The sequence below is a fragment of the Natronosalvus amylolyticus genome, assembly GCF_024298845.1.
Classification (GTDB): domain Archaea; phylum Halobacteriota; class Halobacteria; order Halobacteriales; family Natrialbaceae; genus Natronosalvus; species Natronosalvus amylolyticus.
In genome coordinates this window covers 3,136,683-3,251,704 of record NZ_CP101156.1, presented here as the reverse complement: position 1 = coordinate 3,251,704, position 115,022 = coordinate 3,136,683, and the positions used below count along the sequence as shown (strand labels likewise).

Below are 115,022 nucleotides of genomic sequence, written 5' to 3'. Positions count from 1 at the left end.
CTGCAGGCTCACTCGAGGTAGATGAGGCCGACTCGCTCGAGGCAGATTCGACTGCTATCGAGGAGACCGAGGCGTTCGACCCTGTCGTGACGGAAGCCGCCGACCTCGAGGGCGATGACGAGTTCGGCCTGGACCAGGAGGAATTCGACGGACCGACCGACGAATTGGCATTCAGTGAAACGGAAGGCGAGTTGGGCACAGACGAAGACGACTTCGTGGCGTTCGACGAAGGAGATGAACGTTTCGATGAAACCGAGTCCGAGCCCAGCGATACGTTCGACCTCGGTCTTGCCGAGTCTCTGGATGACACCAGCGACGCAACGTTCGACGGCGAGTCAGCGGTCGCAGATACCGACGACGCCACGGACAGCGCGTTCGAGGACGAGTCGCTCGATCTCGAGACTGACGCCGACTTCGCGGATGAAGCCGGCTCCGTAGACGATTTCGGAGCGACGGCAGATATCCTCGGTGACGACGATAGCCAGTTTGCAGACGTGTCCGCCTCGGCAGTCGATGTCGAGGCAACGCAACCGAGCGACTCGAACGCTGCCGGATTCGGTGAGGAATCGTCGACCGATGACGAAGCGGCCTCGCGCGTCTACGAGGACGTCCCACCGATGCCGATTCCGGAGATATCGATCCCGGAGGAAACGGAAGAAGAGAAACTGGCCCGAGCGGACGACCAGCGACAGTCCGTCCGCGTCGACATCGAACAAGTCGATACCCTCCTCAATCTGGTCGAGGGCCTGGTCACCTCGCGCGTTCGCCTTCGGCACACGATCGAACAGGGAGACGACCTCGAGGCGATCGATCGCGAACTCGACGACCTCGAAGATCTCACGTCCGACCTCCAGGAAACCGTGATGGACGTAAGACTCGTCCCACTCGAGACGGTGACCAACCGCCTTCCACGGACGGTTCGAGACATTGCACGCGAGCAGGGCAAAGAGGTCGCATTCAGAATCCAGGGTGAAGACGTCGAACTCGACCGGACGGTTCTCGACCGCATGGGCGACCCGCTCATCCACCTCGTTCGCAACGCGGTCGATCACGGCATCGAGGCGCCCGACCATCGTGAGGCGGTCGACAAACCACGCGAAGGGACGGTCGAAGTGTACGCCGAGCGCGCTCGAGATCAGGTGACGATACGGGTCGAAGACGACGGCCGCGGAATCGATCCCGAGAAGTTACGGACGGCAGCACTCGAGGCGGATATCCTGGCCGAAGACGAGGCCGAATCGATGGAAGACAACGACGTGTACGAACTAATCTTCCACCCCGGTCTCTCAACGGCTTCGGAGATCACGGACGTCAGCGGCAGAGGTGTGGGGATGGACGTGGTGAAACGGACGATAGAAGACCTCGACGGTACAGTAACCGTCGACAGTTCACCCGGACAGGGGACGACCGTGACCATGCAGTTGCCGGTCACGGTTGCGATTGCGGAGGTGCTGTTCTTCGAACTCGGGGACGAAGAGTTTGGCATCCCGCTCAAAACCGTACAGGACATCGACGACGGCCGATCGATCGAAACCGACAGCGGAGAACCCGTCCTGTCGACGTCGGCCAATGACCAGCTATCGGTCATCGACCTGGCAAACACGCTCGAGGTCCGTTCGGATACCGACCTCGAAGAGGGGATGGTTATCCGCATTCGAGACGACGTTCGTTCGGTTGCGTTACACTGTGACAACGTGCGCAGCCAACAGGAAGTCGTCGTCAAACCCTTCGAAGGGGTTATGAGCGGCATTCCTGGCCTCAGCGGTGCAACCGTTCGTGGCCGGGGAGAAGTAGTCAACATACTGGACGTGACGACCCTATGAACACCAACGACACACACCCACGGAGAATCCGATACCTATGACGCTGATGGTCGACATTCGCAAGCTGAGCTTTATCAACGAAATGGCAAAGGTCGGGACGAACGGCGTCGCCGACAACATGAGCAAACTGACCGGTGAAGACGCGCAGATGGAGGTCACGAAAACGAACTTCATCGACGTCGACGACATCGAAACCCAGCTCGAGCCGGGCAAACGGGTCGGCGTCCGCGTTCGGTTGCTCGATCCGCCACACGGGCACATCCTCATCCTGTTCCCCGAAGCGAGCGCGAAGAAGATTACCGCGATCATGCTTCGTGACGTCGTCGACGACATGTCGAACGTGTCAGGGAAGATGGCCCGTAGCGCCGTCGAAGAGATGGGGAATATGATGGCCAGTGGCTTCATCGACGGCTGGGCAGACGTCCTCGGCCGGGCAATCGATATCGCCGCCCCACAGTTGGTGTACGCACCGGCCGGCGATATCGTCGTCCGCACAGCAGGTCTGGGAGGCGACGACCTCGCCCTGTTTTTCGACTCGGATCTCTCGGTTCCGAGCTATCAGATCGAAGCCGAAATTTACGCATTTCCTGACCTCGAAGAGTTCGTCGAGATGGTCAACGGAATCGAAGTCCACACTGCATGAAACTCGACGTTAACGCCCTCGGAACGTTCTACCGAATGGCCCGTGAGGGGGCCGGGTTAGCCGCCGGTCGGCTGAGCAAGATGACCGGCGTCGAGACACAGGTTGGCGTCACGAAGCTTAACTTCATGCGGGGTAAGGAGATCCGCGCCGATTTCGAAGACGGAACCGAGAAAGTCGGCATCCGAGTCGAGGTGACTGGCGGCCTCGATGGGCACTCAGTCATCGTATTCGACCGCGAAAGCGCCCTTCAGGTCGTCGAAATGCTGCTCGCCGATTCAGCTGGCGACGAGTTCGACGAGATGAGTCGCAGTGCGGCAACTGAACTCGGACAGGTGATGAACAGCGGCTTCATCGACGGCTGGGCGGACGTCCTCGAGACCGTCATCGACGTCTCAACCCCGGAGTTCATCGAGGCGAAAACCGTCGACCCATTCTTCGGCGACCTCGAGGAAGCACCCGACGACCAGGACCTCGCATTGCTCTTTCAGAGCCACATCGAGGCCGTTGGCACCGAGATCAGTTTCAGCCACTACCTGTTCCCTCGACGCGAATCGATGGCCCAACTTCTCGAGGAGCTTCGATCAAGCGACGGTATCGAGTACGACAAACTCGAGGGCTTCGACCGGATGGCCGAACAGGGGGCGACGGAGGTCGCCAAAACGGCGACGACGCTGACCGGTATCGAGACGAACGTCGAAATCCGGCGGCTGAATTTCGTCTCGCTCGAGGCGATTCCCCAGCAGATTGCGGACGATCCGCTGGTCGGTGTCGCGTTCGAATTCGACGGGACACCGAGTGGTTACCTCCTGTTCCTGTTCGACGAAGACTCCGCACACGAAATCGTCGACGCGATGGTACCGATGGAGGTCGACCACGACGGAGACGGCTTTGGTGAGATGGGGACCAGCGCGATCAAAGAACTGGGCAACATTATGGCCAGTGGTTTTCTCGATGGTTGGGCCAACGTCCTCGATACGACCATCGACCACTCACCGCCGGAGTTTATCCACGATATCGGTGCCGCTGTCATCGACCCCGTAGTCATCCAGCTGGGCGAAGACCAGGAGTTTGCGTTCGTCTTCGACACACAGGTCGTCGCCGACGGCCAGGCGTTCGACTGCGACATCTATGCCATCCCCGACGAAGCCGACCTCGAGCGAGCGCTCAACGACCTGGACGTAGACCGAATCGAAGAGACCCCGACGACAGCAGAGTTTGGTGAGGTCGAATGAAAACGTACGGTACCGAACCGGGCATCCCGGAACCGGTGCAGGTCGGCATCTCCGAACTGGTCGTCACCGAAGGCGACGACACGCTGAAATCGTACGGACTGGGGTCGTGTCTCGCCGTCGCGCTGTACGACCCCGACAGCGATATCGGCGGTCTCGCCCACGTTATGCTTCCCGACGGGGACGCCTCGGACAACAGCGACGTCAAACCCGGAAAGTACGCCGATACCGCGATCAGAGCCCTCTTGCGCCGAATGGTCGAACGCGGCGCAAGCTACACCTCCGTCGAAGCCAAAATCGCCGGCGGGAGTGACATGTTCGAGTTCGAGAGTTTCGGTGACGGCGTCGGCAAACGAAACATCGATGCCGCCCGCAAGGAACTCGAGAAACTCGGCGTCCCGCTGGTCGCCGAAGACGTCGGTGGGAAACACGGACGAACCGTTGAATTTACACCAGATACCGGTAAACTTATTGTTCGAACGGCTAACGAAGACCATGGAGTGTCCGAGTTGTGAGCAGTGACCAGACGTTTTTTACCCTCCTCGAGTTCGTCGAAGACGAGTTAGGATTTGCGACGAGTCACTACAACGAAAGCTACCTCGACCGGCGAGTCTCCTCTCGGATGCGTCGAACCGAATCCGACACGTACGAAGCGTATCTCGAGTTGCTCGAGGACGACGCCGAGGAACAGACGGCGTTGCTCGATTCGCTGAGTATCAACGTGACGGGCTTTTTCCGAAACCCGGACGTCTGGGAAGGGATTCGGGACGTGCTTCGTGAACTGTCGGAAACCAGAGAATCGATCCACGTCTGGAGCGCTGCCTGTGCTGACGGGCGCGAACCGTACTCGCTCTCGATGCTCGCCCACGACGACCCCGAAATCGACGAGTCCGCGATCCACATTACGGCAACCGACATCAGCGAACCGGCCCTCGAGACGGCTCGAGAGGGCGTTTACACCGAATCACGGACGGTCGACCTGAGCGACCAACTGGCGTTTCTCGAGGAGTACGAACGGTACGTCGATCACGACGACCGGACGTTCACGGTTCGAGAGGAAGTCGGCCAGAACATCAGTTTCGAGCGCCACGACCTGATCAACGACGATCCCAAATCGGGGTTCGACCTGGTGATCTGTCGCAACCTGTTCATCTACATCGACAACGAGTACAAACAGTCGATGCTCGAGACCATCGCCCGGTCACTGCAACCGTCTGGCTATCTGGTCATCGGCAAGGCCGAGACGATTCCCCCGGCGCTCAAGACGGCTTTTGCCGTCACTGAAGGTCGACTGCGGATTTACCAACTCGAGGATACCGCCACCCAGACGGCAGCAAGCCTCGAGTAAGAGCGATTCGTGGAAGATATAGTACCCTCCCAAACGGCGACTCATGGGTGAAATCGAATCGCACCGCCTGATTTCACCCACCAGTTCAGGTTTGGGAAGCCACTAGAACACTCGAGCGGTGCCACCTTCACTCGAGTGGCCCGTGCCACGAATCGGTCAAATTCCCGGAAACGCCCAAAACCGCTACGGCAGCTTTCAGGCTATCGCGACGCTCCGTGGACTCCCCCGTACATAGCCGTCAAGAGGGGCCGGAACCGAGACACACGGAAACTCCCAATCGCGCGCTACTCACATCCCTGGTGGTGGGCCTTTCGAGTCGTCGTCGATATCGGTGTCCACGTCATCGGGCCCCATCGATTGTCGCTTTTCCTCGAGGGATTTTACCTGTCGGTAGTAGTACGCGACGCCGGCCCCACCAACGGTGACGACCAGCAGGACGATGCCGGCGAAGATGGGGACGTCTCGGCTGTTGTAAAACCGTATCGAGAGGGAGCTATCGAGACGTTCCCAGTGGAGATGCTCCTGGTCGTCGACCGTGGTCCGGTCGTAGCCGCTCGGACTGACCGCGCCGAACAGATAGTTCGTCGTCCGGTATCCTTCGGGAAGGATGACCTCGTAAGAGTCAGAAACGTACGCGGGCAGGTAGAAGGTGCGCTGGCTAGCGCCACCCGTAAACGCGAGGGTGCCGTTGCCATCGGGGACCCGAACCTCGGTGCTCGAGCGGCTCTGATCGATATCGAGTTCCGAACCCGTCAGTTCCGTCCCGTTGGGATACCAGTAGCGAACCGCCCGAATGTCGAGGGCGTTCTCCCGATAGAACGTCGAGCGATACAGCGAGAGTTCCTCGGTATCGCTCAGATTGTATACCGCACGAAACTCGCCGCTCGAGATGAGCGACCCGCTGCCGACTTCGATGGTCACGTTGGCGTCGTTGTCGGCGTGCCGGAGGTCCTCGTAGTCCTGTTCTTCGTCGAGCGTTTCGTCCGAGATACCGCCGAAGATCATCGACATACAGCCCGCTGTAATCAAGAGCACGGCGACGGCGGCTGTCGCGAGAACGAGTCGGCGGTTGACGGTCAGGTCCATACGTGTTCGGTCAGGGGACGACACAGCGTAGCTCGGCCGGGAGATACGAGCCGATGCTCGCGAGCAGGCCCGGTGGGTCCGTATCCTCGGTACAGACGACGCTCTGTTCGAGCAAGCCGAGTCGCTCGACGGTGACGTAATCCTGGGCGTGGCCAGCCCGGTTGAGCGTCGCCCGAACCTCCGCTCGAGTGGCACTGTTGACGTTGAGTCGGCCATCGCCGCGCGTCCACTCGAAGAGTCGGTCACGTTCAGCCTCGCTCAGTCGCGATGGCTCGTCCTCGCCACCGTAGACGAACGACATCGGCAGGTGCTGGACGAGTCCGAAGCGCTCGCGAATCTGGGCCGGGTTTCCGGGTCCAAGCCCAAGTTCGTCGGTCGGAATCCGGACCGGCTGACCCGCATCGAGTATGAAGCCGTCCTCGTCCCATTGCTCGAGCGTCCCGACGGCGGTTTTACCGGCCTCGAGATCGGGGAGAATTTCCCCCCACTCCTCGCGCAAGACGTTCCGAGCGACGACGGCGTCCTCGCCCTCGATCGTCACCGACGGGAAATCGTCGTGGCGGACACCTAGCGTGAACTCGACGTCGAGTTCGCCGATATCGTTCTGTACGAGCGAGCGCAGCGAGTCGAGCGATCGATCGCGAGCATCACCGTCGACGTACAGTTTGGTTGCGAGAACGACCATTAGTTCGCCCGTACGTCGATGTTGAGTTCGTCCTCGAGTTCGTCGAGTCGCGAGTCCATCGCGTGAACGAGTCGGTTGTTGTCCATCGACTCGAGTGGCGATCCACACTCGGGACACTCGAATCCGAAGTCCATCGCTTCGCCGAACTCGAATCGAATCGAGCAGATCTCACAGAGGTAAAACTCGTGGTTCTGTTCGTACTCGCGCCGTTCCTCGAGCGCCTCGTGGAGGCGATACAGTTCCTCCTCGAGGTTTTCTGGGATGTTGCCGTACTCGAACGTCCAGAGATAGGTGAGCCACCCCGAGTCCTCATCACGCAGTCGGCGGTAGGTGGCGAGATCGTTCTCGTACAGGATAAACAGCGCGCGTCGAACGTCGTTGAGCTCGAGATCCAGCTCTTCGGCGAGTTCCTCGTCGGTTACTTCCCCGTCCGGCGGTGCCGCCGCGACGGGCATCCCCTTTGGACCGACGAGCTCGTGTAAGTACTTCTGGATGACCGGATCCTCGAGCAGGTCCTCAAAAGCCATTAGCCTGTAATAATCGCATACAGCCATTAAGTCTTGTCACTCGGTTCGGGGAGCACTCCGTCCCGTGATGGTGACGGTACGGTGAGACTCACAGCAGAGACGATACCTTTTCAGCCGAGACGACACACGCCTCCTGTATGACCCAGTCGTTCGGCCCAGCTCTCCTCGAGGAACTCAATCTCCTCTCGCTCGCCCTCGTCGTCGCAATTCTAGTACTCGTCTTCGAAACCAGTTGGCTCACCGTACTGATCGTGGTCGCCGTCCTCGTGGGCCTCGGCGTGACTCGAGCAATCTGGTCGGTTCGTGGCTACGACGACGCGCTCCTCAGTGTAGGAATCGCTCTAGTGGGCGGGCTAGCGATTGTTACCCTCGCGGTCATCCTTCGGTCGTGGTTACTGACCGTGCTGATTCCACCCGCCATCTGGGTCGTCGCTGACTCGCTCTACACCTATCGGTACATCGACACCGAGGAGTCGGCCGAACGAGCGACGAACGACGATCTGAGCGGCACAGAAACGAAGGATTTGCTCGAGGATGGCCGGATCATCGTCGCCGCACTCCGAGCAGCTGACACGCCGCTCACCCCGGGACAGATCGCCGACCGAACCGACCTCTCGAGTGCAACGGTCGAGACGCGGCTTCGAGAACTCGAGCCCGACAGTCCGATCAGTCGGGCTGGTGAGCGATACACCGTCGAGGAATCGAAAATGGGCGCCTCGAGCCTACTCGAGGATGCCCTCGCCCGACTGTGGCGACCGTTCAGCGGCCCGCCTGAGCGTTCGGAATGAGGGAACGAACGAACCCTCTCACCTCAGAGATTACTCCTCTGTCGCGCGATCACTCCTCGGACACGGACTCGACCCGCTTTCCCGTCTCCGTCGGAAAGACCCGTTTTTCGGCGTCTTCCCACTCACGCTCGAGTTCGCGGCCCTCGAACAGGCGGTCGAGAAAGACGGCCAGTCCGGCGACCTCGGAGTGGGGTTGGTTGGTGACCCCGACGTTCCAGTCGGCCTCTTCGTAGATGTCGAAGGGAACTTTCTCCGCGCCGACGACGATCAGGAGTGGCTGTCCCGCCTCGAAATGGGCCGACTGAATGTCGGCTTCGACGTCCTGAACGCGCTCGCCGTACATCGTGAGATGGACCACGACGCCGTCCCACCCGCGGACGATACCTCGAGGGGAGTCGGTGAGTTCGACGTCGAACGGCCCGCCAAAGCGGTCGGTGATATCGGCGACGGTCTCGAGTGACTGGCCGGCGTTGTCCGGCAACAGGACGCGGTCGGCACCGAGCGCTCGAGCGGTCAGGCCGACGTGGGTCGTCATCCGTTCGTCCCGGCCAGGTCGATGACCGAGTCGGAGGACGACGACCTCGGGGGTGTCGTGTCCGTGCATACCCCTACTCACCGCCGGGGCCGGTTAGGCGGTTTCGTTTTCGGTGTCTCGAGGGACATCGGTTTTCGACGCTGGGAGTCCGTTCGCTTCAAAGACCATAGCAAGAAGCGCTCTTTGCTCCACTTTTCGTAGTAAGAATTTTCTTATTACTTCACGTTCCATAGTAAGGTGCTCGAGTACCGGGGCGCCCCGTCGGTAGACTTTTTCACCAGGATTACCCACCCGTATTTGAGAGAATGACCGACCTCCGAACCTGGATTACGACCGCCCGCGAACAGCGGTGGGGCATCCTCATGGACCTCGTGTTTGCCATCGCCTGGGTAACCCTCGTGGACCTCCTCTTTCGCGTCCTCAAGGGACCCGACCTGGCGTATTATCTGCTGATGCTCGCCGGCATCGTCGCCTACTTCGGGTTCGTGATGAGCCTCGAGCGTGCGGTGGCCGAGGACGAATCGGACGAGTGATTCCTGGACGCCCCAGGCACCCTCGACCCGAAACAATCTGCCGGTCTCGCGAGTGACGCTCCGTTATCCTTTAGCGCCCGCGGGTCAAAGCCGCCTGCAATGACCGCACAAACCGTCCAGCAGGGGGACCTCGTCACCGTCATCGGCCTCGAGGTGCACGTCCAGCTGGAGACCAACACCAAGATCTTCTGTGGCTGTTCGACCTCGCCCGCCGACGGGCCGAACGAACACGTCTGTCCCGTCTGTCTCGGCCTTCCCGGTGCGTTGCCCGTTCTCAACGAGGCCGCCGTCGAAGCCGCCGTCAAAATCGGGAAGGCGATCGACGCGACGATTCCCGAAGAGACGCGGTTCCACCGGAAAAATTACTACTACCCCGACCTGCCCAAGAACTTCCAGATCACCCAGTACGACGAACCGATCTGTCAGGACGGCGAACTCGAAATCTCCCTCGAGGGCGAGCGCCACACCATCGCTATCGAACGCGCCCACCTCGAGGAAGACCCCGGCAGTCTCCAGCACGTCGGTGGCTCCATCGACACCGCAGAGTACACCCTCGTCGATTACAACCGTGCGGGGACACCACTGATGGAGATCGTCACCGCCCCCGACTTCCGCAGCCCGAAGGAGGTCCGGGCGTTCCTGGCCGAACTCGAGGAAGTCCTCGAGTACCTGGGCGTGTTCGACGCGGGCCGTGACGGCAGTCTGCGCGTCGACGCCAACCTCTCGATCATCGACGGCGACCGCGTCAGTGACGACGGCTCGATCGAACTCGCAGACCTCGAGGCGGCCAACCGAACCGAAGTCAAGAACATCTCGAGTCACAAAGGGGCCGAGAAAGCGCTCGCTTACGAGGAAACGCGCCAGAAAAACGCCGTCCGTCGCGGTCGCGCGGTCGAACAGGAGACTCGCCACTGGGACGAGAGTCGCGGTATCACGGTTTCGATGCGTTCGAAGGAAGCCGAAAAGGACTACCGCTACTTCCGAGAGGCCGACCTCCCGCCGCTTCGAGTTGCCCACTGGAAAGACGAAATCGCTATTCCGGAACTGCCCAAAGCCCGCCGCGAGCGCTTCGCCAGCGAGTACGGCCTCGGCGAGGAAGCCGCGTCAAAACTCACCTCGACGAAACAGGTCGCCGACTTCTACGAAGACGTCGCCAGCGAGTTCGACCCAGACCTGGCGGCGACCTGGGTGGCCGACGAACTGCTCGGCGAACTCAACTACCGCGACATGCAGATCACCGACATCGAGGGGCGCCTCGAGGAGATCGCGACACTCGTCGAACTGGTCGCAACCGACGAAATCACCGCGAAAAACGCCAAGGAAGTCGTTCTCAGAGGGATGCTCGACGAGCGCGACGATCCGGAAACCATCGTCGACCGCGAAGGGCTGGGGAAAACCGACGACGATGCGGTGCAGGCAGCCGTCCTCGAAGCAATCGAGGAAAACCCCGACGCAGTCACCGACTACGAGGCCGGCGAAGGCGGCGCAATCAACTTCCTCGTTGGGCAGGTCATGCAGAAAACCGGTGGCAGCGCCGACCCGGGCGACGTCAACGGCCTGTTGCGCGCCGAACTCGAGTAAGGGAGCACGCGACTGGTTTGGGGCACACGACTGGCCTGGAGCACGCGACTGGCTTTCGGTTTTTACTCGAGACCGCTATCACAGCCGATCAGCGCCGTCCACGTCGCCCTCGTTCGAGAGCGGCCAGGTCAACCGCGCCGTGTTCTCGGAATCGCTCGTCTGCTCGTCGCTCGAGGATTCGTCATCGAATCGGTCGAAGCAGACGGTGACTACCGTGCCGTCGTCGTCGCTGTCGAACGTGAGGTCGGCGTAGGGAGTCAAAATCCACTGGCTGATCCACAGTCCCATGCCGCTGCCGTGTTCGAGCGGCGACTCGAGACCGGCGTCGATCACGTCGCGCTCGGTGTCAGGAATCCCGGAGCCGGAATCGGCGATTCGAAGTTCGGCCGTCTCGGCGTCACTGGTAACGGTGATATCGATCGTTGGGCTGTCTCCGCCGTGGACGACGGCGTTCTCGAGGAGTTCGTACAATCCGAGTGCGAGGAGGTCACAGCCGTGTACGTGCAGGGAATGTTTGAGCGGATCATCGCCGTCGGCACGGGCATCGAGTTCTCCATTCGCCGTGACGGAAACGCGACCGCGGATGCGGTCACCGTGCTGGTCGTCGAGGCGGTACAGCGCGTCCGAAAGCGCGCCGAACACGTCGACGCCACGATTCGCACCGGCCGGTGTCCCGAGCAGTTGCTGGACGATACGCGCTTTTTCGCTCATTCGCATCACCATCTCGGATTTGCGCTCGACGATGTGGAGTCCGTCGCGTACCTCCCCGCTCGTCTGTTTGGCCGCCATCGACGCGTACCCCTTGATGACGTTCATCTCGTTGCGGATATTGTGACGTAACACTCGGTTGAGGACCTGCAACTGCTCCCGTTCTTTGTTTTCGGTCACGTCCAGAATGACGCCAACGACCGAGGCCAGTTCGCCGTCACCCGTGACGATTCCTTCACCAACGTCCCGAACCCAGCGTTGACCGTCGCCTGCGCTTCGTATGCGATATGTCACGTCGTAACGCTCCCCGTTGGCTACCGCGCTTCGTTTCTGTTCGAGTACCTGCTGGCGGTCGTCGCCGTGAACGAGTTCGTGCAAGGACCGCTCACCCGACTCGAACGTCTCTGGCCCATAGCCAGTCACCGCTTCGGCGGCCTGGCTGACGAACGAACACGAATCCGCAGTCACCGACGGTAATCGGTAGACGATTCCGGGCAGGTTTTCGATGAGTGCTGCCTGTTCTTTGCTCTGGCGCTCGAGTTCATCAGCCAGGCGCTCGAGTTGGCGCTCGCGGTGTTTCCGGATGGTGATGTCCTGGGCCACGAGTAACTGTCCGGTGAGAGACTCTTTTTGGGCGTAAAACGGTGAGAGCGTCAGCGCATAGTTTCTGCATTCCGGCGTTTCAGCCTCGATATCGCGCCGAATGTCGCTTTTCTTTCCTCCCTCCCCGACACCCGGTGACGGTGGTCGGTCGCCCGGCGCGCCCGCATCGTATCGAAGTGCAGTGGCAGCATCCGACGCCCAGTCGGCGTCGGTATCGGCGTTCGCCTGCCCCTGTGGTTCGACCTCGATTTCGATCGTCCGTTCAGACCGGACGTCGCCGTCGAAAAACGCCTCGAGTGCGCCAGCATTCGCGTGCGGGTCATCAGCGAGGTCAACTGGCGTCGACCACGAAGTGGTGTGCGTCTGGAAATCGAGCGCTCGCATCCGAGACAGTGCTAACGTCGACGTGACTGAAGCGCCGACGGCATCGGATTCACCAGTCTCGAGCAGCGGGACGATCGCACGATTGAGGTCGACGATCCGTCCCTCGAGGTCGAGGACGAGTACGCCGTCGTTCATTTCGTCGATGACGGTCTCTCGAGCGACGGGAACGACGTCCATGAAGCCGTACCGGAACATCGACCAGGCGAATGCACCGGCGGAGACGCCGATAGCCAGCGGGGTGAGATCGGACTGGAATGAGGTAAACAGATAGACCATGTTGGCACCCCACGGAATGGTGATGGCAACCATGATCGCGAGTACCTGATCTCTGTACAGCGTTTTCGAGTACAACACGAACGAAAGAAGGAGAATCGTCCCGACGAGCAAGAGTCCGTACGAATACAGCGCGTGTATCCAGAACAGGTCGCCGTACACCGCCTGCTCGAGCGGATTACTCGAGACGTCGCGCCAGAACAAGTCGTGCCAGCCGTGTGTCCAGACGACGAACTGGACGGCAATGGGTTCGATCGCTAGCAAGGACAACGTTCGACGGTTGATCCAGTTTCCGCGGCCCGTAAACTCGAGGGCGAACAGGAACCAGCCGAGCACGACGGTCGGGATACCCGCATAGGTGAGTCGATACCAGATGAGCGTCCGTTCGAACGAGGGGTCGATGCTGGCCAGAAACGTGCCGCCGCTCCAGATGGCGAGCCCCGCAACCAACAACAGAAACGGTTTTGCACCGGGCCGTTCGCGATACTGCCAGGTCATCCCGCCGAGAACGAGCGAGAAAACTGTCGCCATCACGAGCCCAGCGGTAAACAACGACCCTTCGACCATCCGTTTCTTGAAAGACGGCGGTCGGGTTATATAACATCTGTGGCCGCTGCAAGCTGTCCGTACGCCGCATTCGGGAACCTGTTAGGTTCGGCAGTACCGTCGACATCCGACTATGATCACGCTTGGGAGTGGTAGAAATCGCTCGAGTGAACGACATTCAAACAGGCGACTCGCGTCACTGTGTGGGTGAACCGTGCGTCCCTTCCTCGTCGATGACCCGCTCACGCCAGGTGCCCAGGCGGAACCAGAGCACCGCCACGACGAACGAGAGGCCCATGCCGACGGAGAACGCCCACCAGATACCTGCAACACCCCAGTCGAAGGCACTGAGCGTGATGCCGATGACGGGAATCGTGACCGTCCACGCGAACGCGAGTACGAGTGCGACGGGGACGCGAAATACCCACCGCGAGAGCATGGAAAGCACCATCGCCTCACGCGTATTCCCGGCACCACGGAACGCACCCTGAATTACCATGACCCCGGCGAAGAGTGCCCAAAATGGGGCGTTGATTCGTAAGAAAACGACGCCTTCTGCAATGACCGCGGGATCATCGACGAAGATACCGATTGCCTGTGCAGGGAACGCCAGAATAACTCCTGCAATCGCGGCGATAAAGAGGAACGTACCGGCCGTCGCCGTTTTGGCGACGGCGGCCGCGCGGTCAGGCGTCTTCGCACCCAGGTTCTGGCCGACGCCGGTCGCTGTCGCGTCGCCGACCGCCCCTGCGACAGACCACGTTACCGACATCAAACGGACGACGATGCCGTACGCCGCCGTCGCGTTGGCTCCGAACCTGGCGACGAATCCCGCCATCGCGACGGCGGCGAAACTGCGCGCCCAGCCGTCGAGTGTCGCCGGATAGCCGATATCGATCAGTTGCCGCTGTATCGATAGGTTCGGTTTGAGGTCACGAAGTCTGAGTCGAACGCCGTATCGCCCATCGAGCAACAGATACACCCCAGCCAGGGTCGCAACCGCGCGGGCGATAAAGGTCGCAACGGCTGCGCCTCGAGTTCCCATCTCGGGAAACGGCCCGATACCGAGGATAAAGAACGGATCGAGCACGACGTTGATGCCCGCCGAAATCAGGACCAGCCACATGGCGGTTTTCGTATCTCCGGCGCCCTGCAGAGACGAGCGAAACGCGAAAAACAGAAACGTCAACGGCAGCGCCAGAAAGATGACCTCGATGTACGCGAGCGCCTCGACGAACACCTGGTCACGCGCACCGATGAGTTCGAGCAACGGCCGTCGAAATACCAGACCGAGCGTCGCGAGCACGCTCGAGACAGCTATCGCGAGCAAAATCGTCTGCCCGACGACCCGGTCAGCCGCGCGCTGGTCGCCCGCTCCGACGTGCTGGGAGACGAGTGCGATAGTTGCGGCAGTCAATCCCATCGCTGTCGAGACGAACATCCACGAGAGCGGGAACATCAGGGAGACGGCTGCAACGGCTTCGGCGCTAACGCGCCCGACCCAGAACATATCTGCCAGATTGTAAAACGTCTGGAGGAGATTGCCGAGGACGAGCGGCCAGGCCAACTGCGCGAGTTTCGGTGGAATCGACCCGGTCGTCATGTCGATTCCCTTTCGCTGGTCGACGCCACCGTCAGTTACTGGCTCGCCCGACGGCTCACTTGGCTCGAGGGGCGTTGAGTCGGGTGGCGTCGACTCGAGGGATGCCGACTCGGTCGTGGCCACCGAATCGCGATTGTCGACTTCATCGCTGAGGTCGGCCGAATCGCGATTGCCGGCTTCGCCACTATTACCTGCCGAATCACATGCATCGACCCCACCGCTGGCGGACCCAGTCCTCGAGCCAGCCGCGTCGTCAGAACCGTTCGTCTCCACCGTCGTTGGTGTTCGTCGGCCAGCCCCCAAAAGGCCTCACGTCTGCGTTGGCGTTGCCGGAAACTCGAGTGTGTGACCAAAAGAATTCTCTTGGGCCAGTGTGACGTCATATCCATGTCCAACGGTCACACACTCGAGGACGAAACCCGCCACAGGATCGATTCGCTCCTCCGGGAACGACTCCACGAAGACGACATTCCGGGGCTAAGTCTGGCCATCACCGACAGCGACGGGGTTTGCTACGCTCGAGGCTACGGCTCGCGAGACCTGTCCTCGAACGCTCCCGCGACGCCCGAAACCGTGTACGGCATCGGCTCGGTCTCGAAATCGTTCGCCTCGCTGGCGACCCTTCTGTTGGTTGATACGGGGGAACTGGACCTCGACCAGCCGGTGACAGACGAACTCGACGTCGACGTCCCGGCGGACGTGACCGTCCACCAACTCCTGAGCCACACCTCCGGCTACCCCTCGCTCGCTACCAGTGAAGCGCTCATCGCCAGACAGATGGAAGTCGGCGAAACCGGCGTCCCGCTCGGAACTCGTGCCGACGTCCGTGCCCACATCGAGGGCGCACGTGAGGAAACCAAATCTCCAGGCGAGCGCTGGATGTACTGCAACTCGGGGTACACCCTCATCGGGTGGCTGATCGAACAGTGTACCAACACTCCGTACACCGACTTCGTGACCGAACGAATCCTGGAGCCACTCGGGATGGACCGTTCGACCTACGACGAAGCCACGTACGAGGCGTTCGACGACCGCATGACGCCGTATCACAAGACGGACGACGGCCTCGAGCCGAAACCGGTTCCCGTCCGCGAACAGAGCGCGGCCGCGGGCGGGTTGCTCGCCCCCGTGACCGATATGGCGTCGTATCTGCAACTTCACCTGCGCGGTGGACGCTACAACGGGAATCGCCTGCTCGAGGAATCGACGCTCGAGAAAGCGTACGGGGCCTACGCGGAGACGCCGTCGGGCCCGTACGGCTACGGCTGGCGGACGCGAACGGTGGCCGGCGAGTCGCTCGTCGGTCACGGCGGTTCGATCGCCGTTTCGACGGCCTACGCGGGGTTCAGCAGGGAGCACGACCTCGGTATCGTCCTGCTGGCGAACACGGCACCGGGGTACGGCCTCGCGGAACTCGGGAAAGGTGTCTTCGGTACGCTGTGTGGCGAGGACCCGGAAGAACGTCCGTTTTTCGCCCGAAAGAAACGGTTTCATGAACTCAGCGGCGAGTACGAGTCCTATCGCGGCATCAAAACGGCGACGGTGGAGCCCGAAGGCGGCACCCTGCGCCTGCGTATCGACGGCCCGATCGGTGACGGGAACTGGACGACACTGATTCCCGATGACCTCGAGAAGGGAACGTTTTCGATACTGACGCCGGCCGGGGAGCGACAACCCGTACAGTTCGCAGAAACCGATACCGGCCGAGAGTTGCTGGTCGACCGGTGGCGATTACACCAGCGCTCGAGCTGAACGGACTCACACCTGGCTGTGGGTGTGACCACTGGAGTGGCACCGTTCGACGGTGACACAACCAGTCGACATACAGCAACACAGGGAACGTTACACCTAAGCGGCTCGCCCGTATATGCTGGAGCGGTATGTTGGTGTCCGGAACCGTCGTCGTCGACGCCGAGACCGTAATCGAAGACGGTGCTGTCGTCACTGTCGACGACCGAATCGTCGCCGTCGGCGAGCGATCCGATTGTCTCGAGCGCTATCCGGACCACGAACGGCGCACGTACGACCTCGTCGCGCCGGGAACCGTGGGCGCACACGTTCACTCCGTCCAGAGCCTCGGCCGGGGTATCGCCGACGACACCCAGTTGCTCGAGTGGCTCTTCGAGTACGTTCTCCCGATGGAAGCCGAACTCGACGCCGAAGCGATGGGCGTCGCCGCCGAACTGGGCTATCTCGAGTTACTCGAGAGCGGGACGACGACCTGCATCGACCACCTCTCGGTGTCTCACGCCGAGCAGGCCTTCGAGGCTGCACGAGAGCTGGGAATCCGTGGTCGGCTCGGGAAGGTGTTGATGGACAAGGACGCCCCGTCCGGCTTGCTCGAGGATACCGACGACGCACTGGCCGAAAGCGAACGCCTGATCGAACGCTATCACGGTATCGACGATGGTCGAATCCAGTACGCCGTCACACCCCGGTTTGCCGTCAGCTGTAGTGAAGCCTGCCTGCGCGGAACTCGAGCGTTAGTAGATGCCTACGACGGGGTCCGAATTCATACGCACGCGAGCGAGAACCGCGACGAGATCGCCACAGTCGAAGCCGAAACGGGAATGCGAAACGTCCACTGGCTCGACGAAGTCGGTCTCACCGGCGAAGACGTCGTGCTGGCTCACTGCGTCTGGACCGACGAGAGCGAACGCGAGGTGCTCGCCGAAACGGGTACGCACGTCACCTACTGCCCCTCTTCGAACATGAAACTCGCCAGTGGTGTCGCGCCCGTTCAGGACTACCTCGATCGGGGTATCAACGTCGCCCTCGGCAGTGACGGTCCGCCCTGTAACAACACGCTCGACCCGTTTACCGAGATGCGACAGGCCTCACTGCTACAGAAGGTCGACCGCCTCGAGCCGACCGCCCTGCCGGCTCGAACCGTCTTCGAAATGGCGACGATCAACGGCGCAAAGGCGGCCGGGTTCGAGGACGTCGGTACCCTCCGAACGGGCTGGAAAGCAGACCTGATCGGCCTCGAGACCGATTTGACGCGAGCCACACCGATTCACGACGTGCTCTCCCATCTCGTCTTTTCGGCTCACGGCGACGACGTTCGCTTCACGATGGTCGACGGTCGCGTGCTCGTCGACGATGGCGAAGTGCAACACGCCGATCCGAAGGCAATCAGGGAACGCGCTCGAGAAATCGCGTCGGGACTCGAGTGTGCGCCATAAATCCGCCACCTGTTTTACTGTCGCTGCTTTCGTCCCCGGGCATCAATGGTGCTATCTTCAAAAACCGAGTGACTCGAGTACCGGAACGGAGAGATCGGCGGCCTCGACAGCTTTATACCCCAGATAGATACCGACGATTCCCATCAATCCTGGAAGCTCCGGGGGTGCAGGAATAGGAACGTCGAACAGCGCAAAAAACGCACCCGTCAACAGGCCGGTGAGCAAGCCGAGTGCAATCAGTTTGAATCCCATACCGTTGCAGGGGAAAGCGATGACAAAAACGCTCTGGTATCCTCGAATCCGTTTCGCCTTCGTTAGCCAAGACCGACACCGTGTGAATCGACGTCCGTCACCAATTTTCGTCAATTGACGATACACAGTTTTAATATCGTCGAAGAAATGGGGATTGAGTATGCACGCAAACACGCGACAGCACCCCCCGGTATCGATACCAGCCGAACTCGAGTCCGCACAGGCGAAGCTCATCTATCTCTCGCTCTCACTGAGGGACGATTCCGAGACACGGACGGTCGACGACCTCTGTTGTAATCTCAACGTCGATAAAGGCGCTGCACTCTCGATCCTGGCCACGTTGCGCGAACGTGGCTACGTCGAACGACGAGACGGACGGTATCACGTTCTCGAGTGAGACGAAAACCCATTCGCCTTCTGTAGACTCACTCCAGCACGCGCTCGAGCAGCACCGTCGCGATAATCGACCCGAGAAACAACGGCACAATAACGTAGCCAAAGGCGTGGAGCATCACGAGCATCGACCACTGCGTGATCGGGTCGGTCGGCGGCCAGAGCAGCGGGATTGCCTCGGCCAAAAAATCGCGGCTGAATAGCACGAGAACGAAAAATACACCACCCGCACACGCCAGTCGTACGGCCAGTTCCCGGCGGTCGAACCGAAGGTCGAAGCCGGGTGACGGGTCGGGCCACTCGCGGTCGTCTGCCCCGTTGCCATCGTTCGCAGTCATACTCGAGAGGGGGGAAGCGAAGGGCTTGAAACGTGTGGTCCCTACAGTTCGATTCGCTCGACCAGTTGTTCGCGTTTCTCGTTCGTGTTGACCGCGACGATGCGAATCAGGTCCTCGAGACCCGAGCCGTTGAGTTTCGCCTTGAGCAGATTGTCCACCTGATAGACCCCTGCGGCGTTGGTCATCGCGATTTCGACCATCACCGGCGTCCCTTCGCCCTCGTGAAGCGAGACGCGGTCGATCGCTTGACTCGAGAGCGTGTTGATTCCGCGGCCACCCTGTTCGTACGGGATGCGTGAACGCCCGCGTTCCATATCGAGTGCGTCAGCGACTCGAATGACACCGGCCTCAGTCGTCAGCGGCGTCTCCGCCGTGTGGTGGCACAAAATCGCGTGTAGCACCTCACCTTTGACACGAACGCTGTCGGAGACGTCGTAAAATTCGGGCAGAATCTTGTCTAGTAAGTCCGCAGCGAGCGGAATCGAGTAGTACGCGTGCTGGTCGCGATGGACCACGTGGCCCACGTCGTGTAAGGTCGCCGCCAGCGCGACGATCACCGCCTCGTCAGCCTCCTCGAGACCCTGTTGGTTCGCCCCATTGAACTCGACGTTTCCGGCTTTCAACAGATCGTAGAGACACAGCGCCCGATTGCGGACGATTTCGATGTGTTTTGCGCCGTGATCGTTGTAGCGTTTTCGGTCGACAGCATTGACGTTCTGGGCTCTGAGATAGGTCTGTACCTCCTCGTCGCCATCGAGCCACTCGAGGACGGCGTTTACCTTCTCGTCGGGAAAGTGGTGCTCGTTGTCCGGATCGTACACCCGACGGTCACCCGCCTCGCCGATCGGCTGCTCTGGCTGTTCACTATCGCTCATACGCTTGAACTCGGCGGGGATACAAAAAAGCCCTCCGTCCGTCGTTCGAAAGGGAAACGGCGACCGATGCACGCACCAGGTTTCGAACGTGTGCAAAACCTCGAGCGGGCGTCGTGTCGTTCGAATTTTAGCGACGACCAATCAGTTTCCAGTGTCGACAGCAGCCTCGATTTCGTCGTAATCGGGTTCGACGCCCGGATCATCGCTCACCCACGCGTAACTGATCGTTCCGTCCGCTTCGACAACGAACACCGACCGTTTGGCAACGCCGTAGACACCAAGTTCTTCAAAGTCCATCCGGACGCCGTACTGGTCGATTATTTCCTTCTCGAAATCGCTTACCAGGTCAAAGCTGAGGTCGTTCTGCGAACGGAACTCCTTGAGCGAGAACGGGGAATCGACGCTGACACCGTAAACGGTCGCATCGACTGCCTCGAAGGCGGAGAGTCGGTCCTGGAACGTACACATTTCGGTCGTACAAACCCCAGTGAACGCGCCGGGGAAAAACGCGAGGACCACCGGAGCTTCTGCCTCGAGTCGGTCCGAAAGCGTGATCGATTCGATGTCACCTGTTGTGAGCGGTGCAGTAAAGTCGGGCGCAATGTCGCCTACGTCTACCATCGCTTTGGTCTTCGGTAGGACAAGCATGACCGTTTCGTTTTAGAGAAAGTCACAGGTGGTTCCCTCAGTGGTTCGTCGAGCCTGCGCATGGAAGCCGAACCGATGGGTTCGGTTTACACGTCAACGCTTGACGGAGTGCTCAGGCGCAGTTCACAGCGCGATAGTAGCTATTGGAACGGTTTACACACCTATCGCGACGCAGTCTTGCGTTAGGTGTAAAATGCGTTTCAATAGCTACTGTAGTCTCTTCCCAAACGTCGACCGGTGAGTGAAAGCGAACCGCACTGCGTGATTTCACTCACAACTGCAGGTTTGGGAAACCACTGGGCAACGTCGGCGAATTTGCCAGTCATACCAACGAGTTCCCATCGAGCACCGACATTGCCTATTCCACGAGAAGAAATTTCGAGCAAGAGGCCTTCTCGAGCACATTCAGACCAAACTGGGAGTTCACTTGCCGGTCCAAAAAGGTTATAATTGCCAGCGGATAATCCTTGCACAGAGATGGTAGCCGAAATCGCACCGCTTGTCATCCCCGGCGTTCCCGGGGGTCCGGAGCTCCTGATCATCCTTTTCATCGCCATTTTGCTGTTCGGGGCGAACAAAATCCCGAAACTGGCGCGCTCGACGGGGGAGGCCATGGGTGAGTTCAAGAAAGGGCAGGAGAAAGTGGAAAAGGAACTGGATGAAATGCGCGAGACGGGGAATTACGACCTCGACGAGGAAGAAGACGACGAGTTCGTCGATACCGAATCTGTTACCGACGAAGAGTCGAGTTCGGACACCGAAAAAGAAACCGAGGCCAACTAATTTTTTCTCTGGGCGAGTGGCCTAGCGGAGAGGGCAGAAGGTTCCTAACCTTCTGATCGCGGGTTCGAATCCCGTCTCGCCCGTTTTCCTGTGAACGACACGTGAGCAGTGAAAACGACACAGCGGGTTCGGATCAGGGAGCGGCTTCGCCGCGACTGTGGTTCGAATTCCGTCTCGCCTGTTCGACTCACGAGACTCGTCTTCTCGGCGCGACGTTGCTCGAGACCGCGGGCGTTCGCTCACTCCCGTGTCGTCCGCCAACATGTACGCATCATATAGTCGCGGTGTAGCGACCGCCGAGTGTTGAGTGAAAGAGTACACCGTAAGCTGTACACTCGAGTAATTCGACGATACCTTCGACGCCCACAATCTCGTCGGTGCTCGGTATCTCGAGCGAAGGGGGTCGGTTCGAACGGACGAAGAAGTCAGACGAGACGTTCGAGTCGAACAGCCGAAAGAGACATATCTGTCATCGTGTGAGTGATACTAGTTGAAATGACGCCACGTTCACCGCAGTGTTAGTATCTTGATAGAAACCACAAAATAAAAATGATCATGGGAGAAATGATAGTCGACTACCTGGGTGAGTAAGGATGTGCAAGAGTGTGATGAAGCCGAATCAATCGACCGTCGACACGGAGCTACCGTCGTGGCGGGTCGAGATTATCAAAGATGGTAATTTCTGCATGAATTTTTTGACTGCTGAATTAGTGGAGGTCGGTAATGGCTATTGACGAGGGCGACCAATCCGACCCCGCAGACTATGCTGAAGCGGGGACGTCAGCGGCGGCATCCGACGAAACAGCAGCCGGAGCTGACGTTCGAGTCGGCGCGTACACCTGGGCTGATCTCATGGCTGAGTACGGGTACGACGACGAGATATCGCTTCTCTATCCTCACGGAACGAGCGGACCTGACGACCAGCTTGGCCTGGATACGGACGAAACGGGCGCGACCGTCCCGAGCGGCGACGACTGGAACCGCGTCGAGTTCGATCCCGAGGCGTTTCTTGGCTATCACCCGGATGAACTCCCTTCGCTACTCGCACAGACGTTCGTCCCGAACGCGAACGTGCTCAACGACGCGTTTCTCGAGTACGTCGACCCCGAGACGACACCGGTCGTCAAAGACGTCTATACCTGGGAACACTACAAATGGGAGTATTACTACGACGACGACGGCAGCCGGCCACGAACCAAGGAGGGGACAGTGGACCGATTCGACGAGGAGGAAGCACTCGGGTTCGAGCCGGATGACGTGCGAAATAGACTGCATGCGGGTGGCGCCGCAGCGATGGAACTCGACGACATCATCGAGGAACGAACGGTCAACGTCAGCGAAGACATCGACGAGGACGAGTTTTTTTCGACCGAAGACGGTGGAACGACTGTCTCGAACCGATACGACCTCGAGAAAGCCGTTCCGATGCAGAAAAAGCTCCATTTCCGCGAGGTCGAACGCTACTGGGTAAATAAACCCTATGCGTTCGTCATCATCTTCCACTCGGAGAAAGAAAACGAGAAAAAGTACTACGCCGTCGAACCGTATCTCAACGAAATCGAAACGGATCTACAAGATTTCCTCTCCGGAAAGCTTCGAACGGCGATCAAGTACTCTGACGACGGCCTCAAACACAAGGCCAACGAGGAGGGACGACGGGAAGTTATCGAAGAGGAAACTCGACGATTGCTCAAACGATACGATCTCTTCAAGAAGTCGGGCGGAAAGACCAAAAAAGGGTTCATCGAGTCTCTGCGGACATTGCTGGACGACGACGAGGAAGTCGAAGACGAAGACGGCCCCATCCAGTTAGATGGCATCGAAGCCAGACCCGAACCGGCCGTACTGGCCGACGACGCCGACACACTGAGTGAGTATCAGGTCGAAAAACTGCTCTATCAGCTCAAACGTAACTTCCTGGGGTACGAACGCATAGACCCGATCAAACACGACATCAACGTCGAGGACATCTCCTGTGACGGGTACCACTCGCCGGTGTTCGTCTATCACTCTGGATACGAACAGATCATTTCGAATATCTACCACGGTGAGGACGAACTCGACGACTTCGTCGTAAAACTCGCCCAGCGATCCGGTAAAGGGATCAGTAAGCGACTCCCGCAAGTGGACGCAACCCTCCCGGATGGCTCCCGTGCCCAGCTAACACTCGGGAAGGAAGTCTCAGACCACGGGACAAATTACACCATCCGTCAGTTCAAGGACGTCCCGTTCACTCCGATCGACCTCATCAACTGGAACACGTTCAGCCTGGACGAGATGGCCTTCCTCTGGCTCTCCATCGAGAACCACAAGAGCCTCATCTTCGCTGGCGGGACGGCTTCGGGGAAGACGACGAGCCTGAACGCCGTCTCCCTGTTCATTCCAAGCAACACCAAGATCGTCTCCATCGAGGACACGCGAGAGGTCGAGTTACCACAGCGAAACTGGATCGCGTCGGTCACTCGACCTTCGTTTTCTGACGACGATCAAGGTGACGTCGACGAGTTCGATTTGCTCGAGGCCGCACTGCGTCAACGCCCTGACTACATCGTGATGGGTGAGATCCGTGGTGAGGAAGGACGAACACTCTTCCAGGTGATGTCGACGGGGCACACGACGTACACGACGTTCCACGCCGACTCCGTAGACGAGGTGTTGAAGCGGTTTACCACCGACCCGATCAACGTCTCGAAGACGATGTTTACGGCGCTCGATCTGGTGTCGATTCAGACACAGACCCGTGTCCAGGGACAGAAAGTGCGTCGTAACAAGTCTCTGACCGAGATCAACCACTACGAAGCCGAACACGACGAGATCAACGTACAGGACGTCTACCAGTGGCAGGCGGAAACGGACGAGTACCTGAAGATGGGGGATTCGAACACCCTCCAGGAGATCCAGTTCGACCGCGGATGGAACCACGAAAAACTCGAGAAAGAACTGTTCAAACGCCAGGCGATACTCGCATACCTGATCAAAAATGATCTCAACACCTACGCACAGGTGGCCGCGACCGTCCAGGCGTTCATCAACGATCCCGATACAATCTTGACCCTGATCGCGAACGGCCAACTCGAGGCGAGTCTGGAAGACCTGCGGGAGATGGAGAGCGTCCTCATCGACGTCGACCCCGAAAAGGAGGAACTGGTCCCCCGACCGGACTCGACGAGCGAGACGTACAATCTCTCGATGGACATCCTCGAGCGGGCTGAAGAATCCCTGTTCGACGAATATAGGGGACAATCGACGCCCGGCCTCTCGTCCGCACTGGGTGACGTCGAATCGGCCGAACCGATCGAGGTCGATCGAGCTGACGTCGACGACTTCGACTTCGGGGGCGAAGTCGATGAATCCGTTACAGGTGACGCCTGGGATCTCGGCGACGGATCGGCCGAGTCTTCATTCGAATCCGGAGACGGACCGGCCTGGCTCGAGGAGGATGACGATTTCGGCGTAGGCGATCAGGAAGGCCAACCGGCGGAGGCCTCGGGTGCAGATGCGGAGCCAGCCGACAGCCAACCAGTTGATGACCAGACACGCCCCGCACTCGAAGCGGCGGCAAACGCCGACACTGGTGGGGCAGCGGCAAACGCCGACACTGGTGGAGAACCGATTGGTGACGACCCCGAGTCACCGACAGGACAAGCGGCTGATTCACCAGCCACAACCCCCGAGACGCCACAGTTGGATAAGTCACCAGCGACATCTCAAGCCGATACCGAGCCGACGCCTTCCGCAAGTTCAAACGACGCGCCACCACAACCGGAAGGCAAACAGGACGGCGAAGATGACGGTACCCTCGAGGGACTGTTCTCGAACATGGACTCGACGCTCGAAACCCTCGAGCAGGCCGATGCTACTGGTGATGAAACGCCCGGACGGCCGGCCGAAGATACAGCGTTCGATGGGCAAGAAGCGGCAGGCTCACTGAATGCAGGGCCGGACACGTCCGATTTCGATGAGATGTTCCCCGATCGGGACCTCGATGCGATCTTTGGATCCGATTCGAAGACAACCGAGTCGGCTTCGACGGAGCCTGCACCCTCGAGCGCGGACGAAGACTCGTTATTCGATGACTCCGCTGGGTCGATTTTCAGTGACGACGAGTCAACGGGTGACGAACCGAGCGAGAAATCGGATGGGACCAACGAGGAGGGGTCGTCCATCTTCAGCGACGATGATGCGGAGACGTTCTCGGATGCCGATTCCGAAGGCTCACTGTTCAGTGAGACAGCGAGTGACGACGAGTCGGAGGACGACACATGAGTTTACAGACGGGTGGCTCCGGCGATCAGGGAGGGGTGACGACGAGTTCCGACTTTCTCGGTGATGCGTTTTACCCCCTGTACGAGCGCTTGTTCAGCGAAGACGGGCAGTTCGTCAAAGATATCGAGTTGAAACTGGCCCAGGCTCGAATGACCGATACGGTCGAGATGTACCTGTCCCGGTCGCTCGGTATCGGCTGTATTACCGGGCTCTTTCTCTGGTTGATCGGCCTGATGCTTGGCTACGGGCTCTTTGCAACCGGTGTTATTCAGGTCGACACCATCCTCGGGTTCCCCGTCCAGAGCCAGGCGGTACTCGAGTTCATCGAACTGACCAGAATTCCCGCGTTAGTTCTGGCAACAGGCCTATTCTTTGGATCGCTCGGGTTTGCGTTCGGGTTCGGCACACTGGTCGCGATTCCATACTCCAGGGCGTCGGCCAGAAAACGAGAGATCAACATGCTCTTGACCGACTCCGTCTCGTTTATGTACGCGCTCTCCGTCGGCGGGATGAACCAACTCGAGATTCTCGAGGCGATGGCCGAAGCCGACGACACCTACGGAGAAGTCGCAAAGGAGTTCCAGAGCATCGTCCAGGAAACGGAGTACTTCGACGTCGACTACAAAACGGCGATCCGAAACCAGGCCATCGAGACGCCGAGTGACGAACTCTCACAGTTTCTGACTGACATGCTCTCCATCGTCAACAGCGGTGGTGACATGGAGAGCTTCCTCGAAGACAAGAAAGAAAAGCACATGCGGACGGCCAAACAGGAACAGGAGCTCACCCTCGAGACCCTCGAGCTGTTCGGCGAGATGTACATGACGCTCTCGCTTTTCCCCTTGCTTTTGATCATTATTATGGTCATTATGCAGATGGTTCCGGACGCCGAGGTTGCCGACGAACTCCTGTATCTGGCCGTCTACGGACTGATACCGCTCACTGGAGTCGGGTTTATCGTTCTGGTCTCGACGGTCAAACACGACGAGCCAGGGGATGGCTATCTCACGTTGAATAAAAGCGATAAACGGATCGAAAGCGCACGCCAGCAGGGATTGCTCAATCTCGGGTTGGTCGAACAGTACACGGGCAAGCACAAAGTCTTCGACCGGATCAAAAACCGAGAAGGGACATACGAGACGATCGAGGTGTTGCGACGGCCGCACATCTTCTTCCGCGATAATCCGCTGTTAACGCTCGCACTAACCGTCCCGGCCGCGCTCGTGGTCGTCGCCACGGCGATGGTGAACGGCTCGGCACCGACCTCCTGGTCGGGAATGCAACAGAACCCCGTCTGGGGGACGTTCATCTACGTTTACGTACCCCTGTATATGATCGCTATTCCCCTCTCGGTATTTCGGGAGTGGAACGTCCATACCAGAAACGCTGTCGTCAAAACGCTCTCCGAGGACCTTCGAAAGCTAGCCAGTGCGAACGAAACCGGACTCACGCTTCTCGAGTCGTTTCAGTCCGTCGCCGAGACGACCTCCGGCAAACTCGCCCGCGAACTCGAGATGATGCACACGAAAGTCAACTACGGAATGAGCCTCTCCGAGGCTCTGGTCGAGTTCAACAACAAGTATCACATCCCGCGGATGGCCCGGACGGTCAAACTCGTCACGAAAGCACAGGAGGCCTCGAACCAGATTTCGGACGTGTTACGGACGGCTGCTCGCTCGAGCGAGAACCACGACGACATCGAACGCGAACGGAAGTCACGGACGCGGATGCAAGTCGTCATCATCATCATGACGTTCATGACGTTGCTCGCCGTCATCGCCATCCTCCAGACGCAGTTTATCGGCACGATGGCCGACCTCGATACGGGTGCCGACGTCGATGCCGGCGGGGCGGCGGCGAGCCAGTTGGCTGATGCAGACTTCAGCGAGAATATCGACATCAACGTGCTCTCGCTTCTGTTCTTCCACGCCGTGACGCTCCAGGCGATCCTCTCGGGGTTCATCAGCGGGTATATCCGGGATGCGGACCTGTTGAGTGGCCTGAAATACGTACTCGTCCTCACGACGATCGCGCTCGTAAGCTGGGCACTGGTGGCCTGAGATGAATCGAGGACGAAGACCCCGGACGGTGTCGGTTTCGCTCGGCTCGAGAGGGCAGACCACCCAGGATTTCGCCGTCGGCATCGGTATTTTCCTGCTCGCGGTCGCCTTCGTTTTCTCGTACGTCCCGACGTTGATAACGCCGTTTTCGGCCTCGACGGCACCCGACTCAGCGCAGGCAGACCGGATCGCGACCGACATCGTGGCGAACTACTCGACGGACACGGCCAACGAACTGAACGCGACGATGCTCGACGAACGTAACGATTCCTCGATAGACGAATTCGGCATTCGCCAATCACTGGACGGAACGCCGATAGATCGGGTCAACGTCACGATCGAATCGTTCGATGGTAACCATTCGTACGCGTTCGGATCGGAGTACCGGGACCAGCCATCGGGAACGGCGACGCGGGTAATCACGCTCGATGACCCCTCCGAACTAGGCCTCGAGTGTGACCCAGCCTGTCGACTAACGGTACGGGTGTGGTAACCATGCGACGACACGAACCACCCACACGAGACGAACGGGGGCAGGCGTTTACCCTCGAGGGCTTTACCGCCGCGTTCATCCTGTTGATCGCCGTCCTGTTTGCCGTCCAGTCGGTCGTCATCACGCCGTCGTCGGGCGGTGCGGTCGACCGAACGGCACAGGCACAGGTCCAACAGCAGGTGCAAGATGCGCTAATCGTCGCCCAGCAGGACGGCAATCTGTCCGAACTCGTTCGTTTCGTCGATGTCGAAGAAGGCGAGTTCCAGTCGTTCCACAACGAATCCGACGGCGGCCAGGGTGCCTACACCGCGTCTGACTTCGGGAATAGCTCACAGCTCGGCCAGAACGCCTCGACGCTCGGGGAGATTTTGAACGGGAACCTCGAGGCCGGGCAGAACTACAACGTGGAACTGTACTACCTAGCGAACGAAGATGGCGAGCGCGAGTCGATCAGTCTGGTCGACGAGGGGGCTCCCTCGAGCACAGCGGTCACCGCGAGTTACACGGTCGTGTTACACGAAAATCAGTCGATCACCGCGCCGGACAGTGATCAGCAGTTGAAAGACATCACCGACGAAGGCGAGTACATTCCCAATCTCGAGGAGGGTGATGGACTGTACAACGTCGTCGAAATCAGGGTGACCGTCTGGTGATGGGGGACGAAGCCAAACGAGGCAACGACGCTCGGCACGATAGAGGCCAACTGGTGCTCATCGCCGCCGTCACGATCGCGTTCATCCTCCTCGGCGTAGTGGTCGTCTTCAACGGCGTGCTCTACACGCAGACGCTCTCCTCGAGTGCCTCCGGACAGGCGATGAGTGACGCCGACCGGAGTGCGCTCGAGATCGAAGACGGCGTCTGTGCGCTGGCCCACAACGGTTCGGTGAGTGAAGCGGATCTCGAGGCGCTCGAGAAACAGTACCAGCACAGTAAATCGGGGTCGACGGCGAGTGTCGTGTCACTCGATCATGATGGGACAGTCGGTAATGTAACGACAGTGAACGTGCGTTACGCCTCGAGTGACCTCGAGTTCGAAAGAGTTGTCGAGATCAACCTAGAAGACTGCCCGGATCATCCTGAAGAAGAGGAAGAAGAGGAAGAAGAGGAAGAAGAGGAAGAAGAGGGGTAAGATGATAGCTAAGCACCGAACTGACCGCGGCGTTTCCATCGCCATCACGCACGTCCTCACCATCGCGATTACTACCGTCTTGATCTCCGGCCTGCTCATCTCGGCAGGGGCACTCCTCGAGGGAGAACGCGACCGAAGCGCCGACCGCTCGCTCGAGACCATCGGCGAGCGACTCGCGGGCGAACTCTCGAAGGTCGATTCGATGGCGACGGATGACGACACGACGGTCAACATGACGGTCAACCATCCCGCAAGAGCGGCATCGGAGCGCTACACGGTCACGTTACGAGAAACATGTAATGAGGCACCGCTCCTCGAGAATGGAACCAGTTGTCTCCATCTCACCACCCAGTCCGGAAATGTCGACGTCTACGTCCCGGTGACAGTCGACGTCGACGGTGACAGCGAAGTCCACGGGGGCGCTATCGAAATCGTCCACGAGGATGGCGACATCAGGCTGGAGCGTGGTTCCTGATGTTCTCGAGTGAGCCACGAGCCGAGGGCCGTCACGAACGCGGGGTTTCGGAGGTGCTGGCCTTTATTCTCGTGTTTACGATCATCATCGGCTCCGTCGCCATCGTGTCGGTGATCGGCCTCCAGTCGATGAACAGCTATCAGGAGGGCGAGCAACTCAGGAACGCCGAACGGGGATTCGACGCTCTGAGTGACAACTTCAACGACATCATCAGATACGACGGGATCAAAGACCGCTCCGGCGAACTCAACCTCCGGGACGGCTCGATTTCGACCGATTACGAGGGGACGGAACTGACGGTTACGGTCGAACACACGAACGGGACTACCGTGTATGATGAAACCACGACAACCGGCGGCCTCGTCTACCAATCCAGCCGTGGCTCCGATACCATCGCCTACGAGGGCGGCGGCATCTTCCGCGGCGACGGCGAGGGAAGTGTCGCCCTCGAGTACCCGATGATACGGTGTACCGACGACCGGGCTGTCATCACGATCCTCGAGATCGAACCCGACGCACGAACCTTCGCGAGCAGCGAAACCAGCCGGATTTCGATCAGCGAGACGAACGCGACTCGAGAAACCTACACCAACGTCGACAGTGTCGAAATCGACGTCGGCGATTCCGAGTACGAAACCGGCTGGGAGATGGTCCTCGAGAACCGGTTCGAGGACGGTGACTGCTCGTTGGATGGCGGCACCGTCACCATTCACATCGTCGAAGCCGAAATCGACTTCTAACGACGTTTCGACCGATGCCCGCAGTCACGAAGGCCAATCCCCAGTCAACATCACCCGATAGCCCGCGCGAGCGCTCAGCGCCTCGAGGCGTCGGGCGTGATCGGTCACGGCTCCTGCCGTATTGATGTGGGTGCCGTTCGAGAGCGTTCGGTGGTTAGGCAGTCGACCGGCGTCGTCGCAGCCGACGAGCACGAATTCGACTTCGTTGTCGTCGCACTCACTCGAGTCGTCAGTGGCTGGCGACCACGGTAATCGAATCCCCGACAGGCCACGTTCGAACAGGAACTCCGCTGCGTGGGCAAGCGCCTCTCCTGAGTCGGAGTGCCCGACGGCTCCGATTGAACCCCGGTCGCTGAAGAACCTGGCAACGTACTCCGTCTCAGCCGCTTCAGCTTTCGGTTCGTCCAGGGAGTCGGGTTCCTGTCCCTCACCCTCCGCATCCGTTGTGTGGTCCGTCACCTGTTCGGTAGCGTCCGTCGTGCTAACGGGTTCCCCCTCCTCGTCGAACTCGAGCGTCGATACTGTCCCGGTGGGCTCAGAACCATCGCCCGTATGCACCTCACTCCCTTCCGGGCCCTCCGCGTCCGTTGAAGGTTCCGCTGACGTCCGTGTATCCTCCTGGACGCTTGCCGTTCGCTCGTCCGTTCCGTCCGTTTTGGTTGCCGCACTCGAAGGAGTCGCGTCACCGGATTCGAGATGAGTGCCAGCTCGCTGTGTATCTGCAAACGACTCGAGCAAGTGATCGAGCAGTTGAGTGACGGCCGCGGAGACTTCACGATGGTAGGAGTCGCCCGTTACGTCCAGAAGGTCCCGTGTCAGCGCGGCCTCGAGCGGTTCACGTTCAACCGCGAGTTTTCGGGCGACGTCACGGCGAGAATGGTGAGTGAGATGGGTTTCGATGGCCGGTTTTGCATACAGTTCCTCGAGGTACTCGAGCGTGGTGTCCGCCAACAGTGGTCCGGAGTAGTGATCGAGCGAGTCCGTTCCAGCGAGTAATACCACGTCTCGACCGTTCGTATAGATGGCCCGGTCGATGCCAGTCGCCGTGAGGACGCCCCTCAGTGCGTCGAGTCGTTCGCTCTCGAGGGTGTCGGACGCTGCTTCGACCGCGACGATTACCCCCGGTACGTCGTCGACCTGGCACACGTATTCGAGGAACCTGCCCGCAACGGTGGCGTTCGTTCGGGTGTCACCGTAGGGGTTCCACTCGAGTGCCCGGAGCAGCGAGTCGACGATAGCCCGCGTCTCAGGTAGCGACTGAGGTGGAAACTCTTCGAGTCGAGAGCGTGTTCGTTCGGCGAAAGTGGAGAGAGAATCGGCAGCCATATGGTAACTCGTCGTTCTGATCGGTAATATCGTCCCCCGTTCCAGTTAAATAATCTTCGATACTGGTAACTTTGTTCTCAATCGTGATAATGGTGGGTGAGGATTTAAGCGTCGGTGGGTCTGTCTACGACCGTATGTTAGGCCCGGTTCGGAAAGTTATCCCATCTTTCATCAGACGAAGCTATGCGCTGAAGTTCGCCATAGTGTTGCTGGTGATTGGGCTGTCTGTGGGGGCAGTGGGGTATATCGGAACGAATGAAATTGCAGGAGAGGTACAAACCCAGGTGCAAGAGGATTCGGCGGAGTTGGCCCAACAGGAGGCCAGAAACGTCGATAAGTGGAACCAGCTCAACCTTCAAGAGGTGCAGTCACTCGAGTCGGCAATGCCCGCTGAAGGCCAGGTCGAACTGGTCGGTCTCAGGTCAGACATTGAGGGTGCACACAGCATCCACTTCGTTGATCTAAACGAGGGAACCGTCAGTCAGAGTACGAACGACTCGATACACGAGCAACCGCTTGGCGCCGTTGCCCAGGAACACCAGTTGCTGTGGGCCGCAGAGTTTGCCCAGGTGGAAGACAACTACGAATCTAACTCGGATTCCTACCAGGAAGACGATCTCGTCTTCGGAGAGCCGATCGCGAACATGGCTCGTAGCCCGGCAGTGGTGCCTCACCGAGCAGCCGACGGCACCCCGGTTTTGAGCTACGTTATCGCTAACGACTGGCGAAACGAGTTCATCGTTCTCTCGCTCGAGATGGAATCGTACTCCCACGAGATGATCTACAACGAGGACAACGGCCGCGTCTCGTTCATCGTTATGCAGGGGATGGACGGTGAAGGAGACACGGTCGTGATGGATCCCAGCGGCGGAGCGTTCTTCATGGATTACGATGAGGACGATGTCGACCTCGCATCGGTCGGACTCGAGGGTGAAATATTCACCAGTTCGCAACCGGGAGAAGCCCTCCAAGCAGCGACACAAGAGGAGTTCCACGACGAGGGATACATCATTTCAGCGGCACGAGTCACCGAAGATAGCCCGTTTCTGGTAACGGTACAGACACCCGAGTCTGAAGCGTACGGGTTCGTACAAGACGTCCAGCAGTACGGCATCTACGCCTCGATTGGAGGCATTCTGTTCGTAATGCTCATCGGTGGAATCGTCGGTCGGAACACCTCGAAATCGATCGACCGACTGACCTCGAAAGCCGAGCAGATGGAATCCGGAGACCTGGACGTCGAGTTCGAGACCCAACGTGTCGACAGTATCGGCCGTCTCTATGGCGGGTTCGCCAATATGCGAGACTCGCTGAAACAACAGATTAAAAACGCCGAAGAGGCACGGCAAGAGGCCGAGCAAGCCAGGGCCGAAACCGAGGCGATCAACCGACATCTCGAGTCGAAAGCCGACGAGTACCGCGACGTTATGCAAGTGTGTGGTGACGGCGACCTCACCGCCCGTATGGACCCTGACACGGAAAACGAGGCGATGCGAGACATCGCAACCGAGTTCAACGAGATGGTCGGCGAACTCGAGGAGACGACGGCCAACGTCAAGGCCTTCGCCAACGAGGTGGCAACCGCCAGCGAACAGGTGACCGCCTCGAGCGAAGAAGTCCGATCGGCTTCCGAGCAGGTGACCGAGTCCATCCAGGAAATTTCGGACGGCGCCGAACGACAGAACCAGAGTTTGCAGTCGGTCAACCACGAGATGAACGGCCTCTCGACAACAATCGAGCAGATTGCGGCCTCTTCGAATCAGGTCGCCGACATCGCCGAGCGAACCGCCGACACAGGAAAGCGGGGTCGGGAAGCTGCTCAGGATGCAATCCGAGGTATGAACGAGATCGAAACCGAGTCCGAAGCCGCCGTCGAGGAGATCGAACGCCTCGAGTCGGAGATGGAGCAGATCGACGAACTGATCGAGTTCATTACCGAGGTCGCCGAGCAGACGAACATGCTGGCGCTCAACGCCAACATCGAAGCGGCCCGATCTGGCGATTCGGGCGAGGGCTTCTCGGTGGTCGCAGGCGAAGTCAAAGACCTCGCAGAAGAGACCAAGCACGCTGCCGAAGACATCGAGTCGATTCTGGGAACGATTCAAGAACAGACCGAACGAACGGCGACGGAAGTCCAGCTAACCAGTCAGCGTGTCTCCGAACACACCGAGTCGGTCGAGCGGGCGGCCGACGCGCTCGACGAAATCGCCGAGTATGCAGGAGAGACGAACACTGGTGTGCAGGAAATTTCCGCAGCCAGCGAAGAGCAGGCGGCCTCGACACAGGAGGTCGTATCGATGGTCGACGAAGCAGCGACGATTTCCGAGGAGACGACCGCGGAAGCCGAAAACGTCGCTGCAGCAGCCGAAGAACAGACCACCGCACTCACCGAAGTCTCCCAGAGCGCGAGCGACCTGGCCACCCAGGCCGCACAGCTTTCGGAAGCCCTCGACCGGTTCGACACCGATGCCGAACTCGAATCGGGTGAGTTGCCCGCAGCTGAGGATGCGATATCGGCAATGCACGCCGAAGAGGGTGGAACACTCCCAGCGGGCACCGATAGCACTGACGAAGCGCCAACGGACGAGGACGAAGCGGTGCCGGAAGAGACGGCGAGCGACGACGGCACAACGGACGACGCAGACGACGTGTTCACGTTCGGCGACGGAAACTAGTGATCGGTCACCTGAATCCTGCACGAAATCGTCCAGCGGGGATTTGATTTCGTACAGGATCCACCGTGCGGAAGCGTACTAACCCGAATAGCCGGCAACGAGTGAACGTTCTCTCGGGAAGGTGTCTCTGAATAGTGAATAGTGGTGATACTGTTTCTCCAGGCCATCAGTCCAGCAACGGCCACAAACATTAACATAAGAAGAAATATCACAGCAAACGTTTATTATTGGCCGGTGACCTATACGTGATATGGCTGGTGTGTTACGCAGAATCGTCCCTCGAGTTATTCGACGAAGCTACGCATTGAAGTTCGCGATTGTGCTCTTGGTCCTGGGACTTGCCGTCGGGGCCATTGGAGTCGTTGCGACCGACGAAGTGCAAAGCGAAGTCGAATCTCTCGTCCACGACGACCACGGAAATCTGGCCGTTCAACAGGCCCAGAGCGTGCGGAACTGGAATCTAAATAATCAGGATGCTGTCGAAGCGATGGCTCGCTCGAGCGCCATCGAAAGCGGAGATACAGACGAGGTACAGAATTACCTCGTCGACGAGATGACTGAACGCCACGGCGATGGCAGACAGTACCCGCAGTTACACTACATCAACGTGGAGACGGGGTCAGTCGAAGCGAGTACGAAAACTGACGTAAATCTCGATCCGGTCTCGGAGCTGGAAGGCGAATGGTTCGAAGAACTCGATGACGTCGATGGGACGATGATGACGGCGGCATACCAGAGCGGGGACCTCGGTAACGACGAACCACGCATCGCCTACGTCACGTCCGAGGGCGATCTTGAGGACGGCTACGTGTTAGCATACACGGTTCCGCTCGGCTACTACGAACAGCAGATGCGAGGGGGAGAGAGCGGCGTATCGATGATCGTCGACGAAAGCGGGACGGTACTCTTTTCCAGCCCATCCAAACCGACGACTGACGAAGTGTGGGTTGCCTACGACGAAGACGACCGACCACTCCAGAACGCACAGGACCTTTCGGCAGGTCGTGGAGACGGAATGGAGATTGACGGTGCCCATGGTGTTCTGACCGAGCGGAGTGGATACGGTATCGGCGAGGGCGAGAGCTACGTCGTCGGCTACGCACCCGTCCCAGAAACGAACTGGATTGCGCTGGTGCACACCCCATCCGATGACGCCTACGGATTCGTCCAGAACGTCCAACAGTACGGTATCTACGCCACAGGGGGTATCGTGTTACTGGTCGTGCTGATCGGTGCCGGACTCGGGTTGAACACGTCGAGAGCGATCGATCGGCTCACCTCGAAAGCGAAACGCATGGAAGAAGGCAACCTCGACGTCGAACTCGAATCGGCTCGAATCGACAGTATCGGCCAACTGTACGCTGGCTTCGACAGTATGCGCAACTCGCTGCAAGCGAAGATTACCGAAGCCGAAAACGCCAGAGCCGAAGCCGAGCACGCCCGGGCCGAAACCGAGGCGATCAACCGCCACCTCGAGTCGAAAGCCGACGAGTACCGGACCGTCATGCAAGCGTGTGGTGACGGCGACCTCACCGCTCGTATGGAGCCGAGTGAGCGTCACGAAGCGATGCGAGACATCGCAACCGAGTTCAACGAGATGGTCGGCGAACTCGAGGAGACGACGGCCAACGTCAAAGCCTTCGCCAACGAGGTTGCCACCGCCAGCGAACAGGTAACCGCCTCGAGCGAAGAAGTCCGATCGGCTTCCGAGCAGGTGACCGAGTCCATCCAGGAAATTTCGGACGGCGCCGAACGACAGAACCAGAGTTTGCAGTCGGTCAACCACGAGATGAGCGGCCTCTCGACGACGACCGAACAGATTGCGGCCTCTTCGAACCAGGTCGCCGACATCGCCGAGCGCACCGAACGGTCCGGCAAGCGCGGTCGCGAGGCCGCTCAGAACGCCATCGAAGGGATGGATGCCATCGAGGCCGAGTCCGAAGCCGCCGTGGCGGACATCGAACGCCTCGAATCTGAGATGGAGCAGATCGACGAGTTGATCGAGTTCATCAGCGAGGTTGCCAAAGAGACGAACATGCTGGCGCTCAACGCCAACATCGAAGCCTCGAGATCCAATGCGGGAGACGACGGATTCTCGGTCGTCGCTGCCGAGGTCAAAGAACTCGCCGAGGAGACCAAAGACGCGGCCGAAGACATCGAAGCACTGCTCGAGGCTATTCAGCAGCGAACGGCCGAAACGGCCGAATCGGTCACCGGGACGAGCGAACGTGTCGAAGCGAACCGTGCAGCCGTCCAGGACGCGGTCGACGCCCTCGACGACATCGCCGAGTACGCCGAGGAAACCAATACTGGCGTACAAGAGATTTCCGCGGCTACCGAAGAGCAGGCCGCCTCGACCCAGGAGGTCGTGGCGATGGCCGACGATGCGGCGACGATTTCCGAGGAGACGACCGCGGAAGCCGAAAACGTCGCTGCAGCAGCCGAAGAACAGACCACCGCACTCACCGAAGTCTCCCAGAGCGCGAGCGACCTGGCCACCCAGGCCGCACAGCTTTCGGAAGCCCTCGATCGGTTCGACACCGACGTCGAAACCGAACTGCGTTACGACGAAGACTCCCTACCTGCGGTCGATTCGTTCGAACAGAGCGAGTCCGAAGCCGCCCACTCAACGCCACCGAAACCGGCCGAAAGCGATGGCAATGCCTCGAGCGACCAGGACGACTCCGATGAACAAAGCGATGCCTCGAGCGACCAAGAGGACTTCGCAGCCGAAGGAACGGACGAAGCAGACGCGGAAAACCACGCAGCGGAAGAATCTGCTGAGGACGTGTTCAGTTTCGGCGACGAGCACTGACGGCAGTTCCGACTGTACAGTGCTCCGGAACGGGGTTCGTGACGGGCGAGCCTACCGCGAGAACAGTACTGATTGCTGGCTCTCCAAATGAGTCCTGGTCGCGAAGTATCCGATTGGCGACCTACGATTCGTGTATCGATGCTTCGTCGAGCCAGAGGTGTTCGTGGCCGTCGAGCGTCACGGTCCCGCTGATGAACGACATTCCACCCGCGGTTCGCTCGAGTCGTTGCGGATCAATCTGCCGACTGACGCCAACGTCATCGACGAGCCACCCGTAGTGTGCACCGTCGTCATCGGTCACGTCAAAGACGATCAGTTTCGGGACTTCGGGGCGGTCGAGCGTTCGTGTTGCCGATTCGAACACACGAGAGAGGTCGAGAACCCGAATGTTGCCATCATCGGTGGATATCTCGCCGGCATACCAGGGATCGGGTGCCTCGAGGACGGCGGTACAATCCCCGATGCTGAGTACGGAAGTGATGCGGCTCGAGTCAACACAGTAGTGCTCGCCCTGTAATTCGAAGGTGACGGCGCGTGTGCGCTGGGGACCGTCCGTTGACTCAGCCGGTGCAGACATTCATATTACAGACCTTGTCGGAAATAAATAAGTGTGTCGAGAGTAACCAGCTGCTGGCAAGTCGGGCGGACAGCGGATATGTGGGCTAACACGCCACTCGAGCAATAAAATAGAAACGCTACTCGAAGTACGCCGCCAGCCGGTTGGCTGCCGTTTCGACACGCGGCGTCACAAGTGCGAAGCGAATCCACTCGGTTCGGGCACTCCCGAAGGCCTCACCGGGCATCCCCGCGACACCGGCCTCGTCGATGAGTCGTTCGACGTTTGCAAGCGTTCCCGGATAGCCCGAAAAGCGAGCCATCACGTAAAACGAGCCGTCCGGACGGGTGTACTCCGCCCCCGCAGCCTCGAGTGCGCTGGTAAACGTCGTCACCCGTTCGCGAAGCAGGTCGCGGTTGGCCTCGTAGTAGTCGGGCCCGGTTTCACGGAGTGCGTGTGCGACGGCGTACTGGCTAGGTCGGCTTCCGGCGACGTTCACCAGCATGCGTCGGCTCTTGGCGTTCTCGACGAGTTCGGGCGGGAAGATGGCGTAGCCGACACGAAAGCCCGTGATCGCCATCGATTTCGAGAACGCGTTCGTGACGACTCGGTTGGACGAATCGACCGTCAACGCGCTGGTGAACGTCCCCGAGAGATCGAAGTGGTCGTACACTTCGTCGGCGATCAACAGCGCATCGTTGTCCTCAGCGACCTCGACGAGCGCACGAACCGTCGACTCGGGGTAGACCGCTCCGGTCGGGTTGTTGGGCGTGTTGACGATGATCGCAGCCGTCCGCTCTGAGGCGACGTCCCGGACGTCGTCCGGATCGAGCGAGCCATCCGGAGCGGTTTCGACAAACCGTTGGGTCCCGCCGAGCATCGTCGTTTTGCCGGGATAGTACGGGTAGACTGGATCGGTCATGACGATTTCGTCGCCAACGTCCCGCTCGAGTGCACGTGCCATCGCCAGGTAGTTGGCCTCACCGGCCCCATTGGTGATGACGACCTGGGACGGGTCGACACCACGACGAGCTGCAACCTCACCGCGAAGTTCCCGAAGGCCGGCACTCGGCGGATACTGGAACTGGTCCGGTTCGAGATCGGCGTACTCGTGCAGCGCCGCCCGAAGTGCACTCGGCGGTTCCCAGTCCGGGTTCCCACTCACCATGTCGATCACGTCGCCGTCAGCGTCGGCGGCATAGCCCATGACGTGAAAGAACAGTGGCGTCTCGTAGTCCATACCCGGACGTGTGCCGGGCGATACCCTGATTCTTTCGTCTGCGTTCGAGGGGAACCACACACTTGAGGATGCCCGTAGCCATTACCTACCGTATGGACGAGACGACTACCGACGGCGACCCCGTCGATGGACAGGTCGACAAGGAGACGACGACCGAGGCCGACTCTCGAGTGGTCGACTCGTTTGCGTTCGAACCGAACCTCGAGCGCGCGGCCGCCGTGGGCCGACTACTCGAGAAGCGGGAGGAAACCCTGGCCGTCGCCGAATCCTGCACCGGCGGCCTGCTCGGTGGGAGCATCACCGCCGTTCCGGGCTCGAGTACGTACTTCGAGAGCGGGCAGACGGTCTACGCCTATCGCGCGAAGTGTCGTGAACTGGGCGTCTCACGAGAGGCGCTCGACGAACACGGTGCCGTGTCCGAACCGGTCGCCCGCGAGATGGCCCGTGGCGTTCGCGACACCGCAGACGTCACCTGGGGCGTCTCGATCACCGGGGTTGCGGGTCCTGGCGGTGGGTCGGCCGACACTCCCGTCGGTACCGTCTATATCGGCATCGCTTACGCCGGGCCGTGGGCGAGCGGGACCTCGAGCGTGACCGTTTCCAAGCACCGGTTCGAGGGAGACCGACACGCCGTCCGGACCAGAACCGTCGACAGCGCGCTCGAGGCGCTGCTCGAGGTGGTTCGAGAGCGAGAATAACGATCACCCGGCAATTCGACGAACGAGTCTTTTGGTTCGATTTCGATAGTAATAGAATACAAACTCTGTAGTTTCAAACTGATTCGGCGCTCATTCTCGAATCGACGACGGTCCCGTAAACAGGTTTTTCTCCTTTGGGAATACACTCCGAGGTGATGAACAAGAAGGGGCACGTCCTCAATGCCGTGTTGTTGAGTATCGGACTGGCGTATCTGCTCGAGCCCGCGGGTGATGAAACGACGTTTATAACAATGATCGCCGTCGGAGCTCCTGTCACGCTCGGCGCATTGTTCCCCGACGTCGACACCGCGTTCGGTCGACATCGAAAAACGTTGCACAACCTGCCGATTCTCGCGGGCTTTGCGCTCTTCCCGTACTTTTTCAGTAACCTCGAGTGGGTCTGGCTGGGCATTCTCACCCACTACGTGTTGGACATCGCCGGCAGCAAACGGGGCATCGCACTCTTTTACCCCGTCTGGAAAAAGGAGTTCGGGCTTCCGGTCGGGGTTACCGTCTCGAGTAAACAGGCAGACCTGGTGACCGTACTGGTCACGGCCGGCGAACTGGTAATCGCAGCAGCGATTATCTATCAGGCCCACACGTGGGCTATCGAATCGACGCGACAGGCCATCGGCTTCTAATAGGGACTGGTGTAGTGGCTTTTCAAACCCGGACCCGGGAGCTATTGCTCCTCGAGCGGTGGGACGTGTCTGCCAGTTGGTGTTCGCTCCTTCGAAAAGCCAGCAATCGCGAAAAACACAGCCAGCACGCTACACGAAACGGCAAATATGGCTAGCGGGAGCGTCCACTCGAGCACCAGCGCGAGGGCGAGGGCGACCGGCGTCAGGGCCCCACAGCACAGACCGAGAGCGACGTGCCGAACACGTGTGACACCGATTCGGCCGCGTAAAAACGCGAGTAAGCCACCGTAAATTGCCAGCGGACCGATTAGGACGACGATGGCAGCAAGGGCAACCCGAGCCCCCGGAATCAACAGTGCGATACCAGCACCGACGATACCCACGGCGAGCAGAAGCCAGGTTGGTTTCCGGCCACGATACACCGACTGCGTAAATCGCATATCGGAAACACTCACAGATTGGTTGAAAGGTGTTTTGGTGCGAGAATAAAGGTGGTGTGTGAATCCGCTATCACTTTCGAGCAGAATATTTCTCGTGGGAATCGGTTGATACATCCCATGCAAAATAGGGAAAGCATCATAACCCCTGAGAGTCACTGTACAGTATATGACCTGTTCGCATCACGGGTGGTGGGGGCGAACAGGGGGTTGGTACAGAGGGACCGGACTGAGCCACTGGTCTATTCATGGAAACAATCGAGGAAGCCAATGACGCGACCGCGTATCACACCTGACTGGGCAACCGAGACGGCCAGCCGTGGCCTCGTTCCGTTGCTCGCCCTGACGCTTCTGATCGGGTTCGTCGCCGCAGCCAGTATCGGTATCCTACTCGTCGGGACCGATATGATGGGATCGACGTCGGACCAGGCCAATGACGAGCGCGTCGAGCAATCGTTCGCACAACTCAACGCCGAATTGAACACGGTCGCTGCCTCGAGGGACGATTCCCGAACGGTCGAACTCGGACTCGGTGATCTCGATGGCGATGTGAAAGCCGAAACGACCGGTCACCTCACGATTACCGCATCAGGTCTCGAGGACCCGCTCGTGGACGAACCAATGCAGTCGATCGTCTACCAGGAGGGCGAGACGTCAGTCGCCTACGAAAGTGGAGCGGTCTTCCGGGGCACCGGTGAGGAAACGTGGCTGGTGTCGGGTCCACAGGCAGAATATCGTGACGGGTCGTTTACCCTGCCGATAACGCGTCTGAGTGGCATCGATTCGGTTTCAAACGACCGGATCAGTCTCTCGAAAACCGGCAGCGACTCGGTGACGCGGAACGGGCCCAATCTCGACGGCCAGATCGTTACAATCACGATCCAGAGTCAGTACTACGCTGGCTGGGCGGCACACTTCGAACGAGAGGTCGGTTCGGATGCAGTCACCGTGTACGACGAATCTCAAACGGTCAAAGTCGTTCTCGGACAGCCCAAAGTCGACGGCACCTACGATAGTGCAATCGTGGCACAGGGTGACGTTATCTGCAACGGGAATAGAGGGGTTGATGGCCCCATCTCGGCGACGGGAACGATCGACGCCGAGTGTGACGGGAATACCAGTGACGCATCGGTGACGCCGCGTTCGCTCACTAACGACATCGCGTTCCTGTTCGAAACGGAAGGACCAGACGCCAAACCGCTCGAGGGCTCTGAAATCGACAACGGAACGTACATCACGGAAGACCTGGATCGAACCGACGACCTGACGCTCGATGTGAGCGACGGGGACGTCACGCTTCTCGTCGAAGGGAACATTGCATTGCATCAGGGGGCATCGATTGACGTTGTCGGTGCTAACGAAACGGATAACGTCGCCAGAGTGTACACGACGGGTGACGTCGGCATCGCTAACGGAGGCGGCGGCGTCACCGTAGACTCCGGTGACCCCGGCCAGTTCCAGCTGTACGGGACCTCCGATATGAAATTTGCCATCGGACAAGCATCCTTCACCGGAACCGTCTACGCCCCACGGAGCGATCCAGCCGAGGGACCGAACGCCGCTGTCGTGGATCACGGCCTCTCGAGCGCCGACTGTTCGCCGAGCGCGGAATGGGCCGACGTCTGTATCGGTACTGGACAAGGCGATTTCACCGGCTCAATCGTTTCTGGACCGATTCAGCTGGGACAGAGTGCATCGATCACCTACGACGAGACGCTCGAGACGGTCGAACCAACCATCGAAATCAGTCCGGAGAACCTCCCGCCGGAACTCAACTATTTCAACGTCGTCATCCACGATGTCGAACTCGAGGGTTGAGCAACCCACGAACGTGACTCCAGACCTGTTTTATCCCTCGATCAGACTCCCTGTTTCGTTTTTATGAGGCAGTTGTTAGCCGACTCGCCCCGACGAATCGGAGCCTCACTCGAGTTTGCCTGTGTGCGGGAATCTCACTCGAGTCTCCCGGTGAGTGCCTCGCTGGCTGGAGACATCGATATCGTCGTGCCGTGACCAGCCTCCGTTGCCCGTTCGTACAACATCGCCGCAGCAGCGACGGTTTCGATACCGGTTCCGCCGCTGTCGAACACGGTAATCTCGTCGTCGCTCGTCCGACCCGGTGCGTTCCCGGTGACGACGTCGCCGAGTTCGGCGTGAATGTGGCCCTCGTCGACGCGGCCGGCCTCGAGTGCCGCGATGAACGATCCTGCATCGAACGTGGCCCGCTCACGGAGGTCCGGCACGTACGTCGAGCGCTCGATGGTCTCGATGTCGAGTTCGCGCTTTTTCGGGTGGTACTGGCCCATAGCCGTCACGTGCGTTCCAGACTCGAGTAACGAACCGTCGAACACGGGGTCGGTAGCCGTCGTGGCCGTAATAACGACATCGGCTCCGGTGATGGCCGCCGCGCTGGAGTCGACCGCGTGGACCGAAGCCTCGAGTTGAGCGTCGAACTCGTCGGCAAAGGCCGTCCGGTTGGCTTCCGTCGGAGAGAAGACGCGCACGTCCTCGAAGTCGCGGACGGTTGCCGTCGTATGGAGTTGCCCGCGAGCCTGTGGACCGGTGCCAATGATTCCAACCGTGGTGGCGTCTTCCCGGGCGAGTTCGTCGACGGCGACGGCACCTGCGGCACCGGTTTTGAACGGATTCATCGACGCACCGTCGAGGATTGCCAGCGGCTCACCGCTCTCGCTGTCGAACAGTGGCGTGATGAACCAGGCGTCCTGGCCACCGAATCCCGCGCTGTACATGTAGCCGCCCATCGCCCCCGTTTCTGGGAGCAGCGCGCTGTAACTGGTAAAGAGGCCGCCGGGGTCGGACTGGAACAGTTTCGTTCGCGGTTTGGCCGGCGCACCCTCGCCGCGCTGTCGATAGCCGTCTCGGACGGCTTCGACGTAGTCGGCTGGTGAAGCGAGCCCCTCGAGTGCGTGGGTTGGAAAGAACGGAACGTCTGCCATACGGAAAACAGGGAACGAAGAGATAAAAAAGACAGTTGTTACTCGGTCTGCTGTCGCTGGCGGGTGACTGGAGTTTCTTCAGCGGTATCGATTGGACCGTTAACGAACATTGCATGACCCATAATCCCGATCGCGACACCCGCACTTATCGGAATGGCAGTGAGCAACGAGATACCGACGACCGAAAGTGCCGCGGTGATTCCTACCAGTGCGACCGGGATGAGTCCGAGAACAAGGTCGTAATATCCAGTCATAATCCATTACATTCTATGTTAAACAGGTATAAAAGCGTTTCCCGTGAATTCAGCGTATTGATCTGATTGCTGACTCGAGCATTACTCGCAATATCCTCATAAGTTATGGGAAAGGTTTTGGTTCATTTCCTCCTTCGGATTCTAACCACCCCATCAGCCAATAGAGGCGTTGGAAGTGCCGAGAGAACGCATTTAGGCACAGACACTACCGATCTTCTCGGGCGAGCGTCGACAATCTGTTCGATACAGTGAAAGTGTACCAATCTTTTGAGATACCTGGAGAACGGTTACGGGCAGTACCAGTTCACGTGTCCGGACCACGAGAAGCGTGGGCGTCGAACTATGCTTTCGCCAACCAGGTTCGACACCCACATCGATGCGTGATCGAGTGCCAGTTACTCGAGCGGGCCGACCCACGAACACGACAGACAGGTGAAGAACCCTGCACCGTTCATCGTGGCCCCACCACAGTCCGGGCAGTCGGTATCGGCCGACGTCGTCGACCTCGAGTGTGCACCAGGAACACGAGTCGGTTTCCCCGAAGTGGAGGATTTCGTCGCGGTTGGGTCCGATGCCGTTATGCCACGCGTCACCACCTGATCGGCGTCCTCAGCCGGTACGTGGTCGTTTGGAAAGGCGTCTGTCCGTTTTGGTGTTGCTGCTTCGGCTTCGTGATTCGTGGATTGAAATACTGGCATTGTCGAAGGGGTGATAGACCGAGGGATGGTTTGGTAGTACACACAGCCAGTCGGCACACAGTGAGGCTGGTGTGGCCGAACGCTGTAACGTTCGGCATATAGGTGAACAAGCGTCTCGTTAATAACTGTTTTCCACACCATATGAATATTTGTCTGAACTCCTTTTACAGGAAGAACAATATAAGGATTTGCGAGCCTGCAGCCAGTCCGTGAACGAGCGATGGCTTTGGCCGACTGCACCGGTCGCTTTCGGATCGACGAGTACTCGTGTCCGGACACAGTAGCCGGAGTATGAGCGGACTCGAGGTCGATCCGGTCGACGACGACACCGAGAGCGAGGATAACACGATCGAAGTGACCCCGACCGACTCGGTCGACGAGTCAGCCGATGGTTTCGAAACCGACACACTCGAGGAGCGGTCCACGATCGACGTCGAGCCGAGCGACGAACCGATCGACGGCCCATCGTACGTCCTCTACGGTGGGAAAGGCGGTGTGGGGAAGACGACGATGGCGGCCGCCACCGCCCTCGACAGCGCGAAACGCGGGACGAAAACCCTCGTCGTTTCGACGGATCCCGCCCACTCACTTTCTGATACGTTCGAGACCGAAATCGACACTCGTCCCGAGCGCCTTCGCGAAGACATCCCGCTGTTCGCTGCCGAAATAGACCCCGACGCCGCCCTCGAGGAAGGGCAGGCGGCGTTCATGGCAGAGGGGGGCCCCGACGCGTTCGGCGGACTGGGGCAGTTCATGGGAGACGATTCGCCGATGGACGCCCTCTTCGGCGGCGCGATGCCCGGCGCTGACGAGGCAGCCGCGATGCAGACCCTGCTCGAGTACATGGACGACGACCGATTCGAGCGTGTCGTCGTCGATACGGCTCCCACCGGACACACCCTCCGGCTGTTGCAACTCCCCGAAATCATGGATACGATGATGGGGCGCATCATTACGTTCCGCCAGCGAATCGGCGGCATGATCGAGGGGATGAAAGGGATGTTCGGTGGCCCCGAAGCGGACGAACCGGCTGCAGACATGCAAGACCTGGAGTTGATGCGCGAACGAATCGAACGTCTGCGTGCCGTCCTGCGGGATCCCGCCCGGACTGACTTTCGAATCGTCATGGTCCCCGAGGAGATGTCCGTCCTCGAGTCCAAGCGACTGCGCACCCAACTCGAGGAGTTCGAGATACCGGTCGGAACTGTCGTCGTCAACCGCGTCATGGAACCGCTCGCGGACGTGACCGAAGACGTCGAAGGCGAGTTCTTGCAGCCGGACCTCGAGTCGTGTGCCTTTTGTCAACGACGCTGGGACGTCCAACAGCACGCCCTGATGGAATCGCAGGATCTCTTTCGGGGGACTGCGGTCAGGCGAGTCCCGCTGTTCGCTGACGAGGTAAAAGGGGAGAAAATGCTCGAGGTCGTCGCCGCGTGTCTGCGGTAGCGATGGCGAGGAGACGATAACTGCCTCGAGTTCGTCCCACTGTGGGACTCACCGTTCTTCGACCACGAGTACCCGAAGGTCGTTCACGTTCGTCCCCGTCGGCCCCGTCTCGAGTAGGGACCCCCTCTGGTCCAGAAACGGCGTCACGTCGTGGCTCTCGAGCGCCCGTTCTGCAATCTTGACCGTCTCCGACTCGAGCAGAGTACCGTCCACGATGGCGCCACAGGCCTCCGTCGGCCCGTCGATGCCGTCGGTGTCGACCGACGCGAGAGCAGCCCGAGAACCCATCCCGTCGATATCAGCCATCTCGAGTGCGCCGGCCAGCGCGAGTTCCTGATTCGGGCCGCCGACTCCGTCAGTTTCTCCGAGCGTCACCGTCACTTCGCCACCTGAGAGGATCACCGCCGGTGGCTCGAGTGGGTTCCCATCGAGAGCCATCGACGCCGCTACCGTCCCGTGGATTCGGCCGACGTGGGCTGCCTCTCCCTCGAGTCGACTCGAGAGGACGAGGGTTCGATAGTCACGATCCGTGGCAACCCGCTCGGCCGCGTCGATGGCCGTCCGTGTCGTCGCCAGGCAGTGCCAGCCGACCGGCATGTCGGTTGCCGTATCGGGAGTCGCCTCGAGGTGGTCGATGACGGCGCTGGGAACGTCGAGACCGTCACGACGACAGATGGCCAGTGCCGACTCGAGGGTTCCCGGGGGTGTGACAGTCGGGCCGCTGGCGATTACCGACGGATCGTCGCCCACGACGTCGCTGATCGCCAGCGTGACGACCTCGGCGGGCGTGGCCGCACGAGCCAATCCGCCGCCTTTGATAGACGAACAGCGGCTGCGGACCGCGTTGACCTCGTCGATCGACGCGCCGGAGGCGAGCAGTTCGTCGGTCGTCGTTGCCAGCGTCTCGAGTGAGAGTCCCGCAGCGGGCGCGGTAAGCAGTGCACTCCCGCCACCGGTAATCGGTGCGAGCACGAGATCACGGTCGGTAGCCTTCTCGGCGAGTTCGAGCAGTTCCGCGGTCGCCTCGAGATTCCGCTCGCTCGGTGTGGGGTGATCGCCGACGACGACGCGAACGTACCCGGTCGACTCGGGTGCGTTCGCCACGACCAGTCCTTCGATCCCATCGAGGACACCGGTCTCGAGGGCCGGTTCGAGAATCGGCTCGAGTGCCGTCGTCACGGCCCCCGACGCTTTGCCGCCGCCGAGGACGAGGACGCGCTCGATATCGGTGAGATCGTACGTCGTATCGGAGACGCACAGCCGAGGAGGGCCCTCCGAGTCGCCGGAATCGTTCGTTTCGACCCCCTCGAGCGAGACAGTCTCGGGGACGACCCGCTCGGGTACCGCGGCTTCGATACCGGCCTCGAGGCACGCAAGCGCTGTCTCTCGAGCAGGTGTGGTTTCGTGTGCCCGGCGGTTTCTGAACATGGGTGTTGAGTGAGTGTGAACGGACGTTCGGCGTCTTCGTGGCGGCTACTATACCAGTTTTCGGACGAACCGGTAGCCTGCATCACGGAGCCAGTCCGGGAGATACCGTGCGTACAGGCCGTACTCGGCGACCGGACCGACCGGGTATCTCGCGGGCGGTTCCGGGCAGGTTCCAGCGTGAACGATTGCGGCTGCCACGTCTTCAGGGTCCGACGCCAACGGCCCGTCACCGCCGATAAGCTGGGTGTCCTCGAACACCTCGTACAGCGACTCGTAGGCCGGCGTTCGATCATTGGGAACTTCCGCGTCACACCGGTCGGAAAACGCCGATTTCACCGGCCCCGGCTCGACCACGACAACGTCGATACCGAACTCGTCGACTTCCGACCGAAGCGCGTCACTCATGGCCTCGAGGGCGTGTTTCGAACCCGAGTACGGTCCCGTGCCAGCTATCGAAATCCGGCCGAGAACGGACGAGAGATTGATGATTCGGCCGTCTCCCTGCGCTCGCATGTGCGGGAGCGCAGCGCGTGTGAGTCGGTGTGGCCCGTAGACGTTGACGTCGAACTGCCGTTGTAACTCTCCGGTCGAGATGTCCTCGGTCGGGCCGAGTTGCGCGTAGCCTGCGTTGTTGACCAGACAGTCGATCGCGCCGCCGATTTCGACTGTCCGTTCGACTGCTCGAGCGACCTGTGTCGGTTCGGTCACGTCCAGTTCGAGCGCGTGACAGCCGGCTTCCTCGAGGTCCGTGATATCATCCGTATCACGCGCTGTCGCGACGACCTGCCAGTTCTCTTCGAGGAAGGCACGTGCGGTCGCCTCGCCGATTCCTGACGAGCAACCGGTAATTAACACGCACTGTTTGCGGGTGTAGCGGTCGTCGGTGGCAGCGTTCGCGGTCTCGGTCCTCGCTGTCTCGCTCGAGGCTCCCTCGCCAGCCCTCGAGCCATCGTCTTCAGCCGAACCCGAGTCGGCTGTAGCGTCGGCACTCGGGTCGGCTGTAGCGTCGGCACTCGAGTCGTCCGTTTCGGCCGGACTCGAGGGGGTCGAACCGTCGTCCGAAGACGAGCCCTCGGGCCCGGCAGCCGCGGTATCGTCGTCCGCATCCGTCGTCATAACAGACCGTTTCGAGCGACGGGACCTAAGTATCGACGGTTTACCGCGGGGCGAGACAGCTGACTCGAGCGACCGGCGATGGCCACCCCGGCTATAGTAGCCAGTGAAACGATTTACATACGTATCGGGATGCTGTCTTGCGATGGGATGTGCAATGACTTTCAATGGCTACTATCGTACCGAACGAGTCCGATCAGTTGGTACCGAACGAGCCCTCCAGTTGGGATCGAACGGAACCGATTATTGACTTCCGTGATCACGCCTGGTACTCGCGCTTGGCCGTCGCTGCGTAGCGATCTGCCAGCCGAATCGGCTCCGGAAGTTTGTACTCCGCCGCGAGGCCATACGCGAGGTCCGCAGCCGTCTCCGGACTGAGGCGGTGGCCGGGGCTGACGTAAAGCGGGTTGATCGAGCGCGTTCCTGACTCGTACTGTCTGGTCTGAACAGCGTACCCGAGGACCGTTCCCTCGGGGGCATCCACTCGAGCGTTCGCCTCGATCGGAACGCGGGTGCCGGGTGCCAACCCCTCGAGTGACCTGTCGGGGTCGCCACAGAGCAGGCTCTTTGCGACCCCAATCGCTGGTACGTCGAGGACGACCCCGATGTGGGTCGCGATACCCGCCTGTCGGTAGTGGATTCGGCCGCTCCCGTCGAACAGATACAGGTCGGGTTCGACCAACAGGTTCGTCATCGCCTCGAGAATCGGGCCACCCTCACGAAAGGCGAGCAATCCCGGAATGTACGGAATCTCGAGGGGCGTAACGGCGTGGACACGCTCGAGTACCTCGCCGTTGCGCATCGCGACGATGGCACTCAGGGCCCGTTCGGGCTCGGACTCGAGTAGAAACGACTGGTCGACGCCAGCGACGATCGGCTGTCTGCCGTCCGTTGAAGCCGCCTCGAGCGGGTTCGTAATCCGTCTGGTGTCGAACGAAAACCGGTCTTCGAACGTCGCGAGCGCCGCGATTTCGCGCTGTTGTGATTCCATCTCGGTGCGCGTGCTCGAGGCGTCGGGAACGAGGTCCGGGTGGGATATCGAAGGCATGGCTCGTTTCAGTTAGAAAACGTGCAGCAGTCAGAGAGGGGTCAGAAGCGTCCGCGCCCGGGTCCACCGGGGCCACCTGGGCCGCCGGGACCGCCCCCAAGCTGGAACTGGTTCGGGGTGTTCACGTTCTGCGTCCGTTTGACGTACTCGCCGTAACCGAGACCAACGAGGAGCCCAACTAGATGGGCTGCGTGGGCGACTCCGCCGAGGCCAGAACTACCTGTTCCGATGAACACGACGCTGATGAGGGCTGTCCCCGCCGCGAGCAGCCAGATCGGAACCGGGAGGATAAAGTAGAGATACACTTTCAGGTTCGGATTTAGAATCGTCAGTACGCCCATGATGGCGAGTGCAGCCCCGCTAGCACCGAGGACGCCAGGAGTCGTGGCCGTAATACCGCCCTCGAGGAGTCGGATACTGATCTGACTGAGTCCAGCAAGGACGCCGCTGACGATGAACAGGCCCGCAAACTTCCTCGAGCCGACGTACCGCTCCACGAGCGGACCGAAGAAGAAAATCACGATACTGTTGAACACGATGTGCATAATCCCGCCGTGAGAGAAGATCGACGTTACCCACGTCCAGACGAATTCTGGATTTTGGGGTGAGAGAACGAATATCGAACGGTAAATTGTGTACGACCCGAACGTCATTGATAGCGAGCCGGTTGGAGTGAGAACAAAGGCTGTCAATTGTTGGGCCAGAAATGTTGCCCACATGACCGCGAGGAACGTGTAGGTCATGTTCCCGCGGAAGTACGCGAGCGGTCCGCCAGGACCGGTGTCGATGGGTATCCGGTCGCTCAGGCTCTTGCTCTCGGCCGTTTTGCCACCCTGTACGCTATCGTCAAATCCGCTGTCGAACACCCCTTTCGGATCGTTCCAGTTCTGGAGACCCGTACAGTCGTGATTCTCGGGTAAGCGATGCTCGCCGCAGTACGTGCCGCCGCAGTGCCGGCAGTTGTACGGCATACTCTCGCTTTTCCCACACACGTCACACCTTGCCATTGCCGGAGGTATGTGACGCGTTGCTATGGGGTTTGGGGTTTTCCGCGTCGCTCGAAACCCCCAGATATCTGCCCGAAATGGTGCGCTCGAGAGGGTCGAATAACGTGACCAGGGTTTTTGCCCTCCGACCCCCCACTATCGGACGTGCAAGCCTACGAGCGCAAACAGTTGCTCGAGCGCATCGGCCGCGAGGGCGCGACTATCGGTGCGGACATCCCGGACGAAATCGAGGTGCAGGGCGAGACCATCGACCTCCAGGAGTTCGTCTTCGAGATCAAGCGCCGAGACACCGTCCCGTCGGGCGAACGCGAGCGCGTCGAGCAAGCGAAACGGAACCTGCGACGCGAGCGCGTCCAGCGCGTCGAACGAATCGAGGAGGGAGACATCGACCGCGAGGAAGGCGAAGCGCTGGCGACGAGCGTCATCGGCATCGACCGCGCCCTTAACGCCCTCGAGAGCCTGGGGCCGACCGACCTCGAGCGCGAACAACAGGCCCAGCAGACCGCCGACAAGAAACGCTGGATGTCGTTCCTCAAGAAGGCGCTTGGCAAAGGAACTGACAGCGGCGCACGGAGGGGACGATGATCGGCGCCAGCACGCAACCGACGAACGCCGCAGGACGGAGGGGTCGGTAATGGCGACGAACGCCGAACTCGCCGCTCGATTCGAGGAGTTCGCCGACTTGCTCGAGGCCGACGACGTCGAGTACAAGCCGCGTGCCTATCGTCGGGCCGCCGAGAACATCCGGGCTCACCCCGTCCCAATCGCCAGTCAGGTCGAAGCTGGAGAGGAAGACGCCATCGAGAACATCGAGGGTGTCGGCGACGCCATCGGGTCGAAAATCGTCGAGTACGTCGAAACCGGCACCATCGAGGAACTCGAGGAGCTTCGCGCCGACCTGCCAGTCGACATGGCTGCGCTGACCCGCGTCGAAGGAGTTGGGCCGAAAACGGTCGGGTCGCTGTATCGCGAGCTCGAGATTACGACGCTTGACGAACTCGAGGCCGCGGCCGAAGACGGCGAGATTCAGACGATCAAAGGCTTCGGCCCGAAAACCGAGCAGAACATCCTCGAAAATCTCGAGTTCGCCCGCACCATCGGACAGCGTCAGTTGCTCGGCGAAGCCCGACCGCTCGCCGACGACGTGCTGGCGTTTCTCGAAGGAATCGACGCCGTCGACCGCTGTGAAGTTGCGGGCTCGATCCGACGCTGGAAAGACACCATCGGCGACGTTGACGTCCTCGTGGCGAGTGACGCCGGAGCCGACGTGATCGACGCGTTCGTCGGCTGGGACTCCGTCGACAGCGAAATCGAGTCCGGCCCCTCGAAAGCGAGTATCAACGTCGGTGAGATGCGCGTCGACCTCCGGGTCGTCGTCCCTGAAGAGTACGGCGCCGCCCTGCAGTATTTCACCGGAAGCAAGGGCCACAACGTCCGGCTCCGCAACTACGCTATCGAGCGCGGGCTGAAACTCAACGAGTACGGCGCGTTCGATGTCAGCGAAATCGACGACCCGGATGCCGGCCAGCGGGTTGGCGAACGCGTCGCCGGCGACACCGAAGCGAGCATGTACGACGCACTCGGCCTCCCGTGGATCCCACCGGAGCTTCGCGAGGACCGCGGCGAAATCGACGCCGCAGCGGCCGGCGAGTTACCCGACCTGCTCACCCGCGAAGACGTCCGTGGCGACCTCCACACCCACACCGAGTGGTCCGACGGGAACAACACTATCGAGGAGATGCTCGAGGCGGCCCTCGACGCCGGCTACGACTACTTCGGGGTGGCAGACCACGCCGAGGGGCCGGGGGTCGTCGGCGGCATGGGCCTGACTGACGACGAAATCCTCGAGCAAGTCGACGCGATCCGAGCGGCTGCATCGACTCTCGAGGGCGACCTCACCGTCTTCGCCGGCATCGAGGCCAACATCGACGCCGACGGCGACATCGGCCTCGGTGACGACGTGATCGACGCGCTCGACCTCATCGTCGCTTCCCCCCATAGCGCGCTCGATCAGGACCCAACCGCCGCCGAGGCCCGACTGCTTCGCGCCATCGAGAACCCCGCCGTCGACGTGATCGGGCACCCGAGCGGTCGGTTGCTCAACGACCGCGAGGGACTAGCACTCGACGCGGGTACCCTCGGCGAAGCTGCCGCCGAACACGGCACTGCCCTCGAGGTCAACGCGAACCCGCGACGGCTAGACCTGTGGGGGAGTGCCGTCAAGGCGGCACTCGAGGAAGGCGCACCGATCGCGATCAACACCGACGCCCACCGACCGACGAGCCTCGAGTACATCCGCTGGGGCGTTCACACCGCCCGACGGGGCTGGGCCGAACCCGACGACGCCATCAACTGCTGGGACCTCGAGCGGTTGGAACGGTTCTTGCATTGAACAGATCCGTGAAGCGTTTGCTCGAAGCGTGCAATTTGTGGCGAGTTGTGGCAATTCGAACCTGTACGCCCTCGAGTGAGAATCCGGAGGAGAAACTACCCTACTCGAAGTTCCAGGCAGACTCCAGCGACCAGCACTCGAGATCTACCGAGACACTCGGACCGTCATCGACGCCGTGGGCGGCCAGCGAGACGCCCGTCGCGTCCTCCCGCGTCGGGTAGACGCGACTCGTCAGACAGCGGCGCTCGTTGGCGAATAACTCGAGGACCGACCCGTCGAGAAAGCCGTGTACCGAACAGGAACCGTCCTCGAGTTCGAGCGGCATGCGCTGGCTTTCGTCGGCCGTTCGCGGTTCCAGACTCGTGTCCCTTCGGTCGACGACCACAGCCTCGCGTTCGATTCGAACCCCGGTTCGTTCTCGCCTGTCTTCGGTCTCGAGGACACCGATTTCGACCGCGTCTGCCGTCGAATCGGTAAAATCGACCTCGAGGGTGAACTCGAGGGAGCGGCCCTCGAGCCGCGTGGGGCCGCCCATCGCTCGCGTCGCGCTGTCAGCCGTCGCCTGCGACGGCCTGTCGTCGCTCGCCTCCGTGATCGCGTCGTCCGACCCAGCGCCGTCGGCGGCGAGGGTCGCCGTGTGGACCGCGATCGGTGTCCGGTCGGACGCCTCGAGGTCGTAGCTTTCGGCGACGAGACGTTCCGTTCGGAGGGCCTCGAGTTCGGCCGCGGGGCGCTGTCGAATCTCGTCGTCGTCGCCGAGCGTAATTTCTCGCGGAAGTGAAAGCGTCCCGGACCAGCCGGCGTCCCACTGGGCCTCGCCGTTGCGCGCTTCGGGGAGCCACCCCCAGGTGAGGGTTCGCCCGTCCGAACAGGTCATCGACTGCGGGGCGTAGTAGTCGCCGTAATCGAGCAACCCCTCGCTCTCGGGGTAGAACGCGCCCGTCTCGAGGTCGAACTCACCGAGGAAGTAGACGACGTCGTCGTAGTTCGAGACGTGCAACAGGCGTTTGTCCCCGAGATCGAGGAGTTCGGGGCACTCCCAGACCTCACCCGCACCGTCCCAGTCGCCGATGAGCATCGGCCCCAGATAGGTCCACTCCTCGAGGTCGGTGCCGACGTAACAGAGGACGGCTCCGCCAACGTCCTGGACGCCGGTGCCGATGAGGTGGTACCACTGTCCGTTTTCGAACCAGACGCAGTGGTCGCGGAACTCGGCGGCCCAGTGGTCGGTCTCGAGAATCGGCGGCTCGTCGGGTACGCGTTCTATCACCGGGTTCGCGTCGTGTTTGTCCCACGCGGTGAGGGCGTCGCTTTCGGCAGTCGCGAGACAGGGGAGTTGGTCGCGTCCGTTCCCGCCGGTGTACACCAGTCGCGGCGTTCCGTCGTCGTCGACGGCACACCCCGACCAGCAGCCATCGCGATCGGGACCGTTCGGGGACGGCGTCAACGCAACGGGTTCGTCCCACCAGTGAACCAGATCGTCGCTGACGGCGTGACCCCAATGAATCGCGTGGTGGTACGGACCGCCCGGGTTGTACTGATAGAAGGCGTGATACTGGCCGTTCCACTCGAACATTCCGTTCGGGTCGTTGAGCCAGTTCGCCGGCGGCGAGAGGTGATAGCTCGGGCGGTGTGGGTCGTCCGCGAGCGCGCCGCGCATTCGGCGCAATTCTTCGCTGGAGAACGGTCGTCCCTCGGGAACCGAAACCGCACCAGTCCACCGGTTGCGGTCGCCACAGAATCCGAGAGCGTTCTCGAGCAGTCGCGTGGCGTTCTCGAGGCAGTGACTGCTTTCGGGAGCGACCCCGTCGACGACGGAGTCCGGACGGATGCACTCGAGCGCTGTACCCGCGCCGATCACGACGCCGTCCCCGACCTGCCAGGAGAGGAGCGACGCCGCCTTCGGTTCGTCGTGGTCGCCACGAACCGTACACCCCAGAACGTCGCCGCTCTCGGGGAGGACGGACGCATAGCGGGCGTACGAAAACGGTGGCCCGCCGGCAGCCGTTCGGACCCGAAGCGAGTCGAGGCCCGAAAATATCGGGTGGTCCCGATAGAGCGCTTTTCGCAGGTACCCGACCGGTTCGTCGGCCAGTTCGTGGCCCGCCTCATCCGGTGCGACGGCGTCGATACCCCACGCAGGAACGACCGAAAGCGCCCGCCCGGTCAACAGCAAGCCTTTGCCCCCCTCGATGAATTTCCGTATCGCAGTACGGCAACGATACACCCGGTCACTGATCGTCAGCGGTTCACTTCGATGCCACCAGCAGACGTCGAACTCGGCGAGATCAACGCTGCCGTCACGGATAGCAGCGAGAGGAACCTTCGACACCGAGTACAGGTCGCTCGCCGCCGCCCAGTTCGTCGCCGCCCGCTGTGCTGGTGCGTGGGTCTCGAGGTAGAGACAGGCCAGACGGAGCGGTTCGTCAGCCGCTCCAGCGGCGCTATCAGGCCCCGCAATTGAGTGGCGCGGTCGGGAGCTCTTTTGCCGGTCGTCAGTCATGGTCTAAAACTCTCTCGGAGACGAGTAAAAACGTTTCTCGGCAACCTGCCTTCACTTTCAACACCCCTGGCAACCTTCACTTTCAGCACCGGTCACTCGTACGGGCGAGCGACGATGACAGGATCACGGATCTCGAGTGCGGCTTCGAACTCGGCGAGTCGATCACAGCGTCGACCGAAACGGGTGAACTGCTCGGTGTGGGCCCGTCGAACGGCGTTCCACTCCCGACGTTCGAGGGCAAGCTCCGCGCCGAGATCCTCCCAGTAGCCCGCTTCGACCAGAAAGACCGCTCGGCCATCGGTTTCGTAGATGCATTCGTATTGCGTCGCAAGCGCTTCGAGTTCCGTAGCGAGCGCTTCCTGAACGCGCTCGATCAACGGCGGGAGTTGGGTGGGCGTAATGCTCGCTTTCGCACCCGTCAACAACAGTACCTGCCCATCGATGGGATCTTCGCTCACGGCTTACCCACCCGCTCGCATCGCCTTCTTCGCGAACGCCGGCACCAGGTCCTCGAGCGTCGAGTCCTCGCCCTCGAAAACGATGGTAACCTCCGTCAGCGTCAGCGACGGCCCGATCCCGACCGTTTCGGACGAAAAGCATGCCGACCACTCCGCACCCTCGACGACACCCTCCTCGATCAGCTCGCCGCCGAGTCGCTCGAGATACCGGACGGTCAGCCGTTCGGAGATGCCGCGAAACGAGCGCTCGACACGTGCCATACCCGTCGTAGGGTCGACGGAGGCTTAAATCCGCGTTTGCGGGGAACGACAACGGTGGCCGCACCCGCCAGCCACCGGCGGAAACACCGACAATCGGTCACCGTCCTCGAGTGCCGTCTCGACGCCGGCCATGTGTGTTACGTCACGACCGTTTTTCAGGACGCTTAGCTGTGGCCGAATAGCCCCGTCCTCCAGCAGTTGCCCCTCGAGACCCTCGTACTCGGCTTCGAGAGCAGTCAGCACGTCGCCAACGGTCGTCCCCTCGTCGATGGTCCGCATCAATTCTTTCTGCCCGACAGCTTCCCGATAGGTGGCGAAAAAGCGACACTCGAGTTCCATACGCTGTGGTCGGCCCCCGATAGCATAAAGGTCTGCGGTCGGTTTCGGGATAACTTCCCTCAAACAGTACTTACAGCGGCCTCATCGGTGTAGGTGATCGACTCGAGCGGGCCGTCCTCGAGCACCTGGTCGATCACCACAACCCCCCGGTCGATCGCCTCGCTCTCCGTGCCGGCGTCGACAGCGACCGTCATTCGGAACGTCGCGACCACCGTATAGGGGTCGAACGGCGCCGCCGGGTGTTCGTACACCTCCGTCTCGAGGACCGACCACTCCACGACAGAAACCGGCGACTCGAGCCCGGCCAACTGCTCCGAGAGTTTCTTTTCGGCCGCCGAACAGGCGGTCGTATCCGTCCCCTCGTGGAGCGTCACGAGCGTGGTTCCCTCCCGCGAAACCGTGTATTCCATGTCGGATGACTCTCTCGAGGCAAGCTATATGTACTCACGGGGTTCGAGAAAGTTTCCTAACAGGTTATCGGATCACTGGTGCGGGCCTCGAGGAGTGGTAGCGTTCGTTGTCGCCGCTTCCCGGTCAGTGGTCGCGACCGGTTCGAGCCGTCAATTCACGGAGACGTTCGGTCGGGAACGCCTCGAGTTGCTCGGGCGTACACCGCCAGTTCCAGTTGCCCGCAGCCGTGCCCGGTGTGTTGAACCGCGCCCCGCTCCCGAATCCGTAGAGGTCCTGTATCGGGGCGATAGCGAGGACCGAGTCGCTTTCCCAGGCCGCCTCGAGCAACTCCCAGTGAATAGCCGACCCGTCGGTGCCGAGATAGTAGTGCAGGCAATCGCGTTGATCGGCACCGAGTCCGTCGTACCAGCCCCGAACGGTGTTCGTGTCGTGGGTCGACGGATAGGCTACGGTATCGCGCTCGAACGTGTGGGGTTGGTACAGGTGACCGTCGACACACCAGTCTGCGTACTGTAACACCTTCATGCCGGGCGCGTCGATGGAGCGACGGAGCGTCTGCACCTCGTCGGTAACGAAGCCGAGGTCTTCGGCGACGAACGGGACCCGGCCGACCGCCTCGCGAATCGTGTCGAACAGCGCCGAGCCGGGTGTCGGCCGCCACTCGCCCTCGTGGGCCGGTTTCTCGACTGGAATCGACCAGTGGCTCTCGAACGCCCGGAAGTGGTCGAGTCGCACGACGTCGACGAGCTCGGTGAGCCAGGAAACCCGGTCGACCCACCAGTCGAATCCGGTCGACTCGAGGTGGCTCCAGTCGTAGAGGGGGTTCCCCCACTTCTGGCCGTCGTCGCCAGGACCCGGCGGCACGCCAGCTACCCGTTCGGGTCGTCCGTCGTCGCCCAGTTCGAAACAAGCCGGGTTCGCCCAGACGTCGGCGCTGTCGAGCGCGACGTAAATTGGCATGTCACCCAGTATCTCGATGCCACGGTCGGCGGCATACTCCCGAACGTCCATCCACTGTTCGTACGCGAGAAACTGTAGGAAAGCACAGTACCGCCGTTCCCGGGCGAGATCTTCGCGCCAGCGCTCGAGGGCCGACGGCTCGCGCAGTCGAATCGGCTCCGGCCACTCGAGCCACGAACGGTCGTCGTAGACGTCGCTGAGTGCACGAAAGAGCGTGTAGTCCTCGAGCCAGTGGGCCCGACGACGAAACGCGCTGAAAGCCTGCTCGAGCGCATCGAAATCACCGTCTTCGAATCGGTCGAACGCCTGTCGGAATCGGTGGGTTTTGAACTCCCTGACGGCCTCGTAGTGGACCGTCTCTGCCGAGAGGTCGGCGTCGTACACGGGGTCCGGTTCGGTCGCCGGTTCGGAGAGGAGGTCGCGTGAGACGAGGTCCTCGAGGTCGATCAACAGCGGTTCGATGGCAAAAGTCGACGACGATTGATACGGCGAGTTGCCGTGAATGGCTGCGGTCGGCCCCAGCGGACAGATCTGCCAGTAGGACTGGTCGGCGTCGGCCAACCGGTCGAGGAACCCTCGAGTCGGCTCACCAAAGGAACCGATTCCGTGGGGACCCGGAAGCATCGTGGGATGACAGAAGACCCCACTCGAGCGTTCGAACACGGTTCTTACCACGCCTCGAGATCGATCGATTCCAGTGCCGTCCCGACTTCGGCCAACGTCTCGGCCTCGGTCGCGGCTACGACGCGCGCCTCCGTCGAGCCGTCCTCGAGCGAGACCGTCACCTCGAACGCGCCAGTTTCGACTGCGGTGGCGGCGTACCCGTCAGGCGTCCAGACGACCACCTCGTCACCGTCGGTTTCACCAGCGATGGTAACCGACTGGGACTCATCATCCCGCTGGTCCTCGCTTCCCCGGCCGTCACTCTCGCTTGCCTCGAGCCCGGATACGTCGTCCCCATTCACTGCTCGACTCGATCCCTCGCTCGAGCGCCTGACATCGATTATTTCGAGAGACGGCCCCGCTGGAGCCCCGTCACGGTAGCGCTCGCGGATGAACGACGGCGTTTCCACCGGCTCACCGGCGTCGATGCCGTGAGCGAGTCGGATGTACTGGGCCATACTCCAGGCCAGCGGGGTTGCAGCGCCCGTTCCCTCGCCGAACGCCCAGCCGTAGTCCGTCGGATAGCCGCGGTCCCAGACCTGTTCGGGAATCATCCGCCCGTCGTTGGCGAATCGCTGCATCGTCTCGAGGAGATGCTGGGGCGACTCGCCATCGGCGGTCAGCAGTTCGTACTCGGCTCGCTCACCGGTGAAAATCGGCCACAGTCGACCGCTACCGTTAGCATCGACCTGCCACGGGCCACCCTCCTCGGGTTCGGTTTCGCCCAGTTCGCCGTAACCGTCACCGTTGTAGCGGTACCAGGCGGGTCCCTGTGGAGTCTCGACGCGAATCTCCTCGTCGACGACCGCAAGCGAGTTCCGAATAACGGTCTCGTCCGGGGACCGAATCCCCAGTCTGACGAGTTCGAGGAAGCCGGCGTCGATGATGTCGCGCTCGTCGAGTGTCGGCCCGTTGTTCGCCAGTTCGCGGTAGGTGCCGCTGTCGGGGTTGCCGTCGCGAGTGACGCGGACGTAGTACGGCGTTCGGTCGTGCCGTGCCGTCCCGGTCGTCGTCGCACACCAGTCGTCGACGCCGAGTCGCCACACATCAGCGTGAGCGAGGTAGGTGAGCGCGTGGGCTCGTTCGCCCGCCTCATCGGCCAGCGGCGCAGCGCAGGCCAGGCCGGCGATTTCGGCCGCGATCGTCGACGGAGAAAAGCCCGCTTCCTCCTCCCAGCGCTCCTGGCCGCTGTGTGGACCGGATCGAAGGAGGTACTCGACGGAGCCGTGGACGTTGCCGTAGTCGTAAGAGACCTCGTCGAACTCGACGCCGTGGTGGTCGGCGAGTTGGTACGCCATCACCGACGGGAAGGCAATGTTGTCGAGCTGTTCGCCGCCCCAACGGGTTCGACCGTCGAGGTACGTGTTCTGTGGCAGGAAGCCGTTGACGCGCTGTTGGTAGTTGTAAATGTACTCCAGTGAGTCGATAGCGCTCTCGACGTCGCCGACGGCGCGTAGCGCGCTGAACACCTGATAGAGGTCCCGTGCCCAGGCGAAGTTGTAGCCGAAATCCTGCGGTTCGGTGGCATCGACAGCCTCTCCCCAGGGAACGCAGGGACTGGCGATACCTGCGCCGGCGAAGGTCTTGTCCTCGACGGCTTTTAACACCATCAGCGCCGCTCGGTACTGGTCGCGTAGCGCCGGGTTGTCGGCCACCGAACGTGGGGCCTCGAAGCGGTCGAGGTAGGCTTGCCAGCCCTCGAGGTAGCGCTCACGAACGTCGACGTAGCTCGACTCGAGTGAGTCACTCGACTGTTCGAGAGCCCGGTCGGTATCGCCCGCCTCGGCGAATCCGAGCGCGACGACGTCGGCGAGCGAGCCGACCCCGTTGCCGAGTCGGCCGACGAGGACCGCGTGTCCCGAATCGATCGACGCGTTCCCTTCGGTCGCCGCCCCGTCGGTAAACAGATTCTCCAGAGGCTCCGAACCGGCCTGTTCGACGGTCGCCCAGTCGAATCCCCGTCTGGAGGCAAGTGCAGCCGCGACCTGATAGGAGTCACCGCTCTCGTCGACGACGGCCGGATCATCGGCTGTCCCGCGGTCGCTACCGACGAGCGCGTACCCGTCCTCGACGGACTGGACGCTGGCGGCGGTGCCGTCCATGTAGCCCGACAACGCCGCGTCGCCAACGACGTACACGTCGTACCGATTGCCGTCTCGAGCGGTGAATCCAACGTCGAGCACGATCGATTCGGCTTCCGGATCGGCGACGTACTCCACAACGAGTTCCCACTCGTGGTCTCCACCGGTTTCGGTAATACGCTGTCTGTACACGGGTCCTTCCGTACCGACCATCTCGGTCCGTCGCTGAATCGTATCGACCGCGTCGTCGGTCCGATATTCGTTGTGTGTGCGAGCCGTATACGTCGAATCCGCGTCCGCATCCACGACGAGGAAGTCGACGGTCCGCAGGTTCATCAGGTCGACCCGCGGGAATCGGGGTTCGCTCATCGCTCCCTCGGTCAAAGTGAACCAGACCCGCGACGGGTCGGCCGAGCCGTGGTCACACGCCGTCCCGATACCGTAGGTTTCTCCCGTCGTCCAGGTCGCGTGTGCACCTGGTCCCGATATCGAGGCCGACGGCGCGTCCGTCTCGAGCGCGTCGGCCGCGGTCAACGTCGCAATCGTCGAGAGCCGGAGTCCGTGGGCCCACCCGAGCGGCGTCGCACTGTCGGGCGTGCCGTCGTCGAAACACTGTTCGGGAACGAAGCCGCCCGCGGCCGTGAGTGGGCCATCAGGAAGGACGCTCTCGAGATGCGTTCTCGCCCGTGCGAACGCCGCATCCGCACCTTCGTGGTCCGCGTCGGCTAACAGGACGCCGAGTTCGGCACTCGCGTTCGCCACCCAGGTCGACGCCAGCGGCCACACCTTCTCGCTTTCCTGCTCGCCGCGCCGCCAGTGGTCGCCTTCGTATCTGGCGAGCCCGGTGACGGCGCTCCCGTCGGGGTCGCGTGTGAGTCCCTCGACCGTCACGTCGACGTGTTCGACCAGTCGTACGAGGCGCTGCTCGTCAACCGGGTCGACCGCCGCGGCGTACGCTCGATGAGCGCTCACGAGTGCGAGCGTCCCGACGTCGTGTCGATCGTCACCCGCCGCTCGCGCGTAATACCCCGCCTCGAGCCACCGGCTGTCGATGGCTTCGTACAGGGCGGTCGCCTGCTCTTCGGCGCGCTCGGCCAGCTCCGTCTCGACCGGTGCGCGAGCAACGGCCGCGAACGCCTCGAGGAAGGTTGCAGCCGTCTGGGTGAAGCGGCCAACCTCGTCCTCCCAGAGGCTCTGACAGGTCACGGGCAGGCCGTCGTCACCGAGGAGGTCGACGAGGGCGTCGAATGCGCGTTCGAGCGTTGTCTCGAGAGTGACGTCCTGTCCGGGTTCGGGCGAGCCGAGTCGAAGGTACCGCGCGAGAAATGCGAGGACGCTTGCGGTTGCATCGGCCTGGAATTCGGCCCCCGAGCCAGTGATACGGTCGTTGGCCCAGCCGGGAGCGAGCGAGCCGTTGTACGCCCACACGCGCTGGGGCCAGGTACCGTCGGGAAGCTGCGTCCGCTCGTAAAACGCGGCACTCCGTTGGTGGGCGTCGCCGAGGTCGATATCCAGCGTGTTCTCCAGAGCGAGCAGGTTGGTCGCGATCGTCGCGTCGTCGCGAAACCAGGTGTAGCCGTAGCCACCCGAGTACATGTGATAGGGGTCGTACTCAGGGCCTTTGATTCGGGCACCCGTCGGCCCAGTCAACAGCGAGAGCGTCTGCAAATCCCGACGTATCACGTCACGATGGGGTACAGACGGGACGTCGAACTCGCGGTTCGACGTCGCGTGGATTCGAAGCTGCGTGTCTGTCGGGTAGTGATCGGCAAACCCTCTGACGTGTGCAAGGGCGTCCGACCGCGACGTTTCCTCGTGGTCGGCGATCAGCGAGACGAGCGTCGTGTGTGAGAGGTCTCCCTCGTCGTCGAGCGGAGCCGTGACGACCACGGTGTCAGAGAGTGCCTCGTTCGAATCGTCTTCCGAAGGATAGGCCATCGGTTCGTCCGAGAGCAACGCTGCGAAGTCCTCCCGAGACTGACCGACGACACGCTCGAGGCCCGTCGAGGCCGTCACGTAATCGTGTTCGGCGTCGTGAAACACCTCGACGACATCGCCGTGTTTCAGCTGACCCGTGCTTCGATCCTGTCGATCCGGGGCGAACGTCATCGCAGCGATCAACGACGCTCGTTCGGGAACGTCACCGCGGAACTCGACGTGGGTGAGGTGGGCTCCCTCGAGCGTGTAGTCGTACTGGTGAACCGAAAACGACGGACCACGGTGTTCAGTGACGACCAGCGTCGTCTCCCCGTGATAGGCCTGCCGGGTTGTCTCCAGTTCGTCGAACCAGTGGACGCCTTCGGCGGATTTGATACCGAGACGAGAGCGCTCGATGCCGTTTTTATCGAGCATCGAACTCGAGTAGTCCCTGATCGGACCGTTTCGGTCGACGTAGACCAGTCGACCGGCATCCCCGGTAAACAGGCCGTTCGTCGACCGTCGCTCGCCCGGATGGGGGTCTTCGTTTGCCAGTTCCGTCTTGTACTCGTTGATGGATGTGTGCATGACCATTGGTCTCCCGTTCGGCCACCCGGAACACCGTACTCGCCGGGTACCGAGTCGTTATGCCATTCAATTACAACACCCATTGTAAATATTTTGCCAGAGATGTTGTCCGAGTGGTACGTTTGACGAAACATACCCAGACACGGTCCTATACATTAAAGTAAATTGGATACAACACCTGTTGTAAATGACTGGGCACCATCCGGGACCACCACAGTTCACCACCGTCGGGGCGACCACCAGTTTCGCCCCACGAGACCCCGATCCAGCGAGAGGGTACCGCTGGACGATCAGCGATGCACCGCCGGAGAGTACCGCCGAACTTTCGAGCGAATCCGTCGTGGACTTTACGCCTGACGCGCCGGGAACCTACACGCTCACGCTCGAGGCACCCGACGGCACACATCACGTGACGGTACGGGTGTTCCCCGAAACGCGCCAACCCGATGACAAACCGGGAGACGCGCCCTACGCGTTCACCGGAGCGTACGGAGACTCGAAAGCGGATGCTGAGGAAAACCGGCCACGAGTCCGCCTCGATGGCGACCTGCAAGACGGCGAACTCGTGCTCGAGGCAACGGCGAACGCCGCTCCGGAAGCGTCGGTTCCCGACGAGGCCCTCGAGGTCGAGTTCCTCGCGGACGACCGCGACCCGCTCACGAACGCAGACATCGCCGTCGACGGTCACCGGGCAACGGTCCCGCTCGGTGCCATCGGGGGGCGGAGTCGGGTCCACGCCGTCGCGGTCGGGTCGACCCACAGCGTTGCCGACGCCGTTTCGATTCGCTCGACCGACGATGGAGCCGTCGTCGACCGGCTATACGAACCGCCAGCGTGGGGGAAAGAAATGACGCTCTACGAGGTTTTCGTCCGGTCGTTCACCGACGACGAAACCCCCACGTTCGAGGGCATTATCGACCGACTGCCGGAACTCGAGTCCCTGGGGGTCGACTGCATCTGGCTCACGCCCGTGTTACAACACGACGGCTTCCCCCACGGCTACAACATCACGGATTTCTTCGCCATCGCCGACGACCTCGGCACGCGGGCGGCGTTCGAAGCGTTCGTCGACGCCTGTCACGACCACGATATTCGCGTCCTGTTCGATCTAGTGCTCAACCACTCAGCCCGGGACCACGAATATTACAAACGTGCCCTCGAGGGCGACCCGGCCTACCGGGACTGGTACGAGTGGGAAGACGAAGCGACGAACGAACCGGCAACCTACTTCGAGTGGCCCTACATCGCCAATCTGAACCACGCGAACCTCGAGGTTCGCAGGCACCTCCTCGACGTCGTCGACGAGTGGGCACCCCTCGTCGATGGCTTTCGGTGTGACATGGCCTGGGCCGTCTCCCGCCCGTTCTGGCAAGAGATTCACGACCGGGTGAAAGCCCACGACGAGACGTTCCTCCTGCTCGACGAAACCATTCCCTACATCGCCGACTTTCACGAGGGCTGTTTCGACGTCCACTTCGACACAACCCTGTATTTCGCCCTCCGAGAGGTCGGCCACGGCAACCTTCCGGCCGACGCCGTCACGAACGCCGTGGCCGAACGCGCCTCGGTCGGCTTTCCCCCACACGCCGCGTTCTTGCAGTACATCGAGAACCACGACGAAACTCGGTATCTCGAAGAGTGCGGGCGAGCCGCCCTCGAGGCCGCCGCAGGGGCGATTTTCACCCTTCCCGGCATTCCCCTGCTGTACGCCGGCCAGGAGGTCGGCGAGCGGGAACGCAGAGCGCCGATCGACTGGGCGGGCGGTGAGGACGCCCTCCTCGAGTACTATCGCTCGCTCATCGACCTCCGGCACGAACGGCCCGAACTCGGCTATCACGGCTCCTTCGAACCCGTCTCGCTCGAGGTAACCGCAGATATCGACGCCGACCGTCTCGTCGCCTACGCTCGCGACCTCGACGGAGAGCGATCCGTCGTCGTCCTCAACTTCGACGAGAGAGCGCAGACGGTCACGCTCCCGGGCGAGTCAGTCGCGTCGACGGACCGCCTGACCGGCGACGACGTCGGAACCAGCGAAGGCACCGTCCGGGTCGACAGCTGTGTCGTCCTCGAGTGTGAGAGCTGAGAGGGGCCCTGGCCTGATTGATCGCCGATAGCCGACTCCGTTCGAACCATCACGACACACCAAACAACCCCACTACATACCACATGGATACCCCACACTCGACCTGTACGCTCCTCGAGGAAACGACCGACGAACGCTGTGAAACCTACATCCACACGCTCGAAACGCACGACGACCCGTTCGACGCCGCAACCGAACTCGCCCCAGCACTCGGCGCACACTGGCACGGCGACCACGCCGAATTCGGCTTCTGGACCCCCGAACTCCTGGATCGCGGAGTGGCAGCCGAAGACGTGTATCTCGAGTTGCTGACCCCGACCGAGTCCGTCGATCTGACCGCCGACGAAACCGAGGCGACGTTCCGCCGTGAACTGGTTTCGACACGACGAGCGGGAGCCTACACCTGGGCGGTCGTGACCGGCGCCCAGCCCGGTACCCGCGACCGCCTCGGGACGCTCTATCGCCTGACGTACCCCACCGAGAACGGCTGGGAAACGATCGGTGACCCACTGGCGTACTCGCTTCCCTTCGGCGCATACGCACCGGCGGAACTGTACGACGTCGACCGGTTACACGCCGAACGCGACGACCGAGAGTACTTCGAGACCCTCGGAACGTGCGAGGAGGCCGTCGGAACAACCATCGACGACGGCCTGCCCCGGGTCGATCCGGCGACGAACGTCCTCGAGTTACATCCCGGTACGGCCTCTGCGGCCGGGTCGCTCGCCGGCCTGACGAGCCAGTTCGAGAGCCTCGGTCGAACCCTCGAGGCGGATGACACCCTGACGCCGACCGAGCAAACGCTCGCAGGCTACGACAGCGTCCAGTTGATGCCCATCGCCCCGATTACGGAAAGCGACCACCAGCCGGCCCACTTCGAACTCGACGGGGACGACGAATTGCCCGCGCCCGACGGGCCCGAGGCGGCCGCTCGAACCGACACGGTAACGCTCCGGCGGCCCTCGATGCGAAACTGGGGATACGACATCGTCGTCTACGGCTTCGGCGCGGTCAACAGCGCGATCCTCGAGACGGGCCGTCCCGACGAACTCGTCGACTTCATCGCCACCCTTCACACCCTCCCCCAGCCGATGAAAGTGGTGTTCGATATCGCGCTGGGCCACGCCGACGAGGGCGCACTGGAACTGCTCAACGACTATTATATCCAGGGTCCGGGTATGTACGGCCAGGAACTGGATTACACCGAGCCAACCGTGCGCGCAATCTTGCTCGAGTTACAGCGACGCAAGATGAACTGGGGGGCAGACGGCATCCGCGTCGACGGGGCCCAGGACTTCACGAACTGGGACCCCGAAACCGAGTCGGAGTGGCACGACGACGACTTCCTCGCCGAGATGGACGCCATCACACAGGAGATCGCAGGGACGGAATACCGTCCCTGGATGATCTTCGAAGACGGCCGACCGTGGCCCGACGAAGACTGGGAGCTCGCCTCGACCTACCGGACGCTCATCGAGGAGCACCCACACTCCTTCCAGTGGGGACCCGTGACGTTCGCACACAACACGCCCGCCATCCTCACCTTCTGGGCGACCAAATGGTGGCGCGTGCGGGAACTCGCCGACATGGGTGGGCAGTGGATCTCCGGGGCCGCAAACCACGACACGCTCCGGCGCGGTGCACAGGTCGAAGTCGGCGAAGAGTGGAACGCGACCCAGGAAAATCCGGCCCTCGGGGACACCCTTCACGAGACCATCGAACACGCCTACAACAACCCCGCCTCGAACGCCCTGTTTTACTGTCTGCTGCCGGGCGTGCCGATGGATTTCCTCAACGCGTCCACACGCGCCCCGTGGGACTTCATCCGAGATACCGACGACACCTGGAACGTCAAAGTGGTCGGCGAAGCGGCGTACTTTATCGATTGGCGCGTCCCGAGCGAGCGCTACGACGATCCCGAACACTTCACCCGGCTCAAAGCCCTGGGCATCGACGACCGTGACGACCTTCACGAGTTCGTCCACGCCCTGGCGTCGGCGAGCGAGGTCACCGACTACGACCTCGAGACCATGGCGACGATTCTCTCCGCGCTGAATCCACCGTTTTTCGACGGCGAACCCACGACAGCCGACCTCGAGGAGTTCGCCCTCGCGTGGATGCGCGACGTCGCCGACTACTGTACCCTCTCGAACTGGCGAGATGACCTCGACGGCGACCAGACCGCCTTCGACCTCGAACTCCGCCAGTTCCGTCACGAACGGCCGTGGCTTCGTCACGACCTTCGCGGCGACGAACGATTCGAGTATCGCCACCCGGTCGACGGCTCGGTCATCTACGCCGGCTTGCGACGGGCACCGGACGGGAGCGAAGACGTCCTGTTCGTCGCGAACATGGAGGGACAGTCGGCGACCGTCACGCCGACCGACCTCGTGGAGACGACGCGCGGCGGCTGGCGGTGTACGATCGCCTCGCCGGGACACGAAAACGCCGTCGCAGAGCGACCGCTGACGCTCGAGGACAGCGAAGTCGTCGTCTTTACACGAACACGATAAAACGCTACAGCCCATCGTAAATCGCCGCTAACTGCTCGATCGAGTGTTCGACCGAGAGCATCGGCCGCCGTCGTCGACACAGATCGGCCAGTCGATCGGCCTCCTCGAGACAGCGCGTGATCGCCCACTGGCAGTCACCGATCGAGCCCTGCTGATAGCGATAGCCGGTCTCGCCGTGAATTACCGAATCCGTCAGTGCACCCGCGTCGACGGCCACCACGGGGGTCCCACAGGCCGTCGCCTCGAGCGCCACCAGCCCCTGCGTTTCGACGGGACTCGGAAAGATGAACACGTCGAGTGCCGAATAGAACGCCGGAAGTTCCTCTCGCTCGAGAAAACCCAGAAACAGAACGTCGGCATCGTGCTCGGCCGCTCGCTCCTCGAGGCGATCCTTTGCCGGGCCGTCGCCACCCAGGACGAGCGTCATTTCGGTCCCGGCAACGGCGTCGATGGCTTCCTCGAGGCGTTTTTCCTCGCCGTGGCGACCGGTGTACCCAAGCAGTGGCCGATCGTTCGGAAGGTCGTGTCGCCGTCGGAACGACGTCGGGTCCACCGGGCGGAAGAAGTCCGTGTCGATACCGTTCGAAACGACCGTGACGTCGACGTCGGCGTCGACCGTCTCGAGTAAATGGTCGCGCGCAAACGATGTCGGTGCAGTCACGTGATCGACGCGCTCGAAAAACGTCCGTTCGTAGAGTCGACAGGTTCGTTTGACCCCATCCAGTACGTTTCCCGAAACGTGCTGGCTCGCCCGGTCGTCGAGCAAGGTGTGATAGGAGGCGACAACCGGAATCGAGTGCTTTCGAGCGTATCGAATGCCGGCAAACCCGACCGAAAACGGCGTGTGGACGTGGACCAGGTCCGGCGTCTCGAGGCCGTCCGGAACCGATGGAAGGCCGAGACGATACTGTGGATACAGGGGAGCACGGACACTGCGAAGTGGATACTCGCCCTGCTCTGGCTCGTAGCCTTCCATTTTCGGGTAGACGATAGACATCGAACCCCGACGCTGTTGCCAGCGTTCGCGCCAGAGTTGAATCGTGTACGTCACCCCGTTGACCGTCGGGAGATAGAGGTCGGTAAAGGCGGCTACGGACTCCGTTCGCGTCATAAGTGGGAGATTCAAGCGCAGTCACTGAATAGGTTAGTGTCGATCGACCGGCTTCACTCGGGAACCGACAGCGGTCGATAGACGCGTTCACTCGAGATCGCTGCAGTTACCCATACGACCACTGCAGGCGCCCCCGGTTATCAGACGGTGAACGTGACACCGTGATCGGAGAGAATCGATCGCATTCGCTCGACGCCCCCCGTCGTGTCCCAGCCGTCGCCGACATAGTGTTTGTACGGATGACGCAGCCAGGAGTATTCGCGATGGGCGAACACCTCGATAGCGTCCCGCCCATCCTGAAACACCGTGACGTGAAGTTGCCAGTCGGCGAGCGGTGATTGCCTGCGGACCCAGCTTCCCGCCGAAAACCGACCATCCTCGTGGACTTTCAGTGAGGCGACTGGCTCCGGGGAAAACGACATATCCTCGAGTTCCGGACGAAACTCTCGAAGGCGTCGATCGATCGTACCCACGTACTCCGACGGATGTTGCGTACAGGTAGCGAAGCCACCGAGCGGTTCTTTGATCCGATGAAGGGTCGGAAGCACCCGGCGTCGAACTCGCGTCGTCAGATCGAGTTCGGTCCCCTCGACTGGTCGTTCTTCCCTCGATTGCACGCCCACGTATAACAACTGGACAGTCAAAATCTTTGTGCTCATCATGCTGTCGTACCATATATTCGGCCCGCTACGCCACCGTCGACGAGCGGATAGCGGGCCCACTCGAGTACCTCGAGGGCCAAAAACCACGACCGAACAGCCGAATCCGGCTTATCGATCGCTGAGTCGAATCCCGTCGTCGACCAACCGCGCGTTCCGTTCGCGGTCGAGTCGCTCGGCCAGTTCCTCGTGTTCGTAGAGCTGGGCGATCAGGTCGGCATAGAGGATGCGCCAGGAGATGGCGTAAATCGGCGACTGCCCCCAGGCTCGTAGCTCTGGGACGAAGGCATCGTAGGTCTCGAGGCGGTCCTCGAAGTGTTCGATCGCGTCGAGCACGTAGCCAGCGGCTTCGGCCGTATCGTCTGCTTCCTCGATTGCTTCGTTGAGTCGCCGTTCCCAGCCGGCAACCGCCTGTTTCATGTCGGCCGCTGCATCGTCACCGTCCTCGGGGAGGCGCTCGAGGACCGGCGCAGGCACGCCCAGTGAAATCGGTTCCATACTCGACGGTTGGCTGGCAGCCTAAAGAAACCCAGCGTGTCGGCCGGTGAGATTGTGCACCGGAGTGTTGAATTCGATATATCGTCATACAGTTTACCACTTGTTGGGCGGGGAAGGACTTACAGCGTGCCTCGAGCGCGTATACCGCCCACAAACGGCAGGTACCAGTATATCACCCCTCTCGTTGTCACTCGGGGCTCGAGCAGCAAAATGGCCTCATCCAGCAGGACCCCAGACACAGGCTGCCGTCGACATTTCACAATACTACGATAATGATAGCCGATATTAACAATGGAGTTGATTGATCGATAAGGTTTGAATGACCGCGCGTGGGACACACAGGGTGCATTCGAAAAGAGGCATCTCGAGGTGCCACCCCCGGGAGTACCATCCCGAAAACCACCTCCCAGTATGACTGTGAGAGACGCGTTCTCACCCAGGCGGCATCTATCGGACGCGAGGACATGCCGACCACAGGTCACTCGAGCAATGAATCCCAACCCATCGCCAGCAATCCCCGGTCTAAGACCAGCACACCCGCATTGAGCGGTAGAGTCCGGTGGATTCTCGAAGCTGCACCCGTGGGTAAGACCGAGGCCGATGGCAGTTGTCCGATTTCATCCCGGAGCCGACGTTTCAGAGAGAATAGAGCACTCAGACGATTGGACCCCGGATGGAACCTGACGACATCCGATCTGCGAGAGTCCCAAACAACTCTGTCGGCGAACGCGGCCATCTTATCCTCGAAGAGAGACACGCGCTGTCGAAGCGAAATCGCGACGGTGTGCCAGGCCCGACCGCTCGAGAAATCGACAACAACTGCAGCGTCGAAATCAGATCGCCCTACCAGAATGGGAAGTAGCCCCGATCGCTCGAAATCCCGGGATCGGTCCCGGTAATCACCTGATAAACCGGACCGAAGGTAACGGAAAATGGCGGTTATCTGAGAGCACATCCCGGCCAACACCATATAGATAAACCAAATAATGCTCTATCAAATTGTAGTAGCGTGGGCTGTGCCACACAGTCGAGGGATAGTCGTAGCGTCCGGCGAATTCACGGCCAAAAACAGCTCAGAGCTACTCGAGCAACGACGCCATTACGGCCGAGTCACGCTCCAGCGCACGGGCTGGATCCTCGGGGTCGTCGTACTCGTAGATCAGCCACTCGACGTCGGCCGCTCGAGCCGCGTCCACGCAGGCTTCGAGGGGAAGGTCACCCTCACCCAACCCACACGGTTCGTCTCCGTCGACGTCTTTCAGGTGCAGAAGGTCGATTCGGTCACCGTAGCGCTCGAGCAGGGCAACCGGGTCACGGCCAGCCGCGACAGCCCAGCCCGCATCGAGCTGGATGTCGACGGGTTCGCCCTCGAGGCGTTCCCACAGGACGTCTAACGCGTCGCGGCCGGACTCGAGGGTGGTGAACTCCTGGTCGTGATTGTGGTAGGCGAACGAGCCGCCGCCGTCGGCGACGCGCTCACCCAGTTCCGCCAGGAGGTCGGCCGTCGATTCGACCGCTTCGCTGGTGGCGAACGCCTCGGGGTCGAGCCACGACAGAACGATTCGGTCACAGCCGAGTGTAGCGTACGATTGCGTCAGTTCCTCCGCGCCCGCCTCGAGTTCCTCGCGCTGGGCGTGTGCGGCGACGGCCTCGAGGCCGGTTCCCTCGAGGGTCGCAGCAACATCGGTCGGGTCAGTCCCATCGAGACCGGCGAACTCGACGCCCTCGAGTGGCGTGTCGGCGACAGCCTCGAGAAGTTCGGGAAGCGGTCGCTCGAGTTCGCGAATCGTATACAGTTGGATAGCCGTATGCATACTGGAAGATTAGCCGGAGGACGTAAAACGTCGGTGGCTATAGTAGCCAGTGAAACGAATGGCGACAAATCGCCCCCGAGGGCGGTCACTCACGGGCGGTCGACTTCCGTCAAGCCACCCATGTCTTCGTTCACACGGACACTACTGGGGAGTCCGTTATCGAACTCGACGATGACGCGATAGGAGGTCGTCTCCTCGAGGTCCTCGCACTCTTCCCGGTCGTTTCGCTCTCGAGTCAGGGAAATCTGCAACTGGTCTTTTTCGGTGTCGTATCTCGGGGTGTGGAACTGGTCGTCGTAACAAGCACTCCCCGTCGAGTACCGCCCGGTGGCATGAACGGCCGTTTCTTCGAAGCTAACGGCCGGGTCGTCACTGATTCCCTTTTGGGTCTCGACCCCGGTTTCGTAGGATACGTCGACGATTTCCGGGTGGTCGCCGTCGTCCTCTGAGCCAGCATCGCTGCCCGAACCGTCGTCGGTCTGATTCGAAGACTCTCCGGTAGCGTCGTCCTCGAGATCGCCGAGACAGCCCGTTAGCCCGAGTACCGAGGCAGAGCCGAAACCGGCCAACACCCCTCGTCGTTTCATAGCTCGAAGGTGTTGAGTGACAGATAAGTGTTTTCTGGTGAGTGAAAAAACGATTGCAGCGATCAGCCAGCGCGCTGTTCTTCGCCCGGCATCTCGAGGTCAGCGTCGTCGAACTCGGTCAGTACCGCGCGACCGCCGGAGGCTACCAGCAACATCGAGACGCCGGTCGCAAGCAGACTAACACCCACGACGACGCCGAGTGCCCACGCGGCGCTCCCGGGGAATCCGGCCCAGAGCAGACTACCGAGCGCCAAAGAGAGGATACCGCTCACCGCAATCGACTGTCGGCCACGGCCACTCGCCATCCGCGTCGCGACGGCAAGTTCGGCGACACCGTCGACGAGGAGGTACGCGACCAGCAGGACTGTCAGACTCGCCAGCCCAATCGCCGGGTTCGCCAGTACGAGGACGCCCGCGATAATCGAGACGGCCGCGAGTGCGGTCTGCCAGAGCATTCCGCGCCAGGACCGGGCGGCTACGGCGTGACCACCGTGGGCAACGCCCGCGATGACGAGGAGAAACCCGAAGACGAGCGTGAGCGAAAGCCCCGTCGCGAGTGGGAAGATGATCGCAAGAGCGCCAAGCGTCGCGACAATTGCCCCGGCGGCGGCGAGTGTTCGCCATCCCATCTCGAGAGCGTCGTTCGTTACCGATTCGTCTACCGGTGCTGTTGGTACTGTTGCCATACGTAGAGGAACGCTCCCAACGGAGATAAAGCCGTATTCGGGCGTTTCAGACGGTCCGAGTTCCAGACCAGTACGGTAGGAGCCGACTGCGGGCGAGTGTGACGTGACGCTTGCGGTTGCCGTGTAAATATGAATTACCCAACCCGACGGTACGAGTGAACCGACAGTCCCTCGAGCAAGAAACGGAAGAAAACACCTCGAGCCAGAACCAACGGTTACGGAGCCTGTGCTACAGTTCTTCGACGTGGCGAATCTCACACGCCACGCCGCGCGTGCTCTCGACCATTTCCCGGCCGAACATCTCGGCTCGAGCGATACCGAACGCTCGAGGACCCTCGACGACGACTTCGTCGCCAACGCGAATGTCCGCGTCGGCGTCGACGACACCCGGGGCGAGGACGCTGCCCTGGGGAACGAAGCCGTCGATTTCGACGCGTTTCGTGGGCGCGTCGCTCTCGACCCAGCGTTTTGCCCCCTCGAGGGTGAACGAGAGCGTGCCGTACTGGGGCACCATCGTCGCGAACTGGGTTTCGTCGCTGTCTCTGACCTGCAATCGCGGGTAGCGACTGGTCGTCTGGAACGTCTCGAACAGCTCGTCACCAGCCCCGTCGCCGAGCAGGTAATCGGCCATCGCGCGAACGGTGTTGTGCTCTCGTTCGCGTTTCTGATAGGCCGGTTCCCCTGCTAGTGCCTCGTTGAGCGCCTCGAGGGAGCCGTCGTCGGTTGGGTGTGCGTCTCGGTCGACCGTGTACGTCACGTCCAGGTCGAGTTCGGCTTCGACGCGTTCGACGATGTCGCGGTAGCCTTCGTCGGGAACGTGCGCGACGACGTATGGATACTCGTTTCGTTCGAGATAGCGCTCGAGAATTCGGGCGACGAAGTCTTTCTCGTCGGCCGACCACCGCCCGGTCACGACGGTATCGTAGTGCTGGGCGGGATAGGTGGTTTCGAGTTCCTGTGGCACGACGCCGATGGGCGAGGTCATCGAGACGAGGTGAGCACGCCACTGGATGGCCCGGTGGAACTGGGTGTGACTCTGGGATTCGCTGTAGGGCTTTCGCGCCGAACAGGGCACGAGCACCAGCGGGGCGTCGAATCGGTTGCGATAGCGGCTGGTCACCCGGTCTGCAAACCGCTGGATTTCCACCCGTCGAAGCGTGTCTTCGGTTGCGGCGTCCAGATCGCCCTCCCGAAGGATCGGCGTTCGTTCCTCGAGGTAGCCCCACTGGGAGTCGAGTTCGCGCATGGCGGCGGTGAGCCACTGGTCGTGACGCGCCTGGCCTTCGATATAATCGCGGAGTCGACCGTCCCGAATTCGCTGTCGGACGACCGCCAGTTCCGCGGCGAGGGCGTTTCGATTGTGCTCGGCACAGTCCGCGCGGGTGAACTCCCCTCGCGGGCCCTGGCATGCCGGGCACGAACAGGGGAGTTCCTCGAGGTCCTCGAGGAAGTACTCGCTCTCGGTTGTGAGGTACTTCCCCTGAGTGCCTTTGATCGTGGCACGGGTCGCATCGAACGCGTCGACGCCGGCGTACGCGAGGAGGGCGACGTTACGTGGGGTCGCGACACCGGAGAAAATGAGGGCGGTATCGGACGGAATCGTCTCTCGCAGGCGAACGACTGCTTCGACGAGTGCAGCCCCGTGGCCGACGATAGACTGGACGTCCGAGACGACGTACGCGTCGGTGCCGTGATCGATCGGGCCCGCACTCGAGACGACGGCAACGCTGGGGAACGCGACGTCCGGATAGTCGACGGCGAAGCTCTCTCGGACGGGGTCGGCGGTGCCACCGGGAAACCCGCGGTGTGGGAGCACCGTCAGGGCCGATTCGTCACCGGTCGGCAACTCGCGGTCGGCCGACCAGCGAGAGCCACCGTCCTCGAGCAAGTCGCCGACGAGGGCGGGCGTCGTTCGCGGCGTCTCGAGGCGAAGTTCGCCCAGTCGCGCGGCCCCATCGCGCTCGTGGACTTCGAAGTACTCGGTCATACACGCACTCGGACGGGGAGCGTGAAAGAGGCTGTCGATACCGTCCTGTCTCGAGACCCTGAGACCGATTCTCGACGAGACACGCCGTGCACGGCTGTGGCTCGAGGAGCAATCGTCGAAAAACGACCCGATATCTCGAAATTCGTTATAAGTTCGATTACTCGAGTTCGACGGTAACCTGACCGTCGAACGCAAGCATGACGCTCTGGGCGAGGTCGCCGAAGAGGGCTTTCCCGGTTGGCGAGCGTTTGCGACCGACCATGAAGATGTGGTCACAGCCGTGTTCCTCGGCGCTGTCGAGAATCGCCGTCGCTTCCGTCTTCGAATCGACGATTTTCGGGGCCACCTGGTAATCGACTTCGGTGTCGGCAAGTGCGTCGCGAGCGACCGTGTGGGTGGTGTGTCGTAGCTGCTGTTCGGCGGTGTCGGTGCCGTAGGTACCCAGGCGGTCTGGGTTGACCTGTGCGATGGCATCCCGGTCGGCAGCGACGTCTTCGGTGGATTTCATCGAGAGCAAGACGAGTTCGGCACCCGCGCCGGCAGCGAGTTCGCCGGCTGTCTCGAGCAGCGATCGGTGGTGGTCGGTGTCTTCGATGACGACAAGTCCTTTGTTCATACGAAATAATACGGTCGGAAGTGTGAAAGGTCTTGTGTGAACACACGAACCATGGGGACAGGTAGCGTGGGCCTGAAAGCCACTCTCGAGGCGCATGTGTCGGTTTCACGTATCACTGGATAGGCGTGGCGAACACTAACACGTCACTGACGTGTCTTCGAGAATGGACTATCTGGCGAGATAATTCGTGCACTCGCCACACCACGAAACCGGCCCAGTGGAAACACACCCTCGATGGCAACCCGAGTCACACACTCGAGGGAGCGAGGTCAGGACTGGACCCGGCCAACGGTGACGTAAAATGGGACCGTCTCCGTTCGTTCGTACTGCCCGTCCTGCATCGCTTCGATGACGTCACGGCCCATCGCCCGCCACTCGCTTCGCAGGTCGTCGTACTCGGCGCCCGTAAGGTCGCTCTGAAGCATCGTCGCACGGTCGTCTGCCAGCCCCGCTCCCGTCGCCTTTCGTCGGGCGACGGTCAGGGCGTGTTCGTCGTACGGCGGGCTGATAGTTCGATCGTGGTCGTACCGATGGGTCGAAACCACATCGAGCCCCGCCGTTTCGAACACGTCGCGGGCACCCACACCGAGCGTGACGTCCGTTTCGACACCATCGAGATACGCTTTCCGGGCCCGGTGCTCGAGCGTGGCTTCCTGTGGGACGGTCGAATCGATGGTAACTGCGCCGTTATCGGGTTCGATGGCGGCGACGAGATCGCTCGAGACCCTGGCGAACTCCTCGACGGCCGTCACCGGGTCCGGCAGATTGATCAACAGCGCCTGGCAGGTAACCAGGTCCACGCTGTCGCTCGCGAATGGGAGACGCGTCGCGTCGCCCTGAACGACCGGAACCGATTGCTTCGACGACGCTCCGGGTACGTCGTCGATCGACCCCCGCGTGTACTCGAGCAACGAACGGTCGGCGTCACACCCGATCACGGTTCCAGAAGACTCCTCGGCGAGAACGCGAGTGAGTTCGCCGGAGCCACAGCCCACGTCGAGAATGTGCTCGCGGCTGGCTAACTCGAGGTCCGCCAGCGCGTCGCGGGAATCTGCCCACATCCCCGCTCGAGTCCGTCGAAGGTAGGCTTCGGAAAACGCTCGCACGAATTGGCGTTCCGGGGGAGTGGTAAAAAACGATGCGTCTCGAGACTAGTGTTCCGTCAAGCGTTGATCGATACGTCGGTTCGAATTATGGAAATCGGTTCGACGCATCGCTTCAGGCTTGACGAAACACTAGTTCCCTCCCAAACGTCGACCGATGAGTGAAACCGAACAGCAGCAACCGGTTTCACCCATCCGTTCAGGTTTGGAAAGCCACTATAGTAGCCAGTGAAACGATTTACACACCTAACGCGACGCCCGCTTGCGATAGGGTGTGCAATGACTTTCACTGGCTACTATAGCTGGGTCACTCGAGTTCAGCGAGAGAGGACGAAGAGTACAATAGCGGCTATGGGGCGATTTGGTGGCTACGGCGCGATTTGGTGGCCACGGACAACCGACGCCGCACCGACTATGGGTCGGTATTGCCCAGTGCGACGGCGAGATACTGGCTGGCCGCCTCGAGGGTCCCCTCGCTCAGGTCGTGCGTGTGAAGCCACCGTTCGACGTCATCGGTGCCATCGTGGTGATAGAAGTTTTCGTGGTCCCCACAGCCAGTTCCGGAGAACTGGGTGTCGTTGCCGTCCGTGCCAGCGCCCGCGTAGGCCGTCGCCATCGGCGAGACCTCACGCACGCCCGGCTCGACCTCCCGGACGCTGCCGAGGTCGTGATCACAGCGACTGTCGACGACCGACTCGACGCTGTCTCGTGAGAGAAACGTGTGAACGACCTCGTGGATCGCCATGTTCGCCGTCACCAGCCGGTTGTCCCACGTTTCGGTGGCACCGATATTGGCGACGGTCAAGGCGTCACCCGCACCCACGCGCCGATGTGACGATGGCGTACCGCCGTACCCCAGTTGCTGGTTGAACGGCTGCCAGGCCAACAGCAGGTGACAACACGACCCCGTCAACACCTCTCGATCCTCGAGTATGTCGTGGAACGCCGAAGTGACACCGTCGAGCGTTCCCTCTCGCTCGGACATATCCAGCGCGACCGGCCCCCCGGCTTCGAGTCGCCAGTTGACCGCCTCGAGGTCGGTCCGGGATTCGGTTTCTTCGGCCAGTGTCTCGAGTGCTCCACGAACGGCCCCGGCGGCGTGTCGGTGGACGGGTGCCCAGCCAAACGGGCCCACAGGCCCAGGTCCGGCCTGTGGATAACACCGAACGTGAATCGTCGCCTCACCACCCGTCTCGGTCACTGCACCCGTGTTCGCCACGTCCGAATCGACACCCACGCGGTTCGCGACCGCTCGACGGGAAGGCCTTTCAGCGTCGTGGTCGACCGGGCACCCACTCGAGGTGCAGCCACAGCCCCACGTTCCGGTGTCGTCGGTGGGTCTCATCGCTCGAGCGAGGGGTCTCACTCCAGTGACAAAACCGCTGTGGCCCGACGGATGTCGGACCGGTTCGTCTCCGTGGTTTTACTACAAGATAGAAAGTAATTGAATATTGATTCAGGAGCATAAGTTATACATTCAATAGTCAACTTTATTAAAGGGGTACTAATTTGATACAGCTACCATAGTAAAACAGCGTCCGTTCGACAGCTATCGACTCGAGACCACTCGAGGAAACCGGAGACCCTCAGCGAGCTATTCGCGCAGTTCTTTGACTTTCGCGATGTTCCAGGCGAACCCTTTACCGTTTTCAGTCGGCGTCTCGAGGGCGTACGGCAGGTCACGAAGTTCAGGGTGGTTGATAATTGCGGCGATGCCGTCTTCCCCGATGTAGCCCTCGCCGATGAGCGCGTGTTCGTCTTTGTGCGTTCCGACATCGTGTTTCGAGTCGTTGAGGTGGATGTACTCGAGGTACTCGAGGCCGACGACGTCGTCGAAGCGCTCGACGGTCTCGTCGACGGCTTCGGGCGTCGTCAGGTCGTTGCCAGCGACGAGCGTGTGGGCGGTGTCGATACAGATACCGATGTCCTCGTCGGTACGTTCGATGATACCCGCCAGGTGTTCGAACTCGCCGCCGAGTTTGGTTCCGCTGCCGGCGTCGGATTCGATCAGGATGGTTACGTCGTCGGGAACCTCGAGATCGTCGATAACGCTCGCGGCGTTGTCGAGGCCGCCCTCGACGCCGGCGCCGGTGTGGGCCCCGAGGTGGACGTTGACGTACGGAACGCCCAGTGCCTCGGCGGCGTCGAGTTCCGCCTGCATCGAGGCCATCGATTTCGCCCGCAGGTCGTCTTTGGGCGTACAGAGGTTGACCAGATACGCCGAGTGAATCACCCACGGCCCCTCGAGTTGGGTGTCGGTTTCCTCGCGGAACCCGGCGGCGGCCTCGTCGCTGATCTCGGGTTCGGCCCAGACCTGCGGCGAGGTGGTGAAAATCTGTCCGCAGTTGCCCCCGAAGGCGAGTTGTCGGGAGACGGCGTTACGAATGTCGTCGTACGGTGGGGTCTCCTCGTCGGAGGAGACGCGCGATCCGGAGATGGAGACGTGCGCTCCAACCTGCATGGACATATCGGAACCTGAGGACTAAGGGGTGATAAGGGCTACTGTACCCGATTCGCTCGAGGATTGCTATCAGGAACACCCTCCCCCCGGTCGCAACCGATACCGCCGGTCGCAACCGATGTCGAAAACGCTTTTCACCATCCCCTCGACGTGTCACTATCTCGCCCGAGACACCCGCCGTCGGCCTGGCACGCGGCACCGTCGAACTGGAACCACACCGAGACGTCTGGAGCGAGTGCTACGCGGCTGAGATCGAGCGACTCGAGGCGGTTGTCGGCGACCGAGTTCTCGCGTTCGAACACGTCGGCAGTACCGCCGTCGAGGGACTTCCGGCGAAACCGATCATCGACATCCTTGGAATCGTCCCTGACCTCGAGGAAGCGGACGACCTGGTGGCGGCCCTCGAGTCTTCCGGCTACGAACACCGCCCCGACGACATCGAGGGTCGGCACTTTCTCGCGAAAGGACCGGCCTCGAACCGCACGCACTACCTCTCGTTAGCGACGCGTGAGAGTGCCGTCGTCGAAAATCAACTCGCGTTCAGGGACGCGCTACGGGCGGACCCGGCACTCGCCCAGGCGTACGCCGATCGAAAACGTACGCTCACGGCGAGATATCCCGACGATCGGGCGACCTATACGGCGAAGAAGGGGGCGTTCGTCCGCGCCGTCCTCAAGGACGTTGCGAAGGAGTGAAACCGGCGGGAAGGTTCGCGTCATGCGACCATCTCACTCGAGGCGCGCTCGCTCGAGCAGTTCCACCGGATGGGGCGGGCGTTCGGTCTCGAGTACCTGTGAAAGCTGGCTCCGACAGGAGGTGCCGGGTGCGGTCACCTGCTCGCCCGAACTGGCCTCGACCTGGTCGCCGAGCAGCGAGCCGATTGCCATCGACAGGTCGTAGTGTTCGGCCTCGTAGCCAAAGCTCCCGGCCATGCCACAACAGGTTGAATCCAGCGGATCGACGGCGTAGCCCGCCCGTCTGAGGACGCCAACCGCGTGGTGGTCAGTCCCCTGGGCTTTCTGGTTACAGTGGCCGTGATAGGTGAGCGACTGGGCGGTGGCGTCGACCTCGAACTCGAGCGACCGATCCAATCCGGTCCGGTCGAGATACTCGAGGACACCGAACGCGCCGTTCGAGACAGCCGCGAGCGCGTCCGAATCGACGTCGTCTCCGCCCCCGAGCAGGTCCCGGTACTCGTCCTGGAACATGACGGCGTCGGACGGTTCGACGAAGAGGACCGACCGGCCGGCCTCGACGCGCGGAGCCAGCGTTCTGACGTTGTGTTTTGCCCGCTCACGGGCGGCCTCGAGCAGTCCCGTCGAGTAGGCGGCCCGGCCACTTGGCTCGAGGTCTGTGGGAACGCTCACGTGGACGTTGGCGGCCTCGAGCAGCGAGACGGCTGCCTTTCCGGGACCGAGGTCGCTGTAGGTCGTGAACGTGTCGGGAAAGAGAACGACCGCGGCGTCGGCGGTCGATTCGTCGACGCGAGCGCCGCCGCGTGCGTCCCACCAGTCGTGGAAATCCTCGCGTTCGAACGTCGGCAACTCGCGCTCGGGAGCGATGCCGAGGGTGCGTTCCATCGCGGCTCGAGCTCCCGGCAGGTCGGGCAAGCGGTTCGCGAACGGGGCTGTCGCACTCCCCAGTGTGGCCAGTCGGTCGACGTTCGCGAAGAGTTTCGTTCGGAGGCTCGCGCCCTCGTCGGTGTGATACTGGTGTTTGACTTCGGCTTTGAGTTTCGCCAGATCGACGCCGGTCGGGCAGTCGCTGGCACAGCCTTTACAGCCGACACACAGGTCGAGCACCTCGCGCTGGAAGCGTTCGGAGTGCAGTTCCTCGGGCGGGAGCTCGCCGGAAATCGCCGCCCGAAGCAAGTTCGCCCGGCCGCGTGTCGTCTGGATTTCCTCGCCGGAGGCCCGATAGGTCGGGCACATCACGTCACCCCCCGTCTGCCGGCAGGTGCCACAGCCGTTACACAACTCGACGAGGTGGGAGAAGCCGCCGTCGTCCTCGAACGAGAGCGTCGTTCGTGGCTCGAGCGAGCGATAAGCGGGACCGTACCGCAGGTTCTCCCGGACGTCGGCCCCGACGCCTCGGTCACCGTCCGGCCCCACGTCGTCGCTATCGTCTCGGAAGACGACGTTCCCCGGATTGCACAGCCACTCGGGGTCGAAGGCCGTCTTCACGGTTTTGAACGCGTGCCACAGGTCCGGGCCGTACATCTTGGGGGTGAACGCGGTTCGGGCCATGCCGTCCCCGTGTTCGCCCGAGAACGCGCCCCCGTGCTCGAGCACGAGGTCGGTTACGTCGTCGGTGATGGCACGCATCGTCTCCACCGACGGCCCCTCCTTGAGGTTGAGGATGGGGCGGATATGGAGGGTCCCCGCTCCGGCGTGAGCGAAATATGCAGCCGTCGTGTCGTGATTTTCGAGAATCTCCTGAAAGCGCCCGACGTAGGTCGCGAGTTCGGCCGGCGGTACGGAGGCGTCTTCGATGAACGGGTACGGTTTGGGGTCGCCGTCCATACTCATCAACAGCGGAATCGCCGCTTTTCGAAGCTTCCAGAGGTCTCCCTGGGCGTCCTCGGTGTAGGCCTCGATGACTTCAAACGCGTCGCCGTCCTCGAGGAGGTCCGCAGTCGTCTCGGCGATAGCTGCCTCGAAGGCCGTCCGCTGTGCCTGTTCGCTTCGAGAGCCGTCTCCGGTATCGTCTCCGACCAGTTCCGAATCGAACTCGAGCATGAGTGCGGCCGCCGCCGCCTCGGGGATGGGTTCGGCGTAGGTCGCATACCCATCCGATCCGCGGGCGAGGCGGAACACCTCGTCGTCCATCAGTTCGACGGCGCTCACGTCGTGTTCGAGGGCGCGTGGAACGGCAGCCAGCGCGTCAATGAGGTCGTCGTACGCGTAGACGACGAGCGCCGTTTCCTCGGGTACGGTCACCAACGAGAGCGTCGCTTCGACGACGATACCCAGCGTCCCTTCGGCGCCAACGAGGAGTTTCGAGAGGTTGATCGCTCGCTCGCCGTCGTCGGTCTCGTACAGTACTTTCTGGAGATTGTACCCACTCACCGAGCGCTGTAAGTCGGGGTACCGCGTCTCGATTTCATCCGCGTTGTCCTCGACCGCACTTCGAACGGTCCGGTAGATGTGGGCTTCACGGTCGTCTTTCGAGACGATTTCGTCCCACTCGGGGCTGTCGAGGACGATCTCCCGCGTTCGGATAAGTGACCCGTCGGCGAGGACAACCCGACACGACTCGACGTAGGCGTCCGTTATCCCGTACCGAACGGAGTGCGCACCCGTCGAATTGTTCCCGATACCGCCACCGATGGTCGCCCGGTTTGCCGAAGCCGGGTCGGGTGCGAACTTGAGACCGTGCGACTCGAGGCGAGCGTCCAGGTGATCCTGGACGACGCCAGGCTGGACGATCGCCCGGCGAGAGTCGGGATCGACCTCGAGGATATCGTCCATGCGCGTCGTGAAATCGAGGACGACACAGCCCGGGCCGACGGCCTGACCTGCGAGCGACGACCCGGCCCCGCGGGGGAGAATCGGCGTGTCGAATTCGGCCGCCGTCCGAACCGCTTCCCGGACATCCGCGATATCTCTTGGGTGGACGACACCCGCAGGTCGAGCCTGATAGATGCTCCCGTCAGTGGCGTACAACACCTGCGCGTACTCGTCGAAAGCGACCTCACCTTCGAGACGGGACTCGAGAGCGCGCGCCAGGTCGGCGTACGGCTCGACCGGTTGTCGATCCCGGCCGGTCGCCTCGAGGTGAGCACCCGCATCGCCAGCCGTCGGTGGACCGTCCTCAACTGCCATAGATGGAGTACATCGGGAAGTGAGAAATAAGCTGTGACAGTTAATACCATTCAATTACGAACGAATAGGGGGCACCAGCGACGCCGATCAGCAGACATACGTCGCTCGCCTCGAGTGGTTCCGTATGCGACTCGCGAGATTACTGACGCCGGCAGGACCCGTATCCGGACGCCTCACGGTTGGCGACGCCGCGCCCGAAGACGACTATCGCGGGGCCGTCCTCCACGCGGACGACGGCACCTACGAGGTCGGCCGTGACGGACGATTGCTCCCGCCGTGCGAGCCGTCGGCGCTGTACTGTGTCGGCCGGAACTTCGCCGAGACCCTCGAGCAGATGGATTACGAACGCCCCGAGGAACCGGATTTCTTCATCAAGCCCCCGGCCTCCCTCATCGGGCACGGCCAACCGATTCCGTCTCCCGAGTTCACTGACGAGCTGACGTACGCGGGTGAACTGGCGGCCGTCATCGACCGACGCTGTCGAGACATCGAGCCCGAAGCAGCTTCCGGTTTCGTCCGAGGATACACGATCATTAACGACGTCGACGCCCTCGACCAGCAGGGCCGAACGGCCCGAAAGGCGTTCGACGGGTCGGGCCCGCTGGGACCGTGGCTCGAGACCGAGGTCGATCCGACCGGCCTCGAGATGTGGACCGACGTCGCCGGCGAGCGCCGACAGGAGGCCAACACCGAACTGATGTTGTTCGACCCGTACGAGGTTATCGCCTTCCTCTCCGAACGCTTTACGCTCCGTCCCGGCGACGTCATCGCCTTCGGCAGCCCGGCTAATCCTGGCTTGCTCGAGCGAGGCGATACCGTCGAGATCACCTACGACGGCGTCGGAACCCTGCGGAATACGGTCGTCTCGAGTCGGTAGTTCCATTCCAGCGTAGTTGCTAGCCCCGTTCATCGCCGATTACTCATCCGAAGCGAGTGCGTACCAATAGTGTCGGTCGCCGTTGGCGTCGCTATGGACCCCGACCTCGGCTTCACGCTCCCGGTGATCGGCATGGCCGTCGGCCTGACGACGGTCGTCGTCGGTATCTTTCTCGAGGGATTTGGCCCGATACTGATCGTCGGCCTCGCCATTGCACTCGGCTCGATTGCCTTGTTAGGACACACCGTTGCAGCGGCCGCAGTAGAGTAGCTGTCGCGGCGTCTGGAACCCACGACGAACCGGTATCGACGGCGCTTTGGGGCTCCCCCACCCCGGTTCCGGTATGCACACGCTTCGGTTCGTCACGGGAAACGAGGGAAAGGTCGAGGAGGCACAGGCGTACCTCGATGGACTCGCCACCGTCGAACAGGTGGGCTACGACTACACCGAGATTCAACACGACGACCTCGAGGAGATCGCGAAACGCGGGGCTCGAGAGAGCTACGACGCTATCGCCGCCACGGATGACGAGATAGACGGCGTTCTCGTCGACGACACGGGGCTGTTCGTCGACGCGCTGGGCGGCTTTCCCGGTCCGTACTCGGCTTACGTCGAGGGAACTGTCGGCGTCGAACGGGTCTGGGAGCTCGCCAGTGCGGAGGAGAACCGACGGGCGCACTTCCGAACGGTACTGGCCTACGCGGACGAAGACGGCGTCGAAACGTTCGAGGGGTCGGTGGCCGGCACCCTCGTCGAGCCACGAGGCGAGGGCGGTTTCGGTTACGACCCGATATTTGCGTACAACGGCCAGACGCTCGCGGAGATGACTGCCGCGGAAAAAAACGCCATCTCCCACCGCGGACGGGCGCTAGCAGCGTTTGCCGACTGGTACGCCGATCGAACGGAAGAGACGACGGACGACAGCTAGCTTCGACTCGTGAATCAGTCCGTTGGCCACTCGAGGGAGTATCGGCAACATACCCTCCGGTAACGGGCTCCCACGGGTGTCTGATGAAACCCAGGAATCGCTCTCACTCGGACGTGTCGATACCGACGGCCTGGTTGACCGGACATTTTCTCGTGGTACCCGTGACCAGCAGGATAGCACCGACCAGGACGGCGATCACGCCGACCCCGAGCCCGATTCCCCAGTACCCCGCGAGGGCGAGGGCACCCGCTGCAATCAACAGGATGCCGATAGCGATACGTCCCGTACGGTCGAGACCGCCAACGTTCGTCTCCATACTGGAATCACCACTCGAATCTACGGCCTCGAGAATAAAATATCCACCCCGGTGCCAGGGGTATCCGAACGAGGCCGAGATCGAACACACCGTCTGGAAGCCGGGGTAGCCATTTTTCTCCTCGAGGCCACAACTGAACCTATGACGAATCGAGCATCGGCCTCGAGCGAGGCGACCGATAGAGACGCTACCGCACGGCCTCGGAGGGCCCTCGTCACCGGCGGCAGTCGTGGCATCGGCTACGCACTGGCAGCCGAGTTCGCCGCCGACGGCTACGATCTGGTGCTCACGGCTCGAGATCGCGACCGACTCGAGGGGGCGGCCACCCGACTCCGCGATCGGTTCGGGTGTGCGGCGACGGCAATAGCTGCCGATCTCTCGGATCCAGAGGCACCACAGGCCCTCCACGACCGGATATCGGACGCTGTGGGCCACATTGACGCACTGGTGAACAACGCCGCTATCGCCACCTACGGGCCGTTCGCCGAAAGCGATCTCGAGGCCGAACGCGACCAGCTTCGAATCAACGTCGAGGCACCGATGGCGTTGACGCGACTGTATCTTCCGGCGATGCTCGAGCGAGACGACGGGATGGTGCTTACGGTAGCGTCCACGGCAGCCGTGCGTCCGGGGCCGACGATGGCGGGATACCACGCGAGCAAAGCGTACCTGCTCTCGTTTACGGAATCGATCGCTGCGGAGTGTCGCGAGACGGGCGTCACCGTCACCGCGCTCTGTCCGGGGCCGGTTTCGACGAGTATCCACGACCGCTGTGGGCGGGGTTCGACGTGGCTCGAGCGCCGGTTTATGTTCACACCGCAACAGGTCGCCGCGTCGGGATACCGGGCAGCCAAACGCGGTGATATCGTCTTCGTCCCCGGCTACCGAAACCGCGTAATACCCGTACTCTCGAGGCTGTTACCCAGCTCACTCAGACGTCGGCTCGGACACTGGGTGACGACCCCAGGTGTCGTTCCCTGGCGGTAAGACAACAGTTTCCCAACAGGCGAAAGAAGAAAACACCTTTTGATGCTCGAGGACTTCGTGGGAACGATGGCAACCCACACCGATGATCGGGTCTACTACGTGATCAGCGACCTGCACATCGGCGGTGACGAACAACTCGAGCACGTCGATTTTCTCCCCGAGCTCCTCGACTTCCTCGAACGACTGGAAAAAACGGACGAAGACGCCGAATTGATTATCAACGGCGACGCGTTCGGACTCTGGGAGTTCACGACGGTTTCGGGCATCGAGAAGTTCGACGTACTCGAGGAAACCTACCAGGAACTGTTCGAGCAGTTCCGTGCGACCGGCGAGAACGTCTCCATTACGCTCTTGCCCGGCAATCACGACCACGAACTGGCCGCCTACGACGAGTACGTCGAGCGCTTTGCCGAGTACAACGTCGACCTGGTTCCCGAGCAGTCGATCAGCCGGGAGGTTGGCGAGCAGGCGATTCACTTCGAACACGGACACCAGCGCGACGACAACAACCGAATCGAAGACTGGGGCAACCCACACGCGACCCCACTCGGCTACTACTACAACACGCTCGTGACGAGTCGGGCAGGGAAGCTCTCAGACCGCGGCCGGTACAACTGGCTGAAAAACGTCCAGGCGGTCACCCCAACCGAACGGATGCCGGTCTGGCTGTTCTCGAAGTACTTCTACCGGGAGATGAACCCACTGCTCCGATACTCGCTGGTCCCGTTTTTGCTGTTGTTCAACATCAGCGTCCTGCTCGCGATACTAGCGGGTCTCGACCTGGTCGGCATCTGGTCGACGCCAGTCGAAGCGGCAACCGAGTTCCTCGGACAGTTCGGTCGAGCGGGCACCGTCGCCTGGTTCGTGCTCGCCACGAACGTCGCGGTGGCCGGACTGCTCGTCCTGGTCGGCATTCCGCTGCACTTCATCCGCCGCGACATCAAGAAGACAGTCAACCGATTCGGCGTCTTCGAGACCGACCTGACGGTCGACCCCGAAGCTCCCTACGAGGATGCCGCTCGCGAGGTGTTCGATGCGAACCCGGAGACCACCATCTTCTGTTTCGGCCACACCCACCGACCGATGATCCAGGAACTCGAGGGCGGTATCCTCGTGAACAGCGGCACCTGGCTGCGACGACTCCACCGGCGCGACGGCATCATTGGCCTCCTTCCACCGGTGTTCTATCCGAGCTATCAGCTCTCGGCGGTCCGCATCGCCCCGGAAGACGAGGGCGTCGCCGTCGAGTTCGAAGAAATCAAGAAGCCGAGTCCCGCCGCCGAAGAGCTCACGCGCACCGAGCGGTTTTTCACCGTCGGCCGCGAGCCGATTCCAGAGCTTCCGGATCGGTACGTGGTCCCAACGGAGACGACCGCCGAAGCGCTCGAGGCATCGGATTGAGGGAGGGCGCTGTTTCAAAAAAGTATGTCACTCGAGCGGGTCGGTTTCGGTAAAGTATGTCACTCGAGTGGGTCTCGATCAGGACCGGGATAGGTCCCACCGACGACGGCTTCGTACAGGCTTTCCGGGTCGAACAGCGTGGCGAAGGCATCCGGAGACCGGATGCTGACCGACACCCGCGGTTGGAGTGTCAGTCCGGCCTTGGCCGAACGCAACCCCTCCTCGTACGTGAGCAGGTGTGCCGCGTTTCCGCGGTAGGCAGACGCCAGCGCTGGATGATCCTCGGGCGGCTGTTCGACGCGAACGCGGTCGGGCTCGAGACGCTCGCGGTGAGCCGCCGCGAGATCGCTATCTGCGAGCGACGTGACGAGCGTCTCGGTTGCTGTGAGCAGTTCGTCGCTGGCGACGAGTTCGACCCACTCGTGACGCCGGACGTGGTCGAGGGCTGCTCTGGCATCGCCGTCGACGAACAGGTCCGCCGCCAGGACGTCCGTATCGGCGACCACTCGAGCCGGATTCGGCCGGTCAGGCATCGTCTCGCTCACCTCCTTCGGTCGCTTCGGCACGGAGTCGTGCCCTCGTCGTTCGAATCGTCTCGAGGTCGACGCCGACCGCCTCGCCTCGCTCGAACAGGTCGCGCCACGCCAGCGTGTCAGTCATCGGTTGGCGTTCGTCCTCGAGGGTGAAAAATCGACATGGCCCGACCACGGCCCGGTTACCGGAACCGAACGACCAGTTGCCAGAGCACGACGCCGGCGACGAACGCCAACCCAACGTTCACGAAGAGACCGAGCAACCCGACGGTCACGGCGATTGCTCCGTCGCGATACGTCGAAAGCGGCGTCACTGCGGCACGACCAAGTTCGACACCGACGATGGCCAACAACACGCCCAGTAATGCCAGCGGAAACGCCGCCAGGAGAGCTCCGATAGCCAGCAGCGACAGTGCGAGATAGCCGACGCCGAGGATGACGTTCGCTCCAGCGGTCTTCGCCCCGAACGCGTACTTGCCTGCCAGTCCACCGCTGCCGTGACACATCGGAACGCCACCGAGAGGTACTGCCGCCAGGCAGGTAACACCCATACTGCGAGAGAGCCGATCCGACGAGAGCTGCCGGTCGTAGAGGTCTCCAGCGAGGAGCGCCGTTGCGATTGCGGCGTTCCCGATCGTCATCCCGAGCTGGGCAACGGTCGCCTCGAGTGCACCGACGGTAAGCGCGGGATTTCCGGCCGGAAAGAAGCTTGCCTCCGGGAGACGCAGGGCCGGAAAACCGGCGACGCTAACGGCCACCGCACCGCCAACGCCGAGAACGACGAGCGAACTTCCGTTTCGGAACCCGCCAATCCACAGCAGTGCGACGAGCGTTACGCCGCCGAGTGCAACGGGCAGCGACTCGAGAGACAGCCCGAACGCAGCCTGGAGCAACAGTAACGCCACCGCCAGTTGAATCCCGCGGACGACCGGTTCACCGACGACTCGCTCGAGTCGACCAACGAGCCCGAACCACCCAACGAGCAGCAAGACCCCGCCAGTGAGCAATCCGGCGGCGATCAGTTCCGGGTGGGAGAGCGCGCCGACGATTGCAAGGCCAACCAGCGCCTTCATCGGCTCGAGCGACATCGGCATCCCATAGAACAGTCCCCAGACGATCTGAAAGATGCCGAACGCCAGAAAGACGTGGGCCAGCGAGACGGAGGTCGTCGCAGCGAGGGCGACGACCAGTGGCAATACCGTAATCGAATCCCCTAACGCACCCGTTAGTTCACGCGTCGAGAATTCGATAGCGGGTAAATCGACATACCCGCTATAGAGGGCCATTAGTGAACCTACAGGGGCACCAACCTTGAAAAATATCCGTAACAGCAAATGGTCAAAGAGGTAAGGTCGAGAAACTACTTTTGATTACTATAGCAGGAAGAGAGAAGACCGAACAGACCCACCGAAAGGCTCCGGAACCACGGCAGAAAACGGCTACGCCTCGAGTGCTCTCTCGAGCAAGGCATCGAGTTCGTCGACGACGACTTCGTCGACCGCCTCGAGTGGTCGGCGAGGGTTGCCGACGGACTGGCCGCGAAGGGAGAGCGCAGCTTTGACCCCCGGCACGCCGTAGCGAGAGGTGACCGCGCGATTGAGTTCTACCAGGTCCGCGTTCAGGGCTCGCGACCCGGCAGTGTCGCCACCCGTATGGCGTTCGTAGATCGTAGCGGCTCGCTCCGGGACGGCGTTCGCCACTGCCAGGATGCCGCCGTCGACGCCCGCATCGAGTGCCGGGGCGTAGACGCTTCCACTGCCGACGAGCACCGAGAAGTCCATGTCGTCGGTGAACCGGACCAGGCGTTGGACGGACTCGAGGCTCCCGCTCGAGTCTTTAATGCCGGCGATGTTCGGATGGGAGGCGAGTGATTCGACGGTTCTGGGGGCGAGTGTGTGACCCGTGAACTTGGGGACGCTGTAGAGGTAGATCGGTATGGGCGACTCCTCGGCCAGGCGTCGGTAGTACCGGCCGATCGCACCGTCGTCGCTGCCGTAGTACGACGGCGTGATGACGAGTGCCGCATCCGCCCCGACGTCGGCCGTTCGTTCGGTCGCCTCGAGCGTCGGTTCGTACCCCTCGAATCCAGTCCCCGCGAGAACGGGTTTTTCGGTCGCGTTCGCGACAGTTTCCGTGACACCGATTCGTTCCTCGAGGGTCAACAGCGGAGCCTCGCCCGTCGAGCCACAGGGGACGAAAAAGTCGATTCCGGCGGTCTCGAGCCAGTCGACCAGTTCCTCGAGTGTCGAGTGGTCTACGGTTCCAGCCTCGTCGAACGGCGTCGCGAGTGGAACGCCAGTGCCGTGCATGGCTGAGGCTATCTCGGGAACCACGATATATTATTGGTCACGGCAGCGCGTGCCGCCACTCGAGCAGTCGGCGTTGCCGCTACGTCAGCGTTGCCGTTACGTGAGTGTACCCAGCAGCGCGTGCCGGCCCTCGAGCGCAGAGCGAAACGCGTTTCCCCCGGAACCCGTTAGGTTCGCGCAATGAACTGTAATCGGTGTGCCGAACCGGCGGTGATGCACGCCGCCTACTCCGGGGCACACCTCTGTGAGGCACACTTCCTCGAGTCGGTCGAAAAGCGCGTCCGTCGACGGATTCGCCGGGACGATCTCGTGCCACGGTCGGCGACGCCCGACAATCCGCAAAAGTGGCTGATCGGCCTCTCCGGCGGCAAAGACAGCGTCGTTCTCACGCAAATACTCTACGAGACCTTCCACGAAGACCCTCGAATCGAACTGATCTGTCTCACCATCCACGAGGGTATCGAGGGCTACCGCGACAAGAGCCTCGACGCCTGCCTCGAGTTGACCGACGACCTCGACTTCACCCACGAGGTGCTGAGCTACGAAGACGAATTCGACGTCCGAATGGACCAGGTGGTCGAGGACGACCCCGAAAACATGGCCGCCTGCGCCTACTGTGGGGTCTTCCGGCGCGATCTGCTCTCGAACTACGCCGAGGATATCGACGCAGACCTCCTGCTGACCGGCCACAACCTCGACGACGAGGCTCAGACCGCGTTGATGAACTTTCTCGAAGGTGACGTCGCCCAGATCGCAAAGCACTTCGACGCCAGCCTCGGCCCGCTCTCGGAACGTCGCACTGGAGACGCGTTCGTCCCGCGAGCGAAACCGCTGCGTGACGTCCCCGAAAAGGAGGTGGCGCTGTACGCCCACCTCAGGGACCTGCCAGCCCACATCACCGAGTGTCCACACTCGAGTGAGGCCTACCGCGGCGAGATTCAGCAGTTGTTGTACGGCCTCGAGGAGAACCATCCCGGCACTCGACACTCGATTCTCTCCGGCTACGAAGAACTGGCTGGCATCGTCGCCGAGCGCTACGACGCCGATGGTGACGATCCGGACCTACGCGAGTGCACGGAGTGTGGGTCGACGACGACGCGAGAAATCTGTCGGAAGTGCTCGCTGCTCGAGTCGATTCAGGCGGTGTAGTCGCGTTCCGGAAAAGCTACCCTTCGTTCCCGCCGTCTCGGACCCGCCACCACTGCACCCAGAATCCGATAGCGACGAGCGCACTCCCGAACATGGCCAGTTCGACGACACGGCTGCGTCCTCCGGAGAGGTCGCGAAGCGCCTGACCGAGTCCGAACGCAATCCACATGAGCGCACCACCACCCCACAGGTGGAACTCGGCTGGCGTCAAAGCCCCTCGTCGATACCGGTAGACACTGAACACGAACGCGCCCAGCCAGGCCGTGACGAGGATGCCGCCGAGAACGAGAGCGGAGACGCCGAAGAGGTCCGTAAGTTGGAAGTCGGACATGAAACGAGGTGTCTCGGCTGACCATCAAAGTAGTTCCGAAAGGAGCGTTCGACATCCCCATTGGAGCGCTCGAGTGAAGCGAAGCTGCCAATGGTGCCGAATAGCGGGCGGTGGTCGGTTACTGACGCCGATTGGCGGGAACCCAGTCCGGTAACGGCCGCGCCGTGTCCCGACCACGCAGCGAATCCGCGCCGAACCATAGCACGACCGTCAGCGCGACGATAACAGTCCCGACGTGAGCGAATGGATACAGTTCGGGAGCAAATCCCATCGTCTCGCCAGTGAGGTTCCCGAGGAAGTGGAAAACGATGACTGCGAGGACGCTCCGTGCAGTATTGTTGTAAACCCACGTTCCAATGATTGCAGTCAAGACGATGCTTGGAAGCCACCACCACAGTTCCGGCTGGAACGTCGTCCCTTCGTAATAGCCGGGCATGTAGACCAGCGGAACGTGCCACAGCGCCCACACGGTTCCCAGAATCAGGCTACTCACGAACGCGCTCCACCGTGCCTGGAGTTGATCGAACCAGTAGCCGCGAAGGCCAACCTCTTCGATCGCCGGAAACAGGAACGCGACCGCCAGCAAGAACAACAGTGCTGCGGGGTCGAAGAGGCGGTCGAGGCCGATGAACACCAGCGGTTCGGCAGTGAACTCGATAAGGAGGGCGACACTAGCCATGGCGAGAGTAAACAGCGGATAGAACAGCAGGATGATCGGCCACCATCGATGACTGATCCGACCGACCTCGAACAGCCGCCGACGGAGGTCGACGAACCCAGCCCGCCCGTGGTTTGCCCACAGCATCACGATCCCGGCCAAGAGCGGACTCGAGCCGCCGATCAATAGCAACACCACGTTCGGGTACGTCCAGACGGACGCTTCTGAGACGACTACAGGTAGCCAGAAGAGATAGGCCCAGCCCAGATACAGCAGGGGGAACCCCCATGGCGCACTGGTACGTGCGAGTCTGACAGCACATCGAGAGAGCTGTCGTGAACGCAACCTGCTCATATCTGGACTTTTTCGAGAGGTTATTTGCCTGTGTCGGCAGTTCCAGTAGTCTGAAAAATACGCACCGGTCGACGGTTGACAGGGTACTAGGCTGGGGCTCCGGGCGTCGTTTCGCGGCTCTCTGCCATCTCGAGGGCCTCGAGACCCCGTAACTGGTCGTAGGCGCTGACGGTCGTCGCCAGCGTATAGACGGTGACGGCGGCGGCCGCAATCTGTCCAAGGAGTGCGCCAGCGATACCGAAGAAGGCCAGCGGCACGCTCACCGCGGCGAGGGCAACCGTGCCGAGGCCGACTACGGCGACGCCGAGGCCGAACAGGCGAAGACGATTGCCTCGAGTGAGGCGATAGCTTCGTCGGAATCCCTCGAGGGCGTTGTCGTCTTCGACGGCGACGAACACGGCCCAGTAATAGAGGCTCACGAGGACGAACAGGCCGGGAATCACGAACAGGACGGTTCCGGCAGCGACCAGTATCCCGAAGACGATACCGCCCACGATGGCGTTCAGTGTGGCGAACCCGATCTTGTGTCGGGCGAGTGCACGCGGAATACGCTCGGTCTCACCGGCAGCGAACGTTCGGAGGGCGACGATGGCGGCGGCGACGGTCCCGATGGCGAACACGAACGAGAGGACACCGGTGACCAGCCCCCACGCGCCGACCGCGGGCTCTGTCGTTCCGGCCGCCCCGAGTGTAGTCGGTGCGAACACGGCACTGGCGATCGATAAGGCGGCGAAGACGGCGACGAGCATCGCGCCCGCTCGAGTGGCGGTTCGGGTGTACCCGTCGGTCATCGCGTCGATGATGGGAAAGGTCATACCGGTAATTACGGGCCCGAAGGACAAATACTAGTAACCCGACAACACTCACGTATTCCGACGTTTGTAGGGTTTTAGAGAGGTTCTTCGAGGGAAAAGGCGTCCTCGAGATGTGTCATGTGTCGCGTTTCGGGAACGGAATCGGTTCCGAGCCACAATGCCTATGCCCGAGAAGAACAGGAGGGGGACTCAGTCGGAGAGAACCTCGAGTTCGATTGCTTTGGCCGTGCTCACCACGAGACCGGTGGTGTCCTCCTCGAGGCGTTTGCCCTGCATGCGGTCGGCGGGGCCGGAGACGCTGATGGCGGCGACAGGTTCGTCTTCTATGACGATAGCGCTCGCGACACACTGCCAGCCTTCTGTCTGTTCGCCTCGGTCGAACGCGACGCGTCGGTCGCGAATCGAGCGCAGTTGACTTCGCAAGGTGGCCGGGTCAGTGACCGTGCGTTCGGTCAGGGCTGGCAAACCGTGTCGGTCGATGAAGTCGTCGACGGCGTCGTGGCCGCGGTAGGCGAGAATCGCTTTCCCCGCCGCGGAGGCGTGAAGAGCAACGCTGCCACCTTCCTCGATCGGATGGTCCCCGTTGCCGACGCGGTACAGGTACACTCCGTGGTCGTCTTCGGGGACGACGAGGTTGACGCTCTCGCCGGTGGTCCGAGCCAACGTTCGCAACTTCGCTTTGGCAGCGACGTAGATCGGGTTGCGTTCGCGTGTGGCTAACCCGAGGCGGAGAAATCGATGGGTCAGCCGGTACTTTCCGTCAGTACTGGTGACGTATCCGAGCGTCTCGAGGGTCGAGAGATGGTTGTGAACGGCGCTTTTCGATCGGCCAAGTTCGGTCGCTAACTCGGTGACGCCAGCCTGCTCGCGCGTTCGAAGCGCTTCCACGATTGCAAACGACGTTGCCGTCGCCTGAACGGAAACGCCAGCATCTTTCCCCATCGTTCGTCTCTGATATACAGCACCCCATCTACAAAACCCTTGTTCTCCATAGCTGAACACCGTGACGTGGAGCGAGAATACATACACGATTTATCCTGTTGAACAAAGCGTTTTGCGGGAAATATTGCCAGTAACTGTCCCAGATCGAGGCATAATTGCTTATAAATAAGGCCTGTTTCCCTCTACAGAACACCGCAAAAGTGATAGACGTGATACGTTCACTGTGAGGCCCACCAAAATCTTTAAGTAGTGCTCACCATAGTGTGAGAATAGTCAGTGGGACAATGCCACGCAATAGCAACTACAGTCGACGACGAATGCTGATCGGTGCTGGGGCAGCAGGTGCAACCGCACTCGCAGGGTGTATCGGTACCGGTGACCCCGAAGACGACGATGGAAACGGCAACGGTGGAAACGGCGGCAACGGCGGTAACGGCGGCAACGGTGGCAACGGTGAGGCACCGATGGCCGACGATATCCTCGGCTGGGGATGGGACGTTGCAGCCCGTTCGATGCAACTCACCGCTGAGGAGTACAACGCAGCGCACGACGCCACCGTCACCGTTGAAGAGTTCGGTCGAGAGGCGATGAAAGACGATCTGCAGACGCGACTCGCCAGCGGCTCGGGCGCTCCCGACGTCTCGATGCTCGAGATGATCGACGGACCATCCTACATCGATACCGGCTCGGTGCTCGAGATCTCCGACCGAATCGAGGACGCTGGCGTATACGACGACTTCGTCCCCGGCGTGTGGGATGCACTGAGTGACGGCGACGACGTGTACGCGCTCCCGTGGGACATCGGCCCAACCGCCGTCTACTACCGTCGAGACGTCTACGACGAGCACGGTCTCGAGGCCGATGCCATCGAGACCTGGGACGACTTCATGGAAGAAGGCGAAAAGCTTCCAGACGACGTCTCGATGTTGAACCTGCCGCTGAACGACCTCGACGGAGCCTGGCGGTACCAGTTCCGCCAACTCGGGAACAACCCGTTCACCGATGACGGTGACGTCAACATCCACAACGAGGATTCGGTAATGATCGCCGAAATCATGAAAGAGCTCAACGACAGAGGGCTCGCCTCGACGCTCGACGGCTGGTCGACGGCCTGGTTCGGCGCCTACGAGAACGGTGATATCGCGTCGCTGCCGTCTGCCGCGTGGATGGAGGGTACCCTCCGGGACGAACTCCCGGGCACCGACGGCAACTGGGGCGTTTACAAGGTCCCCGCCCACGAAGCAGGCGGCCCGCGCGCCTCGAACTGGGGTGGCTCGAGTCTGATGATTCCCAACCAGATCGACGACGCCGAACGAAACCGCGCCTGGGACTACATCGAGTGGACCCTCGCGACCGAGGAGATGCAGCTACTCATGTACGACGAGTACGGCCTGTTCCCGGCACTCGAGACGACCTACGACGACGATGCCTTCGACGAGGAACTCGACTTCTTCGGTGGACAGGCAGCGCGACGAGTGTTCGCCGACGTCGCAGAGGATATGCCAGATTACCGGTTCTCCGAGGACACGCCAGAAGTCAGTGATGCTATCAACACGGAGTTCGAACGCATGCTCCGTGACGACATCGACCCCGAAGACGCTGTGCTGGCCGCTGCGGAGACCGTCGCCGAACGAACCGGCCGCGATCTGGCCTGAAACTCCTCTGGTCTCCCTTCATGTCAACACAGCATTCTGACGACGAGACGCCCGTCTCGAGCGACGGTGACCCGCTTCGACTGCGACTCTGGGATCGGATTCGATTCGCCAGACAGACGTACACCGAGCGGATGCCGAAGATCGAGAGCGTCGCATATCTGTTTATTTCGCCGTTTTTCGTCCTGTTCGGGCTGTTTCTGGCGTTCCCCATCGTCTACACGGTGTACCTCTCGTTTTTCGAGTACCAGAGCGTCAGCAGCGACAGCCTGTTCTGGATCGATCTCGGACCGCTATTCATCGACGTTCCACAGATTGCCGAGTTGCGGTTCGTCGGATTCGGGAACTACGTCCACATGGCCGGCGACAGCCTGTTCTGGCAGTCGATGTTCAACACGACGTACATCCTGCTGATTCAGGTGCCGATCATGATCGGGCTAGCACTCGCACTTGCGTTGGCGCTCAACGCGTCGTTCGTCCGGTTCAAAGGCTTCTTCCGAACGGCTATCGCGATCCCGGTCTCGGCGAACATCGTCGCCTACTCGACGGTCTTTTTGCTCCTGTTCAACGAGCAGTTCGGCTTCATCAACTACCTGCTTACGACGGTCGGCATCGAACCGATCGCCTGGCTCAGAGACGAGTTCTGGGCGCGAAAAACGATCATCGCCGCTGTCACCTGGCGATGGACCGGCTACAACATGATTATCCTGCTCGCGGGGCTACAGAACATCCCCCAACAGCTGTACGAGGCCGCCGAAATCGACGGCGCGAGTCGCTGGGAGAAGTTCCGGTACGTGACCCTGCCACAGCTGAAACCCGTGTTGTTGTTCGTCGTCGTCCTCTCGACTATCGGGACGTTCAAACTGTTCGCCGAGCCCTACGTCATCACCGACGGTGGCCCGACGAACGCGACGATAACCATCGTCCAGTACATCTACCGCGAAGCGTTCCAGAACTGGAACCTCGGCTACGCGAGCGCGCTGACGGTCGTCTTCGTGGCCATCGTCAGCGTCATCTCCATCATCCAGATCAAAATTGGGGGTGACGACTGATGCGCGAACAACGTCGCAAAGACGCCGTCTGGCAGTTCACGACCTACGTGTTCATCCTCGTGATGACGCTCGTGATGCTCGTCCCGCTCTACTGGATGATCGTCGCCGCGACACTCCCCCAGGAGCAGTTCATCCAGTTCCCGCCACGGCTGTACCCCGGAACGGCCTTTTTCGAGAACTTCGCTGCACTCCAGGAACGGACGAACTTCGTCCGCTCGATCTGGAACAGCGTCTTTATCGCCGTCGTCTATACCGTTCTCTCGATACTGCTGTGCTCGATGGCCGGATTCGCGTTCGCAAAGTACGAGTTCCGGTTCAAAGAGCCGATCTTCTATCTCATCCTGGCGACGCTCGTGTTGCCCATCCAGTTGCTGGTCATCCCGCTGTTCTTGATGATGTCCCAGATCGACTGGACTGATACCTTCAGAGCCATCATCATCCCGTGGCTGGCGAACCCCATCGGCATCTTCCTCATGCGACAGAATATGAAATCCATCCCCGACGCACTGCTCGAGTCAGCACGGATGGACGGCGCGACGGAGTTCCAGATCTTCTACCGGATCGCACTCCCGGCGATGCGCTCTTCGATCGCTGCACTCGCCATCATCCTGTTCCTGTTCCAGTGGGACCTGTTCCTCTACCCGCTGGTCATCCTCGAAACGTCGGCGAACTACACCATCCCCGTGGCCCTCTCCGGACTCGAGGGGACCCAGCGGGTGTACTACGACCAGATCATGGTCGCGACGAGTCTCGCGATCATCCCGCTGGCAATCCTGTTCCTGGTGCTCCAGAAACAGTTCGTCAGCGGCATTCTGGCCGGATCGCTCAAAGAGTAACCATGTACGCACACACCCCAACACGAACACACGACACGAAACCCACCCACGACCGAGACCCATGGCACGCATAACACTCACCGACCTCACCAAGGTGTACGACCCCGGCGGCGAAGCAGTCGTCGCCGTCGAGGACTGCAACCTCACCGTCGACGATGGCGAGTTCCTCGTCCTCGTCGGCCCGTCGGGCTGTGGAAAATCCACCACACTCCGGTGTATCGCCGGCCTCGAAGACATCACCGAGGGTCGCCTCGAGTTCGGAGACACCGACGTCACCACCTACAGCGCCAGCGAGCGAGACGTCGCGATGGTGTTTCAGAACTACGCGCTGTACCCCCACATGAGCGTCCGCCAGAACATCGGCTTCGGGCTCAAACTCTCCTCGAAACTCTCCTCGAGCGAGATCAACGAGCGCGTCGAGTCGGTCGCCGAGATGCTCGGCATTAGCGAACTGCTCGGCGACAAGCCAAAAGAGCTCTCGGGCGGCCAACAACAGCGAGTGGCACTCGGCCGGGCGATCGTTCGCGAACCGGAAGTGTTCCTGATGGACGAGCCCCTGAGCAATCTCGACGCCAAACTTCGGTCTGACATGCGCACCGAGTTGCAGGAACTTCAGCAGGACCTGGACGTGACGACGGTGTACGTCACCCACGACCAGACCGAGGCGATGGCGATGGGTGATCGAATCGCCGTCATGGACGGGGGCGTCCTCCAGCAGGTCGGTGCGCCGGAGACGGTGTACCGCGATCCGGTTAACGAGTTCGTCGCCGACTTCATCGGCTCACCGAGTATCAACCTGTTTACCGCCGAAGTCAACGGTTCGACCCTGCTCGGGCCCGGTGGGTTCACGTACGAACTCGAGGACGCCTCGCCGGTCGACGACTACGACCGGGTCCGTGTCGGTATCCGCCCCGAAGATATTCGACTGGTCGACGGTGGCCCTAACCGCGCGGAAGTGACCGTCGTCGAGCCGATGGGCAACGAGAACTTCTGTTACATGGAACTCGAGCACGTCGAGATGACGGCACGAATCAGTCCGACCCAGCGACCGACCGCCGGCGAGGAGGTCGCCTTCGCGTTCGACGAGGCCGCGCTGTACCTGTTCGACGCAGAGACCGGCGACGCACTGAAGACGAAAACCGACGAGGCACCCGAAAACATCCACACGGAGGTATCTACCTGAATGCGTATCACTGATTACGAACTGTTCGAAGTCCCCCCACGATGGCTCTTTCTCAAGCTGACCACTAGCGACGGCACCGTCGGCTGGGGTGAGCCGGTCGTCGAAGGGCGGGCCAAGACCGTTCGCACGGCCGTCGAAGAACTGCTCGACAACTACCTGCTGGGCGAAGACCCCAGTCGAATCGAAGACCACTGGCAGGCGATGTATCGCGGCGGATTCTATCGCGGTGGGCCCGTCCTCATGTCCGCCATCGCCGGCGTCGATCAGGCGCTGTGGGACATCAAGGGCAAGCACTTCGATGCCCCCGTCTACGAACTGCTCGGCGGTCGAGCCAGAAACCGCGTCCGCGTCTACCAGTGGATCGGCGGCGACCGCCCGCGGGATGTGGGCGACGCCGCCCGCGAGAAGGTCGACGAGGGCTTTACGGCGCTCAAGATGAACGCCACGCCCGAGTTCCGTCCCGTCGACAACCCGCGTGCTGTCTCGGACGCGGTCGACCGGATCGCCGCCGTCAGAGAAGCCGTCGGCGACGAAGTCGATATCGGCGTCGACTTCCACGGACGCGTCTCCAAACCGATGGCCAGACGCCTCGCGGCGGCGCTCGAGCCGTACGACCCGATGTTCATCGAAGAACCCGTCTTGCCCCAGCACAACGACGCGCTGGCGGATATCCGGGCAGCGACGACGACTCCCATCGCAACCGGCGAACGAATGTACTCCCGATGGGATTTCAAACAGATTTTCGAGGACAACGCGGTCGACGTCATCCAACCGGACCTCTCACACGCCGGTGGCATCACGGAGGTCAAAAAGATCGCCGCGATGGCCGAAGCCTACGACGTGTCGGTGGCACCACACTGCCCGCTCGGCCCCATCGCACTGGCCTCCTGTATCCAGGTCGACGCCTGCTCGCCCAACACGCTGATCCAGGAACAGAGTCTGGACATCCACTACAACGAGACGAGCGACGTCCTCGATTACCTGGTCGACCCCTCCGTGTTCGAGTATCGAGACGGCTACGTCGACCTGCCGGATGGTCCGGGACTCGGCATCGAAATCGACGAGTCCTACGTCCGCGAGCAGACCGGCGGCGTCGACTGGCACAACCCGATCTGGCGACACGACGACGGCAGCGTCGCCGAGTGGTAACATGACGGTGCCACGACTCGCTCGAGAAATCGATCCACGACCTCGAGAAACGAGCCGACACACACGCTCACGACCTCGAGGGACCGTCCCCACCGATTCACGCTCGAGCAACGATTCACACTCGAGCCACGGAGGGAGACGATGACCGAACGCCTCGAGTCCCCAACCGCAAACGCCGTCGAGGGGCGATTCGACGGGCAGACAGCCATCGTGACGGGGTCGACGCGCGGCATCGGTGCCGGTATCGCGGCCCGACTCGCCGCCGAAGGCGCGAACGTGGTCGTCACGGGGCGAACCGCCGAAGCCGGCAAAGCCGTCGTCGACGCTATCGAAGCTGACGGCGGCGAAGCCGTCTTCGTCGAAGCCGACATGCGAGAACCCGACGACATCGCGGCGCTCGCCGAAGCCACCGCCGAGACCTACGGCGGCGTCGACATCCTGGTGAACAACGCGGGCGTCCAGACCGAGACAGCCGTCGACGAGGCGTCGATGGACGACTGGGCGTTCGTCCTCGAGACCGACTTCCGTGCCTACTGGCTCGCGGCGAAAGCCGCCCTCGAGCACATGGACGAGGGGTCGATCATCAACATCTCCTCGAATCACGCCGAATCGACGATGCCGGGGCTGTTTCCCTACAACGCCGTCAAAGCCGGCATCAACGGGATGACCCGGGCCATGGCGCTCGACCTCGGTCCGTCGATTCGAACGAACACGGTCGCGCCAGGCTGGATCGAGATCGAACGGACCCGAGAAGAGTTGCCCGGCGGCCGCCTCGAGGAGGTCGAATCGATTCATCCGGTCGGGCGCATCGGTACGCCTGCCGACGTCGCCGGAGTCGTCGCGTTCCTCGCGAGCAAGGATGCCGCGTTCATCACGGGGTCGACGCTGCTGGTCGACGGCGGCCGCGGTGCCGTGCTGCAAGACGACACTCTCCCCGACTATCGACGCCTGAATCTCGAGTGAGACTCACGGATGGATACAACCCCTCCGTATCGGGCGACTCCCCCACCCGTCACCATACCGCATCCGAAAATCGAACCCCTCCCCGCACCCGTTTCGCTCCCAACGCCGATCAGAGCAGCTGTTCGTCTGCAATCGCCTGGGGCGTAACGACCTCGAGGTCGCCAGCCGACTCCAGTTCAGCGAGATACGAGAGCGTGTCCTCGAGGTCGACGTCCGAATCCGAGTCGACGTTGAAGAAGGCCAGGGTCGTAACGCCGCCCAGTTCGGCCGCGACGTCGAGGGCGTGACGTGCCTGATCTGCGTCGGGCTGTAAGCGACGTGAACACAGCATCGGGTTTTTCACGTAGCCGTGGCCCGGATAGCCCCCGGCGAAGGCCAGCGTGTGTGCGTCACCCGCAATCTCGAGGACGTCGTCGTCGTAGTAGCCGCCGGGATAGGCCATGAAGGCTGCCCCGTCCCCGTAGCCGTGTTCTTCGAGCCAGCCGACGGCTTCGGTGATCTCACTCGAGGGTGTTCGGTCACCCTCGAGCGTGGTCAGGTTGCCCCCGTGAGCACCGTTACTGCTGATCGTCCAGCCGGCGTCGTGGAGGTCGGCGACCTGGTCGTAGGTGAGTCGACTGCCGTCGTGGCTAGCCTCCTCTCGGAGACGACCCGTCGGGACGAACGCCGTGGCCGGATAGCCGTACTCCTCGAGCAGGGGCATCGCTTCCTCGTAGTGTGATTCGTACGCTCCGTCGAAGGTGAGCAGGACTTTGCCAGCGGATTTAGGGACGAAGTGTAAGTCGTCGACCCAGCCCTGGGCCGTTCCCTCACCCGCCCAGATGGAGATGTGAATCTCCGTGACTTCGGTCAGGTCGGGTGTGCCTTCGATGTACTCGACGCCGAAGGGGACGTGACGAATCGACATCCCGTGGGTTCGCTGTCGATAGACCACCTTGCTTCGGGACTCATCGTACAGCTGAATGCCGACGTTCGCTATTCCGTGCGATGCCACCGCGAGACCGGGAACGACCTCGCTACAATCCAGCGGCTCCTCGAGTTCGCGAACCATCCGGACCTGTTCGACGGACTCGTCGGCCTCGAGCAGGACCGATTGGGAGCCGACCACGCTGTAGCCGTCGTATGCACGGACGGATCCGGAAATCGTTCGCCAGTCGTCGAGGCTTTCGAAATCGTCGAACGTTTCAGCCTCGAGGGGGTCGTCGTTGCCGTTTTCGTCGCCGTTCTCGTCGCCGTTTTCATCACCGTTTTCGTCACCGTTGCCGTCACCGGTCCCGTTTCCGGTGCCGTTCCCGGTGCCGTTGTCATCGTTGCCGTTACCTGTGGACTCGTTTGCTGCGTCGTCGCCTGGACCGTCGGTCTCGCCGAAACCCATACAGCCGCCGAGGGCCAGTGCGCCTGCCGTAGCAAGATAGATACGTCGCTTCATTGCGCCGAAAACGAGTACCACGTGAGAGGGAGATTGTTATGCCCAGACTTGTCACCTCGTAGGCGAGCGGTTCCACCCATCGACGCGTACTCGAGTATCCACGTTGGCTGTCCCTGTATCCCCTCGAACGAGCGGTAAGTGGTCCATAACGAGCGTGCAGATGGTCTCGAGCGATGGGGCTCGGGTGGAACGTCTGCGGCCCCGACCGTGTAAGCAGTAGCACACCCCATCACCACTTTTTGTACGTGAGCGAGTGGGTCCGAGTATGACGGGAACTGCGCCACCGCTCGAAACCGCCCGACTCGAGGGCTACCTCGAGCGCCAGGGGATTGCCGTGACCGGAATCGAGGTGATGGCCGACGGGCTCAACTTGCTCTGTAGCGTGTCGACCCCAGCCGAGTCGAACGCCTTCGTCCTGCGACGCCCGAACAAACTCCGAGAGAGCGACCTGTTCAACGACCTCCGCTCGGAGTATCGACTCCTCTCGAGACTGGTGGAAACGTCAGTTCCAACCCCCGAGCCCGTTCACTACTGCACCGACACGGCCGTTCTCGACGGCGAATGGTTCCTGATGGAGTATCTCGAGGGAACCCCGATTCCGCTCGGGAGCGACCTCCCCGAAGGGTTTCAAAATCCGACTGATCGACGAGCGCTCGCGCAGAGGATCGTCGATACGCTGGCGAAAATACACACGCTCGAGCCCGACTCGTTCGACGACGTCTGTGAACGACAGACGCCCCTCGAGCAGGTCGCCATCGCGAAAGACCGCCTCGAGACGGCGGCGACGGTGACGGGACGGGAATTTCCACGCCTCCGGTCGATTGCAACCTGCCTCGAGGACAACCCACCAGCGACGACGCGGACGACGCTGGTTCACGGCGATTACCGACCCGGAAATCTGCTGTTCGCCGAGGACCAACCAACGGTGACAGGCGTCATCGACTGGGAGACGGCGATACTCGGAGACCCGCTGACCGAACTCGGCTATCTCTTGCTCCGATGGCGCGACGAGGGTGATCCGACGCCGGACCTCGATTCCCTCGAGTCGAAATACCAGGGGAGCGAGGCTCTCGAGCACCTGCGAGAAACGAACCAACGGGGTCTGGCCCCGTATACCGCGAAACCGGGCAGTCCGACCCGTCAGGAACTCGTGGCTCGCTACGAACAACGAACCGGCTACGCGTTCGAACACGAGCGGTTCTATCGGGCACACGCGGCGTTCATGCTGGCGACCGTCTGGGTCGACCTCCACCGGCACTCCGTCGAGATCGGGAGCGACGCCGACTGGGAGCCACACATCGAGTACATGGCGATGGTCGCGACGGCTATCGTCGATGGGGGACTCACGCTGTGAATCCTCGGGTGGTAGCTACCGCTCGCGTTTCCGTTTCTCGAGCACGCGAACGTTCTCGATTCGGGTCGCCGGGTACTGCCCGTCTTCGTCCTTTTCGACGGCTTTCACCATGTCCCAGACGACGTTGAGTCCCGTCGTCACTCCCTCGAGAGCCTCCATCTCACAGCCGGTTTTGCCCGTCGTCTCGACGGCGACCTCGAGTGAGAGCGTCGCATAGTCAGCCCCGTCGTCGTCCGCAGTGTCGAGGAACTCGAACGACGTATCGACGTTCGTGATCGGAATCTGGTGACACATCGGAATCGTCTCCCAGGTGTGTTTGACGGCCTGAATCGCGCCGACTCGAGCGGTCGCCAGTACGTCGCCCTTGTCGACAGTGTCCTCGCGAATCGCCGCTGCCGTCGACTGCCGAAGGTGAATGTCCCCGGCTGCGACCGCCCGTCGTCGCGTATCCGGTTTCGAGCCGACGTCGACCATCTGTACATCGCCGTCGTCGGTCGTGTGCGTGAGCGACGCCTTACCCGGTCCCTCTTCATCCTCACTGTCGTTCCCATTCGACGTCATCGGCCGGTCCTCACTCATCGTCATCCCCCCATAGCGCTGGCGGAATCGCCTCGAGCAGGTCCGTCGCTAGTAATCCCGCGTGGGTGTCGGCCGCGACCGACTCGCCGGCCCGTCCGTTGACGTAGGCACCGACGGCGGCCGCCTCGAGCGGGACGTTGTGCTCGAGCAGGCCGGCCGTAATCCCGGCGAGCAAGTCCCCCGTTCCGCCGACGGCCATACCGGGGGTGCCGGTACGGTTCAGCCTGGTCGTCTCGCCGTCGGTGATCACGTCCGTGGCTCCCTTGACCAGAACGACGTGCCCGAGGTCGCGAGCGAAGGCTTCGATCTCGTCGGCGACCGCCGCCGGATCGTCGGTCGCAGGCCCGCCCATCCCCTCGAGTTCGCGCGTATTGGGCGTGCAGACGAGCGTGGCGTCGGTGTCGACATTCGGGACGATCCCCAGCGCGTCGGCGTCGACGACCGCCGGGCCGGTGTAGGACTCGAGGAACGCACGCACAGCCTCGATCGTCGTGTCGGCCGTGCCCAGTCCGGGACCGAGGATGACGACGTCGTCGTAGCGTTCGGCCGTCTCGACGAGGTTCGGCACCGCCTCCGGGGTGAGCACGTCGCCGTCGTAGGGCTGGACGATCAGGTCCTGGCTGTAGCTCGCGATCTCGCCGGCGACCGTACTCGGGGCCGCCACGAAGGAGAGTTCCATCCCCGTCCGAAGGGCTGCGAGGGCTGCCAGCGCGGGCGCGCCGGTGTAGGGACCGCCGCCGATTACGAACCCACGGCCGGTTCGAGCCTCGGGACGAGCCAGTCGGCAGTCACCGGGACCGACGAAGCGTGCTGCGGCCGCCGGAATGCCGATATCGGCGACCTCGAGCGACGCCGACAGCGCCTCGAGGCCCGGTTTGGCGTCGTGAAAGGTGACGACGTGATCGGCCTCGACGCCGTTCGTGGCGTGGTCGCCGTCGTCAGCGTCGAATCCCGACGGAACGTCGACACTCAGAACCGGGGCGTCCGCCGCGTTGATTTCGGCGGCCATCGACGCCGCGGGTTCGCGGAGGTCACCGGTGATACCCGTGCCGAGCATGGCATCCACGACGAGGTCACATGCCGGCAACGACGCGTCTCGAGAGTCCCGAATCTCTCGCAGGTCGTGATCGGCGGCTTCGAGGGCAGCCCAGTTCTCGCGGGCAATCCGTGTCCCGATGGCGTCCGCTCGGCCGACCAGGACCGTCGTGACGTCGTACCCCTCGAGAAAGCGGGCGGCGACGAAGGCGTCACCGCCGTTGTTGCCGCGGCCGGCGACGAGACAGACGCGCGGTGGGTCGCTGGAATCCCGGGCGTCGGAGTCGATTCTATCGCCCTCGCGGTGGCTGGCTCTCTCGTCCTCGAGCAGGCGTTCGACCGCACGGGCGACGGCGTGCCCGCTCGATTCCATGAGCTGCTTCTGGGTGACGCCGAGGGCCGCGGCGTTCTGGTCGACGGCGGCCATCCGTCTGCCGGTGATCATACCCCTCGCTTCGGCTGCCGGCCCGTTGAAGATTCCGGAGGCACACCGGCGAATCTCGAGGCACGCCGCACTCGAGTGAGAATAGCGACAGCATTCGCTCACGGTAGAAATATGATAGCTATTGAAATAATACAAACTTGCTATAGAAGCCATATCAGGGTTCTGAGACACTGGCTCAGTACCGAACCTCGAATCCAGCGCAGTCAGTCGGTTCCTCCATGGTTACCTCGACGTCTTCGACGGTCGCCGCGGGCGACCCCTCGTGGCACCACTCGACCATCGCCTCGACGCTGTCAGTGTCGCCCTCGAACACGGCCTCGACGCGGCCGTCCTCGAGGTTCCGTACCCAGCCGTCGACACCGTGGTCCGTCGCGGTGTCTCGAGTCGTCGCCCGGAAAAACACGCCCTGGACGTTTCCGGAGACGAACACGTGTGCGCGGATTCGTTCGTCGGTTTCGGTCATGGGAGAACGGACTGTCGCAGCGGGCAAAAAAGTTTGTCAGGCACTCGAGTCGACCGCACCCGTCCGAAGATGGTGGAACAGATAGGTCTGGGCGTAGCCGGCGTAGCAACCACCGAGGCGCTCGCGAATTGCCCTCGAAGTGTCGGCGTAGTTCCCACGGTCGCAGTCGGGATAGTACTCCGCAATCGCGGATTTGATCCAGGTGTCGAGCGGAACGGCTTCGTCGAATCCCAGCGCGAACAACAACACGCAGTCGGCTACTTTGTCGCCGACGCCGACGAACTGCGTCAGGTGCTCGCGGGCGGCTTCGTACTCGAGGGCTCGAGCGTCCTCGGGGTGCGCCTCACCCTCGGCGACCATCGCTGCGGTTCGTTCGACGTAGGGCGCACGATAGCCGAGGCTGAGATGCCGCAGGTCGGCTTCGGTCGCCGCCGCCAGCGCCTTCGGCGTCGGAAACGCGTAGATCGTGTCGCCCTCGAGCGTGTACGGTTCGCCGTATTCACCTGCGAGCGTCGACACCATCGTGTGAATCCGCCCGACGCGCATCTGGGCCGAACAGATAAACGAGATGAGAGTCCCGAACGCGGGGTCTTCGACTAATCGCATCCCGTCGTGGGCTGTGTAGGCCTCCTGAATCAAAGCGTCGTCGGGTGCATCGGCAGCAATCGCCTCGAGGTCGTCGTCCAGTCTGAGCAGGCGGCGAATCGTCGGGACGGCGTCCTCACCGGCTCGCCACTCGAGGCCGCCGTTCGTGCCGTCGGGCTGGCGAACCCGAATCGGGACACCGTCGACGACCGTTTCGTACCAGGCGTTCGGTGCCGGTTGATCCGTGTACATCGCCCCATCGCTTCGCGTCCAGAGGTAGCTCTGTCCGCTCTCGAGGGTTCGATACAGGTCGAAGCCGCCGACGAATTCGTCGCTCGAGATGACACCCGTTTCCATCGACCGGAGGTTAGCGAGCGCGAGTAAGGGCCTTTCGAAGGCGCGCTCCACACGCAGGCGAACCTTCATAGCATATGCGACACAATACCTACCCATGCACTGCAGGGTTGTCGTCGAAGCTGCTGTGCCGGTGTACGACGTCGAGACGGAGGACGAGGCAATCCGCATCGCCATCTCAAAGACTGGCGAGATGCTCAACCCTGACCTGAACTACGTCGAAATCAACATGGGTGAACGAACCTCCCCGGGCGGGGAAGAGCTGCCACCTGCCTTTATCGCCGCCGACGAAGCCCTCGTCGCCCTCGAACTCGAGATGACCGTGTTCAACGTCGAACGCGAAGAACACGCCTCACGGATTGCCCGCAAAGAGATCGGCCAACGGCTCCAGAACATCCCACTCGAGGTGCTCAGCGTCGAGATTATCGAAGACGACGACGACGAAGACGACGCGGAAGCCGAAGACGACCAATCGGCCGATGACGACGCTTCGAGTGACGAGGCGGCTGACAACGATTCGGAGACGAGTGACGAAGACGATGACGTGCTCCCCGAGTTCGAAGACCTCCTCGAGTGACCACTCTACGGCGACGAGGCGAAGCTATACTCGGGAGTCACACTCGAGCGTTGTTAGGAGGGTTCATCTCGAGCATTGAGAGGGATTTTGGAGGGCCCATCTCGAGCGTTGGAAGCAGCCGCTACACCGTGTTTCACTCGGCTACTGCTGGCTCGAGGACGTCTCGGCAGGCACCCGTCGAGAACGACAGTAGATGGAGATGAAGAGCCGTTTCACTCAGCAGTGAGCGTGTCGTGGGAGTGCGTCGTAAATTTCAGTCGGCAGTTGCGGCAACTGCTTCGGCTTCCCCCTCCCGCATCGAGTCCGTAATTCCCCCAGCAAGTGCAAAAACAGCAGCTTTGTGATCAGTTTTCGATTTGTGAATGGATGTCGGCCGAATACCAAGCGACTCGTATTCGTCGAGAGCTACAGGACAGTCGTTCCATTTGGCACACTGGTTCGATACCTCGGCAAGAAGGCCGTGAAGGTGAATGAGCTCTTGTTTCTTCATAACCATCAAATGCTATCCACTGCAGGGTTATATTATTATCTTGAGTCTCGTTAACACGGTTCTCGGGTGAAAAAATCGGTGTACCTACAAGCACGCGCGAGATTCACCAGCAGCGACAGTTTGTAAAATCGGGGCAGGCCCCAGGACCAACTCGAGATTACTCATCAGATACGTGATCCGTACGGAGGCCCAATAACACGATTTACGTCGAACAAGGGGCGATTGAACGGACGCCAGAGCGGTGCGCTTGAATCTCGGCGCTCACCCGAGCTGTTTCAGCGTTCGCAGATCGCGATCGGTTCGCATAAACTCGGACATACGCCTCGAAGCGTGACAGTTGGGGCAATGAAACATCGCCGTGGTTTCGGGCAACTGGTCGGGTGTCACTTGCCACTCTTTCGTACATTCAGGACACAACAATTGAACGGTCGTCTCGACCATGCCACTGCATTACACACCCACCATCAAAAACGTTGCCGCGTTCACGCGGTCACCCCAACGCAACTGGCCGTGATCAGGCCGTCATCGTGTCGCTGGCCTCGAGCAACTCCTTGTAGCGGTTTCGGATCGTCACTTCGGAGATGTTCGCGACCTCACTGACGTCGTTCTGGGTGACCTTCTCGTTGGTCAACAGTGCGGCGGCGTACACCGACGCGGCCGCGAGGCCGACCGGCGATTTGCCGCTGTGGACGCCTTTCTCGCGGGCCGAGCCCAGGAGGTCACGAGCCCGACGCTCGGTCTCATCGGAGAGGTCGAGGTCGCTGATGAACCGCGGCACGTAGCTCTCTGGGTCCGCCGGCTTGATCTCGAGGTTGAGCTGGCGGACGATGTAGCGGTAGGTCCGGGTGAGCTCCATCCGGTCGACGCGGCTCACGGCCGAAATCTCATCGAGGCTGCGCGGCGTGCCAGCCTGACGAGCGGCGGCATAGAGCGCTGCCGTCGCGACACCCTCGATCGAGCGACCTGGGAGCAGGTCCTCGTCGAGTGCGCGTCGGTAGATCACGCTGGCCGTCTCACGGACGTTCTCCGGCAGCCCCAGGGCAGAGGCCATGCGGTCGATTTCGCCGAGGGCCTGTTTGAGGTTGCGCTCTTTGCTGTCACGCGTTCGGAACCGCTCGTTCCAGGTTCGAAGTCGCTGCATCTTCTGACGCTGGCGACTCGAGAGCGCCCGGCCGTAGGCGTCTTTGTCCTGCCAGCCGATGTTCGTCGAGAGGCCGTGGTCGTGCATCATCTTCGTCGTCGGCGCACCGACGCGAGATTTCTGGTCTTTCTCCGCGCTATCGAAGGCTCGCCACTCCGGACCGCGGTCGATTGCATCTTCCTCGACGACCAGTCCACACTGGTCGCAAACCGTCTCTGCGTGCTCACTGTCGGAGACCAGGCGGCCGCCACACTCCGGACAGCGCTCTTCCTCACTCGTCTGCGTCTGTTTTTCTCGCTGCGTCTCGCCACTATAGGTCTGGATTTTCGTATCTGTCATGGTATCACGGGTTGGTTACTCGGGGCTACCGGGTGGGTAAACCAGAAAATATGCCCGGTTGCCTCGGCTAACACTGAGTAAGGGCGAAAAGTACTTAAACCTTTCGTCGAGTTTATAAACGATACGCGAAATAGTTATGTACGTTTCGGTTATAAAATGATTAATTGTCAAGGAGAAATCTCGCCTAGACGGTAAAGAGGTGCCCCTCTTCTGGAACGTCGAACAGCCCCACTCGAGCGCCCGCATCGAGCCAGGCGTGGCCGTAGGAAAACGCAGCCAGTGCGTTGACCAGATCGTCATCGGCTTCGAAATGGCGACCGTCCTCGAGATATGAGGCGGCCATCTCGTAACACTCCTCGGCAGCCTCAGCCATCGGCGTGCCCGCGGGCGGCGCGATAGCGGCCGCCTCGAGTGCTTCTGTAAGCAATCGCCCGTAGCGTTCGGTCTTCTCCTCGAGGTCTGCAGCCATACGGGCACTGGCTCACGAGCCTACGTAAGTGCGTCGTCGAGAAGGAGGTAAAACGACTGTATCCACCCGATGTTTCGCTGCGTGAAATGAAAATCAACACGTATCACACAGGTCGATGTAGAGGCCCTACGGGTGTCCAACCGAACGGGAACCGAGTATCTCCCGAACGGGAACGTAACAGTAACCGGACAACTGCATCGGTTCCCCGCCCGTCTACACAATGCGTCTGATACAGGCTCTCGTCCCGACATCCAGGCGATCAAACGTCCTCGAGACGCTCGAGAACGAAGACATCGACTACGTCATTACCGACGAGTGCAGCGACCGCGAGGACGCCGAAATCGTCCACTTTCCCGTGCCGACACAGGCCGTCGAACACGTCCTCACCGCACTGCGAGAGGCAGGACTCGAAGAGGAGTTTCTCGTCGTCAGCCAGATCGAGACGGCCCGAACCTCGAACATCGAGGCGCTCGAGGAACGCTTTCTCAGCGGAACCGAAGCCGACGACAGCATCTCGAGCGCCGAGATTCGAACCCGGGCGCTGAACCTGACGCCCGGTCGGTTGACCTACTACGCGATGACCGTCCTCAGTGCCGTCGTCGCAACCGCCGGGTTGCTCCTCGATTCGCCGGCCATCGTCGTCGGCTCGATGGTCATTGCACCACAGGTCAGCGCTGCGCTTACGGGAACCGTGGGCCTCGTCCTCGAGGACCGGCCGATGTTCGTCGACGGGGTAACCTCGTTGCTCGGTGGCCTGTTCGTCGCGGTCTTGAGTGCGTTCGCCCTCGCCTGGAGCGTCCGCTACGTGGGCATCGTTCCCTCAGCCGTCGAGATCACGGCGATTTCACAGATCCAGAACCGAATTTCGCCGGGACTCCTCGCCGTGGTAGTGGGCCTCTGTGCGGGCGCAGCGGGTGCCTTCGGCCTCGCAACTGCCCTCTCGGTGTCCCTCGTGGGCGTCATGATCGCCATCGCGTTGATCCCCGCTGCCGCAACGGTCGGTATCGGCCTGGCATGGGGATACCCGACCGTCGCCCTCGGTGCGTTTGTGTTAGTCGTGGTGAACACGACCGCTATCTTGCTCGCCGGCGTGGCCGTCTTCTGGTATCTCGGCTATCGTCCCGCCGACTGGTCGGGCGGAACCCTCCGGGGGAACCTCACCGCACAGCGACTCAAGACCGGTGCCCTCCTCGTCGGCTGTCTCGCCATCGTCCTCCTCGCTGCCGGATCGCTCCTCTACGGCCACGTCGGCTTCGAAAACGACATCAACGACGGCGTCAGGGAAACCCTCGCCGATGACGCCTACGCCGACCTCGAACTCGTCGCCATCGACACGACCTTCCAGGACCGCGGGCTGTTCGTCGAGAGCGCCGACGTCACCGTAACCGTCGCCAGACCTGCCGATACTCCTTACCCCGACCTGGCGGACACGCTCGAGACACGAATCGAAGCGCAGACCGACCATTCCGTGACCGTGACCGTTGCGTTCGTCGAACACAGTGACTCGAGTGAGGGTGACTCGACACCGTGAGCAATAGCAGCCAGTGAAAGTCAGTGCACACAAAACCGCAAGCGTGCGCGGCGGTAAGTGGGTAAATCGTTTCACTGACGACGACAGGTGCTGTGCGGCGAAACGCACAGCTCCTGCTGAGAACGCAAGGCGTTTACCCCGCGTTTCCGTACACAGGCGTATGAGCGAGCAGCCTCGAGTCGAAATCTATACCAAGACGAACTGTCCGTACTGTGAGAAGGCCAAAGACCTCTTCGACGCGAAGGGAGTCGAGTACGAGACCTACAACGTCACTGGCGACGACGCGCTGTTCGAGGAGATGGTCGAGCGCGCCGACGGTCGCAAAACCGCCCCCGAAGTGTTCATCGACGACGAACTCATCGGCGGCTGGGACGACACCAGCGCCCTCGACGAGACGGGTGAACTCGACGAGAAACTGGGCATCGCCACCGAACGCGACTGTGACATCGTCGAACACCGGAAACTGCTCATCGCCGGAACCGGTATCGCCGGTCTTACCGCCGCGATTTACGCCGGCCGATCGAACAACGAGCCACTGGTGATCGAAGGTGACGAACCCGGCGGCCAACTCACGTTGACGACCGACGTCGCCAACTACCCGGGCTTCCCCGAGGGCATCAGCGGCCCCGAACTGGTGAACAACATGAAAGCCCAGGCCAAACAGTTCGGCGCGGAGCTGAAAAACGGTATCGTCGACTCCGTCGAACGCATCGGCGACAGCGACTCGGTTTCACCGGCCGACGCTCGAGACGTCGGCGCGTCCGAACGGTCGTTTTGCGTGGAGTTGACCAACGGCGACGTCTACACTGCCGACGCGGTCATCGCGGCCTCGGGAGCCAGCGCCCGCACGCTCGGTATCCCCGGCGAGGACGAACTCATGGGCTACGGTCTCTCGACATGTGCGACCTGTGACGGGGCGTTCTTCCGCGACGAAGACATGCTCGTCGTCGGCGGTGGCGACGCCGCTATGGAAGAGGCCTCTTTCCTCACCAAGTTCGCCGACACCGTCTACATCGCCCACCGACGCGAGGAGTTCCGCGCCGAAGACTACTGGATCGACCGCGTCCACGAACACGTCGAGGAGGGCAACATCGAGATCATGAAAAACACCGAAGTAATCGAGATTCACGGCTCCCAGGAAGGCGGCGTCGATCACGTCACCATGGTCCGAAACGAGCAGGGGCACCCGACCGACCGCCTCGAGGACCCCGACACCGAGGAGTTCGACTTCGACGTCGGCGCGGTCTTCTTCGCCATCGGCCATACCCCGAACACCGGCTACCTCGAGGGCACCGGCGTCGTGACCGACGACGAGGGCTACCTTCGCACCAAAGGCGGCGACGCCGGCAGCCAGACCGAAACCGACGTCGACGGCATCTTCGGCGCTGGCGACGTCGTCGACTTCCACTACCAGCAGGCCGTCACGGCCGCCGGGATGGGCTCGAAAGCCGCCATCGACGCCGACGAGTACCTCGAGGACCTCGAGCGGGCGGCTGAGACGGAAGCGGAAGTGGCGGCTGCAGACGACTAATCCACCGGACCACCCGATTCGTTTTCGATCAGCGATGACATTCTGAAGGAGCGCAAACGGCCACCCACAGGTTCGAAGATCGACTAGAGTTGTCCCTCGGTGCACGGGACGATGGCGTGTTAGTGGGTGCGACAGGCTACGTGGCGGGACTAGACGGTTCGCATGGCTTGCACCGGAACGGGGCAGTGATCGGTAGCGACGAGAAGCAATGCGTGAACTCGAGATGAACGGAGCGTGTGTACGAGTCAGGGTCCAGTGAACGCCGTCGTTTCGACGCTCGGTGACTGCCCAGTGGATCACGTCTAGACAGGATTAGTGACAGTTACTGACTCGAGAAAGGGTCAAGAAGGCGCTCGAGCGAGGGGATGAGCCTCGAGTGACTGTTTCACGAAGGATGGGCCTCGAGTCGGGGTGGGAAATTGCTGAGCCGTGGGTACAAAAATGCGCGGCGCTGTCGCTGTGTGGATAGCGTCTATAAAAAATCGCACCGCGGGGCCCGAACGCGTGTTCGGGTGGTTGTTAGCGACGAAGTCTCAGTGTGGTGTGTGAGACTTAGTCCTGACGGCGGAGTGCCAGCATGGCGGCTCCGAGCAGGGCTGCGAGTGCGACAGCGACACCGAAGCCGGGCTGACCGTCGTCACCGTCGTCGTCGGCGGTGTCGTCGGTCTCGTCGGCGTCGTCAGCACCGTCGTCGGTTTCGACGTCGTCAGCACCATCGTCGGTTTCGCCGTCGTCGGCCTCACCATCGTCGGTTTCGCCGTCGTCGGTCTCACCGTCGTCGGTTTCGCCGTCGTCGGTTTCGCCGTCGTCGGTCTCACCTTCGTCGACATCTTCAACGGTCAGGGTGCCCGAGAGGGCTTCCTCACCGTCGATCCAGAG

General features: G+C 61.5%; 105 protein-coding genes and 1 tRNA gene (2 of these 106 cut by a window edge). 48 read left to right on the top strand and 58 right to left on the bottom strand.

Annotated elements, in window-relative coordinates; all coding sequences use genetic code 11:
* The 5 genes in view from NLK60_RS15180 to NLK60_RS15160 are tightly spaced (at most 37 nt apart) and all read left to right on the top strand, a layout consistent with a single transcriptional unit that may run on beyond the window.
* A protein-coding gene (locus NLK60_RS15180; RefSeq protein WP_254808614.1) for an ATP-binding protein crosses the window boundary here: on the top strand, nt 1–1,823 show its 3' portion. 1,651 nt of this gene lie to the left of the window's left edge; only the last 1,823 of its 3,474 coding nucleotides appear in the window; its start codon lies off the left edge, out of view; its stop codon occupies nt 1,821–1,823.
* A gap of 37 nt (nt 1,824–1,860) precedes the next feature.
* On the top strand, nt 1,861–2,466 hold the full coding sequence (locus NLK60_RS15175) for a chemotaxis protein CheC (protein WP_254808613.1): 606 nt from the start codon (nt 1,861–1,863) through the stop codon (nt 2,464–2,466).
* The gene (locus NLK60_RS15170) at nt 2,463–3,698 is read left to right on the top strand and encodes a chemotaxis protein CheC (RefSeq protein ID WP_254808612.1); all 1,236 of its coding nucleotides are present in this window, start codon (nt 2,463–2,465) and stop codon (nt 3,696–3,698) included. Before NLK60_RS15175 ends, NLK60_RS15170 begins: the two co-directional genes overlap by 4 nt.
* Nucleotides 3,695–4,210, top strand: coding sequence for a chemotaxis protein CheD (locus tag NLK60_RS15165; RefSeq protein ID WP_254808611.1), 516 nt, complete (start codon nt 3,695–3,697; stop codon nt 4,208–4,210). Before NLK60_RS15170 ends, NLK60_RS15165 begins: the two co-directional genes overlap by 4 nt.
* Nucleotides 4,207–5,043 carry a CheR family methyltransferase gene (locus NLK60_RS15160; RefSeq protein WP_254808610.1) on the top strand — a complete coding sequence of 279 codons (837 nt, stop codon included), beginning with the start codon at nt 4,207–4,209 and terminating at the stop codon, nt 5,041–5,043. The genes NLK60_RS15165 and NLK60_RS15160 overlap by 4 nt, the downstream gene beginning before the upstream one ends.
* A gap of 288 nt (nt 5,044–5,331) precedes the next feature.
* On the opposite strand, the gene NLK60_RS15155 is transcribed toward NLK60_RS15160, so the two are convergent.
* From NLK60_RS15155 to NLK60_RS15145, 3 genes are read right to left on the bottom strand one after another with little or no spacing between them, the layout of a single operon-like run.
* Entirely contained in the window at nt 5,332–6,129 is a 798-nt protein-coding gene (locus NLK60_RS15155; protein WP_254808609.1) for a DUF5803 family protein, read from the bottom strand.
* Nucleotides 6,130–6,139: 10 nt separating this feature from the next.
* A complete protein-coding gene (locus NLK60_RS15150; protein WP_254808608.1) occupies nt 6,140–6,814 on the bottom strand; it encodes a DUF2110 family protein in 675 nt (224 codons plus the stop codon).
* Nucleotides 6,814–7,341, bottom strand: a complete 528-nt coding sequence (locus NLK60_RS15145; protein WP_254808607.1) for a transcription factor — start codon at nt 7,339–7,341, stop codon at nt 6,814–6,816. Before NLK60_RS15145 ends, NLK60_RS15150 begins: the two co-directional genes overlap by 1 nt.
* 137 nt (nt 7,342–7,478) lie before the next feature.
* On the opposite strand from NLK60_RS15145, the gene NLK60_RS15140 reads away from it, so the two are divergent.
* Nucleotides 7,479–8,129 (top strand): hypothetical protein, encoded by a 651-nt coding sequence (locus tag NLK60_RS15140; RefSeq protein WP_254808606.1) that lies wholly within the window; start codon nt 7,479–7,481, stop codon nt 8,127–8,129.
* A 49-nt stretch (nt 8,130–8,178) separates the two neighbouring features.
* Here the strand turns inward: NLK60_RS15140 and NLK60_RS15135 are convergent, their stop codons facing one another.
* Nucleotides 8,179–8,733: a tRNA (cytidine(56)-2'-O)-methyltransferase gene (locus tag NLK60_RS15135; protein ID WP_254808605.1), complete on the bottom strand. Its 555-nt coding sequence runs from the start codon at nt 8,731–8,733 to the stop codon at nt 8,179–8,181.
* 236 nt (nt 8,734–8,969) lie between these two features.
* On the opposite strand from NLK60_RS15135, the gene NLK60_RS15130 reads away from it, so the two are divergent.
* Entirely contained in the window at nt 8,970–9,197 is a 228-nt protein-coding gene (locus tag NLK60_RS15130; protein ID WP_254808604.1) for a DUF8119 family protein, read from the top strand.
* Between the two features lie 99 nt (nt 9,198–9,296).
* Nucleotides 9,297–10,778, top strand: coding sequence for an Asp-tRNA(Asn)/Glu-tRNA(Gln) amidotransferase subunit GatB (gatB, locus tag NLK60_RS15125; RefSeq protein WP_254808603.1), 1,482 nt, complete (start codon nt 9,297–9,299; stop codon nt 10,776–10,778).
* 78 nt (nt 10,779–10,856) lie between these two features.
* On the opposite strand, the gene NLK60_RS15120 is transcribed toward gatB, so the two are convergent.
* Together NLK60_RS15120 and NLK60_RS15115 are read right to left on the bottom strand one after the other, a co-directional pair.
* Nucleotides 10,857–13,277: a histidine kinase N-terminal 7TM domain-containing protein gene (locus NLK60_RS15120; RefSeq protein WP_254808602.1), complete on the bottom strand. Its 2,421-nt coding sequence runs from the start codon at nt 13,275–13,277 to the stop codon at nt 10,857–10,859.
* 211 nt (nt 13,278–13,488) lie between these two features.
* On the bottom strand, nt 13,489–14,895 hold the full coding sequence (locus NLK60_RS15115) for an MATE family efflux transporter (protein WP_254810502.1): 1,407 nt from the start codon (nt 14,893–14,895) through the stop codon (nt 13,489–13,491).
* A gap of 387 nt (nt 14,896–15,282) precedes the next feature.
* Here NLK60_RS15115 and NLK60_RS15110 point away from each other — a divergent pair, with 387 nt between their 5' ends.
* Nucleotides 15,283–16,647, top strand: a complete 1,365-nt coding sequence (locus NLK60_RS15110) for a serine hydrolase (RefSeq protein WP_254808601.1) — start codon at nt 15,283–15,285, stop codon at nt 16,645–16,647.
* A gap of 128 nt (nt 16,648–16,775) precedes the next feature.
* On the top strand, nt 16,776–18,080 hold the full coding sequence (locus NLK60_RS15105; protein WP_254808600.1) for a 5'-deoxyadenosine deaminase: 1,305 nt from the start codon (nt 16,776–16,778) through the stop codon (nt 18,078–18,080).
* A 57-nt stretch (nt 18,081–18,137) separates the two neighbouring features.
* On the opposite strand, the gene NLK60_RS15100 is transcribed toward NLK60_RS15105, so the two are convergent.
* Nucleotides 18,138–18,332, bottom strand: a complete 195-nt coding sequence (locus NLK60_RS15100) for a XapX domain-containing protein (RefSeq protein ID WP_254808599.1) — start codon at nt 18,330–18,332, stop codon at nt 18,138–18,140.
* 160 nt (nt 18,333–18,492) lie between these two features.
* Between NLK60_RS15100 and NLK60_RS15095 the strand changes: the two genes are divergently transcribed.
* Nucleotides 18,493–18,729 carry a helix-turn-helix domain-containing protein gene (locus NLK60_RS15095; protein ID WP_254808598.1) on the top strand — a complete coding sequence of 79 codons (237 nt, stop codon included), beginning with the start codon at nt 18,493–18,495 and terminating at the stop codon, nt 18,727–18,729.
* Nucleotides 18,730–18,757: 28 nt separating this feature from the next.
* On the opposite strand, the gene NLK60_RS15090 is transcribed toward NLK60_RS15095, so the two are convergent.
* From NLK60_RS15090 to NLK60_RS15080, 3 genes are all read right to left on the bottom strand, one after another.
* The gene (locus NLK60_RS15090) at nt 18,758–19,063 is read right to left on the bottom strand and encodes a hypothetical protein (protein WP_254808597.1); all 306 of its coding nucleotides are present in this window, start codon (nt 19,061–19,063) and stop codon (nt 18,758–18,760) included.
* A gap of 41 nt (nt 19,064–19,104) precedes the next feature.
* Nucleotides 19,105–19,938, bottom strand: coding sequence for an HD domain-containing protein (locus NLK60_RS15085; RefSeq protein WP_254808596.1), 834 nt, complete (start codon nt 19,936–19,938; stop codon nt 19,105–19,107).
* Nucleotides 19,939–20,079: 141 nt separating this feature from the next.
* A complete protein-coding gene (locus NLK60_RS15080) occupies nt 20,080–20,559 on the bottom strand; it encodes a redoxin domain-containing protein (protein WP_254808595.1) in 480 nt (159 codons plus the stop codon).
* A 504-nt stretch (nt 20,560–21,063) separates the two neighbouring features.
* Between NLK60_RS15080 and tatA the strand changes: the two genes are divergently transcribed.
* The 9 genes from tatA to NLK60_RS15035 all read left to right on the top strand — a co-directional run bounded on the left by tatA (nt 21,064) and on the right by NLK60_RS15035 (nt 30,532).
* Entirely contained in the window at nt 21,064–21,369 is a 306-nt protein-coding gene (tatA, locus tag NLK60_RS15075; RefSeq protein WP_254808594.1) for a twin-arginine translocase TatA/TatE family subunit, read from the top strand.
* A gap of 10 nt (nt 21,370–21,379) precedes the next feature.
* Nucleotides 21,380–21,452 (top strand) — tRNA-Arg (locus tag NLK60_RS15070).
* Between the two features lie 640 nt (nt 21,453–22,092).
* A complete protein-coding gene (locus NLK60_RS15065; RefSeq protein WP_254808593.1) occupies nt 22,093–25,635 on the top strand; it encodes an ATPase, T2SS/T4P/T4SS family in 3,543 nt (1,180 codons plus the stop codon).
* Nucleotides 25,632–27,695 carry a type II secretion system F family protein gene (locus NLK60_RS15060; protein WP_254808592.1) on the top strand — a complete coding sequence of 688 codons (2,064 nt, stop codon included), beginning with the start codon at nt 25,632–25,634 and terminating at the stop codon, nt 27,693–27,695. Before NLK60_RS15065 ends, NLK60_RS15060 begins: the two co-directional genes overlap by 4 nt.
* Nucleotide 27,696: 1 nt before the next feature.
* A complete protein-coding gene (locus NLK60_RS15055; protein ID WP_254808591.1) occupies nt 27,697–28,188 on the top strand; it encodes a DUF7287 family protein in 492 nt (163 codons plus the stop codon).
* Between the two features lie 2 nt (nt 28,189–28,190).
* Nucleotides 28,191–28,841, top strand: coding sequence for a DUF7288 family protein (locus NLK60_RS15050; protein WP_254808590.1), 651 nt, complete (start codon nt 28,191–28,193; stop codon nt 28,839–28,841).
* Nucleotides 28,841–29,317 carry a DUF7261 family protein gene (locus tag NLK60_RS15045; RefSeq protein ID WP_254808589.1) on the top strand — a complete coding sequence of 159 codons (477 nt, stop codon included), beginning with the start codon at nt 28,841–28,843 and terminating at the stop codon, nt 29,315–29,317. The genes NLK60_RS15050 and NLK60_RS15045 overlap by 1 nt, the downstream gene beginning before the upstream one ends.
* 1 nt (nt 29,318) lies before the next feature.
* On the top strand, nt 29,319–29,792 hold the full coding sequence (locus NLK60_RS15040; RefSeq protein ID WP_254808588.1) for a DUF7266 family protein: 474 nt from the start codon (nt 29,319–29,321) through the stop codon (nt 29,790–29,792).
* The gene (locus NLK60_RS15035; RefSeq protein WP_254808587.1) at nt 29,792–30,532 is read left to right on the top strand and encodes a type IV pilus modification PilV family protein; all 741 of its coding nucleotides are present in this window, start codon (nt 29,792–29,794) and stop codon (nt 30,530–30,532) included. Before NLK60_RS15040 ends, NLK60_RS15035 begins: the two co-directional genes overlap by 1 nt.
* A 24-nt stretch (nt 30,533–30,556) precedes the next feature.
* Here NLK60_RS15035 and NLK60_RS15030 read toward each other — a convergent pair whose 3' ends face one another.
* On the bottom strand, nt 30,557–31,858 hold the full coding sequence (locus NLK60_RS15030; RefSeq protein WP_254808586.1) for an ICP22 family protein: 1,302 nt from the start codon (nt 31,856–31,858) through the stop codon (nt 30,557–30,559).
* A 284-nt stretch (nt 31,859–32,142) separates the two neighbouring features.
* Between NLK60_RS15030 and NLK60_RS15025 the strand changes: the two genes are divergently transcribed.
* Nucleotides 32,143–34,533, top strand: coding sequence for a methyl-accepting chemotaxis protein (locus NLK60_RS15025; protein ID WP_254808585.1), 2,391 nt, complete (start codon nt 32,143–32,145; stop codon nt 34,531–34,533).
* 250 nt (nt 34,534–34,783) lie between these two features.
* Entirely contained in the window at nt 34,784–37,348 is a 2,565-nt protein-coding gene (locus tag NLK60_RS15020; RefSeq protein ID WP_254808584.1) for a methyl-accepting chemotaxis protein, read from the top strand.
* A 121-nt stretch (nt 37,349–37,469) separates the two neighbouring features.
* Here the strand turns inward: NLK60_RS15020 and NLK60_RS15015 are convergent, their stop codons facing one another.
* Together NLK60_RS15015 and NLK60_RS15010 are read right to left on the bottom strand one after the other, a co-directional pair.
* On the bottom strand, nt 37,470–37,925 hold the full coding sequence (locus NLK60_RS15015; protein ID WP_254808583.1) for a chemotaxis protein CheW: 456 nt from the start codon (nt 37,923–37,925) through the stop codon (nt 37,470–37,472).
* Between the two features lie 118 nt (nt 37,926–38,043).
* Nucleotides 38,044–39,144: a pyridoxal phosphate-dependent aminotransferase gene (locus tag NLK60_RS15010; protein ID WP_254808582.1), complete on the bottom strand. Its 1,101-nt coding sequence runs from the start codon at nt 39,142–39,144 to the stop codon at nt 38,044–38,046.
* A 92-nt stretch (nt 39,145–39,236) separates the two neighbouring features.
* Between NLK60_RS15010 and NLK60_RS15005 the strand changes: the two genes are divergently transcribed.
* Together NLK60_RS15005 and NLK60_RS15000 are read left to right on the top strand one after the other, a co-directional pair.
* Complete coding sequence (locus tag NLK60_RS15005) at nt 39,237–39,842, top strand: CinA family protein (protein ID WP_254808581.1); 606 nt, start codon at nt 39,237–39,239, stop codon at nt 39,840–39,842.
* 155 nt (nt 39,843–39,997) lie between these two features.
* Nucleotides 39,998–40,483: a metal-dependent hydrolase gene (locus tag NLK60_RS15000; protein ID WP_254808580.1), complete on the top strand. Its 486-nt coding sequence runs from the start codon at nt 39,998–40,000 to the stop codon at nt 40,481–40,483.
* Between the two features lie 41 nt (nt 40,484–40,524).
* On the opposite strand, the gene NLK60_RS14995 is transcribed toward NLK60_RS15000, so the two are convergent.
* Nucleotides 40,525–40,923 carry a hypothetical protein gene (locus NLK60_RS14995; RefSeq protein ID WP_254808579.1) on the bottom strand — a complete coding sequence of 133 codons (399 nt, stop codon included), beginning with the start codon at nt 40,921–40,923 and terminating at the stop codon, nt 40,525–40,527.
* A gap of 267 nt (nt 40,924–41,190) precedes the next feature.
* Between NLK60_RS14995 and NLK60_RS14990 the strand changes: the two genes are divergently transcribed.
* Nucleotides 41,191–42,738, top strand: a complete 1,548-nt coding sequence (locus tag NLK60_RS14990) for a DUF7289 family protein (protein ID WP_254808578.1) — start codon at nt 41,191–41,193, stop codon at nt 42,736–42,738.
* 134 nt (nt 42,739–42,872) lie between these two features.
* Here the strand turns inward: NLK60_RS14990 and NLK60_RS14985 are convergent, their stop codons facing one another.
* Together NLK60_RS14985 and NLK60_RS14980 are read right to left on the bottom strand one after the other, a co-directional pair.
* A complete protein-coding gene (locus tag NLK60_RS14985) occupies nt 42,873–43,877 on the bottom strand; it encodes an ornithine cyclodeaminase family protein (protein ID WP_254808577.1) in 1,005 nt (334 codons plus the stop codon).
* A gap of 38 nt (nt 43,878–43,915) precedes the next feature.
* Nucleotides 43,916–44,131 carry a DUF8015 family protein gene (locus NLK60_RS14980; protein WP_254808576.1) on the bottom strand — a complete coding sequence of 72 codons (216 nt, stop codon included), beginning with the start codon at nt 44,129–44,131 and terminating at the stop codon, nt 43,916–43,918.
* A gap of 432 nt (nt 44,132–44,563) precedes the next feature.
* Between NLK60_RS14980 and NLK60_RS14975 the strand changes: the two genes are divergently transcribed.
* A complete protein-coding gene (locus NLK60_RS14975; RefSeq protein ID WP_254808575.1) occupies nt 44,564–44,731 on the top strand; it encodes a hypothetical protein in 168 nt (55 codons plus the stop codon).
* A gap of 389 nt (nt 44,732–45,120) precedes the next feature.
* Nucleotides 45,121–46,275 (top strand): ArsA family ATPase, encoded by a 1,155-nt coding sequence (locus tag NLK60_RS14970; protein ID WP_254808574.1) that lies wholly within the window; start codon nt 45,121–45,123, stop codon nt 46,273–46,275.
* Between the two features lie 48 nt (nt 46,276–46,323).
* Here NLK60_RS14970 and NLK60_RS14965 read toward each other — a convergent pair whose 3' ends face one another.
* From NLK60_RS14965 to NLK60_RS14950, 4 genes are all read right to left on the bottom strand, one after another.
* A complete protein-coding gene (locus NLK60_RS14965; protein ID WP_254808573.1) occupies nt 46,324–47,703 on the bottom strand; it encodes a glycerate kinase type-2 family protein in 1,380 nt (459 codons plus the stop codon).
* A gap of 48 nt (nt 47,704–47,751) precedes the next feature.
* Nucleotides 47,752–48,819 (bottom strand): SDR family oxidoreductase, encoded by a 1,068-nt coding sequence (locus NLK60_RS14960; RefSeq protein ID WP_254808572.1) that lies wholly within the window; start codon nt 48,817–48,819, stop codon nt 47,752–47,754.
* Nucleotides 48,820–49,075: 256 nt separating this feature from the next.
* A complete protein-coding gene (locus NLK60_RS14955) occupies nt 49,076–49,864 on the bottom strand; it encodes an endonuclease V (RefSeq protein WP_254808571.1) in 789 nt (262 codons plus the stop codon).
* Nucleotides 49,865–49,905: 41 nt separating this feature from the next.
* Complete coding sequence (locus NLK60_RS14950) at nt 49,906–50,871, bottom strand: rhomboid family intramembrane serine protease (protein WP_254808570.1); 966 nt, start codon at nt 50,869–50,871, stop codon at nt 49,906–49,908.
* 144 nt (nt 50,872–51,015) lie between these two features.
* Between NLK60_RS14950 and NLK60_RS14945 the strand changes: the two genes are divergently transcribed.
* Entirely contained in the window at nt 51,016–51,456 is a 441-nt protein-coding gene (locus tag NLK60_RS14945) for a DUF5788 family protein (protein ID WP_254808569.1), read from the top strand.
* A gap of 49 nt (nt 51,457–51,505) precedes the next feature.
* Nucleotides 51,506–53,263 carry a DNA polymerase/3'-5' exonuclease PolX gene (gene polX / locus NLK60_RS14940; RefSeq protein WP_254808568.1) on the top strand — a complete coding sequence of 586 codons (1,758 nt, stop codon included), beginning with the start codon at nt 51,506–51,508 and terminating at the stop codon, nt 53,261–53,263.
* A 100-nt stretch (nt 53,264–53,363) separates the two neighbouring features.
* Here polX and NLK60_RS14935 read toward each other — a convergent pair whose 3' ends face one another.
* From NLK60_RS14935 to NLK60_RS14905, 7 genes are all read right to left on the bottom strand, one after another.
* Nucleotides 53,364–55,766 (bottom strand): GH32 C-terminal domain-containing protein, encoded by a 2,403-nt coding sequence (locus tag NLK60_RS14935; protein WP_254808567.1) that lies wholly within the window; start codon nt 55,764–55,766, stop codon nt 53,364–53,366.
* Nucleotides 55,767–55,858: 92 nt separating this feature from the next.
* A complete protein-coding gene (locus tag NLK60_RS14930) occupies nt 55,859–56,224 on the bottom strand; it encodes a DUF8048 family protein (protein ID WP_254808566.1) in 366 nt (121 codons plus the stop codon).
* Between the two features lie 3 nt (nt 56,225–56,227).
* Nucleotides 56,228–56,485 (bottom strand): MoaD-like domain-containing protein, encoded by a 258-nt coding sequence (locus NLK60_RS14925; RefSeq protein ID WP_254808565.1) that lies wholly within the window; start codon nt 56,483–56,485, stop codon nt 56,228–56,230.
* A 24-nt stretch (nt 56,486–56,509) separates the two neighbouring features.
* Complete coding sequence (locus NLK60_RS14920) at nt 56,510–56,824, bottom strand: ubiquitin-like small modifier protein 1 (RefSeq protein WP_254808564.1); 315 nt, start codon at nt 56,822–56,824, stop codon at nt 56,510–56,512.
* A 59-nt stretch (nt 56,825–56,883) separates the two neighbouring features.
* Nucleotides 56,884–57,234 carry a hypothetical protein gene (locus NLK60_RS14915; protein WP_254808563.1) on the bottom strand — a complete coding sequence of 117 codons (351 nt, stop codon included), beginning with the start codon at nt 57,232–57,234 and terminating at the stop codon, nt 56,884–56,886.
* A 124-nt stretch (nt 57,235–57,358) separates the two neighbouring features.
* A complete protein-coding gene (malQ, locus tag NLK60_RS14910) occupies nt 57,359–58,858 on the bottom strand; it encodes a 4-alpha-glucanotransferase (RefSeq protein ID WP_254808562.1) in 1,500 nt (499 codons plus the stop codon).
* A 5-nt stretch (nt 58,859–58,863) separates the two neighbouring features.
* Nucleotides 58,864–63,444, bottom strand: coding sequence for a DUF7997 domain-containing protein (locus tag NLK60_RS14905; RefSeq protein WP_254808561.1), 4,581 nt, complete (start codon nt 63,442–63,444; stop codon nt 58,864–58,866).
* Nucleotides 63,445–63,631: 187 nt separating this feature from the next.
* Here NLK60_RS14905 and NLK60_RS14900 point away from each other — a divergent pair, with 187 nt between their 5' ends.
* Both NLK60_RS14900 and gghA read left to right on the top strand, forming a co-directional pair.
* Entirely contained in the window at nt 63,632–65,527 is a 1,896-nt protein-coding gene (locus tag NLK60_RS14900) for an alpha-amylase family glycosyl hydrolase (RefSeq protein ID WP_254808560.1), read from the top strand.
* A gap of 83 nt (nt 65,528–65,610) precedes the next feature.
* Entirely contained in the window at nt 65,611–68,040 is a 2,430-nt protein-coding gene (gghA, locus tag NLK60_RS14895; protein ID WP_254808559.1) for a glucosylglycerol hydrolase, read from the top strand.
* Between the two features lie 4 nt (nt 68,041–68,044).
* Here gghA and NLK60_RS14890 read toward each other — a convergent pair whose 3' ends face one another.
* From NLK60_RS14890 to NLK60_RS14840, 11 genes are all read right to left on the bottom strand, one after another.
* Nucleotides 68,045–69,151, bottom strand: coding sequence for a glycosyltransferase (locus tag NLK60_RS14890; RefSeq protein ID WP_254808558.1), 1,107 nt, complete (start codon nt 69,149–69,151; stop codon nt 68,045–68,047).
* Nucleotides 69,152–69,291: 140 nt separating this feature from the next.
* Nucleotides 69,292–69,768 (bottom strand): hypothetical protein, encoded by a 477-nt coding sequence (locus NLK60_RS14885; protein WP_254808557.1) that lies wholly within the window; start codon nt 69,766–69,768, stop codon nt 69,292–69,294.
* 153 nt (nt 69,769–69,921) lie between these two features.
* Nucleotides 69,922–70,308 (bottom strand): DUF7971 family protein, encoded by a 387-nt coding sequence (locus tag NLK60_RS14880; protein ID WP_254808556.1) that lies wholly within the window; start codon nt 70,306–70,308, stop codon nt 69,922–69,924.
* A 1,079-nt stretch (nt 70,309–71,387) separates the two neighbouring features.
* The gene (locus tag NLK60_RS14875) at nt 71,388–72,122 is read right to left on the bottom strand and encodes a sugar phosphate isomerase/epimerase family protein (RefSeq protein ID WP_254808555.1); all 735 of its coding nucleotides are present in this window, start codon (nt 72,120–72,122) and stop codon (nt 71,388–71,390) included.
* 89 nt (nt 72,123–72,211) lie between these two features.
* Nucleotides 72,212–72,709: a hypothetical protein gene (locus tag NLK60_RS14870; protein ID WP_254808554.1), complete on the bottom strand. Its 498-nt coding sequence runs from the start codon at nt 72,707–72,709 to the stop codon at nt 72,212–72,214.
* 62 nt (nt 72,710–72,771) lie between these two features.
* Nucleotides 72,772–73,395: an HdeD family acid-resistance protein gene (locus NLK60_RS14865; protein ID WP_254808553.1), complete on the bottom strand. Its 624-nt coding sequence runs from the start codon at nt 73,393–73,395 to the stop codon at nt 72,772–72,774.
* Nucleotides 73,396–73,624: 229 nt separating this feature from the next.
* Entirely contained in the window at nt 73,625–75,382 is a 1,758-nt protein-coding gene (gene arcS, locus NLK60_RS14860; protein ID WP_254808552.1) for an archaeosine synthase subunit alpha, read from the bottom strand.
* Between the two features lie 157 nt (nt 75,383–75,539).
* Complete coding sequence (locus tag NLK60_RS14855; protein WP_254808551.1) at nt 75,540–75,998, bottom strand: universal stress protein; 459 nt, start codon at nt 75,996–75,998, stop codon at nt 75,540–75,542.
* Nucleotides 75,999–76,267: 269 nt separating this feature from the next.
* On the bottom strand, nt 76,268–77,104 hold the full coding sequence (locus tag NLK60_RS14850) for a class I SAM-dependent methyltransferase (protein ID WP_254808550.1): 837 nt from the start codon (nt 77,102–77,104) through the stop codon (nt 76,268–76,270).
* Between the two features lie 409 nt (nt 77,105–77,513).
* Nucleotides 77,514–78,446 (bottom strand): hypothetical protein, encoded by a 933-nt coding sequence (locus NLK60_RS14845; protein ID WP_254808549.1) that lies wholly within the window; start codon nt 78,444–78,446, stop codon nt 77,514–77,516.
* A gap of 249 nt (nt 78,447–78,695) precedes the next feature.
* The gene (locus tag NLK60_RS14840; protein ID WP_254810501.1) at nt 78,696–79,562 is read right to left on the bottom strand and encodes a deoxyribonuclease IV; all 867 of its coding nucleotides are present in this window, start codon (nt 79,560–79,562) and stop codon (nt 78,696–78,698) included.
* 41 nt (nt 79,563–79,603) lie between these two features.
* Between NLK60_RS14840 and NLK60_RS14835 the strand changes: the two genes are divergently transcribed.
* Nucleotides 79,604–80,257, top strand: a complete 654-nt coding sequence (locus NLK60_RS14835) for a GrpB family protein (RefSeq protein ID WP_311136946.1) — start codon at nt 79,604–79,606, stop codon at nt 80,255–80,257.
* A 33-nt stretch (nt 80,258–80,290) separates the two neighbouring features.
* On the opposite strand, the gene NLK60_RS14830 is transcribed toward NLK60_RS14835, so the two are convergent.
* A complete protein-coding gene (locus tag NLK60_RS14830; RefSeq protein ID WP_254808548.1) occupies nt 80,291–83,386 on the bottom strand; it encodes an FAD-binding and (Fe-S)-binding domain-containing protein in 3,096 nt (1,031 codons plus the stop codon).
* A 124-nt stretch (nt 83,387–83,510) separates the two neighbouring features.
* On the opposite strand from NLK60_RS14830, the gene NLK60_RS14825 reads away from it, so the two are divergent.
* The 3 genes from NLK60_RS14825 (at nt 83,511) to rdgB (ending at nt 85,191) form a co-directional block, all read left to right on the top strand.
* Nucleotides 83,511–84,263 carry a fumarylacetoacetate hydrolase family protein gene (locus NLK60_RS14825; protein WP_254808547.1) on the top strand — a complete coding sequence of 251 codons (753 nt, stop codon included), beginning with the start codon at nt 83,511–83,513 and terminating at the stop codon, nt 84,261–84,263.
* A 69-nt stretch (nt 84,264–84,332) separates the two neighbouring features.
* On the top strand, nt 84,333–84,533 hold the full coding sequence (locus NLK60_RS14820; protein ID WP_254808546.1) for a hypothetical protein: 201 nt from the start codon (nt 84,333–84,335) through the stop codon (nt 84,531–84,533).
* A gap of 73 nt (nt 84,534–84,606) precedes the next feature.
* The gene (gene rdgB, locus NLK60_RS14815) at nt 84,607–85,191 is read left to right on the top strand and encodes an RdgB/HAM1 family non-canonical purine NTP pyrophosphatase (protein WP_254808545.1); all 585 of its coding nucleotides are present in this window, start codon (nt 84,607–84,609) and stop codon (nt 85,189–85,191) included.
* A gap of 103 nt (nt 85,192–85,294) precedes the next feature.
* On the opposite strand, the gene NLK60_RS14810 is transcribed toward rdgB, so the two are convergent.
* Nucleotides 85,295–85,507, bottom strand: coding sequence for a YgaP family membrane protein (locus NLK60_RS14810; protein ID WP_254808544.1), 213 nt, complete (start codon nt 85,505–85,507; stop codon nt 85,295–85,297).
* 141 nt (nt 85,508–85,648) lie between these two features.
* Here NLK60_RS14810 and NLK60_RS14805 point away from each other — a divergent pair, with 141 nt between their 5' ends.
* Nucleotides 85,649–86,494, top strand: coding sequence for an SDR family NAD(P)-dependent oxidoreductase (locus tag NLK60_RS14805; protein ID WP_254808543.1), 846 nt, complete (start codon nt 85,649–85,651; stop codon nt 86,492–86,494).
* A gap of 66 nt (nt 86,495–86,560) precedes the next feature.
* Nucleotides 86,561–87,895 (top strand): metallophosphoesterase, encoded by a 1,335-nt coding sequence (locus NLK60_RS14800; protein WP_254810499.1) that lies wholly within the window; start codon nt 86,561–86,563, stop codon nt 87,893–87,895.
* 59 nt (nt 87,896–87,954) lie between these two features.
* Here NLK60_RS14800 and NLK60_RS14795 read toward each other — a convergent pair whose 3' ends face one another.
* The 4 genes from NLK60_RS14795 to NLK60_RS14785 form a co-directional block, all read right to left on the bottom strand.
* On the bottom strand, nt 87,955–88,428 hold the full coding sequence (locus tag NLK60_RS14795; protein WP_254808542.1) for a DUF7384 family protein: 474 nt from the start codon (nt 88,426–88,428) through the stop codon (nt 87,955–87,957).
* Nucleotides 88,421–88,555 (bottom strand): hypothetical protein, encoded by a 135-nt coding sequence (locus NLK60_RS19565; RefSeq protein WP_256530379.1) that lies wholly within the window; start codon nt 88,553–88,555, stop codon nt 88,421–88,423. The genes NLK60_RS14795 and NLK60_RS19565 overlap by 8 nt, the downstream gene beginning before the upstream one ends.
* A 55-nt stretch (nt 88,556–88,610) precedes the next feature.
* Nucleotides 88,611–89,714 (bottom strand): putative sulfate/molybdate transporter, encoded by a 1,104-nt coding sequence (locus NLK60_RS14790; RefSeq protein ID WP_254808541.1) that lies wholly within the window; start codon nt 89,712–89,714, stop codon nt 88,611–88,613.
* A gap of 153 nt (nt 89,715–89,867) precedes the next feature.
* Entirely contained in the window at nt 89,868–90,737 is an 870-nt protein-coding gene (locus NLK60_RS14785; protein WP_254808540.1) for a dihydrodipicolinate synthase family protein, read from the bottom strand.
* A gap of 180 nt (nt 90,738–90,917) precedes the next feature.
* Here NLK60_RS14785 and ncsA point away from each other — a divergent pair, with 180 nt between their 5' ends.
* Nucleotides 90,918–91,886 carry a tRNA 2-thiolation protein NcsA gene (gene ncsA / locus NLK60_RS14780; RefSeq protein ID WP_254808539.1) on the top strand — a complete coding sequence of 323 codons (969 nt, stop codon included), beginning with the start codon at nt 90,918–90,920 and terminating at the stop codon, nt 91,884–91,886.
* A gap of 16 nt (nt 91,887–91,902) precedes the next feature.
* On the opposite strand, the gene NLK60_RS14775 is transcribed toward ncsA, so the two are convergent.
* From NLK60_RS14775 to NLK60_RS14760, 4 genes are all read right to left on the bottom strand, one after another.
* Complete coding sequence (locus tag NLK60_RS14775; protein ID WP_254808538.1) at nt 91,903–92,217, bottom strand: hypothetical protein; 315 nt, start codon at nt 92,215–92,217, stop codon at nt 91,903–91,905.
* Between the two features lie 118 nt (nt 92,218–92,335).
* Nucleotides 92,336–93,229, bottom strand: coding sequence for a type II CAAX endopeptidase family protein (locus tag NLK60_RS14770; protein ID WP_254808537.1), 894 nt, complete (start codon nt 93,227–93,229; stop codon nt 92,336–92,338).
* A gap of 86 nt (nt 93,230–93,315) precedes the next feature.
* The gene (locus tag NLK60_RS14765; RefSeq protein ID WP_254808536.1) at nt 93,316–94,044 is read right to left on the bottom strand and encodes a DUF7847 domain-containing protein; all 729 of its coding nucleotides are present in this window, start codon (nt 94,042–94,044) and stop codon (nt 93,316–93,318) included.
* Between the two features lie 189 nt (nt 94,045–94,233).
* Nucleotides 94,234–94,986 carry an IclR family transcriptional regulator gene (locus NLK60_RS14760; RefSeq protein WP_254808535.1) on the bottom strand — a complete coding sequence of 251 codons (753 nt, stop codon included), beginning with the start codon at nt 94,984–94,986 and terminating at the stop codon, nt 94,234–94,236.
* A 284-nt stretch (nt 94,987–95,270) separates the two neighbouring features.
* Between NLK60_RS14760 and NLK60_RS14755 the strand changes: the two genes are divergently transcribed.
* From NLK60_RS14755 to NLK60_RS14730, 6 genes are all read left to right on the top strand, one after another.
* Nucleotides 95,271–96,641: an ABC transporter substrate-binding protein gene (locus tag NLK60_RS14755; protein WP_254808534.1), complete on the top strand. Its 1,371-nt coding sequence runs from the start codon at nt 95,271–95,273 to the stop codon at nt 96,639–96,641.
* A 20-nt stretch (nt 96,642–96,661) separates the two neighbouring features.
* A complete protein-coding gene (locus tag NLK60_RS14750) occupies nt 96,662–97,690 on the top strand; it encodes a carbohydrate ABC transporter permease (protein WP_254808533.1) in 1,029 nt (342 codons plus the stop codon).
* Entirely contained in the window at nt 97,690–98,526 is an 837-nt protein-coding gene (locus tag NLK60_RS14745; protein ID WP_254808532.1) for a carbohydrate ABC transporter permease, read from the top strand. The genes NLK60_RS14750 and NLK60_RS14745 overlap by 1 nt, the downstream gene beginning before the upstream one ends.
* 61 nt (nt 98,527–98,587) lie before the next feature.
* Nucleotides 98,588–99,709: an ABC transporter ATP-binding protein gene (locus tag NLK60_RS14740; protein ID WP_254808531.1), complete on the top strand. Its 1,122-nt coding sequence runs from the start codon at nt 98,588–98,590 to the stop codon at nt 99,707–99,709.
* Entirely contained in the window at nt 99,710–100,858 is a 1,149-nt protein-coding gene (gene dgoD, locus NLK60_RS14735; RefSeq protein WP_254808530.1) for a galactonate dehydratase, read from the top strand.
* A 141-nt stretch (nt 100,859–100,999) separates the two neighbouring features.
* A complete protein-coding gene (locus NLK60_RS14730; protein WP_254808529.1) occupies nt 101,000–101,821 on the top strand; it encodes an SDR family NAD(P)-dependent oxidoreductase in 822 nt (273 codons plus the stop codon).
* A 109-nt stretch (nt 101,822–101,930) separates the two neighbouring features.
* On the opposite strand, the gene NLK60_RS14725 is transcribed toward NLK60_RS14730, so the two are convergent.
* Complete coding sequence (locus NLK60_RS14725) at nt 101,931–103,250, bottom strand: polysaccharide deacetylase family protein (protein ID WP_254808528.1); 1,320 nt, start codon at nt 103,248–103,250, stop codon at nt 101,931–101,933.
* A 265-nt stretch (nt 103,251–103,515) separates the two neighbouring features.
* Here NLK60_RS14725 and NLK60_RS14720 point away from each other — a divergent pair, with 265 nt between their 5' ends.
* Complete coding sequence (locus NLK60_RS14720) at nt 103,516–104,604, top strand: phosphotransferase family protein (RefSeq protein WP_254808527.1); 1,089 nt, start codon at nt 103,516–103,518, stop codon at nt 104,602–104,604.
* 15 nt (nt 104,605–104,619) lie between these two features.
* On the opposite strand, the gene moaC is transcribed toward NLK60_RS14720, so the two are convergent.
* The 4 genes from moaC to NLK60_RS14700 all read right to left on the bottom strand — a co-directional run bounded on the left by moaC (nt 104,620) and on the right by NLK60_RS14700 (nt 108,068).
* Nucleotides 104,620–105,189 (bottom strand): cyclic pyranopterin monophosphate synthase MoaC, encoded by a 570-nt coding sequence (gene moaC, locus NLK60_RS14715; RefSeq protein ID WP_425499055.1) that lies wholly within the window; start codon nt 105,187–105,189, stop codon nt 104,620–104,622.
* A complete protein-coding gene (locus tag NLK60_RS14710) occupies nt 105,176–106,663 on the bottom strand; it encodes an NAD(P)H-hydrate dehydratase (protein ID WP_254810497.1) in 1,488 nt (495 codons plus the stop codon). Before NLK60_RS14710 ends, moaC begins: the two co-directional genes overlap by 14 nt.
* A 175-nt stretch (nt 106,664–106,838) precedes the next feature.
* A complete protein-coding gene (locus tag NLK60_RS14705) occupies nt 106,839–107,126 on the bottom strand; it encodes an acylphosphatase (protein WP_254808526.1) in 288 nt (95 codons plus the stop codon).
* 36 nt (nt 107,127–107,162) lie between these two features.
* Entirely contained in the window at nt 107,163–108,068 is a 906-nt protein-coding gene (locus tag NLK60_RS14700; protein ID WP_254810496.1) for a DNA-3-methyladenine glycosylase family protein, read from the bottom strand.
* A 94-nt stretch (nt 108,069–108,162) separates the two neighbouring features.
* Between NLK60_RS14700 and NLK60_RS14695 the strand changes: the two genes are divergently transcribed.
* On the top strand, nt 108,163–108,642 hold the full coding sequence (locus NLK60_RS14695; protein ID WP_254808525.1) for a DUF555 domain-containing protein: 480 nt from the start codon (nt 108,163–108,165) through the stop codon (nt 108,640–108,642).
* Between the two features lie 253 nt (nt 108,643–108,895).
* Here NLK60_RS14695 and NLK60_RS14690 read toward each other — a convergent pair whose 3' ends face one another.
* The 4 genes from NLK60_RS14690 to NLK60_RS14675 form a co-directional block, all read right to left on the bottom strand.
* A complete protein-coding gene (locus NLK60_RS14690) occupies nt 108,896–109,132 on the bottom strand; it encodes a UPF0058 family protein (RefSeq protein ID WP_254810495.1) in 237 nt (78 codons plus the stop codon).
* A 261-nt stretch (nt 109,133–109,393) separates the two neighbouring features.
* Complete coding sequence (locus tag NLK60_RS14685; protein WP_254808524.1) at nt 109,394–109,573, bottom strand: zinc-ribbon domain-containing protein; 180 nt, start codon at nt 109,571–109,573, stop codon at nt 109,394–109,396.
* 73 nt (nt 109,574–109,646) lie between these two features.
* Nucleotides 109,647–110,612, bottom strand: coding sequence for a transcription initiation factor IIB (locus NLK60_RS14680; protein WP_254808523.1), 966 nt, complete (start codon nt 110,610–110,612; stop codon nt 109,647–109,649).
* 184 nt (nt 110,613–110,796) lie between these two features.
* Nucleotides 110,797–111,081, bottom strand: a complete 285-nt coding sequence (locus NLK60_RS14675; protein WP_254808522.1) for a DUF357 domain-containing protein — start codon at nt 111,079–111,081, stop codon at nt 110,797–110,799.
* 220 nt (nt 111,082–111,301) lie between these two features.
* On the opposite strand from NLK60_RS14675, the gene NLK60_RS14670 reads away from it, so the two are divergent.
* Together NLK60_RS14670 and NLK60_RS14665 are read left to right on the top strand one after the other, a co-directional pair.
* Nucleotides 111,302–112,612 (top strand): DUF389 domain-containing protein, encoded by a 1,311-nt coding sequence (locus tag NLK60_RS14670; RefSeq protein ID WP_254808521.1) that lies wholly within the window; start codon nt 111,302–111,304, stop codon nt 112,610–112,612.
* A 160-nt stretch (nt 112,613–112,772) separates the two neighbouring features.
* Nucleotides 112,773–114,143, top strand: coding sequence for an FAD-dependent oxidoreductase (locus NLK60_RS14665; protein WP_254808520.1), 1,371 nt, complete (start codon nt 112,773–112,775; stop codon nt 114,141–114,143).
* A gap of 552 nt (nt 114,144–114,695) precedes the next feature.
* Here the strand turns inward: NLK60_RS14665 and NLK60_RS14660 are convergent.
* Nucleotides 114,696–115,022, bottom strand: partial view of a BGTF surface domain-containing protein gene (locus tag NLK60_RS14660; protein WP_254808519.1) — the final stretch only. 2,064 nt of this gene lie beyond the right edge of the window; 327 of the gene's 2,391 nt are visible here — the last part of the coding sequence; its start codon lies beyond the right edge, outside the window; the stop codon is at nt 114,696–114,698.

What these genes read in the sequence shown, in the direction of transcription:
- NLK60_RS15175 (WP_254808613.1), top strand. Translation starts at nt 1,861, where the DNA reads ATGACGCTGATGGTCGACATTCGCAAGCTGAGCTTTATCAACGAAATG.
- NLK60_RS15170 (WP_254808612.1), top strand. Translation starts at nt 2,463, where the DNA reads ATGAAACTCGACGTTAACGCCCTCGGAACGTTCTACCGAATGGCCCGT.
- NLK60_RS15165 (WP_254808611.1), top strand. Translation starts at nt 3,695, where the DNA reads ATGAAAACGTACGGTACCGAACCGGGCATCCCGGAACCGGTGCAGGTC.
- NLK60_RS15155 (WP_254808609.1), bottom strand. Translation starts at nt 6,129, where the DNA reads ATGGACCTGACCGTCAACCGCCGACTCGTTCTCGCGACAGCCGCCGTC.
- NLK60_RS15150 (WP_254808608.1), bottom strand. Translation starts at nt 6,814, where the DNA reads ATGGTCGTTCTCGCAACCAAACTGTACGTCGACGGTGATGCTCGCGAT.
- NLK60_RS15145 (WP_254808607.1), bottom strand. Translation starts at nt 7,341, where the DNA reads ATGGCTTTTGAGGACCTGCTCGAGGATCCGGTCATCCAGAAGTACTTA.
- NLK60_RS15140 (WP_254808606.1), top strand. Translation starts at nt 7,479, where the DNA reads ATGACCCAGTCGTTCGGCCCAGCTCTCCTCGAGGAACTCAATCTCCTC.
- NLK60_RS15135 (WP_254808605.1), bottom strand. Translation starts at nt 8,733, where the DNA reads ATGCACGGACACGACACCCCCGAGGTCGTCGTCCTCCGACTCGGTCAT.
- NLK60_RS15130 (WP_254808604.1), top strand. Translation starts at nt 8,970, where the DNA reads ATGACCGACCTCCGAACCTGGATTACGACCGCCCGCGAACAGCGGTGG.
- gatB (WP_254808603.1), top strand. Translation starts at nt 9,297, where the DNA reads ATGACCGCACAAACCGTCCAGCAGGGGGACCTCGTCACCGTCATCGGC.
- NLK60_RS15120 (WP_254808602.1), bottom strand. Translation starts at nt 13,277, where the DNA reads ATGGCGACAGTTTTCTCGCTCGTTCTCGGCGGGATGACCTGGCAGTAT.
- NLK60_RS15115 (WP_254810502.1), bottom strand. Translation starts at nt 14,895, where the DNA reads ATGACGACCGGGTCGATTCCACCGAAACTCGCGCAGTTGGCCTGGCCG.
- NLK60_RS15110 (WP_254808601.1), top strand. Translation starts at nt 15,283, where the DNA reads ATGTCCAACGGTCACACACTCGAGGACGAAACCCGCCACAGGATCGAT.
- NLK60_RS15105 (WP_254808600.1), top strand. Translation starts at nt 16,776, where the DNA reads ATGTTGGTGTCCGGAACCGTCGTCGTCGACGCCGAGACCGTAATCGAA.
- NLK60_RS15100 (WP_254808599.1), bottom strand. Translation starts at nt 18,332, where the DNA reads ATGGGATTCAAACTGATTGCACTCGGCTTGCTCACCGGCCTGTTGACG.
- NLK60_RS15095 (WP_254808598.1), top strand. Translation starts at nt 18,493, where the DNA reads ATGCACGCAAACACGCGACAGCACCCCCCGGTATCGATACCAGCCGAA.
- NLK60_RS15090 (WP_254808597.1), bottom strand. Translation starts at nt 19,063, where the DNA reads ATGACTGCGAACGATGGCAACGGGGCAGACGACCGCGAGTGGCCCGAC.
- NLK60_RS15085 (WP_254808596.1), bottom strand. Translation starts at nt 19,938, where the DNA reads ATGAGCGATAGTGAACAGCCAGAGCAGCCGATCGGCGAGGCGGGTGAC.
- NLK60_RS15080 (WP_254808595.1), bottom strand. Translation starts at nt 20,559, where the DNA reads ATGGTAGACGTAGGCGACATTGCGCCCGACTTTACTGCACCGCTCACA.
- tatA (WP_254808594.1), top strand. Translation starts at nt 21,064, where the DNA reads ATGGTAGCCGAAATCGCACCGCTTGTCATCCCCGGCGTTCCCGGGGGT.
- NLK60_RS15065 (WP_254808593.1), top strand. Translation starts at nt 22,093, where the DNA reads ATGGCTATTGACGAGGGCGACCAATCCGACCCCGCAGACTATGCTGAA.
- NLK60_RS15060 (WP_254808592.1), top strand. Translation starts at nt 25,632, where the DNA reads ATGAGTTTACAGACGGGTGGCTCCGGCGATCAGGGAGGGGTGACGACG.
- NLK60_RS15055 (WP_254808591.1), top strand. Translation starts at nt 27,697, where the DNA reads ATGAATCGAGGACGAAGACCCCGGACGGTGTCGGTTTCGCTCGGCTCG.
- NLK60_RS15050 (WP_254808590.1), top strand. Translation starts at nt 28,191, where the DNA reads ATGCGACGACACGAACCACCCACACGAGACGAACGGGGGCAGGCGTTT.
- NLK60_RS15045 (WP_254808589.1), top strand. Translation starts at nt 28,841, where the DNA reads ATGGGGGACGAAGCCAAACGAGGCAACGACGCTCGGCACGATAGAGGC.
- NLK60_RS15040 (WP_254808588.1), top strand. Translation starts at nt 29,319, where the DNA reads ATGATAGCTAAGCACCGAACTGACCGCGGCGTTTCCATCGCCATCACG.
- NLK60_RS15035 (WP_254808587.1), top strand. Translation starts at nt 29,792, where the DNA reads ATGTTCTCGAGTGAGCCACGAGCCGAGGGCCGTCACGAACGCGGGGTT.
- NLK60_RS15030 (WP_254808586.1), bottom strand. Translation starts at nt 31,858, where the DNA reads ATGGCTGCCGATTCTCTCTCCACTTTCGCCGAACGAACACGCTCTCGA.
- NLK60_RS15020 (WP_254808584.1), top strand. Translation starts at nt 34,784, where the DNA reads ATGGCTGGTGTGTTACGCAGAATCGTCCCTCGAGTTATTCGACGAAGC.
- NLK60_RS15015 (WP_254808583.1), bottom strand. Translation starts at nt 37,925, where the DNA reads ATGTCTGCACCGGCTGAGTCAACGGACGGTCCCCAGCGCACACGCGCC.
- NLK60_RS15010 (WP_254808582.1), bottom strand. Translation starts at nt 39,144, where the DNA reads ATGGACTACGAGACGCCACTGTTCTTTCACGTCATGGGCTATGCCGCC.
- NLK60_RS15005 (WP_254808581.1), top strand. Translation starts at nt 39,237, where the DNA reads ATGGACGAGACGACTACCGACGGCGACCCCGTCGATGGACAGGTCGAC.
- NLK60_RS15000 (WP_254808580.1), top strand. Translation starts at nt 39,998, where the DNA reads ATGAACAAGAAGGGGCACGTCCTCAATGCCGTGTTGTTGAGTATCGGA.
- NLK60_RS14995 (WP_254808579.1), bottom strand. Translation starts at nt 40,923, where the DNA reads ATGCGATTTACGCAGTCGGTGTATCGTGGCCGGAAACCAACCTGGCTT.
- NLK60_RS14990 (WP_254808578.1), top strand. Translation starts at nt 41,191, where the DNA reads ATGACGCGACCGCGTATCACACCTGACTGGGCAACCGAGACGGCCAGC.
- NLK60_RS14985 (WP_254808577.1), bottom strand. Translation starts at nt 43,877, where the DNA reads ATGGCAGACGTTCCGTTCTTTCCAACCCACGCACTCGAGGGGCTCGCT.
- NLK60_RS14980 (WP_254808576.1), bottom strand. Translation starts at nt 44,131, where the DNA reads ATGACTGGATATTACGACCTTGTTCTCGGACTCATCCCGGTCGCACTG.
- NLK60_RS14970 (WP_254808574.1), top strand. Translation starts at nt 45,121, where the DNA reads ATGAGCGGACTCGAGGTCGATCCGGTCGACGACGACACCGAGAGCGAG.
- NLK60_RS14965 (WP_254808573.1), bottom strand. Translation starts at nt 47,703, where the DNA reads ATGTTCAGAAACCGCCGGGCACACGAAACCACACCTGCTCGAGAGACA.
- NLK60_RS14960 (WP_254808572.1), bottom strand. Translation starts at nt 48,819, where the DNA reads ATGACGACGGATGCGGACGACGATACCGCGGCTGCCGGGCCCGAGGGC.
- NLK60_RS14955 (WP_254808571.1), bottom strand. Translation starts at nt 49,864, where the DNA reads ATGCCTTCGATATCCCACCCGGACCTCGTTCCCGACGCCTCGAGCACG.
- NLK60_RS14950 (WP_254808570.1), bottom strand. Translation starts at nt 50,871, where the DNA reads ATGGCAAGGTGTGACGTGTGTGGGAAAAGCGAGAGTATGCCGTACAAC.
- polX (WP_254808568.1), top strand. Translation starts at nt 51,506, where the DNA reads ATGGCGACGAACGCCGAACTCGCCGCTCGATTCGAGGAGTTCGCCGAC.
- NLK60_RS14935 (WP_254808567.1), bottom strand. Translation starts at nt 55,766, where the DNA reads ATGACTGACGACCGGCAAAAGAGCTCCCGACCGCGCCACTCAATTGCG.
- NLK60_RS14925 (WP_254808565.1), bottom strand. Translation starts at nt 56,485, where the DNA reads ATGGCACGTGTCGAGCGCTCGTTTCGCGGCATCTCCGAACGGCTGACC.
- NLK60_RS14920 (WP_254808564.1), bottom strand. Translation starts at nt 56,824, where the DNA reads ATGGAACTCGAGTGTCGCTTTTTCGCCACCTATCGGGAAGCTGTCGGG.
- NLK60_RS14915 (WP_254808563.1), bottom strand. Translation starts at nt 57,234, where the DNA reads ATGGAATACACGGTTTCGCGGGAGGGAACCACGCTCGTGACGCTCCAC.
- NLK60_RS14905 (WP_254808561.1), bottom strand. Translation starts at nt 63,444, where the DNA reads ATGCACACATCCATCAACGAGTACAAGACGGAACTGGCAAACGAAGAC.
- NLK60_RS14900 (WP_254808560.1), top strand. Translation starts at nt 63,632, where the DNA reads ATGACTGGGCACCATCCGGGACCACCACAGTTCACCACCGTCGGGGCG.
- gghA (WP_254808559.1), top strand. Translation starts at nt 65,611, where the DNA reads ATGGATACCCCACACTCGACCTGTACGCTCCTCGAGGAAACGACCGAC.
- NLK60_RS14890 (WP_254808558.1), bottom strand. Translation starts at nt 69,151, where the DNA reads ATGACGCGAACGGAGTCCGTAGCCGCCTTTACCGACCTCTATCTCCCG.
- NLK60_RS14880 (WP_254808556.1), bottom strand. Translation starts at nt 70,308, where the DNA reads ATGGAACCGATTTCACTGGGCGTGCCTGCGCCGGTCCTCGAGCGCCTC.
- NLK60_RS14875 (WP_254808555.1), bottom strand. Translation starts at nt 72,122, where the DNA reads ATGCATACGGCTATCCAACTGTATACGATTCGCGAACTCGAGCGACCG.
- NLK60_RS14870 (WP_254808554.1), bottom strand. Translation starts at nt 72,709, where the DNA reads ATGAAACGACGAGGGGTGTTGGCCGGTTTCGGCTCTGCCTCGGTACTC.
- NLK60_RS14865 (WP_254808553.1), bottom strand. Translation starts at nt 73,395, where the DNA reads ATGGCAACAGTACCAACAGCACCGGTAGACGAATCGGTAACGAACGAC.
- arcS (WP_254808552.1), bottom strand. Translation starts at nt 75,382, where the DNA reads ATGACCGAGTACTTCGAAGTCCACGAGCGCGATGGGGCCGCGCGACTG.
- NLK60_RS14855 (WP_254808551.1), bottom strand. Translation starts at nt 75,998, where the DNA reads ATGAACAAAGGACTTGTCGTCATCGAAGACACCGACCACCACCGATCG.
- NLK60_RS14845 (WP_254808549.1), bottom strand. Translation starts at nt 78,446, where the DNA reads ATGAGACCCACCGACGACACCGGAACGTGGGGCTGTGGCTGCACCTCG.
- NLK60_RS14840 (WP_254810501.1), bottom strand. Translation starts at nt 79,562, where the DNA reads ATGCAGGTTGGAGCGCACGTCTCCATCTCCGGATCGCGCGTCTCCTCC.
- NLK60_RS14830 (WP_254808548.1), bottom strand. Translation starts at nt 83,386, where the DNA reads ATGGCAGTTGAGGACGGTCCACCGACGGCTGGCGATGCGGGTGCTCAC.
- NLK60_RS14825 (WP_254808547.1), top strand. Translation starts at nt 83,511, where the DNA reads ATGCGACTCGCGAGATTACTGACGCCGGCAGGACCCGTATCCGGACGC.
- rdgB (WP_254808545.1), top strand. Translation starts at nt 84,607, where the DNA reads ATGCACACGCTTCGGTTCGTCACGGGAAACGAGGGAAAGGTCGAGGAG.
- NLK60_RS14810 (WP_254808544.1), bottom strand. Translation starts at nt 85,507, where the DNA reads ATGGAGACGAACGTTGGCGGTCTCGACCGTACGGGACGTATCGCTATC.
- NLK60_RS14805 (WP_254808543.1), top strand. Translation starts at nt 85,649, where the DNA reads ATGACGAATCGAGCATCGGCCTCGAGCGAGGCGACCGATAGAGACGCT.
- NLK60_RS14800 (WP_254810499.1), top strand. Translation starts at nt 86,561, where the DNA reads ATGGCAACCCACACCGATGATCGGGTCTACTACGTGATCAGCGACCTG.
- NLK60_RS14795 (WP_254808542.1), bottom strand. Translation starts at nt 88,428, where the DNA reads ATGCCTGACCGGCCGAATCCGGCTCGAGTGGTCGCCGATACGGACGTC.
- NLK60_RS19565 (WP_256530379.1), bottom strand. Translation starts at nt 88,555, where the DNA reads ATGACTGACACGCTGGCGTGGCGCGACCTGTTCGAGCGAGGCGAGGCG.
- NLK60_RS14790 (WP_254808541.1), bottom strand. Translation starts at nt 89,714, where the DNA reads ATGGCCCTCTATAGCGGGTATGTCGATTTACCCGCTATCGAATTCTCG.
- NLK60_RS14785 (WP_254808540.1), bottom strand. Translation starts at nt 90,737, where the DNA reads ATGCACGGCACTGGCGTTCCACTCGCGACGCCGTTCGACGAGGCTGGA.
- ncsA (WP_254808539.1), top strand. Translation starts at nt 90,918, where the DNA reads ATGAACTGTAATCGGTGTGCCGAACCGGCGGTGATGCACGCCGCCTAC.
- NLK60_RS14775 (WP_254808538.1), bottom strand. Translation starts at nt 92,217, where the DNA reads ATGTCCGACTTCCAACTTACGGACCTCTTCGGCGTCTCCGCTCTCGTT.
- NLK60_RS14770 (WP_254808537.1), bottom strand. Translation starts at nt 93,229, where the DNA reads ATGAGCAGGTTGCGTTCACGACAGCTCTCTCGATGTGCTGTCAGACTC.
- NLK60_RS14765 (WP_254808536.1), bottom strand. Translation starts at nt 94,044, where the DNA reads ATGACCTTTCCCATCATCGACGCGATGACCGACGGGTACACCCGAACC.
- NLK60_RS14760 (WP_254808535.1), bottom strand. Translation starts at nt 94,986, where the DNA reads ATGGGGAAAGATGCTGGCGTTTCCGTTCAGGCGACGGCAACGTCGTTT.
- NLK60_RS14755 (WP_254808534.1), top strand. Translation starts at nt 95,271, where the DNA reads ATGCCACGCAATAGCAACTACAGTCGACGACGAATGCTGATCGGTGCT.
- NLK60_RS14750 (WP_254808533.1), top strand. Translation starts at nt 96,662, where the DNA reads ATGTCAACACAGCATTCTGACGACGAGACGCCCGTCTCGAGCGACGGT.
- NLK60_RS14745 (WP_254808532.1), top strand. Translation starts at nt 97,690, where the DNA reads ATGCGCGAACAACGTCGCAAAGACGCCGTCTGGCAGTTCACGACCTAC.
- NLK60_RS14740 (WP_254808531.1), top strand. Translation starts at nt 98,588, where the DNA reads ATGGCACGCATAACACTCACCGACCTCACCAAGGTGTACGACCCCGGC.
- dgoD (WP_254808530.1), top strand. Translation starts at nt 99,710, where the DNA reads ATGCGTATCACTGATTACGAACTGTTCGAAGTCCCCCCACGATGGCTC.
- NLK60_RS14730 (WP_254808529.1), top strand. Translation starts at nt 101,000, where the DNA reads ATGACCGAACGCCTCGAGTCCCCAACCGCAAACGCCGTCGAGGGGCGA.
- NLK60_RS14725 (WP_254808528.1), bottom strand. Translation starts at nt 103,250, where the DNA reads ATGAAGCGACGTATCTATCTTGCTACGGCAGGCGCACTGGCCCTCGGC.
- NLK60_RS14720 (WP_254808527.1), top strand. Translation starts at nt 103,516, where the DNA reads ATGACGGGAACTGCGCCACCGCTCGAAACCGCCCGACTCGAGGGCTAC.
- moaC (WP_425499055.1), bottom strand. Translation starts at nt 105,189, where the DNA reads ATGACGATGAGTGAGGACCGGCCGATGACGTCGAATGGGAACGACAGT.
- NLK60_RS14710 (WP_254810497.1), bottom strand. Translation starts at nt 106,663, where the DNA reads ATGATCACCGGCAGACGGATGGCCGCCGTCGACCAGAACGCCGCGGCC.
- NLK60_RS14705 (WP_254808526.1), bottom strand. Translation starts at nt 107,126, where the DNA reads ATGACCGAAACCGACGAACGAATCCGCGCACACGTGTTCGTCTCCGGA.
- NLK60_RS14700 (WP_254810496.1), bottom strand. Translation starts at nt 108,068, where the DNA reads ATGGAAACGGGTGTCATCTCGAGCGACGAATTCGTCGGCGGCTTCGAC.
- NLK60_RS14695 (WP_254808525.1), top strand. Translation starts at nt 108,163, where the DNA reads ATGCACTGCAGGGTTGTCGTCGAAGCTGCTGTGCCGGTGTACGACGTC.
- NLK60_RS14690 (WP_254810495.1), bottom strand. Translation starts at nt 109,132, where the DNA reads ATGAAGAAACAAGAGCTCATTCACCTTCACGGCCTTCTTGCCGAGGTA.
- NLK60_RS14685 (WP_254808524.1), bottom strand. Translation starts at nt 109,573, where the DNA reads ATGGTCGAGACGACCGTTCAATTGTTGTGTCCTGAATGTACGAAAGAG.
- NLK60_RS14680 (WP_254808523.1), bottom strand. Translation starts at nt 110,612, where the DNA reads ATGACAGATACGAAAATCCAGACCTATAGTGGCGAGACGCAGCGAGAA.
- NLK60_RS14675 (WP_254808522.1), bottom strand. Translation starts at nt 111,081, where the DNA reads ATGGCTGCAGACCTCGAGGAGAAGACCGAACGCTACGGGCGATTGCTT.
- NLK60_RS14670 (WP_254808521.1), top strand. Translation starts at nt 111,302, where the DNA reads ATGCGTCTGATACAGGCTCTCGTCCCGACATCCAGGCGATCAAACGTC.
- NLK60_RS14665 (WP_254808520.1), top strand. Translation starts at nt 112,773, where the DNA reads ATGAGCGAGCAGCCTCGAGTCGAAATCTATACCAAGACGAACTGTCCG.